The organism is Bacteroidales bacterium, assembly GCA_035647615.1.
Taxonomy (GTDB): Bacteria; Bacteroidota; Bacteroidia; order Bacteroidales; family 4484-276; genus SABY01.
This window is the reverse complement of record DASRND010000036.1, coordinates 57672-173014: the sequence shown is the minus strand read 5'-3', so window position 1 is coordinate 173014 and position 115343 is coordinate 57672. Positions and strand designations below refer to the sequence as shown.

Genomic DNA, 115343 nt, shown 5'->3' with positions numbered 1-115343 from the left:
TTCCGGGCAAAATCATGGCGCAGATGGCGATGGCTCCCGAGAGAAAGATAAACCACCAGGCGTCGGTGGTTTCGGCGGGTGTGATTTCGGTGATGACGTAAGCAACCACAATGCCCGCCAGGAGCGAAAGCCAGGTGGAGAGATTCCAAACTTTAATTTGTTTGGCCACATAAATGGCCGAAGCCACGATAAGCCCGAAGAAAAACGACCAGATAAGCTCCGGGTAGTTTTCGAGGATAAAGGTGAGCAGCCGTGCCAGCGAAAGTACGCTGATGCCGATGCCCACAACGATGCTCAGCAGAAATGTACCATTGATGGCTTTCCAGAAAGCAGCTACTTTGCCCCGGAAAAGAAGTTTCAGATTTGGATAATTGATGCTTTTGATCGAAAAGATCAGTTCTTCGTAGATGCCTGTGATAAAAGCAATAGTTCCGCCGCTAACCCCTGGCACCACGTCGGCAGCGCCCATGGCCATGCCCTTGAGCACCAGGGTGAGGTATTTCATCATGCGTCTGTGTTTTTCTTGTATTGATCGATAAGATTGTGAAACTGAAGGTCCCGTTTGAGCTCCGGGAAGTATTCGAAGAATTGTTCATAAGCCGTAGCGTCCATGTGCAGCGCGATTTCAAAATTCTGATACGCTTCTTTGGTACGACCTTTTTTAGCCAGATACCCTGCCAGACGATAATATTGATCTGCGTTGGATGGCTGTGCTTCGATGCCGCGCATGATCACTTCGATGGCTTGCTTCAGATCTTGCAAATCGTACCACATACCCGAATATTCGAGCCACACATCCGGATGTTCTGCCTCGCGCTTGACGGCATCCTGATAATGGGTGATAGCCTCGTCAAGTTTACCATAACGAGCGCACATGTCGGCAAGTATTAGGGTGAAATCCATGTTGGATTCTTCTATTGATAAAGCTTTGCGGATATATTTTATAGCGGCCTTACCGTTGCCGGTACGATCGGAAACAATAGCCAGTCCGGCCCAGATATCAGAAACCTCGGGTTCGAGTCTGGCGGCAGTGCGGTAGTTGGTGTATGCATTTTCGAGATCATCCAGCTTTTCGTAACATTCGCCGATGTAATAATGTGTCATCCCGTCGGCAACTTCCATCTCCAGAGTTTCCTGGTAGTATTTGATAGCTTCCTGATATTGCTCCAAATTCGCCAGCGCATTGGCTTTGTTGAAATAAGCGGAAGAAAAATCAGGTGTTATGGCGATGACAAACTCGTAAGCATCGATGGCTTTTTCGTAAAGCTGTTGGTTAGAGTAGGCGATCCCCAGATTAAACCAGGCAATATCAGAATAAGGATTCTTGTCGAGAAAATCTCCAAAAAACGCAATGCCTTCAGCCTCGCGCCCAGCCAACTCATAGCAAAACGCCAGTTCATAAATCACTCCCTGGTTTTCGGGATTGAACTTGAGTGCTTTTACCAGGTATTCGATGGCCTGATCGTATTCTTTTATTTCTTCATACTCGAAAGCTATGCGGGTGTACAAATCATCTTTTTCATCGGAGTAGATAATGGCTTTTTCATACTCGCTGATGGCTTCTTTGTATTGCTTCAACTGGCTGTAAACAGCGCCTTTGGTAGCCAATATCTCCGGATTTTGTGGCTCAAGCACCTCTATCTTGTGCAGAATGTCCAAAGCTTTGGTGGTATTGTTTACATCAGCATAATATTGGGCTTTGCGCAACATAAAAACCGTCGACGATGGATGCTGCCGCATGGCATAGTCGATGGCCTTGCGTGCTTTTTTGGTAATATTTTGGTCGAGATAAAAGTCGATGATCTCTTCAAATTCCTCAACGTCAAAAAAATACATCTTATCCTGTCTGATCATTTCATCAAACTTGCCGACCAGGTCGTTTACATCGTGGCTGAAAGGATCAAAATCTTCTGTCATAAAACATTCTTTAATAATCCCGGCAAAATTAGCGATAATTTTACTTTTGCAAAAAAGTAATTATGGCACTTATCAAAAGCATTTCAGGAATCCGCGGCACAATCGGTGGCGCTCCAGGCACAGCGCTCACTCCGTTGGACATTGTACGATTTACGTCGGCTTACGCGCGTTTCATTCAGCATCAAAGCAATACGTCACGCATCACCGTTGTAGTAGGGCGCGATGCCCGCATCTCCGGAGCCATGGTAAATGCGCTCGTAACAGGCACTTTGATGGCGATGGGCGCTGATGTGATCGATACCGGACTTTCTACCACGCCCACAGTAGAAGTTGCGGTGACAGCCGAGAAAGCCGATGGCGGGATAATCCTCACTGCTAGTCACAACCCGGCACAATGGAATGCGTTGAAGTTGCTCAATCGCCACGGTGAGTTTCTCTCAGCTGCTGATGGCGAAGAAATTCTGCGACTTGCCGATTCTGACGAAATCCAATTTGCGGAAGCAACCGAATTGGGAATACTTGTTATGCGCACCGGCACCATCGATCAGCATATTCGTCAGGTACTCGACCTCGACTTGGTGGATGCGGAAGCCATTCGCAAGGCGGATTTTAAAGTCGTTATCGATGCCGTCAATTCTACCGGAGGCATTGCCATTCCGGCGTTGCTGGAGTCACTTGGCGTAAAAAAGATCAAGAAACTCTATTGTGACCCAAACGGAAATTTTCCGCACAATCCCGAACCCCTTCCCGAAAATCTCACCGAAATAGCAAAAGTGATGCGCGAAGGCGATTATGATGTCGGTTTTGTGGTAGATCCCGACGTGGACCGGCTTGCTATTATTTGTGAAAATGGCGAAATGTTTGGCGAAGAATACACGCTGGTGGCTGTAGCCGATTATGTGCTCAGCCATACGCCTGGAAATACGGTGAGCAACCTTTCGTCGTCGCGGGCTTTGCGCGATGTCACCATTTCGGCGGGCGGGAGTTATGAGGCTTCGGCAGTGGGAGAGGTGAACGTGGTGGAGCTGATGAAGAAAACTAACGCTGTAATCGGCGGCGAAGGTAACGGCGGCATCATTTATCCTGCGGCGCATTATGGCCGCGACTCGCTGGTGGGTGTTGCGCTATTCCTTACTTTTATGGCAAAGCAAAAAGCAACGCCTACCGAAATTCGCAAGCGTTATCCTGCTTATTTTATGTCGAAAAATAAAATCGAATTATCGCCAGCGCTGGATGTGGATTTAATTTTAAAGAAAATGGCTGCCCGTTACAGCCAGGAGCGCGTTACTACCATCGACGGCGTAAAAGTGGATTTTGAAAAAGAATGGGTACACCTGCGCAAATCCAACACCGAGCCGATTATTCGCATCTATGCCGAAAGCACGTCACCCGGACAGGCAAAGGTATTGGCAGAAAAAATTATTGATGAAATAAAATCCATTGCAGGAATTTAAAACCTGAATTACTACAAAACTCAGTTGTCACAATTTCGGTTTGTTAACAACAAAAAAACCAATTGTGGATAAGTAATAACGGGCTTTTGGGTGGGACACACGAGGATTTTCTATTTTTATGGCCGAAACAAAATGATCAGCTATGGCGCGTCAAAAAAAGAAAAAGCAAACTCCACATAAGTTTAGCACCGTCACCTTTAAACTCGGAAGGTTGCAGAAAAAGTCGCTCGACAAGTACTGTAAAGCGCGAGGACTTACCCGGATAAAGCTCATCAAAAAATCAATCGAACATTACCTGAACCTTCCCGACGACCAGCAGGTTCCCCAGTCATTTATTTCGCCCAACCAGCTCGATCTTTTTGAGGAGGCATTGCGCGCCAGCGAAGCCGAAGAAGAATATCAGAGGAACCCAATCGAAAAGCAAGAGTAAATCGCGGAGGCACGGAGACACAGAGGAAAAAATGAAGAAGAATAGCTTTATAATTCTCTGTGCCTTTGTGGCTTTTAGGTAAAAAACAATACGAACGGTAGCGCAGGTTTCAACGGGACATAGCATTTTCGTAAGGGTAACGCGTAATGATGGAGCGTCCCAGCGTTATCTCATCAGCATATTCCAGTTCATCGCCCACCGACACCCCGCGCGCAATGGCGGTTACTTTTACATCGAAATCCTTGATTTGTTTGTACAGATAATAATTGGTGGTGTCGCCTTCGATGGTGGCTGCCAAAGCAAAAATCACTTCTTTCACTTCTCCGGTTTGTAGTCTTTCTAGCAGACTATCGATGGTAAGGTCTTTTGGTCCGATGCCGTCCATGGGTGAGATTATGCCGCCCAGCACGTGGTACAAGCCACGGTACTGACTGGTTTTTTCGATGGCCATCACGTCGCGAATATCTTCTACCACGCAAATAATCTCGCGGTTACGGCGGCTGTCGCGGCAGATGTCGCACATTTCGCTGTCGGATAGGTTGTGGCAGGAGCGGCAGAATTTTATTTCGTTGCGTAGCGTCGTCAGAGAGTTGGCAAGTGCTTCAACGGTAATCTTTTCTTCGCCCAGCAGATGCAACGCCAGGCGCAGCGCCGTGCGACGCCCGATGCCCGGCAGACGAGAAAGCTCGTCAACGGCGTTTTCAAGAAGTTTGGATGAATATGTATTCATTGGTTTTGATCGTCTGGTTTTTGCAAAAGTAGTGCTTTGGTCTTGGGTGCTAAATAATGACCAAATTTTTCCGTTGTTTTGGTGCGATTATAAAAGAAGTTTTTTTATTACGCAAGAATCACCTGCTTAATTTTATGACAATGAAAATGAAAAATCTTTTGCTGATGATGAGTGTGGTTTTGATGTGGAATTTTGCAGCCATCGCGCAAACTTCTGACACGCTGAACCAAACCGACGCTCAGGGGCGCCGTCAGGGAACCTGGATAAAAAAAGATGCTACTGGGCGGCTGATCTACCGCGGACAATTTACCGATGATGTGCCTGTTGGCGAATTTATTTATTACGACGAGGCAGCGCGTATCAAGGTGCGGCAGATAATGAGCGACGGCGGAACGCGGGCAGCGACCAAATCATTTCATCCTGGCGGAGTGGTGCAGTCCGAAGGGAATTATCTCAATCGATTGAAATCAGGTGCTTGGAAATATTACGACCATTACGGCCAACTGCTTACCATCGAAAATTATCACAAAGACACGCTGCAAGACGACTTTTATATTTTTTATCAAAATGGTGATACTGCTGAAATCCTTCATTACGACCGCGGTTTAAAAGATGGTAAATGGATTCAATATTTTAAAGATGGAAAGCTAAAAACTGAAGGCGTTTTTGTAAACGACATCCTACACGACACTATCACTTTTTACCAGCCCAACGGCAAAGTGCGCGCTGCCGGCAGATACAACCACGGTTTGAAAACGGGAGCATGGGTGTATTATATCGAAAGCGGTGAGGTGGAACGCATTGAATATTTTGTGAATGGCATGAAAACTGGCCAGGAGGTGATGATTGAGCTGCCGGCCGAAAACTATGAGCCTATTGATGTTGAGGATTTCGACGATTCAAAATAAATGATGCGGGTTGCAAGAATAAAATTAATTGCTTTGGCTACATTCGGCCAAACGAAAACTTTTGCGTTTCCATATTTGGAAACTTTCAATATCTTTGCAACGTTGAACAAGGATAAATAAGATGAGGTATTTTGAAACTCGGTTTTTGGAAGAAGCAAGAGCATTTATAGCACAACTCGACTATAAAACTACCAAAAAAATCTTTTATAACTTGGATCTTGCAGAACAGACAAATGACTCTAAACTTTTTAAGAAACTGCAACATGACATTTGGGAGTTTCGGACTAAGTTTGCAGGACTTCATATTCGACTTCTTGCATTTTGGGATAAATCGGATAATAAAAAAGTTTTGGTGATTGCAACCCATGGTTTCATAAAAAAGTTTAGTAAAGTTCCTGCAAAGGAAATTAGCAAGGCATTAAAACTTAAGGATCAATATTTCGAAAGCAAATTAAAAAAGTAGTCATATGGCAGCCAAAGAAATAAAAACCTACTCGCTGGTTGAAATGAAAGACGAGTACATTGGTGAGGTTGGTACCACAGAAAGAGACGAATACGAGTACGAACTTCGCATGGATGTATTGGGTAAAATGATAAAATCAGCACGGCAGCAGCGTAACCTGACGCAAGAAGAATTAGGACAACTTGTGGGGGTTCAGAAAGCGCAAATTTCAAAACTTGAAAGAAGTGCTAATAGCGCAACCATCGACACCCTCATCAAGGTTTTCAAAGCATTGAAAGCTGAAATAAATTTCAACGTTAAACTTGAAGATAACTTTGTGAAACTGGCATAGGAATGATACAATTTTGATGGCTTAAAGCAGCTCCTTAAGACTTTCCAGCTTATCGATTACCAACGTCCCGCTTGCCTCTAAACGGTGGGCTGTTTGGTGTCCTCCCGAAAACAAAATACATTGCATGCCGGCACTTGTGGCTACTTCGTAGTCGTGCAGCGTATCGCCAATCATCAAAAGTTCACTAGCCTGCAATTCGCTGCTGGCCACCAGCAACCGTGCGTTTTCTTCTTTGCTGTGCGCATAATGATCGTTCAGCCCGTTGATACTTTCAAAAAACTTTACGTCGAGACACGCTCCAACAGAGGCCAGAAGCATTTGCTGCTGCATCGCCGAAAGGATAAATTGCCGGTAGCCGTGGTTTTGTAAATAACTGATAATTTGGTTGGCTCCGTTATGGATGCCGCAGCCGGGAAGCAAAACGCTGTAGTTATCAATGAACTCCATGGCAACAGCATCCCATTCTTCTTCATCGAAAAACAGGCCTGCCTCCTGATAATAATCACGCACCGGAAACGTAAAAATCTCACGGTAACGCTCCTGGCTCAAGAGTGGGAGCTGACGACTGGCGAGCATTTGGTTCATGGCGCTGAGGCTGGCGGCGATGTCGTCGAGCAGCGTGCCGTTCCAGTCCCACACGATGGCTTTGACGATGGTAAAATCTATGGGTCTTGTTGGTTTCAAATTGTTATCGGATTAGCGGTAATTTGTAAATTCGCAAAAATAATTTGAAAACCATTATGAAAAGTATCAATCCTTCCACCGAAGCGCTCATTCGCGAATACGAGGCATACACTATCGAACAGTGCAATCGGATAATCGATCAGGTGCAAGACGCCTGGAATCATTGGAAAACCACGACGATGGATCACCGCTCGCATTTGATGATGCGGGTGGCAGAAGTTTTGGAAAATCGGCGGGCTGAACTGGCGCTACTCATGACAAACGAGATGGGCAAGCCGATGCGTGAGTCGCACTCCGAAATAGAAAAGTGCGCCTGGGTGTGCCGTTATTATGCCGAAAACACTGCAACTATTTTAAAAGATGAAACCATTGTTAGCGACGCTACCCGCAGCTTTGTTGCCTTTGAGCCGCTGGGGGTGGTGCTTGCCGTTATGCCCTGGAATTTTCCATTTTGGCAGGTGTTTCGTTTTGCGGCTCCCGCGCTCATGGCCGGCAATGCTGGTCTGCTCAAACACGCCTCCAACGTAAGCGGCTGCGCGCTGGCCATCGAGTCGGTCTTTGAGCAGGCCGGTGCCCCGGAAAATCTGTTTCGCACGCTTCTCGTAGGCTCCGATAAGGTGGACGCGATATTGGCGCATCAAAATATACGCGCAGCAACGCTCACCGGCAGCGAAAATGCCGGCAGTAAAGTGGCCGCCACCTGCGGACGACTGCTCAAGAAAACTATGCTGGAGCTTGGTGGCTCCGACGCCTTCATCGTTTTGGCTGATGCCGATATGGAAAAATGTGTCGAAACAGCCGTAACTGCCCGCATGATCAATACCGGCCAGAGTTGCATTGCCGCCAAACGGTTTATTGTGGTTCGGGAAGTGTACGAAGATTTTGTGGCGCGCGCCGTCCGCAAAATGGAAAGTCTGAAAACCGGCGATCCCGCCACCGACGACATCGATTATGGCCCCATGGCACGCCGCGACCTAATGGACGCGCTTCAGGAACAAATTGACAAGTCTGTAAAGATGGGCGCCAAACTGCGCATGGGTGGACATCCGCTGCAGCGAAGGGGTTTTTATTTTGCTCCGGCTGTGGTCACGGATGTTACGGCTGGCATGCCGCTGTTCGATGAAGAAACCTTCGGCCCGGTGATGGCGGTGATAAAAGCCGACAGCGCAGCGCACGCCATCCAGCTCGCCAACAACAGCAATTATGGACTGGGCGGAAGCCTCTGGAGCCGCGACACCCGGAAGGCGGAGCAGTTGGTGCGGCAGATCGAAACGGGCAGTGTGTTCGTCAACGGGATGACGAAATCTGATCCCCGCCTGCCTTTTGGTGGCATAAAAAACTCCGGCTACGGCCGCGAGCTTTCCCACTATGGCATCAAAGAGTTTGTGAATATTAAAACCATTTGGATAAGATGAAGTGGTTTTTCTTTTGAAAACCTGAAAGGTTGAATTTAAAAAAAATGAATTATTATTTAAATTGACATTTCAAGAAAAGTAATAACTTTGTAACTACAAATTTAAAAGATTAAATATGGAAGCATCAATTGTTCAAATAGGAAACTCTAAAGGAATTCGATTTAGCAAGACGATTATCGAAAAGTATAATCTTCGTGATAAAGTTGAAATTATTCTTGAAAAAGAGCGGATTATTATTAAACCATTGGCAACACCAAGGAAAGGCTGGGGTTTGGCTTTCAAAAAAATGGCCGAACATGGCGATGACGTATTACTTTTTGATGATGTATTTGAAGACGAAATTTTAGAGGAATGGAAATAAACCAGTATCAAATCATTTTGGTTAATCTCGACCCAACGATTGGCGGTGAGATAAAGAAAACCAGACCTTGTGTTGTGATTTCACCAAACGAGATGAACTACTATCTTCGAACGATTGTAATTGCTCCCATGACAACCAGCACTAAGAACTACCCGACCAGAGTCGAAACAAAACATGACAATAAAGTTGGATGGGTTGTTATTGACCAAATCAGAACGATCGACAAACAACGAATTATTAAACAACTGGGATGGCTTTCAGATACTGAGATTAAAGTGGTGAAAAGTGTCATAAGAGAGACTTATGTCGATTGACAAGACATCCTTAGGATTTGGGATGGTAAAACAACTGTAAAGAAAATCACAGAGGGTTATCTACGATCAAAATGTATTTGGAAATTCCCTATGACAAACAAGAATTACATTCTCATAGTCTATTTGATTTTGCTATTTACAAATAGTGTTATTTCACAAGAACTGCAGGGCACGTTTTATGAAAAAGACAACAGTGAACATTCAGAATATTTTCATTTTGATAGCAGTTATGTTGACTTCGTGATCAGCAGTGATGGCTGTCTTAGAGTTAATTTTCGGGGTAATGGGTTTTATGAAATAGTTGAGCATTACCTGATCATTAAAACAGAAGAAATTAAGAATCCAGAATCGTTTTATGAATCCTTTCCCAATAACAAAAAAGTATCAAGTGTTAATGTTTTGAGTTTGGAAGGAGAAACGATTCCTTATGTCCAAATTGCATTTATCGATGAAGAAAACAAAATTATATCCGGGATCTTTACGGATATGGATGGCTTGGCATCTGTGAAACCTGATTTTGAAATTAAAAAACTCAAGGTTTCATTTGTCGGTTTTCAGGGATTAACATTTGACTTTCATGAAGGGATGGATTATGAAGTTTATCTGTCGGACGGGGTAATTCTCGAATATAAGGATGTTGTTTTCAAAATTAACTCGATGGGTCAGGATGAACTGAACCTAACTTTGCTTTCCATAGATTTCAAATACAAGAAAAACCTGAAGACGGCTTTGCATAAACTCGAAAGGAAGACGGCTAAATTAAGCCAGAGCCGAAGGAGTTATGTGAAATAGAATACATAGTAGCTTCACTTTTGGGAGCAGGATTTTAAGGAAATGGCTGAACGAGACGATAGATGATTGAAGCGTGTTTTTAGTGTTTATCAAAAATTTATTTTAAAATGACTAAGGAGACATCGATAAGGCTTTTTGGCTCAAAAAAAATAAGAGTTCAGTGGGATAATGAACAGGAGAAATGGTATTTTTCGATAGTTGATGTAATCGAAATCTTAACAGAAAGTGTTAATCCCAGAAAGTATTGGAGTGTTTTAAAAACCCGATTAAAAAAGGAAGGCAGTGAGGTGGCTACAAATTGTAGTCAACTGAAGATGCAATCATCAGATGGGAAATACTACAAAGGTCCAAGAGTGTTTCAGAGTTTTTTAAAGATTGGCTCCTCGTAAAAAAAAGTCTGTTAACTGATGGGTAATTGTTTCGATATCCCGCACGAGACCATACTACAAACCGCCAAACCCCTTCCAAAAAACATTCTTTCACAGAAGGAACCTCCTCCCCTGCAAAAAATCGATTTTGCTACCTTTGCCAAATGATGCAAAATTTTATAACAAAAAGCTGCCGGTTTATGAAACCAATGGTCCAATGTTGGGGCAGAAAATCAAAAGATATTCAGCGCATTGCTCACATCAAAACTACACTGTGATGCGTATCGACATACTCACCATCTTTCCAGAGATATTTGCCGGCCCTTTCGATCACTCCATTATCAAGCGGGCAAAAGCGAAGGGGCTGGCCGAGATCCATATCCACAACATCCGCGATTATTCCATCGACAAACACCGGCGTGTAGATGATTATGCCTACGGCCATGGCGCCGGAATGGTGATGGCCATTCAACCCATTGCCGACCTGATCGACAAACTGCGCGGTGAACGGGATTATGACGAAGTAATTTTCCTTACACCCGACGGCCGGCTCTTCGACCAACCCACCGCCAACCGGCTTTCTACGTTGCAAAACATCATCCTGCTCTGCGGACATTACAAAGGTATCGACGAGCGGCTGCGCGAGCATTACATCACCCTCGAAATTTCCGTTGGCGACTATGTCCTTTCGGGTGGCGAGCTGGCGGCAGCCGTGGTCACCGATAGCATCGTGCGGCTCATCCCCGGCGTGCTGGGCGACGAAACTTCGGCGCTTTCCGATTCGTTTCAGGATGGTTTGCTTAGCCCGCCGGTTTATACCCGCCCGGCTGATTACAATGGTTGGAAAGTTCCCGAAATACTTTTGTCGGGAAACGAAAAAGCCATTTACCTGTGGTCGATGGAGAAAGCCATCCAAAAAACCAAATCCCGCCGGCCTGATTTGCTGGATGAGCAGGAAAGCAAATCGTTATGAATCGTCACGTTTTATTATGGAAATAAAAGATACTTACAGAACCCTGAGCCGAAAATCGGAGGGCAGCTATAAAGACAAGGGTAGCAAATTTATAGCGCATGCCATGCCGATGCAAAGCGAGGAGGAAATAAAAGAGGAGTTGGAGCTGTTGCGCAAACATTATTACGACGCGCGTCATCACTGCTATGCCTGGATATTGGGACATCATCAGGAGGAGTACCGCGCCAACGACGACGGCGAACCTTCGGGTACTGCCGGAAAACCCATCCATGGCCAATTGCTTTCCAACGAACTGACCAACTGTCTCATCGTGGTAGTTCGGTATTTTGGTGGCATCAAGCTCGGTGTGCGCGGACTTATCAACGCCTACAAATTTGCCACTGCCGACGCCATCGCCAACAACGAAATTGTAACCCGGATTATCAAAGATACTTTTGAAGTGAAATTTGACTATGCCGATATGAACGACGTGATGCGCATCATAAAAGAAGAAGACCTGGAGATTGTGGCGCAGGATTTCCAGATGACGTGCAGGCTTACCTTCGCCGTAAGGCAAAAACTTTCAGAAAAAGTACAGCAACGTTTCACAGATTTTCACAAAATAGAGATAGAGAAAATGTAGCTTGTAATAAAGTGCCTTGTGTTGCAAACTCTCACAACTTTACGCAGTAGAGCTCCCATCCCCGCTGGCTTGCGGGGAGTGGCCGGAGTGAGGTCTAGGGTCGGTGTGAGATCAAATCCCCCCCCCCCCAATTAGCAAAATAAATTTATCTAAAAAATTATGAAAGTGTATTAATAAAATACCCTACTTTTGAAAAAGCTTTTAAAAGTAAAACATAAAACAAAAAGTTTATGAAAACACAATTACTCACACTTGTATTCCTGCTGGCTTTCCTGACGGGCATGTCGCAGATAGTTTCGACGTATGATTTTAACAGCCTTGATGCCGGTGATTTGAATGGCCAGGACAACTGGAAGACCATTGCTCACAGCGCAGCAGCCTCTCCCGATTTCGAGATTGGCTATGCCAGTGGTACGATTGTATCGCCCGATGGCAGCCAGTTTGTAATTTACCCACACGGTGGCCCCAACGTTGGGCGCACGGCTACCCGGAAATCGACTGCTAATTTTGAATTCGACTTTTCGGATGGCGTGATCGAATTAGAGGTAGATATGCACAGAAACTGGTGGGGCGTTTTCTTTGGTGTTGGCTTCGATGCCGACGGTGACGGACATATTGCTCCCGGCCTTTCCACCGAACCCAACGATGGGGGAGTGTATATTTATTTGCGCGAAGCAGCCCCTGCCAGCAACAAGCTTGTGCTGCCTTCAGGCACCGAAATTAGTTTTGCGGCCAATACAGAAGGGTGGATACGCTATAAAATGGTGATGGATTTTACGGCCAACGGCGGCGTAGGAACCATCGCTCTATTTTACAAATTGGGCACTTTGGGCGATTGGCTGCCAGCAGCCGAAATTCAAGGGATAAGTATGGAGCTTACGCCCGGTTCCGGAACCAAAACCGATAATACGGTTTGGGATGGGATATTCTTCCATTCGCAGGGAGGGGTAGGCGGCTTTGATAATATTTTGGTACGTCAGCCCGACCTGAACGGACTTTACCAGTTCATCAACTTTCCGGCTATTGGCAACAAACTCACCACGGATGCGCCTTTTCAACTTCAGGCAACTGCCAGCTCCGGTTTACCGGTTGTTTATACAATTATAGAAGGACCAGCTGCCGTTTCCGGTAACATTCTTACTCTTGCCGGGGAACCGGGAATAGTAAAAGTAAAGGCTTCGCAGCCCGGCGACGATGTGTATGCACCGGCCAACGAACTCATCAATGAGTTTGAGGTGGTGGATGCATCCTCTTATTCCGCTACGCTTAAAGTAAGAAGGCCTGTGGACGGCAACAAGGTTTATATGGATGAGCTGAAGCCGGTGATGTTTGTGGCCGAATCGGAGGTGGAGCATCCGGAGGTGCTTTTTGTCGAATCACTTACATTCAGTCTGGAAGGCCAATTATTGCATGTTATCATTCGTGATAATAACCACTATACCACTTACTGGACACCGCCGGCCTTTGGAAATTACAGCATGACTGTAAGCAGTGCCATCACTGGCGGTAACGTTACTACCAAGGTGGTGAATTTTGAAGTTACCAATGAAATTTCAGATATGGAAGTACAGACATTTGCCGGCGATTTGGTGAATGCTGACGAGCAAATCGTTTATGGCACCTTTGTTTTTCCAACTTTTACAGGGGCGTTTTCTACTATTAATTCAGTTCTCACCATTTCGTGTCCGGAGGGCGGCTGCGATCCTTACGACCGCGTTTCGCATGTGGAAGTAAAAGACCTCGACGGAAATTGGATTGAAATGTACCGCTACCTAACACCGTTTGGTGTGGGCTGTAGCGATGAGGCCGACGTTACCGATTATGCTTCGTTGCTTCAGGGCGAAGTGGATGTGCGCTACCATTGCATTACCTGGGACAAGGGGCTTTTGATTGATATTCTTTATGAGTTTACCAAAGGCACTCCCGAATATCTCTACTCATGGGTTACTCCAATCTGGAGGGGAGAATATTCTTTTGGAGATATGTCCAATCTGCAACCGGTTCCTCCGGCAGTTTATAATTTCCACCCTGATGCAACCGCCGCAACGCTAAAGGTGATGACTACCGGACACAATTGGGGTGAAAACAATACCGGCAATGCCTCAGAATTTTATCATGCTACCCATTTTATAAAGGTGAATGGAAGCCGCACTTTTACGCAGGATTTGTGGTCGGTGTGCAATCCCAATCCTGCCGGTTGTCAGCCGCAAAACGGCACCTGGATTTATAACCGTGCCGGCTGGTGCCCAGGTTCTATCGGACGTATCTTTGATTTTGATATGACGAGCTTTGTGGGCACTTCAAACCTCAACCTGGAATATGAATTTGATCCGAATTATGTGGATTTGTGCCATCCATCAAATCCTGACTGTGTTACAGGGATTACCTGTCCCAATTGTGAGGATACTTTTAACCCCCTGATGAACGTGACCACCCATGTAATTACCTATAGCAATATGATTTCGGTTTCGGTGCCGGCTCTGGAATTGACAGGTCTGCGTGTTGACCCCAACCCTGCATCCGACTTTTTTACACTGGAATCCTACCAGCCTGACCGCAATCAAAATTCAACAGTTGAATTTATTAACCTTTCGGGAAAAGTAGTTTCAAGATTTGCCTGGAACGGAGAACGCATGCAAGTGGATGTGCGGTCATTCTCTACCGGCCTCTACCTGCTTAAAGTTACAAGCAAAGCGGGTGTGGATGTTAAAAAGGTGATAATCCAATAAATCAGATTAAATTTAAAAATAGCTCCTTCTTCGCCTTTTGGTGGAAAGGAGCTTTTTTTATAGCCTTATCCCCGATGCTTACCCGACACGGAGAAGGGAGCTCACTTTCGTGGCATTATGGTAGAACCTAAACGAAGCAAAACATTTCCCAAACACTCTCAATGCCTGGCAGTAGAGCTCCCATCTCCTTCAGGAGAGGGGTCGGGGGTGAGGTCTGAATAGTCGGAGGTAAGATTAAAAAATAGCTTCGCAATCTTTCAAACATTGATGCTGATAAGCTCCCAATTCCCAAGTCTGATCGCCGAAAAAATTATCTTTGCACCCTTTTCACACATGGGCGTTATGATCAAAGAAATTATACAAAGCAGTATTGACCTTCGGCAGGCACTTCTGGCTGACGACAAATTACCGGAAATGCTGCAGGCGGTTGCCGATGCGATGACCGCGACATTTGCTACTGGTGGGAAGGTTCTGTTTTGTGGTAATGGTGGCAGTGCTGCCGACGCACAGCACCTGGCGGCAGAACTTTCGGGTCGTTATTATTACGATCGTCCACCGCTTTATGCCGAAGCGCTGCACACCAACACCTCGTTTCTTACGGCTGTTGCCAACGACTATAGTTTCGACGAGGTGTACGCCCGCATGGTAAAAGCGGCAGGTCGCGAAGGCGATGTGCTGGTGGCCATTTCTACTTCCGGCAACTCTCCCAACATTATCAAAGCATTGCTCGCTGCCACCGAGGCAGGTATGGTCACCGTTGGACTTACCGGTAATGATGGTGGTAAGATGAAAACCCTTTGCAGCCTGCTGCTCACCGTACCTTCCAACGATACGCCGCGCATCCAGGAAGTGCACATTATGCTAGGACACATTATTTGTCAGTTTGTCGAATCAACCCTTTTCCCACGATGATAAAAGAAGCCATTATTCTGGCCGGAGGGCTTGGCACACGCCTTAGCGGAACCATTGCGGAGGAATTGCCGAAATGTATGGCGCCGGTAAATGGCCGCCCGTTTCTCGATTATCTGTTGCAATACCTCGATGATTTGGGATTAAAACGCGTAATTCTTTCGGTCGGTCATAAACATCAGCTTATCACGGAACACTATGGAAATGTTTTTGCCGATTTGCAGCTCGACTATGCCATCGAATCAGAACCGTTGGGTACCGGAGGAGCACTGCGACTGGCGATGCAGCAAGTGCAGGAGCCGCTGGTGCTGGTGATGAATGGTGATACCTTTTTTGAAATGGACGTGCCAAAACTTCTTAACGCACAGCGCAGCAGCGAGGCTGTGATCACCCTTGCATTGTATGAAGCGAACGATGTGAGCCGTTATGGCAGCGTGACCATGGATGAAGAGCGCCGGATTACCGGTTTTGCTGAAAAAAATCAATCTACTGGCAAAGGATTGATCAATGCTGGGATGTACATGATCAACAAGCGATATTTTAATTCAAAACAGTTGCCGGAGAAATTTTCGTTTGAGCGCGACTTTTTGCAAAAATATTACTCCGCCGACAGAATCTTTGGTTTGATATGCCGCCAGTATTTTATCGACATCGGCATACCAGCCGATTATCAAAAAGCACAAGATGACTTTAAAGAATTTGCATATTTCTAAATCCTGGACGCTTTTTCTGGATCGCGACGGCGTAATCAATGAAAGGATTGTGGGCGATTATATAAAACAAACCGATGAGTTCAGGCTGTTAAGCGGGGTGGGGGAAGCCATAAAAATCTTTAGTGAAATCTTTGGACGCATCGTAGTGGTTACCAACCAGCAAGGTATTGGTCGTGGGCTGATGACAGAAGAAATGTTACATGAAGTTCACCGGAAGATGCTTCAGGAGGTGAAAGCTGCCAGCGGAAGCATCGACAGGATTTATCATTGTAGCGGGTTGGCCAAAGATCGTCCTTTCGACCGCAAACCCAATGTGGGCATGGCACTGAAAGCGCGGAAAGATTTCCCGGAAATTCGTTTCAAAAAATCCATCATTGCCGGCGATTCCCGCAGCGATATGCTCTTTGGCCGGCGCCTGGAGATGACCACCGCTCTTATCGGCGAAAGCCACAGCATTGCCACCGAAAATCCAAGGCTGGTGAATTATTATTTTCCGTCGCTCCTCGAAATGGCGCAGGCGATAATTGATCCCAAATAACAAGCTGAAAATGATGAATAAATCAAAAGAAAGAAAATTTAAAACAGAAATCACCGGAAACCGATTTGGTTATTGGGGTTTGGATGTAATGATGACAAATTCTAATCAGACCATCCGCTAATTTATCTTTGTATTAATACCCAAAACAAATCTACCAACCTCTCAAGTTTACTATGTCAGCCTCGCTCATTTTCATTTGTTTGCTTGCCTACACACTGCTACTTTTCATCATTGGTTATTTCACATCACGTAATTCCGACAACGAGTCGTATTTTCTGGGCAACCGCAAGTCGCCATGGTTTGTGGTGGCCTATGGTATGATCGGGGCGTCACTTTCGGGGGTTACTTTTATCTCCATCCCGGGCTGGGTCACCGACAGCGGGTTCTCGTATATGATGGTGGTGATTGGCTATTTGTTTGGGTATTTCGCCATTGCAAAAATCCTGCTGCCGCTTTATTATCGCCTGCAACTCACCTCCATTTATACCTACCTGCTCGACCGCTTTGGCTATTGGTCCTACAAAACCGGAGCTTTTTACTTTTTGCTCTCGCGCGTCATCGGTGCATCTTTTCGCATGTTCCTGGTGATTAACATCCTGCAGATATTTGTCTTCGACAGCTTTGGAATTCCGTTTTGGTTAACCGTGGTGTTGTTCATGCTGCTGATCAATCTTTACACTTTTAAAGGCGGCATCAAAACCATTGTCTGGACCGACACGCTCCAGACTACCTTTTTGCTGGCCAGCGTCGGCATTACTTTTTATATTGTCCGCGATCATCTGGGGCTTACGCTCGGTGGATTGGTCAATAATATCTTCGAAAGCAAATACTCGCAGATGATCTTTACCGACTGGCACGACAAGCGTTTTTTTCTCAAGGAGTTGATTTCGGGCGCTTTTATAGCCATCGTAATGACGGGTCTGGATCAGGATATGATGCAGAAAAACCTGAGCTGTCGTAATCTGCGTGATGCTCAGAAAAATATCATCACCCTGAGCTGGATATTGGTGCCGGTAAATCTGTTGTTTCTGATGCTCGGCGCAGCGCTGGCAATGTACGCCGATCAGATGGGTATTGTTATGCCGGGCACCTCCGACACACTTTTTCCCGAAATAGCGCTCAACCACCTTGGCGTGGTGGCGGGTATCGTCTTTATCATTGGCCTCATAGCTGCCGCCTACTCCAGTGCTGACAGTGCATTGACGGCACTCACCACCTCATTTTCCGTCGATATATTGGGCATCAATCGCAACGACAAACTTACCGAGCAGCAGCGGAAACGAATCCGCTACACCGCACATTTTGGCATTGCCGCACTGCTGATTCTGGTTGTTATTGCTTTTAAAGGGATCAACAATGAGGCTGTTATTAAAGAACTTTTCACGGTGGCCGGTTACACCTATGGGCCGTTGCTGGGGCTTTTTGCCTATGGGCTTTTTACCCGTCGCCCGGTGTCCGATCGCTGGGTGCCTTTCATTGCATTTCTTTCGCCGCTTTTGTGTTATCTGCTGAGCAGCTTTTCGGTGGAGCTATTGTCGGGGTACAAGTTTGGGTTTGAATTGCTGATCATCAACGGGCTGCTCACCTATGCAGGGCTGTGGCTTTCGTCTTTGCGGATGTCTTCAGCCGGAAAAGTTACCGGATAATCAAATCCATATTTTTTATAAAATCATTACCTTTTTATTTTTGGGGCTAAAGCCCTACTGATTCTCACATCCTTTGTTCCCCGGCCTGAAGGCCGGAGTTAGTATTCCTTGCACCATTTTATTCGTGTGTACACCTTAGCCAATTGGAGAGAGGTCGGGGGTGAGGCTTTAGGGCTGTTATCCTTTCGCTGCGCTCAAGGCTTGCATCCCACTGTTTTTAAAATTCAATAATATAATTTTGATCCTCAATCTTTATTTGCTACTGTAACTTCTACCGTCTGCCGACTGCCACCTGTCTACTACCGCGTTGCTTTTATCTCATCCAGGTTTTCGTCGATCATGCTGATGAGATAGCGGCGCATCTGTGCGTTGGCCATAGGTGTGCCGTCGAGGGCTTCTTTTACTTCACGCGTATCAAAACAAAAGCTTTCCACGGCGGTGGTATGGCGATACACAAATTCGACTTCGGGCCGCGATGCTGCCAAATCTACAATCACACTGCTGATTTCGCCAAGCGGCGGACGGTCGATATTGTTTAATCCAAATTTTGCTGTTACCGTGGTCCCTTTTCCTACCTCTGATTCGATAGAAATCCCACCGCCGGTTTGTTCGGCATTTTGCCGAAGCAGCGGCAGACCCATGCCCACTTTTCGGGTAGTGCGCGAGGTTGTGTATGCATCGGTGACGGTTGCCAGCATGTGGGGAGGTATGCCCCGGCCATTGTCAGTTACGGTGAGTGTGAGAACATCTTCATCTTCGCTTTCGCGGATATCAACCTCGATGAGTGTGGATTTGGCGCTGATGGCGTTGTGTACGATATCGAGGATGTGCAGGGCTAGATCTTTCATCAATAATAAGTTAGAAATTATTTTTCTTCGGCCACGAAGCGTCCATCTCTGTTATGAAGTGCTAATTTAATTTCGTCAAAGGATGGCTCGCGAAGGTGGAAAAGTGTGTGGCAACGTCCGATGTCTTCAACATAATGCGCATCGGAGCTGCGAATAAATGTTTTGTCGGCAAGTTGTGGGTAGGCTTTTTTAAAATTTTGGGTGGTGACGTGACGTGACAGTTCCAGCGCGTCGTAGTTGAGGTCGGGAGGCACAAATCCCAACTGACTGATGAGGCCAAATGCCGGGCGGTTGATGTGTGCCGGAATGAAGATTCCGTCGAGTGCGTGTACCTGCTGTTCTATTTCATCTATATCCTGATCGATGGCCATAATCAGCAGGCGCTCTTCCTGATAAACGATCTCTTCGTTTTCGTCCACCTGCACCTGGTCGCCAAAAGCTTTAGGGTCGTTAGGAAAATCCTGCATGTGCTCCTGGAGGTAGTTTTCGAAAAGATCGAGCCGCTCAAAGTCGGGCATAAAAGCCAGACAATGCACCTCCTCGCTCGAAGTGACCTCGGCGCCGCAAAGCACAGCGATGTTGCGGGCAGCAGCCAGCTTGTGAATCACCTTGCAGTGGCGCGTGCTGTTGTGATCGGTGATGCCGATAATATCGAGGTGACGTTCTGCGGCAATATCCACAATGGTGCGTGGACTCATATCCAGACTGCCACAGGGCGACAGCAGGGTATGCATATGCAGATCGGCGCGATAATTTTGCATCTTGTTATCCTTCTTCTATTTTTTTAGTAATTCATAAATTTTGCCACTAACCTCAAAAGCGGCAAGCGAAGTGCCCAGGATAGGAATATCCTCCTGGTTGCTTTTGTTGATGGCTTCGGGTTCGGGTTCAAATCCTTTCACAATTACAATGGCTGCCAGGTCTCGTAGCGAGGCGATGGCCATGATGTTGCGATGTGTCTGCAAGGTTACCCAAACGTCGTTTTGGTTGCAATGTCCCATTACATCGCTCATCAGATCGGAGGTGTAACCACCTTTGATCTCATTTTCGAGCCCTTGTTTGCCACTGAAAACTTTAAGTTCCAGGGCTTCTACTAAATCTTTTACGGTCATTTTCTGTAATTATTTATTTTCGTTATCAATTTTATTGGCACCCCATATTTTTTTAACAATCTCAATAGAGACTTCGGGTTTGAGCATTCCTTTTTGTTCATAGCGGCGCTGGATGAAGATGCAATTCTCCATCATGGCGCGACCCTGAACGATGTCTTCGGCCAGAGCCTGACATCCGGGTGAACCGCAGGCGCCACAGTCGACCATGGGCAACATCTGCATGATCTGGCGAATCAGTTTCATTTTGCGCAAAGCTTCGCCCATGTCTTCATCGAGTTTCATCATCGAACGGGGTTTAATATCTTCGATGGTGAGCAATGGGAGAATCTCCTTGTCGAAATAAAGCATCGCCGAAGGCTGCTTTCCTGATTCATCAGCGGCACATTTGCGTGCCCGGCTTCGCATACGTTCGGCGGTGAGAAACCGGTTTTCGGTAGTAAGCACGCCACCGGCACAGCTTTCGTCGCAGGAACGAAGTTCCAGAAAGTCGAATGCCGGATGCTCTTCCTGCTCCAGCTTCTCAAGGAAGTTGGTTACATTATGAACCCCGTCGATGGCCATGTGTTTCCCGGTAACCTGGCTTGCCTCTCCGTTGGTAAGGCTCCACAGCACATCTGCGGAGCCAGGCATGATAGCTTGCTTTTCGTTTCCTTGTAAGAAATCGCCCTCATCTGCCTGCAACTTTGCCGACACCTTATTATATATCTCATCCATGTTGATGACACCCGAAATAGGAGAGGCTTGACCCTCGGCGGGACTTTTGATGGCTGCAATTTTGGCGGCGCATTGGGTTATATAAAAAATTCCGGTTTCCTCCTGGCTGGCACCCTGCTGCTCCAGGTGATGCCTGAACCAGATAGCGGCGGCATCGAGTGGTGGCTTGAGAAGCATGAGATGATGCACCAGCGCTGGAAATTTAACCTGAACAAGCCGGACGATGGCCGGACAGAAAGTAGAGATCAATGGCTTTTCTTCCCTATCTTCGGCCAACAATTTCCGGGTCTCCTGGCGGATAAGCCTGGCGCCGTTTTCGATCTCGAATACGTGTGTAAATCCTAACCCCAGCAGTGCATGTGTTATTCGTCCAATACTATATTTAGTAGGAAACTGGGCAAAGAAAACTGCCGGTACAAGCGCCACACGATATTTGAAAGGAAAGATACGGCTAAAGTCGTCCTGCTCGATAATGATGGCGCTGACAGGACAAATCTTATAGCATTCGCCACAATCGATGCAGCGGTTGTCCATCAAACGTGCCTTGCCGTTTCGCACACGGATGGCATGCGTGGGGCAGATGTTCATGCACTTGGAGCAACCGATGCACAACTCGTCGATAATTTTGAGTGCATGGTGGAAGTCACTCATTTTTTTGCCGGTGGAGTTATCGGAGCTATTCATTTAAAATTCACTATGATTTCAAGGCGTGTTCCCACACCTACAGTACTTTCTATGTTGAGTGAGTCAGCATTTTTTTTGATATTTGGCAAACCCATTCCTGCGCCAAATCCCATTTCGCGCACGCGCGACGAAGCCGTGGAGAATCCGGCTGTCATGGCAGCATCGATGTCGGGGATGCCAGGCCCCTGGTCGTCGAGAACCATCACGATCCGATCAGCTTCAATGTCGGCTGTTAAGGTACCTTGACGGGCATGTGCCACGATGTTCACTTCGGCTTCGTACAGCGACACCACCACCCGCTTGATGATGGTGTAGTCAAGGTCGAGTTGTTTGAGCGCCTTTTTGATGTCGCTTGAGGCACTGCCTGCGCGGCTGAAGTTGCCTCCTTCTATCTCATAAGTGAAAATCATGACAGGTGAAATGTTTTATTAATAAACTGGTTTTAATCCATGGTTGTATAGAATGCCGCTGCTTTTGAAGATGGAATAGGGCGTTTCGAGCATCACCATGTCGTTTTGGCGTGCAAGCTCAATCATCTCAGGTGTTGCTTTTTTGCCACGTGCAAGCAATATGGTATGGATGTCGGCCATCTCGGCGGTACGTATGGTTTGTATGTTCGACAATCCTGTTATCAGCAGCGGGCTGCATGTATCCAGGGTCAGCACGTCGCTCATCAAATCGGATGCAAAAGCGTGCTCAATGAGGCGATGATTCTCCGCATCACCACACACCAAACGGGCTTCGAGTAATTGCATCAGCAAAGGGATTTTCATAGTATCGGCAGTTAAGATAAAAGTCAAATGGGGTTTTCTGTTGTTACTAATTTTAAAAATGCTGTTTTACTACCATCAGACAAAAACAAAAATAGACTGTTCGCGCGAAAAACTTTGTTGCGTAAGGTTTTGTAGCTGACACAGGTTCTGTACTTGGGTTTTAATAACGAAGTTTGCATACCCGATTTTGGTTCTCAATTTATGTCATTACAGTAGTAATTGCAGGTGGTGATGTAAAACAGAGCGCTTCTGAGGGATGGATTATTTTTTACTTTAGCGAAACATTTTTTTATCAAACCATAAAAAATATTATGATGGATATAGATTGGAAAAACCTACCATTCGGCTACTTCAAAACCGACTACAACGTGCGCTGTTACAACCGCAACGGTAAGTGGGGAGAGCTGGAAGTGTCATCTTCAGAACACATCAATCTGCACATGGCAGCTACTGCTTTGCACTACGGGCAGGAAGCTTTTGAGGGCATGAAAGCTTTCAGAGGTGAAGACGGAAAAATACGCTTGTTTCGCTGGGAAGAAAATGCCAAAAGAATGCAGCGCTCAGCACAGGGCGTAATGATGGCCGAAGTTCCTGCCGAGCTTTTTAAAGAAGCGATTTTTAAAGTAGTGAAGCTTAACGCTAAATATGTTCCGGCTTACGGCTTTGGCGCATCGCTCTATTTGCGTCCTTTGCTCATCGGATCAGGACCTGAAGTAGGCGTGAAGCCTTCGGGCGAATATCTGTTTTTGGTATTCGTAGGACCAGTGGGACCCTACTTTAAAGAAGGTTTCAATCCCGTCAACCTTCAGATAATTGGAGACTACGACCGTGCAGCACCCTTTGGAACAGGTCACATAAAAGTTGGTGGCAACTACGCTGCCAGCCTGCGCGCATTGGTACGAGGCAAAGAAGAAGGCTTTTCAAGCGTAATCTTCCGCTCTTCGGCCGATCGCAACTTAATCGATGAAGCCGGTCCTGCTAACTTCTTCGCCATCAAAGGCAACAGCTACATTACTCCCAACTCACCATCGGTGCTGCCCTCTATTACCAATATGAGTCTGCGTCAGCTTGCTGCCGATATGGGCCTGAAGGTAGAATTGCGCAACGTGGCTGTGGACGAATTAGGTGATTTTGACGAAGTTGGTGCCTGCGGTACTGCCGCGGTGATTTCGCCCATCCATAAAATTGTTGACCGTCAAACAGGAAAAACTTACGAATACTGCAAAGACGGAAAAGCTGGTCCTGTAAGCACCAAGCTTTACAATAAACTGCGCGCCATTCAAGAAGGTCGCGATAAGGATACTTACGGCTGGAGTCAAATCGTGGAATAGACACCATATTATAATATTAATAGAAAAAGCCTGATGGTCAATGTGCCACCAGGCTTTTTTTTGTGCACCGTTATCTCATTGCAGCGGGTGGGCAAAGACAGAAATTGTTATCTTAGCCGCCTGTTACAAAAACAAACATTTTGATTCTCGGATGCACACCAATCCTGAAAATATTCATTTGGAAGAACAGATAAAATCTCTTAGCAATCAGGCCGAAGAGATGCGTGTGATTGTGAAAAATCTGCAAAAGGAGAACTCTGACTACCGTCAGATTATCGAAAATTCGCGCAGTGTCATTATCAAGATATTATTCGACGAAAAGATAGAATACATGAATCCGCTGGCGCGCAAAATTTTTGGTGCGCCTGAACGGAAACAAACGCTTGGTAAAATCCTGCAAGCCATTATGAGTCTTCCTTCTGATCAGCAACAACCGCCCAAAGAGCTGATTCGTCTTTTGAAGCATCGCAAGTTGCATCTGCATAACCACGAAAAAAGGATCATGCTTTCTGATGATAAAATCGTCTGGATTTCGTGGACAAACCGCCTGCTCTATGATGATAGCAATAAAGCCAAAGGTTTTGTCATCATCGGTGCCGAAATTACCAAACGCAAACTGGTTGAGGAGGAGTTGCGCGAAAGCGAATTTAACCTTACCAAAGCGCAGGAGATAGCAAAGATAGGAAGCTGGGCACGCGAAATCGACAGCGATTACATTCACTGCTCTGAGTATTTTTTCAAGATTTTCGGCATCGAAGCATCTACCAGCTACAGTTCTCTGCTGCGAATGATGAACAGGATGATTTTTCCGGAATACCGCGATTACATCAGCCAAAAGATAAACCGTGCTGTGCAGAAGGGAAGTGCCGAATCGTTTACCTATCGGATTCTCCATCCCTCAGGCGAGTTGCGCTGGATTATGGAAGAGGTATCGCTGCTGGGCGACATCGACAAGAAGAAGCAAATGCTCATCGGTACCATTCGCGACATTACCGAGGAGAAAAAACAAGAAGACAAGTTGCGCGAATATTTGCTGATTGTATCTTCTTCCAGCGAACTGATGTCGCTTATCGACAAAGATTATCATTATGTAAATGTAAACCAGGCCTACCTGGATGCTTATCTGAAAGTAGCTTCGGACGTAGAAGGTAAAACCATTGCCGAAGTGTTTGGTCACGAAATTTTTGAAAACATTCTCAAACCCAACATTGACCGTTGCTTGCTGGGCGAGCATCTCATCGACCAGTATTGGTTTACTTTTCCTAATGACCGGCGCTGTTTCATGGACGTAACCTACAATCCGGTACTTGAAGTGGATGGAACTATTTCGGGTGTAACGGTGAGCGCGCGCGATATTACCGAACTAAAGAGGACCGAAGAACAACTGCGTATTTTTAAACTCTTTGCCGAGGAGTCGGGTGTAGGCTTTGGTATGGCCGACCTGGAGGGGCAAATTACCTATATTAATAACCGGCTTTGTACCATGGCCGGCTTCGTTGACCCATGCGATCTTACCGGGAAAAGTATTTATAATACCTACCTGCAAAACCATGAACACCGGATTAAAAATGAGATTATCCCTACCATCATCAAAAAAGGTCAATGGACCGGCGAAATAGACCTTCGACGTAGCGACGGGAAAATTATCCATACCATCGAAAACTTCTTTATGATTCGTAATGAAGATGACGAGCCGATGGCTTATGCCCTCACCGTTACCGACATTACTGACCGTAAGCAGGCCGAGGAAGCATTGCTGCGTAGCGAGAGCAATTTCAGGATGATTTTTTCAAATGCAGCTATCGGCATCGACGTGGTGGACGACAACGGCCGCATCCTGCAGATAAATAATGCGTTGGCGCAAATGCTCGGTTACAGTCGCGAGGAGTTGTTGGAAATGAATATTTTCGATGTAACTTATCCTGACGACCGCAGCCAAAGCGAGAAGTGGTTGTCAAATATTGACGAAAGCGCAACCCAGAATTATCGTATCGAAAAACGTTATGTGCGGAAAAATGGTGAGGTTTTTTGGGCCGATCTGGCGGTTACACAGTATAACGACCTTGCCAGCAACCGCAAGCTGGTGATTGGAACCATCATCGACATCAGCAGATCGCGCACATTGCAGGAGGAGCTGCGCCACTCGCGCGAGGAAGCCATACAAGCCAACAAGGCCAAATCGGAGTTTTTGGCCAACATGAGCCACGAAATTCGCACCCCACTCAATGCAGTTATTGGATTTACCGAGCTTCTTGAAACCCTGGTAACCGACCACAAGCAGATAAATTATCTTGATTCGATAAAAAGCGGCGGCAAAAACCTGTTGCTACTCATCAACGATATTCTCGACCTTTCTAAAATTGATGCCGGCAAAATAGAATTTGTCTATGAACCGGTAAATCCTTATAATCTTATCGATGAGATACATCAGATTTTCTCTTTAAAAATTGAAGAAAAAGATCTGGATTTTGTAGTGGAAGTTGCTGACGATATTCCTGAGAGCGTGATTTTGGATGAAGTTCGCGTACGTCAGGTAATTTTTAATCTGATTGGTAATGCTATAAAATTTACCGAAAGGGGATTTGTAAAATTTGAGGTTAAAAAGATGACCTCTCAAAATGACAACAGCCGCATCGATCTGATAGTTTCGGTAGAAGATTCAGGCATCGGAATTCCTTACGAGCAGCAGGAGCAGATTTTTGATGCATTCCGCCAGCAAAGCGGACAGAACACCAGAAAGTATGGCGGTACCGGGCTCGGGCTTTCTATTAGCAGGCGGTTGGTAGAAATGATGGGTGGTACAATTTCGCTGAAAAGCACCCCGGGTAGCGGATCAGTTTTTTCGTTTGTTCTGCGCGAATTGCCTATTGGCGCTACCATCGATACCGATGTAGTGGCCGAAGGACCCGACATTTCAACCATTGTTTTTGAACCGGCACGTATTCTCATTGTCGACGACGTGGAATCGAACCGTCGGCTCATCAGCGAAAATTTTGCGTCGCCCAATATTTCCATCCTCGAAGCCGAAGATGGGCACAAAGCTGTGCTGCTCGCCAGCCAATTTATGCCCGATTTGATTTTTATGGACATCCGCATGCCTGTGATGGACGGCTTTGAAGCTGCACGAATGATAAAGACCAAGCGTAAAACCAAGAATATTACCATCATCGCCCTCACCGCATCTTTGCGTATCGACGAGGAGAACGAAGATTATGAAAAATATTTTGATGGATATTTGCGTAAGCCGGTTACCAGACGCGAACTGTACCAGGAGCTGATGCGGTTTTTGAAATACATAATTGTTGCTCCTCACACGATTTCGAAGCCCAAAAAGGAAGAGGAAATAGAAGTAGTTGAGATGCCTGAACTTACAGCTCTACAACAATCGGAACTCAAAGCTTTGGTAAGTGGTGAGTTGTATGAGAAATGGGATAAGGCAATGACCTACCAGATGAGTGATGAAATAGAAGACCTTGCCAAAATGATTCTGCAGACTGGCAAAGATTTTACCCTGACACCTTTTACTTTTTTAGGTGAAAAACTTACCGAAGCCATCGACCGTTTTGATTTGGATGAGATGGAAAGATATTTGAAAAAGGTGCCGGAGTTGCTGCAGTCAACTGAAATATTATTGCAACAGAGTGAATAAAAACCGGTTTAGATTGTTATCTAATTGTTTTTCATACTTTTGAGGCCTTCACGGCAAATTTAGCGAAAGCGAAAAAATGTACTGCGTGCAAACACATTCGAAAATATTACTTGTCGACGACAACCCTATCAACATCAGGGTTGCAGCAAAGATATTGCGCAGCAACAACTACAACATTTCGTTTTCACAGAGCGGAAAAGAAGCGCTGGAAAAATCAAAAAAAGTTCCGTTCGACCTCATCCTGCTCGATATAATGATGCCCGACATGGATGGCTACGAAGTATGCCAGCGGCTGAAGGAAGATCCGGTGACGGAAAAAATCCCGGTAATTTTTCTTACTGCCAAGACCGAGCCTGAGAGCATTGTAAAAGGTTTTGAAGTGGGAGGGGCTGATTATGTCACCAAGCCTTTTCACGGGCAGGAGTTGCTGTCGCGCGTTGAGACACATATTCGATTGAAACAGTCGCTCGAACATCTAAAGCAAACCAATCTGCTCCTCACCGAAAGCAACGAGACCAAAGACAAGATGTTCAGCATTATCAGCCACGACTTGTTAGGGCCTTTTGGCAATATTCGCGAATCGTTGGAGATGCTGGCTACCAATCAGGTGGTGATGGATGATGACAGTATGCATCGTTTTGTGAAAGCAATCTGGCAGTCTATTGGCAACGCCTATTCACTACTCGAAAATTTGCTTTATTGGGCGCGAAATCAGCAGGGAGAGATGATTTACAAACCGCGAATGATCAATATGAATCAGGCGGTGCATGAGACCTACGATTTGCTCGAGGGTATGGCAATGATCAAAAATATTACTCTCAAGAGCAATCTCATCGACAACTATACAGCTTACGCCGATAAAAATGCGGTGAAGACAATTCTGCGCAACCTGCTGGCCAATGCCATCAAATTTACCAATCCCGGTGGCACCATTACCACGCGCATTATCGAAAAAGATAATCAGTTTATCGAGGTAAGCGTGCACGACAACGGGATAGGAATGAGCGAAGAAACGATGGGAAAACTTTTTTTGGCTAAAGCCAAAAACGATCCCAAATGGGGTACCAGCGGTGAAAAAGGTGTTGGATTGGGATTGATTATTACTAAAGAATTTATAGAGAAACACAACGGAACTATCCGTGTAGATAGCTCGCCCGGAGTGGGCTCAACTTTTTATTTCACACTTCCAAAAAATAACTGAAGACTATGGAAAATCTATCCAAGAAGAAAATACTCATTGTTGACGACGTGCCAAAAAACATCGAACTGGCAGCCAACATTTTGCAAACCAAAAACTACAACATCACCTTTGCCAAGAGTGGTGCATCGGCTTTGGGAAAAGTGAAATCGATCGACTTCGATTTGATCTTACTCGATGTGATGATGCCCGAAATGGACGGCTTCGAGGTGATACGGCGGCTAAAGGAGGATGAAGATACACAGGACATCCCGGTGATTTTCGTTACAGCCAAGTCGGAATCAGAAAATGTGGTAAAAGGTTTCGAGTTGGGTGCTGTGGATTATGTGACCAAACCATTCAAGACTGAAGAACTGCTGGCACGCGTAAAAACCCACATCGAACTTCGCGAAAAACTTCTGGAGAAGAAACAAATCGAAAAACAGTTGCATGAGCTTCAGTCTGCCACTGGCACCGATGACCTGGATCGTGAGGCACTCGAAGTGCGCAAAGCTGAGCTCGAAAATGTGACTCTTTTCTACGAATTGCGTAGCCAGCTCGACAAGCTAATCCTTGAGAAAAATCCTGTGGCACGCATGGAGATACGGCACATAAAAGAAATGATCTCCAACTTGTTTATCGATAAAAGCAACCAGGAATTTCATCGCTCATTGAAGAAAAATTTCCCCAAACTCACCTTCGACGACCTGCGGCTGTGTTCTTATCTTAAGCACCGGTTTCTCAACGTGGAAATTGCTGAGTTTTTGGAAACCTCGCCAGAGGCTGTTTACACCAGAAAGTCGCGCCTGCGTCAAAAGCTCAATTTAGGAAAAGACGAAGACATTAGTGAATTCCTGTCAAATTACGAGTTTTAAAAAAAAAGTACATTTTTTAAAACTTCCCAAAGCTAACAATACGACTGTTCCCGCTCATCAATAGCATTTTTGATGCAGGATATGCTATCGGTATGTAAGATGCCGTAAGTTGTAAAAATGAAGTTTGGGCAATTTGGCTATGTTTTTGCAGTTAATATTTCGGGTTTGTTTTTAAGCTGAACATCCCCCGCCTTGATACCGGGTTAGAATAACAGGTATTTTTTTTCATAAACGTTAGGTTAGGAACCCGTCGAAAGGCGGGTTTCTTTTTTTTTAATAAAATTTAACACATAGAACAAAAAGCGCTTTAAAGCGTTTCATAATAAGTTGAAATCAAGATATTAAGATACCTTTTCAGGTAACATGTAATCCTTCTTTAAGCCCCGGTGATTAATCCTCCCGGGGCTTTTTTATTTGTAAAGCAGAAAAACAGAAGGTCGTTTGTGAAGGGTTGGTTTGTGCTGCCGCCACCACGAAACGGGTCGGGTTGATATCCATTCCGTGTCGAGAGTAATATCGGTAGCAATGCAGAGCCGGGTTTGTGGCTGGCAGTGCGAAAGGATGTTTTCGATAAGTTTATCGTTGCGATAAGGGGTTTCGATAAAGATCTGAGTTTGGTCTCTTTGATAAATACTGGCTTCGAGTTCACGCAATTTTTGACGTAGTTCAGGTTTTTGTATGGGCAGGTAGCCATGAAAAGCAAAGTTTTGTCCGTTGAAGCCCGAAGCCATTAGCGCCAGCAGCAGCGAGGAAGGTCCCGTAAGCGGAATTACGCGCAATGAATGCTGGTGACAAAGTTGAACCACCACTGCACCAGGATCGGCAATGCAGGGCACACCGGCTTCGGAGAGCAAGCCCACAGCTTTTCCGTTTTTAACCGAATCAAGAAAAGGGGCAAGTTCCTCCGGTAGCGTATGTTTATTGAGCAAGTGAAATTTTACTGTATCAAAATTTCGGGTGTAGCCGGATTTCCTCAAAAACCGACGGGCAGTGCGCTCATTTTCCACAATAAACTCTTCCAGTTCCCCAATTACATCAAACACTTTTACCGGCAGTACCAAAGCAGGTTCCTGGTCTCCCAGAGTTACGGGAATAAGATAAAGTGCATTTTCAAGCATTATGACATGAGCCAGGGTAAATGATCCAAATCAACGTTGCCGCCTGAGATGATGATGCCGATGCGCCGGTTGCGACAATCTATTTTATTTTCGAGCAGCACAGCCAAAGGCACTGCTGAGGAGGGCTCGATGATAATTTTCATACGTTCCCACACCAGACGCATGGCCGCTATTATGTTTTTTTCAGAAGCTGTAACTACCTGCTCCACATGATCGAGGATAATGGGAAAAGTAATGTCGCCCAGCGAAGTGCGCAAACCATCGGCAATGGTATCGGGATGAACCGATGGTACAAATTTCTTTTGTACAAACGACTGCCAGGCATCGTCGGCTTGCTCTGGTTCTGCAGCAATTACTTTGAGATCAGACGCAAGGTAATGTGCCGCTAACGCCGAGCCGCTCAGCAATCCGCCGCCGCCAACGGGAACGATGAGCAGATCGAGATCAGAAACATCCTCGATGAGTTCTTTGGCTGCAGTAGCCTGTCCGGCAATGATGGTGATGTTGTTATAGGGATGAATTTCGACAGCATTCGTTTTTTTAATTACCTCTTTTAGTGTGCTTTCGCGCGATGCCAGAGTAGGGGAGCAGAAGGTGATCTCTCCTCCGTAATGTTTTACAGCCGCAATCTTTACAGCGCTTGAGTTGTCAGGCATCACGATGTATGCTTTTGCATTGCGCAAAGCAGCAGCCCTTGCCAGCGCTGCGGCATGATTGCCAGAAGAGTGCGTGGCGACGCCCTGCGTGATTTGTTGTTCAGTGAGCGAAAAAACAGCATTAACAGCCCCACGTGATTTGAATGCACCGGCTTTTTGGAAATTCTCACATTTAAAAAACAAATTGCAACCTAACAGTTCGTCGAGATTCCGACTTTGCAATACAGGCGTCCGATGTACATATGGAGCTATTCGTGCGGCCGCCTGTTCTATTTGTTGTAGCGTGGGTCTTGCGCTTGAAGGCATCAGGATGTTGGTTTTTTAATTTTCTTGATGATCTCATCGCCGGCCATGTTGATCATCCGATACACATTTTCGAAACCTTCTGGGCCTCCATAATAAGGATCGGGAATCTCCAGATTTTCGTGTGGCAGTGCTTCATTCATCAGCAATTTTACCTTGGCTTTGTCTTTTTCGTTGCGGGCTTTGTTCAGGATGTTCCGGTAGTTTTCCTGATCCATGGCGTAAATGGTGTCGTAGCTGTCGAAGTCATTTGTATGAAATTGCCTGCCGGTATGGCTGGTGATGTCAATGTTGTGTTTTCGTGCTGTTTCTATGGAACGTATGTCGGCAGGTTCGCCGATGTGGTAGCCGGCAGTTCCGGCCGAATGCACCTCCGCATCAATGCCATGCATTTTCATCTTATGGCTCAAAATGCCGGCAGCCAGTGGCGAACGGCAAATGTTTCCCAAACATACCATAAGAATTTTGTACATGACAACTTAGGATTTTAGCTAAAGCTTGATTCGCTTTTGAAGGTCTTCCACATAGCCGCGGAAGCTCTTGTCGGTGTCGCGCAGATTTTTTACCGTTTTGCAGGCATGCAGCACGGTTGCATGGTCTTTATTGCCACAGTGCAGTCCGATGGAAGTGAGTGAAGCTTTGGTGTGTTCTTTTGCAAAAAACATAGAGAGTTGCCTCGCCTGCACTATGTTACGTTTTCGGGTATTAGAATTCATGGTTTCGACGCTGAGACCAAAATATTCTGAAACAATTTTCTGGATGTAGTCGATGGATATTTCCTTGTTGGTGTGCTTAATGAAGTTATCCACAATCTGCTTGGCCAGCTCCAGGGTGATCTCTTTTTTGTTGAGCGAAGCCTGCGCAAGTATCGAAATCATGGCGCCTTCGAGCTCCCGGATGTTGGAGGTGACACTGTAGGCCAGATATTCCACCACGTTGTCGGGCATAGTAATCCCGTCGCTATAAAGACGCTTTTGCAGTATAGCAATACGCGTTTCCAGATCGGGCAATTGCAGATCGGCCGTAAGTCCCCATTTGAAGCGCGACAGCAGACGTGCTTCCATATTATCGATTTCTACAGGTGGCTTATCGCTGGTGATTATCAATTGCTTGCTATGCTGATGCAGCTGATTGAAGATGTGAAAAAATATGTCCTGAGTTTTTACTCTTCCCGAAAGGAAATGAATATCGTCGATGATCAATACATCGATGAGCTGGTAGAAATTGGTAAAATCATTCGTATTGTTGTTGCGCACCGACTCGATGAATTGTGTCATAAATTGGTCGGCGGTAACGTAAAGTACAGTTTTGTCCGGAAATTTCTCTTTTATTTCCAGACCGATCGCATGCGCCAGATGCGATTTGCCCAGCCCCACCCGGCTGTAAAGAAATAGCGGATTGAAGGCTGTCTTTCCTGGATTTTTGGCAATAGCCAAACCCGCCGAGCGCGCCAAACGGTTGCAATCGCCTTCGATAAAGTTATCGAATGTATAGCGTTCGACAAGCTGTGAGTTGACTTTTACTTTTTGTATGCCGGGAATTACAAAAGGATCAGGGATTTCTTTGCCGTGCGTGTTGATTCTAAAGGGCATACTTACATCCTGGGAACGCGTTCCACTGCGCCTGGAGGTAGGAACGATAATTGTATGAGGTTCCTGCTTGCGGTTGAAGGAGTTGTCCATTACGATGCTGTATTCCAAACGTCCGTTAGTACCCAGCTCTTTTTTTATGGTACGTCGAAGCAGGTCGATGTAGTGCTCCTCCAACCATTCGTAAAAGAATTGGCTCGGCACCTGAATGGTCAGCACATCATCAACAAGTCGTACCGGATTGATAGGTTCAAACCATGTTTTAAAACTTTGATTGTTGATGTTGTCTTTGATGATCCTCAGACAATTGTTCCATACTTTTACTGCAATATTATCTTTCTGATCAACCACTGTTATTGTTGTTTATCTTATTATTAAATCGAAAAAATAGTCTGGCTTGGAAAAGGTTAACGGAATGCTGCTTGCCGTGACTCCCAAATTTGTCAACAAAAGTCTATTAAAAATAGTGAATAAAATCTTTTTTCTTTCCTTGCTTTTTCAATATAAAAGGTTAAGGTGAAAAACCCGCCTCTTCGTTTTTTAGTCACCAAGAAGGTTAAGATGAAATGATTAATCAACATTCGGAGATTTCTTAATATGTAGCCAAAAAAAATCTAACTTTCTTTTGCTCTCGCTAATCGTATTCCGGTTTTGTTGTACCTGATTCCACCTTATCATTATGCTATCTTTGAGGCTCAAAAAACTATTCCTTTAAGCAATTTTTGAAAGAACAAAGTTTCCGAAAGTATAACTTTACCAGACACAAGAAGTGTAAAATAACATTTTTTTTGATTGGTCAAAAAGTACAAAGGCTTTACTAATATTGCAGTTCAAAAAAAGCGCAAAATGACTGAATGATGTATTTTTGTACCAAATAAAAGTTGCATGGATCTATTGATATTCAAAGATATTACCCTTCTTTTCGGCATAGCAGTGCTGGTGCTTTTTGTTTGTCAACGATTGCGTATTCCTCCCATTATTGGCTATTTGGCAACCGGGGTTTTGGCCGGTCCAAATGGTTTTTCGATGATCAGCAGCGTGCATGAGGTTGAGATGCTTGCAGAGATTGGCGTAATTCTTTTGCTCTTTACCATCGGCATAGAATTCTCTTTGAAAAGCCTGCTAAAGATGCGTAAAACGCTGATGATCGGTGGCGGTCTTCAGGTGGTTTTGAGTATCCTTTTTTTCTACGGCGTTATGCATCTCGATTTGTTGGGTGTTCATCAGGGTGAAGGGTTTTCGGAGTCGTTGTTTATGGGGTTCTTGATGGCGCTCAGCAGCACAGCCATCGTGCTGAAGTTGTTGCAGGAGCGCGGTGAATTCATTACGCCACATGGCCGTACAACATTGGGCATTCTTATTTTTCAGGATATTGCAATTGTGCCGATGATTTTGGTGTTGCCATTTTTGGCAAGTGGTGGCGGCGAAAGCAGCAATGTTTTAGAAGTTTTAGCCAAAGTGCTTGGCGTGCTGCTGATTGTTTTTCTGGGAGCCAGATATGTTGTCCCCAGGTTTTTGTATCAGGTGGTGAAGACACGCAGCCGCGAGCTTTTTCTTCTTACCATCATCGTGCTGGCATTGTCGGTGGCTTATCTTACCTCTCTGGCCGGGCTTTCGTTGGCGCTGGGAGCATTTCTGGCCGGGCTTATTATTAGCGAAAGCGACTACAGCCAGCAGGCATTTGGTAATGTTCTTCCATTTTTGGATGTCTTCACCAGCTTTTTCTTTGTCTCTATCGGCATGTTGCTCGATGTAGGATATTTTATTGCAAATCCTGTCATTATCCTTGTGCTCACTTTGGGAGTAATCGTTGCAAAAACATTCATTGCTACCCTGGCCAGCCTGGTTCTGGGATTTCCGCTGCGTACCTCGCTCATGGTGGGATTGATGATTAGCCAAGTGGGGGAGTTTTCGTTTATTCTTTCGCGCGATGGCCAGGCAATGGGTTTGATCAGCGAGGTTAATTACCAGTTGTTTTTGAGTGTTTCGGTGCTAACCATGGCTGTTACACCTTTTATTATAGCTGCAGCTCCTCGCATCGGTCAGGCTGCCAGCCGGCTGCCGCTGCCACGATGGCTCATTTCAGGTTCGGGTGCCGAAGCGCCCGAAGAAGTGCCGGAGGTTGTCGAAAATCATCTGGTAATTGTAGGTTATGGTGTAAATGGTCGCAATGTAGCCAGGGCAGCGCAGTTTGCAAGTATTCCTTACCGCATCATCGAAATGAACCCGTCGACGGTGCGCGAAGAAAAGCACAAAGGAATACCCATACTTTTTGGCGATGCCTCGCAGGAAGTTGTGCTCAAGCATGCACATATCCAGGATGCAATGGTGCTTGTGATTACCTTGCCTGGCTCTCCGGTAATCCGGCGCATTACCCAGTTAGCGCGCAGTCTCAATCCGCATTTACACATTATTATACGTGCTCGTTTTCTTACCGAGATGCAGGACTATTATCAGCTGGGTGCTAATGAGGTAATTCCTGAAGAGTTCGAAACATCTATCGAGATTTTTACACGCGTATTGGCCAAGTACCTGGTGCCTATTGAAAAAATCGAAAAACTTGTGGCAATGGTGCGATCGGATGGATATGAAATGTTCAGAAGTTTATCGGTGAACAATACAGGAGTTGAAAAACTCTCTGTAAAAGTTCCTGATGTCAGCATCAATACCATCCAGGTGGGTGCGCAGGCGGCAGTCAACGGAAAAAATCTGGCCAAATTAGAATTAAAAAGTAAGCACCGTCTCAATTTGCTGGCTGTAAGCCGCGGTAATCATATCATCGCAAATCCCCCCGAAAAATTCATTCTTCACGAAAATGATATTTTATTTTTTCTGGCTTCCAAAGATCAGATAGCACATGTGGCCGGGATGTTCAAATCGCCTGTGAGTGATATTAGGCAGTCGCAAGGGTGATTTTTTTGGTCAGAATATTTAAAAACGACACTTCTCATTTGATCCATCCTTACGGAGCAATCCTGAATTAAAACGCTTCTATTCTTACCATCTGATCAAGGCGCTTGTTGCGGCCTTTAACTTTATCCGGTGGAGGATTGTCGAAGGTGAGGTTGGTGATGTTTTTGAGTACAAAAGGTGCAACAGTTTCCACCGGGCGGTAGAGCAGCGATTTATTTTTAACATCAGACTTGAGGATGTTTTCTTTGATGTCGATCATATTAAACAACAAAATGAACACGCTCATAATAAAGATCCCTTTGAAGATTCCAAAGAGCAATCCCAGAACCCGGTTGATAATGCCCATCAGGGCCAGCGAAGCAATCTTGTCGAGCGCGCGGCCGAGCAGCGACACAAGCAGCACCACTGCCACAAAGGTGAGAATAAAAGCGATGATAAAAATCCAGCGATGACTGATTTCGACATATTTTATCAACCAGCCGGCAACTATATCCGAAAACATAACTGCCAGATAGATTCCCAAAATAAGTGCGGCCAGACTGGCCAGCTCTTTTATCAATCCTTTGCGAAATCCCATTATCGCCAGCAGAACGATAGGCAGCGCGAGCACCAGATCGAGGTAGTTGAATGTCATTTTATTTTTTGAGCTAATTTGCTGGCAAACACAAAGTCGTTGATTTCCTGATTGCCCGTGGTCAAAATCTCCTCTTTATTGCCTTCCCACCACACCTGGCCTTTGTTGATAAAGAGGATGTGGTCGCCGATTTCCATCACCGAGTTCATGTCGTGGGTATTAATTACTGTGGTGATATTTAATTCCTGAGTGAGTTCATTAATCAATTTGTCGATTACGTTGGAGGTTTGCGGATCGAGACCTGAGTTGGGCTCGTCGCAAAAAAGATACTTAGGCTCCATAACGATGGCGCGTGCAATGGCAACACGTTTTACCATTCCGCCGCTCAGCTCGCTGGGCATGAGCTTGTTTACTCCGGGCAGATTAACCCGTTCCAGGCAAAAGTTGACGCGATCTAGCCGTTCTTTTAGTGTCATTTTGCTGAACATGGTTAGTGGAAACATCACGTTTTCCTCCACAGTCATGTAATCAAACAGCGCGCCTCCCTGAAATAGCATGCCTATTTCTTTTCGGATTTCTTTTCGTTCGTTCCAGGTCATATTAGAGAAGATGCGATCGCCGTAATGGATTTCACCGCTGTCGACTTCGTGTAGACCCACAAAGCATTTTAGCAAAACGGTTTTGCCGGAGCCGCTCTGGCCGATCACCAGATTGGTAATTCCTTTTCTAAACTTTACAGTAACGTCTTTCAGTACATGGTTGTCACCAAACGATTTGTTGATATTCCGCGCTTCGATCATGCCAGTAGAAGTTTGGTAAGGATAAGGTTTGAAGTGATGATAAGGATGCTGCTGTAAACAACAGCGCGGGTGCTGGCAGCGCCGACTTCCAGCGCGCCTCCTTTTGTATAAAATCCCTGATAGCCCGACACCGAGGCGATGATAAAAGCAAAAACCGCCGTTTTGATCAGCGCGTAAGTAATGGTGTAGGGGTCGAACCAGCTTTGCAATCCAATAACATAGTCGTGCGTGGTGACCACGTCGGTGGTGAGTGCCACCAGGTAGCCGCCAAACAAGGCGAAGGCAATGCTGAAGACGATCAAAATGGGGTTGATAAAAATAGATGCAAAAACTTTGGGCTGAATCAGATAGTTGGCTGGGTTGATGCCCATGATTTCCAGGGCGTCTATTTGTTCGGAAACGCGCATGGTGCCTATCTCGGAGGCAATGCGTGAGCCTACTTTGCCGGCAAGTACCAGGCTGAGCATGGTGGGCGAAAACTCCAGGATGATGCTCTGCCGCACGGTAAATCCGACCATGGTGAGCGGGATTAAGGGTGAGTCGATGTTGTAGGCAGTTTGGATGGCCACCACAGCGCCTACAAAAACGGAGATGATGATGGTGATACCCAGCGAGTCGATACCCAGATTTTGTATCTCGATGAGTATCTGACGAAAGAATATTCGCACCTTGTCAGGCTTGACGAATACCTGTTTCATCAACAAAAGATATCTTCCCAGATCAGAAATGAATTTCATGATTTTGATTTAGTGGCGCGAAAATAGGGATATTTTTTAATCCGAAAATCAGAACTTTCATCTTTAATCGTGAGTTCCATTTCGCGCTGTTGTTGCATCGTTGGTTTGTTTAGCTATGCCGCCTGCTGCGGTTAACGGTTCTTTTAACACGGCTTTGCCGCCGGCTGTTCATTTGGTTAGGAGTTGGTGATCTGTTTTTTATGATGCAAAACGGATTTGGTTTTTAAAAGGTTCTCTGTTGGGGTGATATTTTTATAATGGAATGAGTGTGGTAAACATTTTGGATGGGGTGCACGTTTGGTTACACTCAAATTGCCGGATATGTCAAAGGTCATTTTAATATCACTCTTTCTTCTTGCGGCCGCTGCTGCATATGCACAGCCACACGAGCAAGTGCCTGTTTACGATTTTGAAGGTTTGCATCCTTTGCTGCAAAAGCAAAACGACACCACTTATTTTATAAATTTTTGGGCTACCTGGTGCAAACCCTGTGTGGCCGAGCTGCCTGCTTTTGAATATTTAAATGTAAAATATCATGATCAAAAGGTAAAAGTGCTGTTGGTGAGTCTCGATTTTATCAAAAATTACGAAAGCCGATTGCTCCCTTTTATTAAAGATAAAAAAATACAATCGCAGGTAGTGCTGCTCAACGATCCCCGCAGCAACGAGTGGATCGATCGTGTAAGCCCGCAGTGGAGCGGAGCTATTCCGGCTACTCTGGTTTATCGCAACAACCAGCGTATGTTTTACGAACGCTCCTTTACCGCTGGTGAACTTGAGGCCGAGGTGCAGAAATTTATTAAATAAAAAATCAGATTTTTATTCATCATCATTAAAAATTAAAATTATGAAAACTAAGCTTTTAATACTCCTTATCGGAATATTGGCTTCAGGCGCAACGTTCGCTCAGGATGGCTACGAGGTTGGCGACAAAGCCATGAATTTCACGCTCCAAAATGTAGATGGTCGTGTGATTTCTTTGTCGGATTACGACAATCAGAAGGGCGCCATCGTGATCTTTACCTGCAACCATTGTCCTTATTCGGTAGCTTACGAAGACCGCATCATCGCGCTGCATCAAAAATATGCACCGCAGGGTTATCCGGTCATTGCCATCAATCCCAACGACCCGACGCTGGAACCCGAAGATTCTTTTGAACTAATGGTAAAACGTGCGCAGGAAAAAGATTTCCCGTTTCCGTATCTTTTTGATAAAGGCCAAAAGGTATTTCCTGAATATGGCGCCACACGCACCCCGCACGTCTTTTTGCTGATGAACCGTGGTAACTATTTCGAGGTAGCCTATATCGGCGCTATCGACGACAACTTCCAGAATGCCGACGAGGTGGAGCAGTATTATGTGGAAGATGCACTGGCAGACCTTCAAAGAGGCAAAAATCCACGCCCTAACTTTACAAAAGCCATTGGCTGCACCATAAAGACCAGATCGGGAAATTCCAAAAATAAATAAGATAAAAGTCAAATAAAATTCAATATCCAAACCTCAATAGGCCAAACTTTCAGGCGTTTGAAATTTGTAATTTGGTGTTTGTGGCCCGGAGCTTTGTTTCAGAATTTCAACGATTGTCTTTTTAGCTTTGCTTACATCAGAGGATCATTTTGTATTGCATGGCGCAACCCAAGCGTGTGAATTGTCATCTTTAGGATTTTGTCAACAATTTTACAAAAATCTGCGCGTTTGCCAAACATCCATTTTTAAACCTGTTTTACTGGTGACTATGAATAAATATCTCATCCTTTTTTTTGTTAGCATATTGCTGTTTTGTGGATATTCAGCCCAGAGTCAGATTGGTGGCGATGGCGTGTACCGTTTCCTGAATGTGCCTGTTTCGGCCCGGGCAGCAGCAATGGGTGGTAATTTTTTGGCTGTGAAAGATGGCGACATCACCCAGGCCTTGTTCAACCCTTCGTTGATTAGCCCTGAAATGAGTAACAATCTGGCACTGAGTTTTGTGGATTACTACGCCGACATCAATTACGGCGCTGCCAGCTATGCGCGCACCTTTAATAAAACAGGAACTTATGTGGCCACCATGCAGTACCTCAACTATGGCGAGTTTACTTATGCCGATGCGGCAGGACAAACCTTTGGAACATTTACGGCCAACGACCTGGCGCTGAACATAGGGTGGGGGCGCGACCTTGATTCGTTGTTCTCGATCGGAGCCAATCTGAAGCTAATCTATTCCGGACTGGAAGATTATCAGTCGTTTGGTGTGGCGGTGGATGTGGCCGGAAGCTATTATAATCCTGAGCAGCAATTGACGGTTTCGCTGGTAGCACGTAATATCGGCAGCCAGCTCAAGCCTTATCGTTCGGGAAATTACGAAAGATTGCCTTTTGAGATCAATATTGGCGTTTCGCAACGGCTTCGCCACCTGCCTTTCCGCTATTCTATTTTGCTCACCAATCTGCAAAAATGGGATTTGACTTATAAAGATCCCAACGATCCAGATCAGCAGATCGATCCCATCACCGGCGAGGTGAACGAAAAGGATGGCTTTGCGGATTTTGCTGATAAAGCAATGCGCCACATTGTGATTGGCGGCGAGTTTATCCCGAGCAAATATTTCTCCCTCAGAGTAGGTTACAACTATCAGCGGCGTCAGGAGATGGGTGTTTATAATAAAATGGGAACGGTAGGATTTTCGTGGGGGTTGGGATTAAAGATTTCCAAGTTTCAGATTGAATATTCGCGGGCTACTTATCATCTCAATGGTTCGCCCAACTATATCACCATCCGCACCAACCTGTCGGATTTTTCCAAAAATTAGCAAACTAAATTATAGAATTTATAAAGAAAAAGCCGGTGCAGACAATATGCTGCACCGGCTTTTTTATGAGGCGAAACGCTCGATTATGCTAGTACCAGTTTTGGGCTAATAATCGATACATTCAGGAGGTTATCGGCAACAGGGCAGCGACTTGAGATCTCGCTGATAAGTTGTTCTTTTTGTTCAGAGGTGAGCTCGGCGGTGATGGTTACATAGGAGCGGATATTGGTAAATCCTGCACGTCCTTCGGTAGTTTTTCCCATCAGATAATCTTTGTCGAGGTCGCCTTCTACGTCCACGTTGATTTCTTTAATATTCAACCTGCGCTGGGTAGAAATTATGCGTCCGATAGCGCAAATGCATGCTCCCAAAGAGCTGAGAAATAACTCCAGCGGGTTTGGGCCTGCATCTTCGCCGCCGGCGGATGTGGGCTGGTCAATAATAAATTCATGGTTTGAAGCTTTGACAAGGGTCTTAAAACCCTGTTTTATGTTCGTTGATACTTTCATTGTGCTAAGTGCCATTATTATAAGTTTTTATAGTGAATAATAAATTTCTGATTAATAACCTTCAACAGCCTGGTTTAGTTTTTTGTTTAAAAAGTTAACTTATTGAAAGATATGCCTTCAGGAATTAGACAAAGTTCTAAATCACTGTTATGCTGGTGTTTAATTAGCTGGCGAAAGCATCTTCCAAAATTTTACAGAAAAGACAGGTGCAGGGTTAACAATTTTTAATTTTTGAAGCAGGCACAGAGCGGCGGCATTGGTTACTTTTGCAATTCAAATTCGTTCTAAATAAATTATCCGCTATGCCACATTATCATACTCTTGGAAAGATTCCCCACAAACGTCATACACAATTTCGCAAAGCTGATGGAAGTCTTTACGCTGAGCAGCTTGTTTCGACTGAGGGTTTTTCGGATGTTTATTCCTTGGTTTATCACACACACGAGCCTACGCGCGTAACGAGTATCGATGCTTCCTATTCGGTAGCTCCCAACATCGCTATTGATAAAAATATGCAGCACCGGAGTTTTCTGGGTTTTGATGTGCAGTCTGCCGACGACTATCTGGAGAGCCGTAAATATGTGTTGGTGAATAATGACGTGTACCTGGCCCTGGCAGCCCCGCGCAAATCGATGACGGATTATTTTTATAAAAACTCAGGCGCCCATGAGCTGGTGTTTGTCCATCGTGGCAAAGGGATTTTGAAAAGTATGTACGGAAATATTCCTTTTGAATATGGCGATCATCTGATCATCCCTAAAGGCGTTACCCATCAGTTTGAATTTGATGGCAGCGACAACCGTCTTTTCATTATCGAGTCCAAAGAGCCATTTCGCTTTCCAAAACGCTACGTGAACCATGCCGGCCAGCTTCTGGAACATTCGCCCTTTTGTGAGCGCGACATCCGCAAGCCACAGCAACTCGAAACACATGATAAAACAGGTGATTTTCTTATTAAAATAAAACGCGACGATACCATCTGGCCTTATCATAACCAAACGCATCCCTTCGATTTGGTGGGGTGGGATGGTTACCTTTATCCGTATGCTTTTTCCATTCACGATTTCGAGCCTATTACCGGGCGCGTGCATCAGCCGCCACCTGTTCACCAAACTTTCGAGACTTCCTCTTTTGTGGTTTGTGCCTTTGTGCCGCGGCTTTACGACTACCATCCGCAGTCGGTGCCTGCGCCTTACAACCACAGCAACGTCGATAGCGACGAGGTACTTTATTATGTGGATGGCGACTTTATGAGCCGCAAACATGTGGTGCAGGGAATGATTTCGTTGCATCCCGTTGGCATCGTTCATGGGCCTCATCCCGGAACCGTCGAAAAAAGTATTGGCAAAAAAGAAACCGGTGAGCTGGCTGTGATGGTCGATACCTTCCGTCCTTTGAAGCTTACAACGGAAGCTTTAGAGATTGAAGACAAAAACTATTACAAAAGTTGGATTGAAAATGATTAAGATCAATCATTAAAATATTGATAACGAATAACAAAGCAATACTCAAAACTATAACAACAAAAACCTAATGGCAAAATACAAACTGGAAGAAGATTTCCTTCCGATCAACGGAACTGATTATGTCGAATTTTATGTAGGCAACGCCCGCCAGGCTGCGCATTATTACCAAACAGCTTTTGGCTTTCAGCCACTGGCGTATGCCGGACTGGAGACAGGACTGAAAGACCGTGCCTCGTATGTACTGAAGCAGGACAAAATCCGGTTTATTTTCACCACAGCACTTACGCCCAATGGCGACATTGCCGAGCACGTCAAACTTCACGGCGACGGTGTAAAAGTGGTGGCACTGTGGGTGGACGATGCACGCAAATCGTACGAAGAAACCACGAAGCGCGGAGCCAAATCCTATTTTGAACCAAAAACTGAAAAGGATGAAAATGGAAAAGTCGTCACCGCCGGCATTCATACCTACGGCGATACCGTGCACATTTTTGTCGAGCGCAAAGATTACAAAGGCGTGTTTTTACCTGGCTATCAGAAATGGGATCCACTGTACAAGCCATCGTCGGTGGGATTAAAATATGTGGATCATATGGTGGGCAACGTCGGTTGGGGTGAGATGAATAAATGGGTGCAGTTTTACGCTGACGTGATGGGATTCAAACAAATCGTTTCGTTTGACGATAAAGATATCTCGACGGAATTTACAGCTCTAATGAGCAAAGTGATGTCAAACGGCAACGAGCGCATCAAGTTCCCGATTAACGAGCCTGCCGAAGGCAAAAAGAAATCGCAGATCGAAGAGTATATCGATTTTTACCACGGTTCGGGTGTGCAGCATGTAGCCATGGCTACCGACAATATTGTAAAGACGGTAACCGAATTGCGCGACCGTGGCGTGGAGTTTCTGCGTGTTCCGAATACCTATTACGAGACTTTGCTGGAGCGCGTGGGCAAAATCGACGAAGAGCTGCTGCCACTCAAAGAGCTGGGGATATTGGTCGACCGCGACGACGAAGGCTATCTGCTGCAGATTTTTACCCGCCCGGTAGAAGACCGTCCCACAGTTTTCTACGAAATCATCCAGCGAAAAGGAGCACGTTCCTTTGGAAAAGGCAACTTCAAGGCGCTGTTTGAGTCGATAGAGCTGGAACAGGAGCGAAGGGGAACATTATAAAAATCGAATTTTGTATACTGAATTTTGAATCTTGAATATCGAATAAATCCTGCCCTGCTGTGGCTGCGGTTTGTTGCTGTGGTGGCTGAGCGTCGGTTGATGAGCGTTGGTTGGTGAGCGTAGTCGAACCAAGCCGGACCAAGTCGAAGCCAGCTTTTTGAAAGGAATTTCGAATTTTGAATATTATAGAAAAACACTGATATGATTAAAGCAAACAACACATCGTTGCAGTCGTGGCTCAAAGTGCCGCGCAACAGCGACTTCCCGATACAAAATATTCCTTTCGGAATTTTTAAACCCAAAAATCGTACTACTCCGCGTGCAGGTACTCGTATCGGCAACCATTTGATCGATCTGGCTGCCATCGCCAGTAAAGGCTATTTTAAAGATGCCGGCATCAGCAAAGATGTTTTTTCGCAACCTGTGCTCAATGATTTTATTTCGTTGGGAAGGCCGGTGTGGCGGGCAGTGCGTGATCAGATTTCTGCAATGTTCGACAAGCAGAACGAAGAGATATGGAATACCGAAGATTTTAAAGAAGACATCTTTTATGATGTGAAGGAGGTGGAAATGCTTCTACCCGTGCGTATAACTGACTATACTGACTTTTATTCGAGCATAGAGCATGCTACCAATGTTGGCTCGATGTTTCGCGATCCCGACAATGCTTTGCTTCCCAACTGGCGTCATTTGCCGGTGGGCTATCATGGGCGGGCCTCGTCAATTGTCGTTTCAGGTACTAATATCCATCGGCCTGTGGGTCAGACCAAAAGCAACGACGATCCTGCTCCGATTCTGGAAGCTACTCGTCAGCTCGATTTTGAGCTGGAGATGGCTTTTGTGGTTGGGAAAACCACAGATCTGGGCAGCCGCGTTTCGCTACCGCATGCAGAAGAACACATTTTTGGACTGGTGCTTTTTAATGATCTATCGGCCCGCGACATCCAGAGATGGGAATATGTGCCACTGGGACCATTTCTGGCCAAGAACTTTGGCAGCGTGGCTTCGCCCTGGATCGTAACCCTCGATGCGCTGGAACCTTTCCGCGTTGAGGGGCCACAGCAGGAACCCAAAGTTTTGCCCTATCTTCAGTTTTCAGGAGCAATGAACTTTGATGTGAATCTGGAGGTGTTGATAGAAACCAATGACTTTCCGGCGCACAGCGTGTGTCTGTCCAACTTTAAATACATGTATTGGAATGTTTTTCAGCAACTCGCGCATCATACCATCAACGGCTGCAACATCAACGTGGGCGATATGTACGCTTCCGGAACGCTGAGCGGGCCGGAGCCGGAACAATACGGTTCGATGCTGGAACTTAGTTGGCGTGGAACAAAACCACTCACCATGCCCGACGGCACCCAACGCAAATTTATCAACGACAACGACACCATCATTCTGCGCGCTCATGCCGAAAAGGACGGCGTCAGAATTGGATTTGGCGAAAGCCGCACAACGATTTTGCCGGCAAAACCTTTGTAGTGTTTGTACATAAAAACAGAAATGATAAAAAAGATAATTCCTTCAACGCTCGCCACCACAGCACTTCACCGCTTTATTCTGGGAGCTGTGGCACCGCGCCCCATTGCATTTGTCAGCACCGTGGATGCACAAGGCAACAGCAATCTGTCACCTTTCAGCTTTTTCAATGCTTTTGGTGTTAATCCTACCACACTCATCTTTTCGCCATCGCGGCGCGGGCGCGACAACACGACCAAACATACCTACCAAAATATCAAAGAGGTTCCCGAGGTGGTAATCAACGTGGTGAACTACGACATCGTGCAGCAGGCAAGTCTGGCAAGTACCGAGTATGCCAAAGGTGTTAACGAATTTATAAAAGCCGGTTTTACGCCTTTACCATCGGAAACTATCCGCCCTTTTCGTGTGAAAGAATCACCCGTTCAGTTTGAATGCAAAGTGAGGCAGGTGATCGAAACCGGCGACGGCGGCGGCGCGGCCAATCTGGTGATCTGCGAAATCACTATGATCCATGTGCATGAGAATATTCTCGACGAAAACGACACCCCCGACGCCAATAAGATAAGGCTGGTAGGACGACACACAGGCGACTATTATGTAAAAGCATTTGGCGAAAGCCTTTTCAAAGTAGCGAAACCGTTGATGCGGCTGGGCATGGGCATCGACCAACTGCCCGAGCACATCAGGCTGAGCAAAATACTTACCGGCAACCATTTGGGGCAGCTGGGAAATATCGAAACGATGCCTGAAGCGGAAGACATCAAACGAATCCGGCAGTCGAAGGATGTGAAACTATTATTTAAAACGCTTAAGGACGAATCCGTGGAGCTCGAGTATCAGCTGCATCGATTGGCGCAGCAATGGCTCGACGATGGCCGCGCGGAAGATGCGCTTGCATTGTTAATGATTGAAATCCCTCTGTGATGAAAAACTATGATTATATAATCGCCGGTGGCGGCGCTGCAGGACTGAGCCTGGCCTGGTATCTGAGTCAGACCACCAAAGCCAATGCCAGCGTGCTTATCATCGACAAAGACAAAAAACAAAACAACGACCGCACCTGGGGATTTTGGCATCGCCAGGCCACGCCATTTGAAGAAATCGTAAGCTATCGTTTTGATAAATTGGATTTTTTCAGCCGTTATTTCAACCAAAGAATTTCGATGGGCAGCCACCAGTATTCCGTGATCCGGGGCATCGACTTTTATAACTTTATCCGCAATTCGCTGGCAGCTTTTCCCAACTTTGAATTTTTGACCGCTAATATCGAAGAGCTGCAAGACCAGCCCGATGGCGTCACAGCCGTTACCGATCAGGGCAGCTTTAGCGCAAGCTGGATTTTTACGAGTATTTATAAAGAAAAAGATGTGCTGGCTGCGGCCGGAAAATCATTGTATCTGCGGCAGCATTTCAAAGGATGGGTGATCGAAACTGACGATCCGGTTTTTGATGCCAGCAGTTTTACGATGTTCGATTTCAGGACGCCCCAGCAGGGTGCAATGCGATTTTTTTACGTGATCCCACATAATTCCAGGCAGGCGCTGGTTGAGTACACGCTGTTTTCGGAGCATTTACTGCCAAAGTCCGAATACGATTCTGCCATCAAAACCTACATAGACGAAGTGCTGAAGATAAAATTGTATCGCATCATCGACGACGAGTTTGGTGTGATTCCCATGACGAATTATCATTTTCCGGTGACGCAGGGACGGCATATTGTGCCAACCGGATCGGCAGGTGGCAGCTCGAAGCCCTCGTCGGGTTATACTTTTATGCGCTTACAAGCACATACAAAAAAGGTGGCGGCGGCGCTGGCTGCCGGGAAAAGTCCGGCGATACCGGCAGTTTCGACTTTGCGCTACAGGTTTTATGATGCTGTGTTGCTCAATATTTTGAAAAACGATCCTGAGAAGGCTGAGTTGCTTTTCTCTAAAATGTACCAAAATAATCCCATGGCGCGGCTCTTCGACTTTCTGGATGAGAAAGGCGGCTTAACCAACGACCTAAAAATGATCACATCATTGCCACCGTGGCCTTTTCTGAAATCGACCGGGCAGTTGATGTTTCGGTAATCTTATTAAACAAAATTAAAAACCAAGCTTTTATAATGGTATAATCTCAAGACCCATGATTATGAAAAATAAAATTTTCCCGGCTCTATTCTTTGCAATGATGGTATTGATGCTCACCGGCTGCGAGGTTTCACCGCTCACCGAGAGCGACAACGGATCCACTGTTGAGTATTCCATTGGCGCGCAATTCGAGGTGCAGCTCAAAGGCAACCCGAAGGCAGGATTTCTTTGGAAGACGGTAGGTTTGGATCGTTCGGTTCTTGAGCAGGTGGGAGAGGCTGTCATAAAATCCAAAAGCAGTGATGGGAGCCGGGATGCTACGTACACTTTTATCTTTAAAACTAAAAGTGCCGGCAATACGCTGCTGCGGCTGATTTATTACAACAAAAACAACGAAGACCCAAAACCCGAAGATGTGTTCGAAATACATGTAATTTCAGGAACCATGGGCAGGATTACTTCCTGATGTTTAATTCTTGAGTTTAGCGGGAGGATAGCAGCGCAGGGATTTCTTTATTAAACACTTATCCGTATTCCAAATTCAAAGACCACTCTAAAGGCAATCAGAAAAATGATGGCGCTGACAAGGGCCACTTTGTCGAGCTTGATGGTGATGGGGAATTCGTCGAAGAAAAACGTGGGCATACTTTTATAACGCAACAGGATGGGCAGGGCAAAAAGCAGTCCGGTGAGCAGAACGAACAACTCGTAGTAGGCAATCTTCGGCAGCTTAACGAGGATCATGATAAATGTGCCGGCGATCAGCGGAAGGATAACTCCCGCAAAGGTGAAAAAGGAACGGTTGTATTCGTTGAGCTGATTAAAATAGGAGTTGGCCGAAAACAAAAACCATTTCACTGTAAGAGTCGAGACAAGCAGGAGCATGGTCAGCGCTATCAGCGTCATCACCAGCTTTCCGGTATCTTTTATATAAAAATACATCACTACATAACCAAAGCCTTTGTCGAGGATGGTGCCGGCGAGCATGGCGCCAAACGACCAGATAATAGCGTAGGCAAAGCACCACAGGAAGAAAATCTTGAAATAAGCCAGCGAATCGTACATCTGTATATAAATGAGCAAAGCCATGATTCCCAAAAACAACCCCAACCCGGGAGCTATGCTGTACAGCATTTTTACGGCATCTGACGTCCAGGCGCGCGAGTCGATGCCCCAAATCAGTGAGTAGTAATAAATGACACTGTTAAAATCGAATTGCATGGCTGCAATGGCTACGGCAAATTGCGTGATCAGATACATGAACAGGAAAGCTATCACCAGCCAGGAAAGCGAATTGCTGAAAATGATCAGGAAGTTTCGGGGAGTACGTTTGTTTCTGTCGTCGGTGACATCTTTAGAACGTGCACGTTTTAAATTTCTGAAAGTAGTCCGTGAATTTGGGGCAGTAGGTTTGTTTCCGTCTTCTGTGACATCCATAGAAGGTGCTTGGTTTAGATTGGGGGCAAAGATAAAAAAACCCGTGTGGGTCACGGGTTTTTTTTATTATGAAATCATTAAAACTATTAATGGTCAGGTGCTAAACAAGTTTGTGTGCGTCGAACATATCTTTCTGGGAGTATTCGCCGGCGTCGAGTTTGCGGCGCACTTCTGCGAAAGCGTTGATGGTGTAATTGGCATCTTCAATCGTATGTGATGCAGTAGGAATGAGGCGGAGTAGGATAACCCCTTTGGGAACCACCGGATAAGTAACGATGCTGCAGAAGATGTTGTAATTTTCGCGCAGGTCGTGGGTGATGTGTGTGGCTTCTGCTACGCCGCCCTGAAGCATTACAGGTGTAACGGGCGAAGCAGTATTTCCGATGTTGAGGCCTTTTTCTCTGAGTCCACTTTGAAGCGCGTTGACCACTTTCCAGAGATTTTCGCGCAATTGCGGTTGGGTCTTGACGAGTTCCAGACGCTTTATGGCTCCAATTACCATGGGCATGGGAAGCGATTTGGCAAAAATCTGTGAGCGCATATTGTAGCGCAGATATTCGATCACTTCTTTCTTGCTGGCTACAAAAGCGCCTATGCCGGCCATAGCTTTTGCAAAGGTGCCGAAATAAATATCAATCTCATCCATCACACCCAGGTGTTCGCTGGTTCCGGCGCCGGTAGACCCCATGGTACCAAATCCGTGTGCGTCGTCCACCAATATTCTGAATTGGAATTTATCTTTAAGTTTCACAATATCTCTGAGGTTGCCAAGGTCGCCCGACATGCCATAAACGCCTTCGGTTATCACCAAAATGCCACCACCGGTTTGGTCGGTGATTTTGGTGGCACGCTCGAGTTCTTTCTCCAGGTTGGCCATGTCGTTGTGCGGATAAACGAACCTTTTGCCAAAATGCAGACGGCATCCGTCGATGATGCAGGCGTGTGCTTCGGAATCGTAAACGATAACATCGTGGCGGCTTACCAGCGATTCCACTATCGACACCATACCCTGATAGCCGTAGTTGAGTAGGAAAGCATCTTCTTTTTTCTCGTACGCTGCCAATTGGCGTTCGAGTTCTTCGTGATATTTGGTGTGTCCCGACATCATGCGGGCTCCCATCGGGTAGGCCAGGCCCCAGTCGGCGGCAGCCTGAGCATCGGCTTTACGTACTTCGGGATGGTTGGCCAGGCCCAGGTAATTGTTGAGAGACCAGGTGAGCATCTCTTTTCCCAGAAATTTCATGCGTGGCTCGATTTCTCCTTCCAGCTTGGGAAACATAAAATATCCGAAGGCTTCGCGGTTGTATTGACCCAGAGGCCCCATGTTGGTGAACTTTTCAAAAATATCCATGTAATTAGCTATTATTGTTTTACGTGGCAAAATTAAAATAATTAACCGGCAACTTAATGCTGTCGGCGTTTTCTTCGCCTTACAACTTTGGTCGTGTGCAGCACAGGAGGTGGCTTAAAAAATAATTGAGGATGATGTGCGTTATCCCAACCATCCAAAAAGTATTACTTTTGCGCCCATGTTTAAAAATAACATCTTCATTCTGTTACTGTTGGCATCGCTGGTGATGGCATCGTGCAGCAATCATCAGAAACTTCTCAAAAGTACCGACAATGAAGCCAAGTACGAAAAAGCCATGGAATATTACGAGAAGGGCGATTTCTACAGGGCTTTACAGCTTTTTGAGCAGCTTATGCCCGTCTATCGTGGCACCGCCAAAGCAGAGAAGCTTTATTTTAACTATGCCAACGCTTATTACAAAGAACGCGAATACGTCCTGGCCAGCTATTATTTTAAACGCTTTGCGCTAAATTTTCCCTCCAGCCAGTGGGCCGAGGAAGCCAATTTTTTGGCAGCCTACACCAAGTACCTCGACAGTCCGCGCTATAGTCTCGACCAGACGGTGACACGTGAAGCCATCGACGAATTTCAGCTTTTTATTAACAGATATCCTTTCGGAGAAAAAGCCAAAGAAGCCAACGAACTGATAGACAAATTACGCTATAAGCTGCAGATGAAAAGTTACAACATTGCCAATTTGTATTATAAAATGGAGGATTACCGTGCAGCCATTGTATCGTACGAAGGCATGCTCAAAGATTATCCCGATACCGAATTTAAAGAAGAGATACTTTACAGGATCATCCGATCTTATTACCAATTTGCTTTCAAGAGCATCGAAGAGAAGAAAAAAGAACGGTATGAGGCTGCCGTGAAAGCCTATTTCGATTTTGTGAGTCTTTATCCCGAAAGTAAATATATTAGCGAGGTGCAGCGCATGCGCCAGCGGGTGGAAGACGAACTGTTGATAATTGACGTTGAACCATCATAACCTAAATAAAACTATGGATTACAAAAAAAGCAAAGCTGAAACTTCTGCCCTAACAAGAAAGATGCGGCAGTTTGATAAAGAAACCGGTAATATCTACGAAACCCTGGCCATCATCTCAAAACGTAGCAACCAGATTTCGCTGGAACTCAAAGACGAACTCAACAAGAAAATATCGGAGTTTGCTACCACTACCGACAGCCTGGAAGAGGTTTTCGAGAATCGTGAACAGATCGAAATCGCCCGTTTCTACGAAAAGTTGCCCAAGGCTACACTACTTGCTGTTGAGGAGTTTCTCGACGACCAGGTATATTATCGCAATCCTTCCAAAGAGGCTGCCAATCCTCTTGCCAGCGACATACTAGAATAAGGAGTGCTAAAGAATAAAAAAATAATTATTGGCATTACCGGCAGCATAGCAGCCTACAAGATTCCGCTGTTGGTGCGTCTGCTCGTAAAGGAAGGCGCTGAAGTGCAGACCATTCTTACGGAGCATGCCCGCGATTTCGTTACCCCACTCACCCTATCTGTTTTGTCGCGTCGCCCGGCACTGACTATACCTTTCGATTCTGCCGACGGCACCTGGCACAGCCATGTGGATATGGGATTGTGGGCCGACCTGATGCTGGTGGCGCCGGCATCGGCTGCTACACTTAGCAAAATGGCTTCCGGCTTGGCCGATAATCTGCTCCTCACCACCTATCTCTCGGCCAAATGTCCGGTGTTTTTTGCGCCGGCCATGGATTTGGATATGTTCAAACATCCTTCGACGGGCGAAAATATTAAAAGGCTCACTAGCCGCGGCCACAAACTGATAGCTCCACAGGTGGGCGAACTTGCCAGCGGACTCACAGGCGCCGGACGAATGGAGGAGCCCGAGAAGATGCTGGAGATAATTCGGCAGCATTTCGCCGCTGCGCAACAATTTGTCGGCAAGCATTTTCTCATCACTGCAGGCCCTACTTATGAAGCCATCGACCCGGTGCGCTTTATTGGCAACCAATCTTCCGGACAAATGGGTTTTGCCCTGGCAGAAGCTGCAGCCGAGCGTGGCGCCACTGTTACGCTTGTTGCCGGACCGGTGCATCAAAGCATCCATCATCCAGGCATTAAGCGCATCGACGTGGTATCGGCTGATGAGATGCTGATGGCTGTTACCGATAATTTTGCTTCCGCCGATGTTACCATTATGTCGGCTGCTGTAGCTGATTTTAAGCCACAAAAAGTCGCTATTGAAAAGATTAAAAAACAGAACCAACCGTCCGAAATTATTTTGCAGCCTACGGTGGATATCCTTTCTAAACTTGGTAAAGAGAAGAGGCCGGATCAGTTGCTCATCGGCTTTGCGCTTGAAACCGAAAATGAGCTGGAGAATGCGCTGCAAAAATTAAGTAATAAAAATCTGGATATGATCGTTTTAAACTCCTTGCGCGATAAAGGTGCGGGTTTTGGGACGGCTACCAACAAAATTACCCTTATCGATCGCAACCGGAAAGTTTCCGAATATGAATTGAAAGCCAAGTCGAAAGTTGCAGCTGATATTTTGGATGCAGTGGCCACGATGGTTTAGCGCTGGCAGGCATCGATCGATACATTGTTTATTATTTTACCAGACTCCCGATATGTTGAAATCTATTTTTTCATTTTTATCAATAATTGCTTTTGCAGCAACGCTTTCGGCGCAGGAGTTTAACGCCTCTGTGCAGGTTTCGGCGCCGCAGATACAGCAAACCAACCGCGAAAAGTTTAATGAATTGCGCAAAGGTCTTTACGAATTTGTAAATGAAAAGCACTGGACCAACTTCACCTACAAAATCGATGAACGCATAGAAGCAACCATTGCCATCACCATCGTCGACGAACTTTCATCGGATGAGTTTAAAGCTCGCATCAATCTGGTGCTGCGTCGCCCGGTTTATGGCACATCCTATAATTCACCGCTTTTAAATTACATCGACAACGATTTTCAATTTCAATGGCAGGAGGGGCAGTCTATCGATTACAGCGATAACTCCTTTTCGTCCAACCTCACTTCGGTGATCGCTTATTATTGCTACATTTTTCTGGGTCTCGATTTCGATTCCTTCCAGTCGATGGGAGGCACGCCCTATTTTGATAAAGCACAACAGGTCGTCAACACAGCACAAAGTGCGCGTGAGTCAGGCTGGAAAGCCTTCGAGAGTATGAAGAATCGTTATTGGCTTTCCGAAAATCTCACCAACAGCTCTTATTCCAATATTCGTAAAGCGATGTACATCTTTCATCGCCAAGGATTGGATGTGATGTCGGATAATCTGGAGAATGGCCGCCAGGGTGCTCTGGAGGCTCTGGAGTTGCTGCAGCGCGCCCATCGCGAAAAGCCGCGCCTGTTTTACATGCAACTGGTGATGGATGCCAAACGCGACGAATTTATCCACATCTTTAGCGATGCTCCCCCCATGGACAAAACCAAAGCCGTGAACATCCTCAAAGAGATAGACCCCTCACACGCCAACGATTACCAGAAAATCATCAGCAGCCAATAAATCTCTTGCTGCATCCTGATATTTTTCCCACGGCAATTTCTGTTACTTTTGTCACGCAAACCATTGTAGTATATCGAAATTGTTAAAACAAATTTCCATAAAAAATTATGCGCTCATCGACCAGCTCGAAACTTCTTTCGAAGCTGGCTTTTCTGTGCTTACCGGCGAAACAGGTGCGGGGAAATCCATTATTCTGGGAGCCCTCTCGCTTATCCTGGGCCAGCGTGCCGATCAGCAGGCCGTTAAAGATAAAAATGAGAAATGCATAATAGAAGGTATTTTCGACATCAGCCAACAAGACCTGCGGCTTTTTTTTGAAGAAAACAATCTCGACTATCAGCCCGAACTCACCATTCTGCGCCGTGAAATATTGCCTTCCGGAAAATCCAGAGCTTTCGTCAACGACACGCCGGTGATGCTCAACCAGATGAAATCGTTGGCTGATCTGCTCATCGACATCCATTCTCAAAACAGCATTACTCTTTTGCAGGATGCTGCCTTTCAGCTCGATGTTCTCGACAATTTCTGTAATAATATCGGGGAACTACGGAGTTACAGGTCACTTTATCATTCGTATCGCAGCAAAATGCAGCAGGTGGAAATATTGCGCAGTGCGGAAGAACAGGCACGTACTGAACAGGATTTTTATAAATATCAATACGATGAAATTGTAAAGGTAGCTCCGGCAATGGGCGAACAGGAGGAGATAGAGGAGGAGCTGGGCATGCTCAAACATGCCGAAGAGATCAAAAGCCGGCTGTTCAATGTAAGCCAGTTGCTGGAGTCCGATAACGGAATAGAGCAAATTTTTGGAGAAATCCTCACAGAATATAAACCATTGCGCAGCTACTCCGCCGAGCTAAATGCCATTGGCGAACGCCTCGAGAGCAGCCGCCTGGAGTTGATGGACCTGGCAGCAGAAGTTCACAAAGTAGGCGCACATGTGGAAGTAAATCCCGTTCGTGCTGATGCGCTCACCGAACGGGTAAATCTGATTTATCAGTTGCAGCACAAGCACAAAGTGGCCGATGTGGAAAGCCTTCTGGCTGTGTGTGATGAATATCGCCACAAAATGGACGACTACGATTCGATGGCCGATAAAATATTTGCCGGTGAAAAGGAGCTGGAGCTGATGATGAAAAAGCTGCAAGAGCAAGCCACAGCACTTTCTGCAAGCCGAAAAAAAGGCTGTACCGGATTGGAAGCAAGGATAGTGGAAACTATTTCCCAGCTTGGGATGCCCGACGCGCGGCTGAAAGTGGAAATAACACCGGCGCGCCAACTCACCGAAAACGGAATGGACACGGTGGTTTTTCTTTTTAATGCCAACAAGGGCGGCACACTGATGGAGATGAGTAAGATCGCTTCGGGCGGAGAGCTTTCACGATTGATGCTGGCCATCAAATCGTTGATAGCTTTTAAAAACCTCATTCCCACCATCATCTTCGACGAAATCGACAGTGGCGTCTCGGGTGAGGTGGCTGGAAAAATGGCAGCCATCATGCAAAATATGGGCGAACGGATGCAGGTAATTACCATCACCCACCTCCCTCAAATTGCAGCAAGAGGCACCACCCATTATTTTGTGAGCAAACGCACCACGGGGCAAACCACACAAACCACCATTAGCAGGCTAAGCCAGCAACAACGTGTGACGGAGATAGCCAAGATGCTTTCCGATGCCACTATTACCAACGCAGCTCTGACCACCGCCGCCGAGCTGATGCAGAATTGATGGCAACAATATGCGCCATTTTCTGTTTTTAAATTATCTTATTTTTGCCTTTGTTATTTATCCATTAAAACTCAAAATACCGCTATGGCTTACAATTTATTAAAAGGAAAAAAAGGGATCATTTTTGGAGCCCTCAACAACTTATCGATAGCCTGGAAAGTGGCTGAGCGTGCCCACGAGGAAGGCGCTGAATTTGTTCTTAGCAACACTCCGGTGGCTTTGCGATTTGGTGAACTCGACGAGCTGGCCGCCAAAACCGGTGCGCTGGTGATACCTGCTGATGCCACCAGCGAGAAAGACCTCGAGAATCTCATCAAACAAACCATGGAGCATTTTGGTGGCAAGGTCGATTTTATCCTGCATTCCATTGGCATGTCGATGAACGTGCGCAAAGGCAATCCTTATAACGACCTTAACTATAACTACCTGATGAAAACCCTCGACATCTCGGCGGTTTCGTTTCACAAGGTGATGCAGATAGCGTATAAACTTGACGCGATCAATAATTGGGGCTCGGTGGTAGCGCTGTCGTATGTGGCAGCCCAACGTACGCTTTATCGTTACAATGATATGGCCGACGCCAAAGCACTGCTCGAAAGCATTACGCGCAGCTTTGGATACATCTTTGGCCGCGAGCGCAGAATCCGTGTCAACACCATTTCACAATCGCCTACCCGAACCACCGCAGGCAGCGGTGTGAAAGGCATAGAAGGGCTGATGGATTTTACCAACCGAATGTCGCCGCTCGGAAATGCCACCGCCGATGAATGCGCCGACTATGTCGTAACCATCTTCAGTGATCTTTCGCGCAAAGTGACCATGCAAAACCTCTATCACGACGGCGGCTTTTCGAGTATGGGCATGAGTTATAGCGCCATGCAAATTTACACCCGCAGCCTCGACTGTAAAGATTGTCCCGACTACAGCGATGAGGAAGAGTTTCCGATAAACGATTAGTCGCACTAACCGAATAAAGCATTTTTCTTAATAAAGCAACCCATTGTGGTTGCTTTTTTTATGCGTTTTTATTTAGAACACATATAAATTAAGGGGTTTAAGTAAAACTTCTGTTCATTACTCCTTAGCTTTTATCAATGATAATGTGGCACTTAACCAATCTTTGCTAATACTCTTCATTTCTATGTCTCCCTTTAATTTTACCTATTGTTCCAATGGATTGTTTTTTTATATTTTTAACAACGCAAAATCCCTTCTCCAATTATAAAAAGCACCGGGCTGTTTTGATTTAAGAAATAACCTCACGATTATATCGAATATTAAGTCAATCCTTGCGAAGAGTAGTAAAAGGAATTCTGACCTTGTCGTTACAGCAAACATCGATAACCGGGATCTTAAATTAGCGGTTACTCAGGAGATGGTTAGAATTCCGGCACGACGTAATTGCGAAATATGGAAGAAATTGGTTGAGCACCGAAAGTTAGCTGAGCAGATCAAAACGACGTTATCATCTGAAAATGACCTGAAGGAAGCAAAGAAAACCTTTGAACGGCTTAAAGCTGAATTACTTGAATTTCATCCTATTTGCGATAGAGATTCATTACAATCGGGTACTCAGATCAAATTATTCAATATTAATGAATTAGCAGCAAGGCATGTTTTCAGGCAATACCCACCCGATCGGTTTAGACCTGTCGTTTCAAAAAATGATGCCCCGATTCATATTTTGTTAATCGGGTTCAGTCAAATGGGAGAAGAGCTGCTTAAACTTTGCTTACAAAATTGCCATTTCATCAATGGTAGTAAAAGCAGAATCACCCTATTGGGAGAGAATATTCATCTGATTGAGAATAAAATGAGGAATAAGCGAAAGGATATGAAAAGGTTGTTTTTTATAAATTTTGTTGAACTCAATCCCCACCACCTTACTTCGGAATGTGCTACCGGGAAAAATATTGAAGATGTTGATATCATTTATATTTGTAGTGATTCAGATGGTTTGCAAGCATCCTATTCAATTAAAGCAGTAGAAGTTTTTGATAAAAAAATACCCATAATTCGTTGGTTTACAAAAGATGTAATGTCGGGAATAACTGTTGAAAAACCAGAAAACGCCCATACAGTTGAGATTTTTAACGTCGTTGCAAAGCACGAAAATATTACGGATCTGAATATTGATAAGATTGCCATTGCTGTTCATCACCGCTGGCTAAAACGGGCAATAAAAGATTATGTCGAAAAAGTTGATGCTAATTTAACTCCATCCGGCAAGCTGCCGGAAATGAAGGAAACGATGTTGCCCTGGCACCTGTTGGATGAAGAAATACGTGATGATAACCGTTCGGTCGTTGAGCATTGCTTTATCAAATTCAGGGCAATGAATCAGTTTACCGACCCGAGATATTTTCTAAACCCATGGGAAGCAGCTGTCGATTTTGGATTTCTTAATGATCAGCAAAATGTGTTGCAATTAGCTGAAAAAGAGCACAGGCGTTGGATGGCTACAAAGTATTATTATGCCTGGAGCTACAATCGCAAAAGGAACGAACCAAAAAAGGAACATAAAAATCTGGTTAATTTCAATAAATTGGATGAAGGAACAAAAAAATACGACATCGATCAAATCCTTGAGCTTAAAGAAATATGGGAATTAATCAAAAAACAAAACCCGGATGGCATGCAGAAGTCTATAATTTAGGTTAGGCGATCATGACAAAGCAAACCAAATTTTCCGTGTGTGTGAATTCCCCCCCCCCCCCCATTATATCGTAATCGAGGATGGAGAGTGGCGTCCTACGTAAGAATGCAATCATCAGAGTAGAGAAATTTTGTGAGCATTATGCACCTGCTTACAGCTTGTGGATTTGAGATCGGGGATGAATTGTGCTCTGAATTAGAAAACATGCCAGCATCAATCATCCCCCACCTTCTCCCGCACAAAAAGCGCATAAACAATGGGCAGCAGACCAAAGGTGTGAAGGATAAAAGTGGAGAGAAACCAGGGTGTCAGTCGATTTGTTCGATAAGTTTTTCCATAGAACACCACAATCGCTCGGAAGTTTTTTGCCAACTGAACATTTTTCGTCGCTCGCGTCCTTTAATAATCAAATCCTCACGCAGGTCAGCGTTGGTAGCGATTTGCTGCAATGCGTCCGTTATGGATGGTACCGAGAAAGGATCGACCAGCAGGGCGGCGTCGCCGGCTACTTCGGGCATAGAGGTTACGTTGCTTGTAATTACCGGCACATCGCAATAGAAAGACTCGACAATGGGGATGCCAAAGCCCTCAAAATAACTAACGTAAGTGGTGGCCAGTGCCGAGGCCAGCACGTGGTGTAATTCGTCCACGCGCAGTCGCCCGGAGAAGATCACTTCGTCGCGGTATTGCATGTTGTTGTATGCATCCTCAATTTCGGAAGTCCACCACTTTTTTTCTCCAACTATCAGCAGCTTGACGCCCTGATTGTCGGTAGCTTTAAAAGCATCGTAGGCCGGGAAAAGTCGCGCCAGGTTTTTGCGTGGGTGCAGCGATCCGATGAAAAGAAAGTAAGGAGCGCCAGCGGTATATTTTTTTCGGGTGGCGTCGCGTGTTGCCTCATCCAGCGGAACAAACAGTTCATTGGCACCATTGTAAACCACATCTATTTTATCTTTTTCTACACCATATAGCTTTACGATGTCCAGTTTTGAATATTCAGATACTGTAGCAATTCGTTTGGCTTTGAAAGCATATTCCGGAAAATAGTTTCGGTAAAACCGGCGCTCGGCACGCGGCAGATCTTGCGGGTAGTGCTCGAAGTTGAGATCGTGAAAAACATTCATCGACGGCACCTGGGTTTTTAACGAAAGATATCCGTCTGGTGAGAAGAACATCTGCGCCCCAATTTTCTTGAGTGCCCGTGGCACCGAAAATTCAAACCACACATAATACAGCAGCGGATGCCGCGCTTGTGGTGGGACTACCAGCGGAATTACATTGTCGGCAAAAATAAAAGAAGGATGAAATTTGCGATCAAACAGGAAGTAAAAGGTGTGCTCGGGATGCTGCGTGGTGATGCGCCGAAGGTTCTCGTAGGTAAACCATCCGATGCCTTCGAGCTTGTCTTTGATCAAAAGTCTGGTATTTACTGCTATTTTCACGGCTTTTGTTTTGCCGCAAAGGTAGGGGATTTTCGTATAGAGATGCAGATGATTTTTTTAGAACTAACCGCAGAGGCGGAGAGACACAGCGTTTTATTATAAAAACCGCAAAGACGGGGAGACACAGAGGTATTTTTGTTTTCTCCGCGCCGCACCGTCTTTGAGGTTTATTGTTATTAGGGAATCTGTTGCTGAAATTTGTGTGCTGTGAGCATAAATTTTTAGGTATGGAAATCACCCTACGATTCAGACTCCCGTTTATTTGTCATTTGGAATTTGCTTTTTGTTGAAGCTTTATTTCTTGTGGTCTGCATGAAACTTCTTCAGGCGATTTTCGAGGTCACCAAACTGGTTGCGGTTTACCAGCGACACGCATGCGCGGATGCCCTCATGGCGTTCGCTTCCGGTGATGTCGAGGGTAATGGCTGAAACGCCATAATAGAGCATCTCTTCCAGCAGCTCGGCGCCGGTCATGCCGGGATAAGCAAAGGTGAAGTAAAACCCGTCGGCGATATCCTGGTCTTCGTCTTTGTCATAAACGATATAAAAACCATTGTTGGTGAATAATTTCTTCATAATCTTCGCTTTCTCGCCATATTCTTTGACGATTTCGACAAAATCCAATTCGCCATTGTTAGCGGCTTTCAGGATTGCAGTCAGCGCATATTGTGCCGAGTGGTTTGTGCCGGAGCTTAGCGAGTAGAGAGTTTCGAAGACGATGGCGTAGCCAACATTTGTCGATTTGTAATAGCGTTTCAGGTCAGGAGCAGTGGTGTTGAAAAGCTTGTCGGAAAGCACCATCATACCAATTCTTTCGCCGGCATAGCTGAATGCTTTTGAACTGGAAATCAGAAGTACATAGCTGTCGGTGTATCTTGCCACCGTAGGCTGATAGGGCGGAACTCCCGGTTTGGAATAATCTTTACGGAAGTCCATAGCAAAATAGGCCAGGTCTTCTATTACAATTACATTGTACTTGTTGGCCAGTTCGCCGATGGTTTGCAGTTCTTTTTCTGTAAAGCAAATCCAGGATGGGTTGTTGGGGTTGGAATATAAAATGGTGCAAATCTTACCTGTTTTAAGATACGATTCGAGTTTATCGTGAAGCTTGTCGCCACGGTAATTGTAAACGTCAAACGATTCCCATCCCTGACCCAATACGCGGAGCTGCTGTTTGTGTACCGGGAAACCGGGGTCGATAAACAATGTTCCTTCGCGGTCGGCATGCATGCGGTTGAGGGTCATAAAAGCAGCAAAGCTTCCCTGCATCGATCCAACAGTTGGTAGACAGCCTTCCGGACTCACGTCGATGCCCATGAAATTTTTGACAAATTGTGAAATTTGTCCTTTCAGCGGAGCAATGCCAAAGATGTCGGGATAGATAGCGGCCACTCCTTTGTCGAGGGCTGCTTTTTGTGCATCTACGCCAATTTGTGTGGGCGGCAGTCCGGGTATTCCCATCTCCATGCGAACGTAGCGCTCGCCGGTAGCTTTCTCGAGCTGATCGATAAGTTTTTTAATTTCCCGGATGGAGGCGTTACCAACTTTAGGTAGTCCGCTTTTGCGGATGGTTTCTTTTACAAGCTCATAGTTTATGGGCGTATCTTTCATTATATCAATATTTTAAAACATGAATAATTGTACTCTTTTTCGACAAACAAAAGTAGTCAAATAACTCTTTGCAGGTAGTTACGAGCAGGTTTTTGGGGGAGGGTGTTACCTTTTGTAAACAATCATTACCTCACCGCCAGGCTAATGTGCACAAGCTTTTGCAAAAGTTCATCGAGCAGGTCGAGGTGTAGCATATTGGCGCCGTCGGAGAGGGCTTTCGCAGGATTGGGGTGCGTTTCGATAAACAATCCGTCGGCTCCAGCAGCGATGCCGGCTTTGGCAATGGTTTCGATCAGGTCGGGACGTCCACCCGTAACGCCTTCCTGTTGGTTTGGCTGCTGCAGCGAATGGGTGCAGTCGAGCACCACAGGAACCTGGTTCTTCTTCATCTCCGGAATGTTGCGGAAATCCACAACTAAATCCTGATAGCCAAACATGCTGCCGCGTTCGGTGAGCATCACCTTTTCGTTGCCTGCTTCGCGAACTTTTTCCACTGCAAAACGCATGCTTGCACCCGAAAGAAACTGTCCCTTTTTGATGTTGATGGTTCGCTGCGTTTTTGCAGCTGCCACCAGCAGGTCGGTCTGACGACACAAAAAAGCGGGAATCTGCAGAATGTCAACATATTCAGCAGCCATTTCAGCCTCGGCAGCCGAATGAATATCCGTTACTACCGGCACCTGATAGCGCTTGCGGATGTCGGCGAGGATGCGAAGTGCAGCTTCGTCGCCAATGCCCATGAAACTATCCATACGGGAGCGGTTGGCTTTGCGATACGACGCCTTAAAAATGTAGGGAATTCCCAGTCGGTTGGTGATTTCGATAATATGCTCAACAATAGCATACGGTGTTTCGTGATTTTCGATGACGCACGGGCCGGCCATCAAAAAGAAGTTCCCGATGGGGAGATGTTTTATTTGTGGAATTTTATCGAGGGTCATCATGATTTCGGGAGTAAATTAATAAATGCTTTGGTGATTATACTTGCGTCAGATTGTAGCGATTCCAATATCAGTTTTCTGAAATGTCCCAACCATTTCCTCCAGATGTTGAAGAAGGGGCTATCTTTCATTGAAAAGCAGGAAATCCAAACGAAGCGCTCTGCCTGGCGAACTCGGATAAAGCCCGGCAGTTGTGCTCCCCTCTCCAATTGGAGAGGGGTCGGGGGTGAGGTAAAAAGAAAGAATTCCTCCATGTTCTTAAGAATCAAATATTCTAAAATTTAAAAATTTATCTGGCAAAATTACTCTTTTTGAATGGGTGTGCTTCGGTGCTCAGGACGTGCTCATCCAGAAAATGATCGTATTCATCACTGAAAGTCAGATAGAGATATTTGAGTGTTTCGGCAAAGAAAAAAGTCGGTAGCTCGTCGCTGCGCTCTTTGGTTTTTACGTTGGCAATGGAAGTATAGGCGACATCGTATCGGCAATGCTCTAGCAAATCCTCAAAAATGGTGACGTTCATCTGCATGTATTTTTCGTCGTTGGTGTAATAATAAAGGTAATACGCCGACTCAACAATCTCAGGGTTCAGGTCGTAAGAAGGATGCGTGATGCTGTCGGTGCCGTAGTCGTAAACCATTGGCTCAAGCCCATTTTTATTCCACAGCCAAAACCACGAATCCTGAAAGTCGGCGGCCTGATTTATTTTTTGGCTTAAAGCCAAAACTGCCGGAAAGAAGGCGTCGTAGAGCGTTACCACTCGATTAATGATTTCACCGGTGTTCATGTCGACCTGTCCATACCATAATCTGCCGTTTATTTTTTCGGTCAGATGTCTGTTGATAGCTTTCAGACTTTGCTTCCACATATCACCCAGCTCTTCGTCGCCAAAAAGTAGCGATCCTTTACAAAGATATTCGTAGTAGCTGTCGATGCAGCAACCGATGTGACTTCGTTCATCCGTCCATTCGCCGCTGACGATGTTGATGCGTTCGCCTATAAGCCCGATGGGCGAGCGGCGGCTAAAAATTGCCATCGAAGCGGCCTTGGCTTTTTGATAATAAATCGGATTGCCGGTGTAGTGGCTCAGCATGCCCATTTCGATAAGATAACTGCCGGCTTCAGCAACATTTACTTCGTCACCTTTCACGGCTCCGGTTTTTAGGTTGACCCAATAGTATGGTATGCCGGTGGGCGAATCGAAAGCAGGAAGCATCCGGTCACCAAAGTCGATAGCCTTGGCAAGCAGCGCTGTATCGTTGGTAAAATCAAACATGGTGAGCAGTCCGCCGAGGATGCGGATGTTGACTTCAAAAGTTTTAACAAAAATATCTTTATCAAAATCCACTTCCTCCTTCACGTACTTTTCCACCTCGGCGGCCTGCTCCTCCAAGTGCATCACCTTCATGGTGCTGTAGGCATCGATGGGGGATATGTGCAGCGAATGCTCGTACCAGTCGGAATAGCTGCGAGAAACAGGCTTGAGTAGATCGTGCGGCCAGGCGTAGGTTTTATAATCGTCCCAGGCACGAACAAACTCCGCCTTCACCTTTTCCGCCATTTCGGGATTCTGCGCAGAGGCTGTCCTGATGGCGAAGAATCCAATCAGCGTAAGCAGAAATAGTTTTTGATAAAATGATTTTGAAACGTTAGGTTTTATTCTCATTTTTCTTTTTTTTATAAAAAAATATAAACTTTCTTTTTTCTTAATGTCCTATTTGTTAGTTGATGCGACATTGACCAATGGCCAAAAGTACTTTTTTTGCAACGATTCAATCCAGGGCTAACGCCGCCAAAATCCTGTGTCCTTTTATCCCCCGGTCTAAAGGCCGGGTTTAGCGAACATCCTGCAAATAATCAAGATTCTAATCGAAACACTTCCAAAGCTAAAATTGAAAGTCGACTGATGCCTCCGCAGATTTTTATAATTTAGCAGCCGGAAACTCATCTGGTTATTTTGGCTACAGCCAATTTCTGTTTTCTTAAAAAAAATGATATGAATCCAGACTCATCGTTTTACGAAATTTTATTGCTGATTACCACAGCCTCGGCTGTGATGTTGTTTATCGCAACTTTTATTACCACCCTCAATCTTCAGTATTGGTGGGTGCGCATCTTCGATTTCCCGCGCATACAAATAAGTCTGCTACTTGGCGTTGCGTTGGTGGCAGCTTTGTTTTTGTATGATTTCTCTTTTTGGTGGCATTATCTGATAATTGCAGGCATTGTGGCTTCGATTATTTATCAGGCTACAAAAATTTTCCCTTACACGCGGTTAGCTAAAAAGGAAGTTTTGGATGCCGGCCAGTGCGATCAGAAAGATGTGATTGCCATTATGGTGAGCAATGTCTTGCAATCCAATCGCAATGCACAGGCTCTGGTTGATTTGGTGCGTAAACGTAAGCCTGATATTTTGCTTACCCTTGAAACCAACAAATGGTGGCAGCAACAGCTCAAAGTATTAGAAAAAGATTATCCAAATAATAAAAAGGTTCCGCTCGAGAATCGCTATGGGATGCATTTGTATTCCAAATTAAAGCTCGATGATGTGCGTGTGGAATATCTGATTCAGGACGACATTCCTTCTGTCTCGGCTTATGCAACTTTGCGCAACGATCAGCGTGTAAAGATTCATTGTTTGCATCCGCGGCCGCCAAGTCCTACCGAAGCCGACAGCTCCGTGCCTCGTGACGCGGAGCTGCTGCTTACAGGTCGCCGCCTAAAGCCCGATAAAGAGTCAACGCTGGTTTTTGGCGACCTCAACGATGTGGCATGGTCGGGCACCACACGACTTTTTCAAAAGATAAGTGGTATGGCTGATCCGCGAAAAGGTAGAGGCTTTTTTAATACTTTTAATGCCATGCACTGGTATTTGCGTTGGCCGCTCGACCACTTGTTTCATTCCACCGATTTTAAGATAGTTTCATTGGAACGCTTGCCATCAATAGGCTCCGACCACTTCCCGATCCTCGTCACCCTTTGCTTTGTTCCGTCTGCGCGCTTGCAGCAGGACACGCCTGTCGCTGACCAGGAAGATCGTCAAGAGGCCGATGAGAAAATTGAAAATGGGAAAAAAGAGGCATGATGAAATCTATTGTTGAGGCTGATTACACTCATTTTCTGGAGCCATTTCAAAATTGTTCGCTGTGCCCGCGCCAATGCAACGTGGATCGGCTGACGGGAGCTGCCGGCTGGTGCCGAAGCGATGCCGGTTTTAATATCGCTTCCATTTGTATTCATCATGGTGAAGAGCCTGTGATAGGAGGGGAGGCGGGTATTTGCAACGTTTTTTTTGATCATTGCAACCTGCAGTGTGTCTATTGTCAAAACGATCAGATCAGCAGCAACAAACTAAAACATTCTGTTCGCTACCCTTCGCTTCAGGTAGTAGTGGATGATATTTTAAAATGTCTGGATCAGGGATGCAAAAGCGTGGGTTTTGTCTCGCCGTCGCATTATGTGCCGCACGTGAAGATGATTGTGACGGCGCTGAAAGATTTGGGACGAAATCCGGTTATCGTTTATAATACCAATGCGTATGATCGGGTGGAAACCCTGCGCAGCCTCGAAAACATCGTGGATGTTTATCTACCTGATTTTAAATATTTGGATGCTGCGCTGGCAAAGCGTTATTCGCGGGCAAAAGATTATCCCGAAGTTGCCATGAAAGCTTTGCGCGAAATGTACCGCCAGAAAGGCTCTTCACTCATCACCGACGAGGAGGGTGTGGCTACAAGTGGAATTTTGGTTCGGCATCTGGTGTTGCCCGGACAAATCGAAAATAGTGTGGCGGCATTGCGCTTTCTGGCCGAAGAAATTTCTACATCTATCCACATCTCGCTGATGTCGCAGTATGCGCCCACGCTGGCTGTACAACATTTTGCCGGACTCAACCGTGGCATCACTCAGGAGGAGTATCGCCAGGTACTCGAAGCTTTTGATGAACTGGGCTTCCGCAATGGTTTTATCCAGGAGTTGGAGAGCGGAGCTAATTATAATCCGGATTTCGATAGAGTGCATCCTTTTGAGGGGATATAAAATAGATTGGAAATGTCAAGTCCTTTACTACAAAATTTGGTATTCGATGTTCCTTTCGAAAGGCTGGTTTCGACAGGTTGACTTCGACAGGCTCAGCCACCGTAATCACCGCAGGGCAGGCTTTATTTGATATTCTTTTTTTTAATTTAATTGATTACAATTTTTCTTATCTTATCCGGCAAAGCTGTTTTAAACTTAGCTTTGCGCAAAATTGTTGATGAATAAATATCAACCTGTAAAACAAAGGAGTACTATTGACTTTTTCTGATTTCAAACTGCATGATGCCGTGATGGAAGGCATAGAAGCCATTGGCTACGAAATACCCACAACTGTTCAGGAGCAAGCCATTCCGCACATCATGGCGCAAAAAGATGTGATAGCCTGCGCACAGACAGGCACCGGCAAAACCGCCGCTTATGTGTTGCCACTGCTTCATAACCTGCTGACGCATTCTTCCGGCGGCCACAGCATCCGCGCACTGGTCATCGCCCCCACACGCGAGCTTGCCGTGCAACTCGACCAACATTTCGAAGGCCTTGCTTATTACGCCGGCATAAGTTCTCTCGCAGTCTATGGGGGAGGTACCGGTGCAGATTTTGAAATTGAGAAAAAAGCTGTTAAAGAAGGTGCAGATGTGATCGTTGCTACTCCCGGCCGCTTGATTTCGCATCTTAACCTGGGTTATGTAAAGTTGGACAAGCTAAGCTGCCTAATCCTCGACGAAGCCGACCGTATGCTCGACATGGGCTTTTTGCCCGACATCCAGCGCATCATTAGCTTCCTGCCCAAGGAGCGACAAACGCTGATGTTTTCGGCTACCATGCCCGAGGAGATTCGACAGATGGCGCGAAAGGTAATGCACGATCCCGTGGAGATCAGTCTGGAAGTATCGAAACCTGCCGAGAATGTTCTGCAGGCTGCCTATCTGGTGCACGACAGCCAGAAGACAAAACTGCTCAAGACTTTGATACATGATAAAAAAGAACTTGCTTCGATATTAATTTTTTCAGCTACTAAATCCAGTGTGAAAGACCTCGAAAAGGAGCTCAAGCGAATGAAGATGGACGTGAGCGCCATCCATTCCGACCTGGACCAAAACGTGCGCAAAGAGGTTCTCAATGATTTTAAAAATCGTCACACGCGCATTCTTGTAGCCACCGATATTGTTTCCCGAGGCATTGATGTGGATGACATCAGTCTGGTGCTCAACTACAATGTGCCACAAGATGCCGAAGATTATGTACACCGCGTGGGTCGTACTGCCCGTGCCGAAAAAACTGGTATTGCCATCACTTTTATCAATCAGAAAGAAGTGCGTAACTTTCAAAAGATAGAAAAACTCATCGGCAGCGAGGTGCGCAAGATGCCGCTTCCCGAAGAACTGGGCGAGGGACCAAAATATGAAGTGTCGAATCGGAGCTTTGGAGGTGATCGTGGTAGAGCTGGCGGCGGTAAACCATTTCGTAAAAAACCAGCCAGCAAAAGTGTTTCACGCCAAAAGCGCAAGCCACGCCCACCGAAAGCATAGGGATAATCCGTTGTAAATTTTACCTATTTTTGCGCTGTACGATTTATTAATAATCATTCATCAATGAGTGTTCCTATCAAAGAACTTAGCTACGACGAGATTAGCAACATCCTGAAAGAGAAGGATAGCCGTGTGCTTTTCCGTAAAACCAACATCATCCCCGACGACGAGGATCTTTTTGCGGAGCTGCAGACTTACGTCAACGATAAGAACATCCCCCATAAGTCAGTTCTGGGTGTCGATATTTACCAGTACAGCACCGGCTACAGCCACTTTGAACAGTCGCTCATACCTTTCTTATTCCGCCGTTTTATGGAGGTGGCCATAGAGCAATGCTTTGCCAACCACAAGTATATTTTTCAGAAATACGATCAGGAAAAGATCAACAAGCATTTCATCAGCACCGGCGACGGCGGCTTTTTCATCTTTGATACACCCCTGCACTCGTTGCTTTTTGCCATCAACATGGCCATCATACTGCGCGTTTATAACGCTTTTCATTTTTATCCCAAACTACGCAGTATCATCGGCAGCATCAATTTGCGTTATGCCATCACTTACGACAATATCTACAAATTTGGCGACAACTTTTTTGGCCGCGCCATCATCAACTGTGCCCGCATCCTGCAGCGCGACAATCTGAACCGCTGCCTGATAGACCAAAATGTGAATAAATGGTTTTTGGTAAACATTGGTGGGCTGGAAAATCTGCAGGTAATCACCATGACCGAAATTTCAAATATTGAGGAATTTCTCAACGATTACGAATGCAACATCCTCGACGATTATCCGGACGAGATATTCGGAATTATCGAAAAACGTACTTATGGAATTATCAATTCCGACATCCTAAAAATCGGCATTATCAAATCAAAAAATACCGAGCTCAACATTTACCTCCTTCATTTGCAGGTAGCGCTCAAACTCATCAACGACGACGATCCCGAACAAACCAAGGTATTTACTATCAGTCTGGGAAATCTTAATACCACCGGGATTTAATTGTTTGTTTTTCCCTCCGACAGGCTGGTTTCGACTTGGTTCGGCTCCGCTCACCAACCGACGTCAGCCACCAAAGAGCAGGTTGTTTTTCGTGAAATCTCACAGTATTATTCTGTGTAGAACACGGTGCTAATCCATGTAAATACCTGAAATTTTGGTATTTGAAGGCTGCCGACTGAGAACTGAAGATTGCCTTTAGATCACTCCGTTTTCGATCATGCGCACGATCACTTCGATGTTGCGGTCTTCGCCTTCGGGTTCGTAATTTATTTTGAGGTTGTAACCAAATATCCGTGCAAACGACTGATAAAAGAAGGCGACAAACATTCCTCTAAAGTCCTGCACCAGGTTGTAGGAGGTGTTGCCCGTTTCGCGGTCGACAAGTTTTATGAGTATTTTGCCCTGGCTGATGGTGAGTTTGCGCAGTTCGCCACCATATTCTTCGTGTATCTGTTTTTCGATCTCTTTCATAATTTGTCGCTTTTCGCGATCGCTCTCTACGTGGCTGAGCACGGTTTCGTATTCCACAAGTTTTTGTCCGGCGAGTTTGGCCCAGGGATACACACGCTTTACGTTGCGGATAAGCCTGTTGTTTTGGCGCACTTCACGCTGGGTTTTAAATATCCGGAAATCAAAAACTTCTACCGGCGACAGGTTGATGTATGGTAGCGTGTCGCCATCGACAACGCGGACGGGAAGGAGATGATATTTGGATTCCTGTGCATGCAGCAGGGGAGTTGCAGCGAAAATTACAAATATTACAAAAAGTATATTTCGCATAAATTGGTTTTTTAATGCAAAATAACGCAACAAACGAGCCGAATATTTGAGGCGCAGGCTAAACTGCTGTCTAAACGAGCGGGAGGCTAAGCTACACGCATGCCTGCAAAGCTTTTGCTTTGAAGACGCTGCGCAGCGTATTTGCCGGTGACTTCCAGTTTTTTCACATTCTTTTTATCGGGCAGTTCAAACATAGCATCCGTAAGGATAGCTTCCATGATGGAGCGCAATCCGCGGGCACCCAACTTGAATTCAAGGGCTTTTTCGACCATAAAACTCAGAGCATCGTCAGTGAAGGTAAGTTCGATGCCGTCGATTTGGAACAGCCGGATGAACTGTTTGGTGAGCGCATTTTTTGGTTCGGTGAGGATGCGTTTCAGTGCCGAAGCATCCAGTGGATTGAGGAACGACACCACCGGCATGCGCCCTACAATTTCGGGGATGAGTCCAAACTTTTTAAGATCGGGTGGGGCGACGTATTGCAACATGTTGCTCTTGTCGATGGCTTCGATTTCTTTTACGATTTGGTAGCCCACTACATTGGTGCGCATACGTGATGCAATAATTTTATCGATGCCATTGAAGGCGCCTCCGGCGACGAACAATATGTTTTGTGTGTTGACCTGCACATATTTTTGATCGGGATGCTTACGACCTCCCTGCGGTGGCACATTCACAATGGAACCTTCGAGCAACTTGAGCAGCGCCTGCTGCACGCCTTCACCCGATACGTCGCGAGTGATGGAAGGGTTGTCGCTCTTGCGGGCTATCTTATCTATCTCATCGATAAACACGATGCCCCGCTCGGCGGCTTTCACATCGTAATTAGAAGCCATCAAAAGTCTGGAAAGAATGCTCTCCACGTCTTCGCCCACATAGCCGGCCTCGGTAAGGATGGTGGCATCGGCTATGGCAAAAGGAACTTTCAGCATCCGTGCGATGGTTCGTGCCATCAGCGTTTTGCCGGTTCCGGTTTCGCCCACGATGATGATGTTCGACTTTTCGATCTCTACATCATCTTCCTCACTTTGTTTGGTTTGGTCGATGCGTTTGTAATGGTTGTAAACCGCCACCGAAAGCACGCGCTTGGATTCTTCCTGACCGATAACATACTGATCGAGAAAATGCTTTATCTCGGTAGGTTTGGGCAGTTTAAGTTTGGCGTGGCTTTTATGTGCAATCTTACTATCCTCTTCCAGAATGGCCGCAGCTTGTTCCACGCATTCGTTGCAGATGTTCCCATCGATGCCCATGATGAGCATCCCGGTTTCGTTTCTGCTTCTTCCGCAAAAAGAACATTTATCGGATTGTTTGGCCATTATCAGAAAGGGTATTAATTATTAAAAAAGAAGATAGCATTATTTTTTGGGGCGGTCGAGCACTTCGTCAATCATTCCATATTCTTTGGCTTCCTGCGAGGTAAGCCAGTAGTCGCGGTCGGCATCTTTCCAAATTTTCTCAGCATCCTGCTTGCTGTGCTTGGCGATGATTTCGTAGAGTTCATTTTTGAGTTTTAAAATCTCGCGAGCAGTAATTTCGATATCGGAAGCCTGACCCTGAGCGCCGCCCATGGGCTGGTGGATAAGTATGCGAGAGTGCTTGAGGGCTGTGCGTTTGCCAGGCTCTCCGGCGCACAACAATATGGCGCCCATCGATGCGGCCATGCCTGTACAAATAGTAGCTACGTCGCTGCCGATGTATTGCATGGTGTCGTAGATGCCCAGCCCGGCATACACCGATCCGCCGGGGGTGTTGAGGTAAACTTGTATGTCTTTCGACGAGTCGGCCGATTCGAGATAGAGGAGCTGTGCCTGAACGATGTTGGCAACATGGTCGTCGATGGGCACGCCCAGAAATATGATGCGATCCATCATCAGTCGCGAAAAGACGTCCATCTGTGCCACGTTAAGCTGTCGCTCTTCGATAATTGTGGGCGAGATGTAATTGGTGTAAACCGAAGTGTATTTGTGCAGCGACATGCTGCTGATGCCGCGGTGTCCGACAGCGTATTTATTAAAATCTTTGGGTGAATACATCATTGTTTTTTCGTGTTAATTTGTTCTTAAAACGACTGCTTTTCGCAAATGTTCATGTACATTATTTCACTTCGCTGTCGTGCTCAGTTTCCTGATCGTCGGTATGGTCATGGTTATGATCGTGATCGTGATCGTGATTGTGCTCTTGGTCATGATCCAATTCTGATAATTCCTCAACCTTTTGTTTCATCTCATCAGGAGTAACTCCAACCACCGTTTTCTGAACATGTTCGTTCATTAAGTCGGCAATACGCTCGTTATAAATTTGGTCGTGGGTGCGGTGTACTTCCTCCTTATTTTTTTCCATATAGTTGTCGGCAAGCATTACCAATTGCTTGTTGAGTTCTTCGTCGTCAGAATCTAAGCCACTGGAAGCCGAAAAATATCTGCGGAACTGATTCATGATTTCGGTGCGTACGTCATGGTCGCTTACAGCTACCTCAGGATATTTTTTTATCAGCGCATCCTGCACCAGTTGCAGCTTCATCCCGCCACGATAATTGTCGTAATCTTTTTCAATTTCCTCCATTGGTATCTGGCCGTCATTGTTTGCAAAGAGCCATTTTTTGAGGAATTCATCAGGAAGTTGCAAATCGTTGATTTCGATGATATGATCGAAGGCGCGACGGGCAAAAATGTGTTTGCTGTCATTGTCATAAAAGCGTTTTACTTCCTGACGCATTCTTTCTTTGAACTCCTCTTCAGTGTTTAATTGGGTGTCAGGGAAAACAGCCTTAAAAAACTCTTCGTTGAGTTCTGCGGGTTGGAAATGCTCGATCTTTCCTATTTCCATATTAAAGTCGCCGGAGATTTTTTCGGCTTCTTTTTCTTCCATTCCCAGCATTTTAGCAGCAGCTGCAGGATTGGCAGTAATTTTTAAAGGATCGAAATTGAACGATTGGGCCACTTTGCTGCCTATCAATTTTTCGCGGAAGCTATCGTCGGTGATGCTGGCAACTGAAATTCTTGTTTTGCTAGAAATGCCTTTTTTGTTGATTTTGCCATCTACGTCAAGCTCATCAATCTGTACATCCAAAAAGTCGTCGGCTTCAACGGTTTCTTTTTCTACAAATTTTCCCTGATCTTCCAAGGCTCTTTCGATGAATGGTTGCAGCGTGTCGTCATCAATTTTCACATCAAATTTTTCGATGGGAGCGAGAGCGGTAAGATCCACGTTTACTGCAGGCGCAAAACCGATGTCGAAATAAAAAGTAAAATTACGGTCGCGGATGAAGTCGATGCCTTTTTCGTCGGGTCGGGACAGTGGATAGCCCAACAGGTCGAGCGAATTGTCGCTGATATATTTCTGCAAAGCTTCAGAAACCACTTTATTCACCTCCTCGACGAGCAGGGCAGTACCATATTTTTTTTCGATTATGCTGGCTGGAACTTTGCCCGGACGGAATCCTGGCATCACAGCCTTGCGTCTGTGCTCGCGCAATTCTTTCTGATATTGTTCCTGATAATCCTCCTGGTTTATCTCCAGTTTGATGACCCCACTCAGGGTGTCGGTAGTTTCGTGTGTGATGTTCATATAGTCAGTTTTTACTATTTTAGGCTGCAAAAGTACTACAAAACCTTTTACACCCACTTTTGCCGGCCTTCCGGTTTTATTACGTTTTCTATCTGTTTTCCCTAATCAGGGAGAGCTTTTTATCGGAATCCTTCTGCCCTTTGCGGTGAGGGGTTCTTTGTTTGGGCCAGATCTTTTGTTATTTTTTATTCAAAGATGTTTGTCGGTAATTTTATCAACCAGCGCAATGGCCGCGCAAATGAAACCGGCGCATTCGTTATCAAAAACATTATTGGCGTGTGCCTGCAGGCGATCGGGAGCGTTTTTTATCTGCAACCCTATCAGCTCGCTACATTTGAGCGAATTGAACCTCTCGAGAAACTGATTTCTAAAATCTTCTGCAGCAGCCTTTAGTTCTGGCTTTTTTTCGGGTGTATGCTGCGTATGCCCCAGCTTAAGGCCAAGCACCAACAGCGCTGCCGAAACAGCTCCGCATATTTCACCTTCGCCCATGCCACCGCCCAATGCCGCACCCATGCGCTCCAATTCATCACGTGATAGTTCTAGTTCTTCAGCGTAAGCGCTCAAAACTGATTGCGCACAATTAAGCTCGCCGGCAAATTGTTGCCGCGCATAGAGGCACTTTTCATTCGTCGTCATGTTTACTTCTTTCTCCTGATTTATTATTAAAACAAAACCCTCAATGAATCATTGAGGGTCAGGTTCTTAAAACAATTTGGTGCGGGTGAAGGGACTCGAACCCACACGTCTTTCGACACCAGATCCTAAGTCTGGCGCGTCTACCAATTCCGCCACACCCGCTTTTGAGGCTGCAAATATAGATGTTTTTGAAAAGTAGGATGTTTTTTGTCCGACCATTTTGCGTAAGCACACAAATAAAGAGCGGTCAGCACTACAAAATTTCCAATGATTCGTCTACCAACCACTTTTTCTGTTTATTTTGCAGCATGGATTACAAGAGCGATTACCACTATTTGCGCAACATAACCGACAATCCCTCCAGGGAAATTGATCTTTATCAGGGCGAATATCGCTTGCACCGTCAGTCGTTCGTTTCTGAAAATTGTCATATTCTTCCCGGCGAGGATCATTACAGTGATCAGGGCATCACATTTCAGCGCACGCCTGATTTCCGGCACGCTATCTCGCCCGAGATCAATGAAATACTCAACCTGGCCGATTCGAAGGTGCGCGAAAATCGATATTTCGACTACATCATTTTTAAGCCGGCGTTTCCGGCCAAAGCCCGCGGCATTATTATGATGTTTCACGGATTGAACGAAAAAAACTGGGACAAATATTTGGTGTGGGCGCGTCAATTGATGCAGCGCACTGGCAAAGCTGTTGTTTTGTTCCCCATCGCTTTTCACATGAATCGTTCGCCCGAAGAGTGGTCGCACACCCGTCTGATGAACGGTCTAAAAAATGTACGTCAGGGCTTTTTTCCGGCGGTGGTGGCGTCGTCGTTTGCCAATGTGGCCATCAGCACGCGTCTGCACATACTGCCGCAGCGTTTCTTTTGGTCGGGCGTGCTGACTTTCTGGGATGTCGTTCAGTTGATCAATCAGATAAGGGCGGGGCAGCACCCGCTTATCCACGCAGAAGCTACAATTGATTTCTTTGCCTATAGCATCGGCGCTTTCCTTACGCAGGTGATGCTGATGGATAACCCGCAAGGGCTGCTTGATAAGTCGCGTCTGTTTATCTTTTGCGGCGGGCCAGCGTTCAACAGGATGTCGCCGGTGCGCAAAACCATCCTCGACAGCGAAGCCAATATCGCTTTGTATTCTTTCTTTATCGAACATCTCGATAGTTATCTGAAAACCGACCCGAGGCTGACGCATTATTTCAGCAGCGCCCACAGCGAAGGGCTTGTATTCCGGTCGATGATCGATTATAATAAACTGATCGATATGCGCGAAGAGAAGCTAAACCAAATCAGCAGTCGGCTGATGGCTGTGGCACTCAAAAAAGATACAGTGGTTCCTTATTACGAAGTGCTCAATACTTTGCGTGGCACCGAGCGATCGATTCCCATCGCAGTGAAAGTGATTGATTTTCCGTTTCCCTATTCGCACGAAACCCCCTTTCCGCTCAACGATAATCACCAATCAGCCGTCAGTGCAGCCGTAGATCAGGTTTTTAGTATGGCAGCAGAGTTTCTTAATTGAGATTTTTAAAATTGAAATATTCGGATTTGTTTACTCCGACTACTTGCGGAAGGTTAGTGATTCTAACTATTCCGGATAGCTACCTCAATGAGCTGGTTGTATAGCTTCATCACCTTTTGCACGACGGGATGTTTTACATCGAGTTCATGATCATCAATCCGGCTCACAGGCATTACGCGCGGTGACGTGCCGGTAATAACGGCTGCCTGCACCTGGCCGATTACATCAAGGTTAATAGCCTTTTCTATGACTCGAATATTATTTTTCATACAAAGTTCCAGCACCTTCTGCCGTGTGATTCCTCCCAGCACCAAATCCAATGGCGCCGTTTGGAGTACGTCATCAATTACAAAAAAGATATTCGACTTGCTGCCTTCGGTAACCAATCCCTGCTGATTTACGAGCAGCACTTCATCGGCGCCGCTGGCTTTCTTCAGCGCTTCGGCTTGTTGCGTGAGAGAAGTATTCACCACTTTTGCGTTTGGTTTTGAGCGTTCAAGTTGCAAACTTCTCAAATTGTATCCCTGCAGGTATTCGGCTGGGGTAGGATAGTGGTGCGGAACGAAAAATGCATACAACTCCTGACGACCACTTTCCTGAATTTTCTTTGGAAATGCTACCGTGATGCGAATATTCCCTTCGCGGACAACATTCTTATCTGCCAGATGATGGATAGCATCTGCCAACGATTCAAGTGTTGTTTCCAATTGTCGGTGCATTAGTGCTGCCGATTGTTGCAAGCGCAGCAGATGTTCGTCCAAAAACAACGGAACCCCATCAATCAGGCGAAGCACCTCATACACCGACGGAACTTCGGGCATGCCGCCAAAATCTCTAGCAGCTTTTAGTTGCTGATTGTGCAAATAATATTTTCCAATGATTTTCATGGCTTCTTTTTTTTAATCTTTATGTTTCGGGATAATAATAAACTTTGGCTTTCACAAATTGCTTTGCCGCTGGTGGGGGCGATTCAGCGAATTTTGTAGCAGGTTGTAGGTGGGCTTAAACTCGGTGCGCAGCAGTGGCCATTTGTCTTTATAAAAACTGAAGAGCTTCAGTACTTTATCATAATTGCTGTTGAGGTACATTTTGATTGCCGAATGTTTCACTGGCGGATTCATGGATTCTGCTACGTTTTTGGCCGTGAGCGGGATATTATTTTTACGCAAGTCGATCACGATGTTTTCGATAAGATTCAGATAATTGAATGGTTTTTCCAAAGTGGTATTGAGATGGACGTCGTGGATTTCCTCCTGGCGTTGCATGGTGTTGAAGTTGAGAAAAAACTCCGGAATCTCCGTCACTTCCTGTCCACCGGCGGGGTGCAGATTGTTGGCGATACGCACGCCGGCCTTGATGGCATTTTCAAGTCTGAAATATTCGCCTTCGTAGCGCTTGATCTGCTCCAGCGCTCCGGCAGAAAATTGATAATTCCGCTGGAATTGCTCCGAAAGATTTTTGAGATAAAACCGGCAGGAGTCCACCAGTCGATCGCGGTACATTTCACGCATTTGCTTTAGCTGCGAACGCAAATTTTCGATAATGGCCCCGTTGGCTTTAAAAGCCTGCTCAAAGTCGTCCCACATAAATTTGTCGTCGTGTGCCTCGGCTATCAAAGCCGCAACCGACGCAGCATAAGCGTGCCCCACCAGGTCTTTTTCGCGCATGGTCACAGGTTTTGCTTCGGAAGTCATACCCAGGTTGCTGAAGCCGGGACGGAAATAAAAAAACACCAGATCGCTGCTTGAGCGAAGGTCATTGTTTCCGACGGAAATCATCAGTACCAGCTTTTGCAGCTCACTTAGCAAGTCATTATTGATGTTTTCGATGCCGGCGTCGATCCAGGGAAGCGCCTCTTTTTGCAGCCATTCGAAAGGAGTACGCCCCTTTCGCAGCTTTTCCAACGCCGCTTTACAACCATTGATGTTCATGGGTTCGCCATAAGGCATCTCGTTTTCGCTGCGGGTTGTGCGCGCCGCCAGCTGCTCTTGCTCTTCATCGTAATACACCACGTCCACCCGCTCCACGCCAGGCACCAGCAAGTGGCCGTAGCGAAGCAACTTAACGACAGGATGACGAACAAATGAAAATTCGGCAATCATCGGAGTAGGGTTTTTTAATGAGATTAACAGCCAACAAACCAAAACAGGCGCTAAGATAGTTTTTCTTCAGAAAACAATCACTTTTTTAAGTAATATTTTAAGTTTCTTAAGTAATGATATTAAGCACCTGTAAAAACGTAAGTAAGCTGCTTAAGCTAAAAATAACCTCTACTAATCCCTGATAATGCTTGTTTCAAGCGCTTTGATGACTTATTTTTGCAATGCCTTTTGATCGAATTTCTAATGATGTTATTGGAAATTCTGAACTGAGGTTAAGATTTTTTAATCACTCATGATAATTATTAATACAATGAACGCAAGACATTATCGATTTTCGGGAACAGCGCTTCCTGTGAACGAAATCAGAAAAAGAAAAAACCGAGACATCGCTAGACAAGATTGCGGAATAGGCAATTTAAGATATCCCATCATCGACTGGGTAGCCTTTTGGCGGCAGCTTTACCGTGTCCTCAATCAGTTGCTGTCGGCTGCAGGAAAGCTCTTTGCCGCTTTATTTGCTTTTGTAATGATGCAGCTTGTCAATCTTAAGCGTTATTTAATGATGAAGGAGGAGCTTTTGGCGGAAGAATTTTACGAGGCGATGGACAGCTTTTTTGTGATGGATACTATGGCTGAACATCTTCTGGTGATCGAACCACTCCACCATCAAAATTCCACATCTTCCGGACAGCGATTGATACGCTTTTCTGTGGCAGCTCCCGAAAAAAATGTGCATTCTTTTAGTTTGACTGATGACTTTAATAAAAGTGCTGCAAAACCCAATATGCCAACCCATTGGACAAACGAAAATCATCTTGGGGAATTCAGATACCGACAAACGAAATCTTCAAAATTATGGTTTTGGAAAAGATGGTTTAAAAATTGGGCAGGCGTGCTTTACATTAATGATATCATGCATCTGTTTTTAAAAATCCAGCCAACAGCAGCGCATCCGAAAACGATCGCAGATTGTATGAATTGTTGAATTTGAGTTGCTGATAATCCCATCCCTGATTATTCACCACTAAATCTACATCCCCAGCCCTTCCTGTCGGCCGACAAGAAAGGGAACTCAATTTCATAGTATTAGCACCTGCGCCAAAAAGCATCGCTCTGCCTCGCAGATGAGCTCCCATCGCGCCATTAAGAAAGGGAGCGGGGGGTTAATTTGCTGTTAATTAAAACAGTTGACCGCCTCTCGCCATCAATTTTCTTTATTTTTGCCCACCTTATCAAAAAACATAACGAAACACACACGGTGAAACCTCCGGTAATAATTGACCAGTCTCAGCTTTTTGCTAATAGCCACCAGCAGGTGCAGGATTCTGCTGCACGTTTGCAGGCAATTACACTTGGCGAAATGGATCAGGTGAAGCTGCTCGACCGGTTTGATAGGAAATTTGTCTTCCCGTTGTTTGCTTTGCCCGACATCCTTTCGGAGGCTGCGCGCTGGTATCGCATTCTGGAAATTGACGGACACCGGATATTAGCTTATCAAAGCACCTATTACGATACACCGGACAGGGAGATGTATCTGGCGCACCACAATGGCAAGCTAAACCGCTACAAAGTGCGTCGACGCGAATACCTGACCACGGGGCAGGTTTTTTTTGAAATCAAATTTAAAAGCAACAAAAGCCGCACGATAAAAAAACGTATCCTCACTACCAATCACAACCCCGGACTAAACAAGGAGGAGCGTAAATTTTTGAAAAAGATCACATCATACAATCCCAGGGAGCTGCAGCCGGTTCTGAGCAACCGCTTCGAACGTATCACGCTGGTGCACCGCCACAACCACGAGCGGGCGACCATCGATATGAACCTGAGCTATACCCACAACGCATCAGATGTAAACCTTCTGCTGCCGGTGATTGCCGAGATAAAACAGGAAAAAGCTTCAGGTTTGTCCGATCTCGAAAAGATTTTGCGTAAGCATCGCATCCTGCCGTGCCCATTCAGCAAATATTGCGTTGGCACCGTGCTAACGCATCCAACCATCAAACATAACCGTTTTAAAGAGTTATTAATCAGGCAAAATAAAATGCATTATGATAACGCTATTGCTCCACTTTATCAGCGATCCTAAGCTTTTTGGGATCGATTTTTTTAATGGCCTCAGCTTTCTGACGATGGCCTTCAGGTTTTTTCTCAATCTGATTTTCACGATCATCATCGTGCGCTATATTTATTATGCCAACAATCGCCGCAAGGAATACCTTTTCACCTACATTCTCATCAGCATTAGCGTCTTCTTTTTGTCGCACTTGCTGCAAAACGTCGATCTGCAGCTGGGGGTTGCGCTGGGACTTTTCGCCTTGTTTGGCATCATCCGCTACCGCACCAATCCCATCCCCATCAAGGAGATGACCTATCTTTTTCTGGTGATCTGCATCTCGGTGATGAATGCCTTATCTGCAAAGGAGATCAGTTATGTGGAGCTGCTTTTTGCAAACATCATGCTGGCGCTGGTAACGGTGGTGATCGAATATTTTTGGAGCTACCGCCACGAGTCGAGCAAGACGATCATTTATGAGAAAATTGATTTGATAAAACCCCAAAACCAAAAGAAGTTTATCGAGGACCTGCAGAAGCGCACCGGGCTGAAGATAAACAGGGTTGAGATTGGTAGAATTGATTTCCTTCGCGACACGGCCGAGATCACCATCTATTATTTATGGGATAAAAATTCGACCAACTTCTTTGAGGGTGAATCGCTGGATAATTTTTCTTTTAAAGAAGAGGACGAAGATTAATGAGATTCTTACCTTTATTAAAACCTCTGAAAGGTTTGATTTTACTGTTGCTTGTCGCAATGGTTTCAACATCTTCGAAAGCGCAGGATTATAGCCAAGGCAATGCGGTCCCGCTTTTTTCGTCGCACGAAATGCTGCAGATTACCCTGCGCGGCGATCTAAAAACCATTATCGACGACATAGGGGAGGAGCGGCAGGAACATCCCGCTACGTTGCAGTATATCCAAAGCTCCGACACCGTAACGCTGGATGTGAAGATTTCGACGCGAGGCAACTTTCGCCGAAAGGCAGAAAATTGTACTTTTCCGCCGCTCCGTATCAACTTTAAAAAAAAACAGGTAAAGGGTACTTTGTTTGAAGAAATCAATAAAATAAAACTCGTTACCCAATGCCGGCGTAGCTCAGCAGACTACGAGCAATATGTGCTGGAGGAATATCTGATTTATCGTGTCTTTAATATTATCACTGATACAAGCTTTCGTGTAAGACCTGCGCTGATTACCTACATTGATGAAGGCCGTAAAAACAAAACATGGCATTGTTACTCCTTCTTTATCGAGCCCGACGGTGGTTTGGAGAACCGGCTGCAACTAACAGAGTCGAAGAAGCAATACCTGATGCAGGACAGCACACAGCTTCATTACGTGAGTCGCCTGGCGATCTTCGAATATCTTATCGGCAACACCGACTGGGCTGTCACCACGCTGCACAACATCAAGCTCTTTGCCGCCGACACTGCGCAGCCACCTTACGCCATTCCATACGATTTCGACTGGGCAGGTGTTATCAGCGCCGAATATGCCACGCCACAGCCACGATTCGACATCGAAAAAGTGAGCGACCGGCTTTTCCGCGGACAGTGCCGGACGATGGAAGAATACAAAGCAAATTTTGCATTTTTTAAATCTAAAAAATCAGAGATTTATGCTTTGTACGAAAATTTTGAACCTTTGCGCAACCGAAGGCGAAAGGAGACTTTAAACTATTACGACAAGTTTTATAAAATAATCGAAAACGACGCAATGATCAGGATTGAGTTCATCGACAGGTGTCTCGAAAAACATAAGCAATAGCTCACCTGATGAACATATCGTACATAAACAGAGTTATTTATCGATGTATTACAAATCAAATAAAGGATCAATCACATCTGCTGCTTTTGCTCATTTCCATTGGGGACTAACGAACATGCATAAATTCAGTTTTTTGTTTTTAATTCTTTTGCTTACGCTCACTTTGCCGGCTCAACAGGATAAGGCTTCGGAACGGGAGGTGCTAAAGTCGATCAGGAAAGGTTCGACGGAAACATTGGCTGCTTTCCTTGCTGATGGAGGCGATGTGAATGCAATCCTCGACGGACAGAAAAAAACACTGCTCAATTATTCTATCAAATACAAAAATTCGCCTGCAGTAAAGTTCCTGCTTGGAAATGATGTCAATGTTGATTTGATTTCTGATGGAAAAACTCCGCTTATGTTTGCTGTTAAAAGCCGCGATTGCCAGATGATGAATCTGCTGCTGCGCGCGGGTGCTGATATAGAGAGTACCGCAAAGAGAAAAAATACAGCGCTGATTTTTGCCGTCACAAACCGGAGCATGCCGTGCGTGCAGATGCTTGTCGAAAATGGTGCTGACGCTGGTTATAGAAACGCCAAAGGCTTGACCGCGCTGGATTATGCTAATTTAACTAACAATGTGCCGATGGCCGAATACCTGGTGCATGTGATCGAGATGCAAAATTATTACAACCAACTTCCGGCCTCTTTTGATGGGCCGCACATGGAATGGCTCAACGACAACTTTTTGCGGGTGTTTTACATGAAGTACGACACTACGATTCGTAATTTTTTGATCGAAGAAAAATTTGTGGAGGTTGTAGGCGACACGGTTCAGGTACAAGGTTTTTCGGGTGACACCGCAAATTATACCGTCACACGACACTTTGAAGCAGAGCCGGCAAGTTACAAAGATGTCGACAAAATATTGGCCTTTGGTGATGTGCATGGCAATTATCGGGCATTGGTAAATTTCATGAAACATCACGGAGTTATCGACAATGAGCTGCGGTGGATTTGGGGCTCCGGCCATGTGGTGATGATGGGCGATATTTTCGATCGCGGCGATGAGGTTACCGAAGCACTTTGGTTTCTGTATCAGCTCGATCAGCAGGCACATCACCAGGGCGGAAGAGTAAATACGTTGCTTGGCAACCACGAGGTGATGGTGATGCAAAACGACACACGCTACATCGATCGCAAATACGAGCTTTTTTCTAATTATTTTATGCGCGACTATGCCAGCTTCTACGACACAGCATCAGTGCTGGGGCGCTGGCTGCGTAGCCGCAACGCCGTCATTACTATCAACGATTTGCTGTTTTCACATGCCGGCATCTCTCCTGCAGTGCTCGAAAAGCAGATACCGCTGGCGAAAATCAATTCGGTGATCGAAGAGTATCTCAATACCGACCCCGATGAACCCAGTAGGGACGCAGACCTGATGAATCTGTTGCTCAACAGGGAGGGGCCACTTTGGTACAGAGGATACATGATGGATGGCGTTTTTGGCGACCTTATCAGCCAGGAATATGTAGAACGAGTGCTGCAATTTTATAACGTCGACAAAATCATCATTGCACACACCGAAGTAGAGCAAATGACTTCGCTGTATGATGGAAAGGTGTTTTTAATCGATATTCCTATCCGCGCCAGCGAAATGTTTTCCGAGGCTCTGCTGATAGAAAAAGGCAGGTTTTACAGGTTAAAAGGCAATGGGGAAAAAATCCCTTGCGACGTGAAATATGTCGAAAAGGAGGAGTGAAAAGGCTTCAGATCGTCAGCTCGCTGCGCTCGCGTTTTCGGGTTGTAAAGTTGTTCAGTTAACTGGTTGTAGAGATACTGGTGTGCTGGAGTTTAGATAATGAAATTTATTTGGGTTTTGTTCTTTGAGTTTTGGAATTTAATCAATGCAAAAACTCTAATTGAGATAAAACCGATATCCAACCTCTTCAAGCTTCTTGTTGATCATTAGCAAGAAATTTAGTTTTTCGATGAGAAGGTATTCACGTTCGTTGTGGCTTTTGGCTCTGATGAGCGCATATTTCTCTTCGATGTCGAGTGGAAGCTGGCCGGCAATTTCAAAAATTTGCTTTGGATTACCCATTATCTGTTTCGACTTATCCTGGTCTATCTCTTTGATCTGCTGTGTGTAATTACCAAAATGATCTGCAAGTTTAGCAGAAGCTTTTTTGTTAAATGTATCCATGAATTCTACGCTGCCGCCGCCGTAAAGTTTGCCGGGCAACTTTTCGAAAATGGAGTTGATTCGAAAAAGTCGCTCTCCACGCACCAGAACATCAAGCTCGCCGGTAGGGCTACAGGCCAGAATCTTGTGAACTTTCACCACGGAACCGTACTCGCAAATGGAATCCTTTTTTAGGTAAGGAATGCCAAAGGAGCCGCCGGTTTCATTCATCTCGTGGATGAGCTGTTTGTAGCGCGGTTCGAAAATATGCAGCGGCTGTACTTCGCCGGGAAATATAATAATGCTTATTGGAAACAAGGGGAAATTATCGACCATTCTAATAAAAGTTTTCTGTTGAGTGATTTTCAAAAGTTAATAACACAGCAATCATTAAATTGTTTCCTCATAAATCGCGACATTGCTATGATAAATCCTTGCAAATGAAGGTTGGTTGACTGCTTTGAAAAAATCAGCACTTTTGTAAATCATTTTTCAATAGGCTCCAAAGCAAACGCTGTTTTGTGCTAATAATTAAAAAGAAAAAACTACGTCACCTTCCCGAATCTGCTGGTGGTGGATGTGGGAGCGCTGGCGTCAGCAATCATTCAAAACAGTGATGGCAGGTCGTCATTTAATTGGCAATATCTAGTGCGGATTGCAAAGTTCACATCATAATATTTTCATGTGCCCGCTTTGTAGCAGCATTTCTGTAAACAGAATTTTTGAAGTTTATCTGGAGAAAAAGTTGTGAAGTTGTTGGTGTATCGGGGAGAAAATTGAGGTTTTTTATACCCGCATAAAATCTTCCCGTAGAACCACATCGAGATGTTCGAGCAGGAAGTCAGCATCCTTTTGCGAAAAGCAAATTGGGGGTTTTATTTTTAATACATTATTATCCGGCCCATCTACGCTCATCAATATGCCGCGCTGGCGCATCCGGTTGGCCAGATAGGCTGCCTGATCAGTCGCCGGTTTTAGCGTTGCTGAATTTTCGATGAGTTCAAAACCCAAAAACAATCCCGCGCCCCGCACATTGCCAATGATGGGAAACCTGCTTTGTAATGTTTTGAGATTATCGATGAGATGGTTGCCGGTGCCGAGGGCATTTTGTTGCAAATGTTCGTTTTTAATAACTTTGAGCACCGCGCTGCCTATGGCGCATGATACCGGATTGCCGCCAAACGTATTGAAATATTCCATGCCATTGGCGAAGGCATCTGCAATAGTCTGCGTGGTTACCACGGCTGCCAGCGGATGGCCATTGCCGAAAGGCTTGCCCACGGTCACAATATCAGGAATTACTTGCTGCTGCTCGAAAGCCCAGAAAGAATGGCCAACTCTTCCAAAGCCCGTCTGCACTTCGTCGGCAATGCAGAGGCCGCCGTTGCTACGCACCGCAGCGTATATTTCTGCAAGGTAACCTTGCGGCAGCACAATCTGTCCGCCACAACTCAGGATGCTCTCACCAATAAACCCGGCCACATCGCGTCCTTTGGTGTGAATCTGCTCCAGCAGTTTATGCACATATTGTGCGTAATCTTTACCTGCCGTTTCGCTTTCGCGAATGATGCCCCGAAAAACATCGGGCATCGGCAAAATGTGCGTGTGGTCGGGCGCTCCCTGGCCACCTTTGCCGTCAAACTTATAACTGCTCACATCGATGCATGCGCCGGTATTGCCATGGTAGCCCGTCTCGATGGCGATAATATCTTTCTGGTGAGTCAAAGTTTTGGCTATACGCAGTGCCAGTTCGTTGGCTTCGCTGCCTGAATTAACAAAGTAAACCACCGAAAAAGGTTTTGGGAATGTTTGTAATAATTCTTCGGCCAGTTGTATAATATTGCTGTGCAGGTAACGCGTGTTGGTGTTGAGTACCGCATTTTGCCGGCAGGCCGCCTCTGCCACCGCAGGATGTTCATGGCCTACGTGCGCCACATTGTTTACGGTGTCGAGATAGCGGCGGGCGGTGGCGTCGTAAAGATATTGCATATATCCACGACGGATGTGCAGCGGCTGGTCGTATGAAACACTCAGGCTCTTGCCCAAATGTTGTTGGCGCTTTTTTAAAATATCTAATTGAGAAATCTTGTCGCAATCATTACCAGGTAGCTTTTCAGCGATAAGCAATTGGGGATCGGGGCATAGGCTCAGCCATATTTCTTTTTCGTGCGCATAAGCCACGCCGGGGAAGTCGCCCCGCTTGCCGAGCATATCCAGCATCACCTGAAAGTGCAGGTGCGGCGGCCATCCACCATTGTCGTTATGATTCCCTATGGCAGCAAATTGCTCTCCTTTTCGGATGGTCATTCCTTCTGAAATATCTGTCAGCGAGCTTTTACTAAGATGACCATATAAAGTGTAAAATTTCAAATCATCGCCCGTTTTATGCTCCAAAATGATGGTGGCGCCATAATCGCGGTAATCTTTGTTATCAGCAAAGCTATGAACGATGGCGTGGTAAGGGGCACATACAGGCGTTTCGGCAGGCGTCCAGATATCCAGACCCAGATGCACGGTACGCCATTGCATGCCTTCGTTGCCGCGCGTTTGATAAGCATCGGTGGTATAGAAAGGACGCACTTCGCCATAGCCACCCATGCCGATGTCGGCCGCTTTGTCTTCGAGCAGACGGTGGAGCGTACGTTCAAAAGTGGCTTCATCTTTAAAGTTGGCATTGTTGCCCAGCTCCAGGCTGCCTATGCTCAGATCGACAGGCTTCACGATTTTGTTGTCGAAACGAATTACCGGCGCAAAGTCAGTCTTATTTTCAATAGCCCATTGTTTGAATGCATCAGCTTTTGGACAAGGATTCCAGCCACACGCTGCTCTGAATGTATAATGCGCAAACGTAGGCGGAATGTGCCACAGCTTTTTCAGCAAAGCTATGGCAGATTGATCGCTTATTTGCAAATAGGCATTCTCCGGCTCAATGTGTTTATTGTGCGCTGCCGTGGCAATTGTTATCAGCAGCCGTGCAGTGATAAGCGAGAAAAGCACCTCCACCTCCTTTTCTTCTAAAGGGAAAATGCTATGAAACCCTTTGATAACTTCTCTAGCAGCTTCCAGTGGATCGCGTTTGTCCATGCAGGCATAAGTACAAGCAATGGCCAGCTCGCTAATGGTTTGCGTATAAATGGCATCACCAAAATCGATTAACCCGATGATTTTGGGATTTTTAAAATCGGAGTTTACCAGCAGGTTGTGCTCGTGGGCATCGTTGTAGTTGACGCTCTGACGCAGTTTTGGTAGGAGGGGAGTAGTGGTTTTTTCAAATAAATCTACAAAATAATAGGCTGTCTCCTGCAATTCCTTGTCGGTGATAAACTTTAGAAACTCTTTCGAAGCCGGCATCTCAGCAGGATTCCATTTATACGACCGGTGGGCTGCCGGATGATCATACTCTTTCAGCACTTTGCACAGCCAGCCGCAGGTTCCGCCCCACTGGCGAAGCAAATCTGATGAGCGGGGATTGACGTCGCCGAGCATCCGACCCTCCAACCAACTTTGCAATCGTATATGATGCACACGTCCCTGATTGTTGGTAATTATTTCGCGAAAGCGGCCAGGTTTTGAAGCAATGGGTTTTGGGATTTCAAAAGGCAGGTTTTGATTATTCAGATGGTGCATCATATCAATCTGGAAATCAATCTGCTTTTCATCCGCATCAGCGCTGCTTATTTTTAATAAATAGGTATGATTGTCTTTATCCGTCAACCGAAGATTAAAATCTACCTCGCCCGGCAGTGGTTTTGCATCAGCTTTTATTTCGTAAAATTCCCTGACAAGTTTTTCAGCTTCAGCCTGTGTTATCATTATTTTATCAAATTTATTTTCAGTCATCATTTTCCAAGATTTCAATTTGGACAAAAGTAATAATCAGAATCATTGTAGAAAGTTGCGCAATGATTTGGAAAATGGAAAAATGGATTGGTTTTTTATCTCCAAAATAATTTTTACGATTCCAAATGCACTCCTTCTTTCTTTCCCGGTGGTCCCTGGGGATATGTTGATTTAAAAGAAATAATGGCAGATAAGAACCATCCTGAATACGAGGAAAATGCCGAATGGTTCGGTCTGGAGGAGGATGAAACATGGGATCCCAAGGAATTTGATTTAGAAGACGCTCAGAGTTTTTTGAAGGAATTGTATGGGACGGAGGAGTAAGCTTGGCGCATGGCGCAAGGCGCAGAAAGTAGGTGAGAAGAGAAAAGAGCAACCGGTAAAAAAGAGTTGGTGGATGATGGTATCGACGATCTTGAATTCTGACTCCACGGAAAGCCTTACTTTGTGGCGAATTCGGACGTTAATGTAAAGAATAATATTGTGATTGCTTAAAAAAAAGAACCATGGGTGAACGAAGCTTTGATTATACGTTTTTCAGGGGTAAATTTTGAAATTGGATCTTATCCTTTTTCAATAAGCGGCTTCAACAAATATTCCAACCCGTTGAGTTTTATTTCGTAGAGGGTGTTGAGTTGCATGCCCAGGCGCCCTTTGGGAAAACCTTTGCGATGATACCAAACCAGATAGGGTTCGGGGAGCCGGTAAAGCTTTACTCCTTTGTATTTGCCGAAAGGCATCTCCTCGGTGACGAGCTGTTGAAGGATATTTTCAGGCTGCGGGTCTTGCATGATGTTTATGTATTTCTTGTTTTATCTACGTTCGATTATCCTGTGGGAGGCGGCTTGCGAAGTTCTTTTTTCTGAGCTTGTCGTTGTTTTTCATCCAGACGTTTCTGCTTGTGCTCGCGCGACAACCGGAAACGTTTGCGTGCTTTCTGCGGAGCAAAGGCTTTTTGGAGCAGCAGGTAAAATTTCTCTGTTGCAATCTTTTTGTTCTCGGCCTGCGAGCGCGACTCCTGCGCAGCGATGATGAGGTCGCCATCAGCGCTGATTCGGTTTTTGAGTTTCTCGGTCAGCAGGGCTTTCAGTTCCGGCGAGAGTAGCAGCGAGTTGGCGACATTAAAACGCAGCTCAATGCGGGTGTTCACTTTATTCACGTTTTGGCCGCCCGGGCCGCTGCTGCGTGATGCCCTGAAAGTTAGTTCGCTGTCGAGGTTGATGATCATGGTGTTTCCTGCTATGATTTTGATTGGCAAAATTACATTTTTAGACTCATTCCCGATTCACTCTAAAAGCGAAAGGAGCTCTTCTACGGAAGGTTGGTACACGTTTTTCTAATCGAAATGTTTGGTTTGAGTTTTGCGATAATGGTTTTTGCGCAATGCCTTGCATATTAAGCACAGCCGCTGCAAGCCGGGTAAAGCAGAAAGCCCGCCTGGCCTCCCAAATAATTATCATAAAAGAAATTTCTTTTGTTTGAATATTGGGATTGATAAGTAAATGAATCTTATACTAAGGATGTTTTTTGGAAAAACCCGCTTGTGTTTAAATCATGTGTATTAAAATATTCTGCAACAATTGATTAGAGATTGGTCTGATGGGGCGCATTTGTCAAGATTTGCAATTTAGCATCTACAATTAAAACAGCGTGATTGTTCGACCGGTAAAAAAATTTCTTAAAATTTAAAGTCAACAATAAGTTTATCTGTTTTCTCTTATTACTTTTGCAAAAATTAAAAGCGACTAATGGCAAATTCAGAAACAGTACAGGTAACGGACGCCTTAAGAAAAGTGTTTACTTCAGCAAGCGACATTTACGTGGATACCGAAACCAAAGAGTGTGAAGCCAAAGTTTCGGTGGATGAGTTTAGAGGCGACATCACCGAGAGGCTTTTTGCTGACGGCGTAAAGTTTAAAGTAATCGACTTCTGGGATAACTACCCTTTTAAATACGTTTTGCAATACCGAACCAGCGACCAAGGCTAAAGCTCCTTTACAGTTTTCGCTTTTTGTAAATGTTACGGATGCTGCAGTAGGCCGCCGTAACATTATTAAAGGTCGGTAGCAGCATTTTTAATAATGCGCGTTTCCAGCAATTTGATATTTTAGCCCGATAATAGCAAGAATGAAAGAAGCACGATGAGACCTAAAGTTTTCGACATCTACATTATCAAGAAATTCCTGGGAACATTCTTTTATGCCATCGCCTTGCTATCCGTCATTATCATCATCTTCGATATTTCCGAAAAAATCGATGACTTTATCGAAAACGAAGCCCCGGTAGCAAAGATCATTTTCCAGTATTACGTTGTCTTTATTCCCGGCTTTATCAATATGTTCAGCTATCTTTTTACGTTTATTGCCGTCATCTTTTTTACTTCCAAGCTGGCCATGAACACCGAAATTATAGCCATCCTCAGCAGCGGTGTTAGTTTCAACAGGTTTCTTTATCCATTCATGCTTTCGGCTTTTCTGCTCACCATCATGTCGTTTTTGCTGGCCAACTTTGTTATCCCCGAAGCCAATGTGGTGATGCGTGATTTTAAGGATCAATACATAGAAAAACTCACCAAGAACAAGGATCTGAATATCCATATGCAAATATCGCCCGGAACCTATGTCTACGTCGAGTCGTTCAACTCCTCCAACAACACCGGGCAAAAGTTTTCGCTCGAGAAATTCGATAACCAGCAGGAGTTGACGTTTAAAATGAATGCCGACCGCATTGTTTACGACTCGATTACCGGCATGTGGCGGGCTACCAATTATTACATCAGAACCGTTGCTGATAATGCCGAAACGCTGCGACGAGGTGCTGCAATGGACACAGTGATTAACCTGGTGCCCAAAGATCTTTTTATTAAGAAAGAGGAATTTGAGGAGATGAATTATTTCCAGATCCGCGACTACATCAGCGAACAACAAATGAAAGGAAACCCGCGTATTGTCGATTATCAGGTGGAAAAGCACAAGCGCATCGCATTTCCTTTTGCCACATTGGTGATGACAGTCATAGGGGTTTCGTTGTCGTCGCGTAAAGTGCGTGGTGGCATAGGTTTGCATCTGGGCAGTGGCATTGCGCTGGCATTTTTATTTATTCTCATCATGCAGATTTCGTCAGTATTCGCCACCTCCGGCGACCTGACCCCCTGGCTGGCAGCCTGGCTGCCCAATATCCTTTTTGGCATCGTCGCCATTTATCTTTATTACAAACGTACGAGATAGAATAGCACGTGCTCCTGCCGTTTTTCACTAATAATTCCACAAAATTACAAATAAAAAAAGCCTGACTTGTTAAAAGTCAGGCTTTTAAGTGATCCAGCTGGGACTCGAACCCAGGGCCCACGGCTTAAAAGGCCGTTGCTCTACCGACTGAGCTACTGAATCGGTTACTTTTTTTTAGAAAGCGGCTGCAAAAGTACATCCATTTTTTAAAAATCCAAACTCCGACCAGATTATTTTTACGTAAAAACTGACATTACTTTTCAATAGGTTGAAATTGTGGGTTTTCGAAGGTGATTTTTCTTTTTATTAATCTATTAATATTTGAGTACATCGAGGCTTCCGAGGCCTTCGCGAACGATTTCGATGGTGTCGCCGGTGCAATCGAGCACACTCGAGGGATGGTTGCCACCAAAACCGCCATCAATGACAATATCCACAAGGTTTTGGTACTTCTCATAAATAAGTTCCGGATCGGTGGTGTATTCCAGCACGTCGTCGTCGTCGTGCACGGAGGTAGACATAATGGGATGCCCGAGCATTTTTACGATTTCGAGCGGAATGTTATTGTTAGGAATACGGATACCTACAGTTTTTTTACGGCTCTGGATGTATTTGGGCACTATGTTGCTTGCATTAAGGATAAATGTGTAGGGGCCGGGAAGCAGACTTTTCATGAGTTTGAAAAGATTGTTGTTGATAGGCTTTGTGTAATCGGACAACTCGCTTAAGTCGCTGCAGAGAAACGAAAAATTGGCTTTGTCGGCTTTTAAACCTTTGATTCGCGCGATGCGTTCGATGGCTTTCGACTTGAAGATGTCGCAGGTAAGGCCATAAATGGTGTCGGTAGGCGAAATCACTACACCGCCGTCGCGCAGACATTCCACCACCATTTCTATCTGTCGTTGGCTGGGAGTTTCCGGATGAATTTTTAATAGCATAGTTTCAGATTTTTACAAACAAAACTAAAACAGTAAAAGTAAACTATTTGTTTCTGCTTCATTTGAGAAATGACGAACAAAGCCTAACGGATAAACGCCAGACTCTTCCGGACTGGTTGGCGAATCGGGTGATGTAATCTTAATTTATTCACTACTTTTGGCCGCAATATTTTAACGACGCTTCATGCACACGCTATTTATTACTGCCTTTATCGATGTAAAACTTACCGACGTCATTGACGTGCTGCTGGTAGCATACCTGTTGTATGCTCTCTACAGCCTTTTGAAAGGCACTGCGGCTATCAATATCTTTTTTGGAATTGTGGCTATCTTTTTAATTTGGCGGTTGGTGACGGCGTTGCGTATGGAGATGTTCTCGGAGATACTTGGAGCCTTCATATCGGTAGGATTTATTGCGCTTATTGTGGTTTTTCAGCCCGAAATCAGGCAGTTCCTTTTGCTGCTGGGAACCCCACGATTTATGAATAAAAAGCGATCGCGGTGGTTTATGAAACTTAACCTCAGCAAGCCAACGCTGCTCGATGTGGATTCGATAGTAACTGCTTGTCGCAAAATGTCGGTAAGCGAAACCGGAGCTTTAATTATTTTGGCCAAAGTCAACGAGCTGCGGCAATATGTAGAAACGGGGCAGATTCTCGAAGCACAGATTTCGGACGAGATGCTGATGAGCATCTTTTTCAAAAACAGCCCCTTGCACGATGGCGCTGTCATCATCATCAATAATAAAATAAAATCGGCGCGGTCGATCCTGCCGGTGTCGAGCAACAAAAATATTCCGGTAGGGTTGGGGTTGCGGCACCGCGCTGCTGTGGGTGTCACCGAGCGCACTGACTCAATCGCCGTGGTGGTGTCAGAAGAAACCGGCGAAGTGTCGTATGTAAAAAAAGGGGTGATCATCCAAAACGTAAACCTGTCTCATCTTAAGAATTTCCTGGAGAAGGAGTTTAATTAGCAGGTAGTTTACGGTCTCAAGTCACCAGCCCTCAGTTTTAGCTCAGTCGGTACTTCTACGTCTTAGGAAGGCAGGCGAAAGCCAATCGTTGGAAACAACAAACAACAAACAACCAACTATTTATTGTCCACCAACGTGTCCTGCTGCGTCTGCTGAAATATCTCAATGAGTTCTTCGGGACTTTTTCCTAAATATTTCAGAGAGATTTCGGCATCTTTGGCAAAGTCGTTGTCGGGATATTTCTCAAGAAATTCCTCATAAATGGCTTTGGCTTTGTCGAGCCTGCCCAGATAATTTTCGTAGACGTATCCTTCCAGGAAAAACGCTTCGGGTACTTTGCGATAGTCAGGATATTCTTCGCGGATGCGCTGATAGAGGATGATAGCCTGGTTGGAGCGGTTGGTTGTCATGGCTACATCGGCAGCTCTAAAAAGATACCCGGGAGCCAGGCTGTCTTGCGGATAACTTTCGGCATAGCTGATGTAAACGTCGATGAGCTCGTTTATACGCGCTTGATCAATTATTCCGCTTTCGTCGAAAACGCTTTCTTCAGTTTTTGTGATCTGGTCGATGGCCTCGCGGCGCGAATTCTGACATGCGATCATCACCACCAGCAATAGCAGGACGGCGATGGGGAAAATGTTCTTTTTCATACACTTATTGCTTAACGAGTTTGGATTTTTTCAGGTTGGGAAAAATCATACGATAATCTACATCTACCTTTCCGTGTGCGATGTCATACAGCTTGCGACGCAGCAACGTCTTGCGCAGGCTGCTGATGCGCTCTACAAACAGAATTCCTTCCAGATGATCGTATTCGTGCTGAATGACGCGCGCCGGAAAACCTGTGTAGGTCTCTTCTTTCAGCTCCCATTTTTCATCATAATATTCGATGGTAATTTCGTCTTTGCGCGTCACATCTTCACGGATATTGGGGATGCTGAGGCAGCCTTCGTCGATGATTACGTCGCTGCCACTGGTGTTGAGGATGTATGGATTGATAAAAATCTTTTTGAAATCGGCTGTCTCAGGAATTTTATCAGCATAGGGTGTGCCGTCCACGATAAAAAGCCTGATCGACCTGTTTACCTGCGGAGCCGCCAGCCCGATGCCATCCGAATCATACATGGTTTCAAACATGTCGGCAATGAGTTGTTCAAGTTCCGGATAATTCTTATCGATTTCTTCGGCAACTTTTTTCAGCACAGGGTGTCCGTAAGCGGTAATTGGTAATAACATGATCAGAATATTTAAGATAAAGAATGTCCTTTTTTAAATGCCAGCATGTGCATGTACGACTGCAATATCAGCGTGGCGCTCACCGTATCCACCAGTTGTTTGTTTTGGCGCGCTTTCTTTTTAAGTCCGGCCTGCAACATCGCGTCATGTGCCATTCTTGAGGTAAATCGCTCGTCGAATCTCTCAACAACAACGTTTGGGAAATGTTTTTGAAGTTTTTTTACAAAAGGCTCCGTAAAACGTTGGGCATCAGAAGGCGTATTATCAAGCTGTCGCGGCAATCCCACAACAATTACATCAACCATTTGCTCATCGAAATATTTTTGAAGAAAGGCAATGACAGAGGCCGACGGCACCGTGGTGAGTCCTGTGGCAAAAAGGCGCAGCTCATCCGTCACAGCAATACCTGTGCGCTTTTGTCCGTAGTCGATAGCCATTATTCTTCCCACTGCAAATGTTTTATTTATTAATACCTGCACCCAAACGATGTGGTGTACATGGCGGCAAAATTATAAAGAATAAATGGAGTAGGTGATTTTTGTCTATTTTTGGCCGTAACCAAAACAAACTACACGATGAAAGCTGCACGAATGATCGTAGAAGAAGCTTGGGAGCACCGCGAAAAGCTCAATGAGCCAAAAACCATCGAGACCATCGAAAGCATCATCGCTATGCTCGACCGCGGTGAGATACGTGCGGCGGGTCGTATTGGCGACGAATGGAAGGTGAACGAATGGGTTAAAAAAGCGGTGATACTTTATTTCCCCATACGAAAAATGGAAACCAGCCAGGCAGGGCCGTTGGAGTTTCACGATAAGATGATGCTCAAACAGAATTATAGCGCCCTCGGCATACGCGTGGTGCCGCACGCTGTGGCGCGATATGGCGCCTACATTGCCCGGGGCGTAGTAATGATGCCAAGCTATGTGAATATCGGCGCATACATCGACAGCGGAACGATGGTGGATACATGGGCTACCGTAGGTTCGTGTGCACAGATTGGACAGAATGTGCATTTGAGCGGTGGGGTAGGGATTGGTGGCGTTTTGGAACCGGTGCAGGCCAGCCCGGTGATTATCGAAGACGGCTGCTTTATCGGGTCGCGCTGCATCATCGTGGAAGGAGTGCGCGTGGAACAGGAAGCTGTGCTGGGCGCCAATGTGGTGCTCACAGCCTCTACCAAAATTATTGATGTTACCAGCCATACGCCCATCGAAAGCAAAGGAGTGGTGCCGCGCAGGGCTGTGGTAATTCCCGGAACATTGACAAAATCTTTCCCCGCCGGCGATTATCAGGTACCTTGTGCACTCATCATCGGGCGGCGCAAACCTTCTACCGATCTGAAAACATCGCTCAATCAGGCGTTGCGCGAGTATGAGGTAGCTGTTTAAAAAATAAATTTCAACAAAACAAAAAACAAATAAATTCTAAATCACAAAATTCAAACTGAACTCAAAAAGTCACACCGTGAATAAAGCCGGGCTGATGGTGCAGGAATCAGAATATAGTTCCACGTTTTTAAACAATTCACGGTGTGACTGATTCTTTATTTTGAAAGTGAAAAGTTGATTTCTTATGAAAAAAAACACCATACGCCGAATTCTCATCCTGCAAACCGCTTCGATAGGCGATGTGGTGCTTGCCACACCTTTGATCGAAAAGCTTGCGGAATTTTATCCTGAGAGTGAAATTGATTTTCTGGTAAAGAAAGGCTTGCAGCAGGTGCTTACAGGTCATCCACTGTTACACGAGATATTGGTTTGGGATAAGTCTACCGACAAATACAAACATCTGTACAAGCTGCTCAAACACATACGGTCGCGCCGGTATGATGTAGTTGTTAATGTACATCGTTTTGCGGCAAGTGGTTTTCTTACCGCCTTTTCGGGAGCTGCTCTCCGTCTGGGGTTTGGTAAAAATCCCTTTTCGCTCTTTTACAGTCGGCGTCTTCCACACCACATTTCAGCTGATCCGGCCAAAAGCCAACACGAGACGCATCGCAATCTTTCGCTCATCAGCAGCATTACCGATGAGAATATGCAATATTTCCCAAAGCTTTATCCTTCGCAAGCCGACTACGCCAAAGTATCGCAATACAAAACACAAAAATATATTTGTATCGCGCCGGCCTCGCTGTGGTTCACAAAGCAGTTTCCTGCGGAAAAATGGATAGAATTTTTGAAGGCACTGGCACTGCAGGAGCAGGTGGCTGTATATTTTCTTGGTGGGCCGGACGATGAGCCGCTGTGCCGCAGAATTATCGACGAGTCCGGCTACCCGCTGAGCCTTAACCTTGCCGGAAAACTTTCCATATTGCAAACCACTGCGCTAATGAAAGATGCAGCCATGAACTTCGTGAACGACTCGGCACCTATGCATTTTGCCTCTGCTATGAATGCGCCCGTTACTGCAATCTTTTGCTCCACGGTACCCGCTTTCGGTTTCGGGCCGCTAAGCCATGATTCTGCTATTGTTGAAACAGATATTGCGCTAAGCTGCCGCCCATGTGGTCTCCACGGCTTCCAAAAATGTCCCGAAGGACATTTTAAATGTGCGCTCACCATCCCTATTGTAAAATTATTACGTCGAATTTCGTAATTTACTTATAGATTTGCAGCCACACAGGAGCACTCATGGACAATTCGCAACACAAACATATGCTGGCAGAAGTCGAAAAAACTGTTGCTGTTCTACGACAGGGCGGCACCATTTTGTATCCCACCGATACCATCTGGGGCATTGGCTGTGACGCTACAAACCAAAGGGCTGTAGAGAAAATTTACAAAATTAAGCAGCGCGTACTCGACAAAAGCTTGCTCATCCTGGTCGATTCAGTCCAACGCATCTACAGCTATGTAACTGAGGTCGATCCGCTCATCGAAGAGTTGGTGCAGAGTTTCGACCGGCCACTCACAGTCATTTATCCGCGTGCTAAGAATTTAGCCAAAGGCGTGGCTGCTTCTGACCGCTCCATTGGCATCCGCATGGTACGCGATGAATTTTGCCGGCAGGTGATCGGTAAACTGGATAAAGCCATCGTTTCTACATCCGCCAATATTTCGGGCGCCGCTACTCCATACCGGTTTCAACAGATTTCGGAGGAGGTAAAAGTTGCTGTGGATTATGTGGTGGATCTTTACCACGATAAGATCTCAGGCTTAAAACCTTCGCGCATTATCCGCATCAAAGAAAGAGGCGATTTTGAGGTGGTTAGGCCGTAGGGGAGGGGAAAGTAGGTTGTAAGTTGTAAGTAAAAAGTAGTGCCCCTAATAAAACCGACTGAGAACTGCCGACTGGAGGTTGAGGACTTCCTAAAGATCCCTTCGATTCAGATAGAGATAGATTGCCCCCAGAAAAAACGCCAGGTAAGCCAGACAGACACCAAAGTTTAACAGTGAGAGATGCTCCTGCAAAATCATACTCATGTCGAAATTAGGTGTTTTAACTTTTATCATCGATGAATTCACACCGGTAACAATTCCATTGATCGCGTTAAGCGGCAGGAACTTTTCATAATCATCATGTACATAATATTGTAGGATGAGCTCTAGGAAATTATACGAAAAAAGTGTGATGATAGCAAAGCCTGTTTTGCGTATTAATAAACCAACGAGCAGCGCAAAGGTGAGATAGGTGAATAGCTCCAGAAAATAAACACCCAAAAAATAGATGTGCCCGAAGATGGCACCGACAGTTTTGGTGGCCGAAAACCTTAATCCTAAATACATGCCGGCAGCGAATAGCGCCACCGTTGATATTAGCGTAAGCAAAAATACAACCGACAGTTTACCTAGCATAAACTGCGTGCGGCTGCGGCCGTGGATAATGTTGGAACGGATGGTAAGAAACGTAAATTCGTTGGAGATGAGGATGATTACCAGCAACGCCAGCAAAACTTTTATCGACCAGCGCCAGCCAGCCACGTAAGCGATATTTTGCCAGATGTCGGCAAAGTTGAAAGCTACAATTTTGAATGCCTTAATATAGACGTTGTCGTTTGTTTTATCGGCAATGAAATCCAGCATGGCCGGCAATCCGATGATCGTTGAGAATAGGGTAAAGAGATACAATCCCACCATGATCCAGAAGGCGCGGTAGCTCTTCAGTTTGAGCCATTCTATTTTTAGCAGCTCCGTCATGATTGTTGCTCCAACAATTTCAGCACTTCTTGTTCAAGGCTTTTGTGCCGCCGATTAAGGTGTGAAAGTACAATGCCTTTTTCGATGAGTAATCTGTTGAGCTCAGCAGGTGTAAGCTTTCCCTGTGAGCTCACAAGCAGTAGGTTGCCTTCTTTTTTAATATCAGAGATAACATCAATTTCTTCCAATGCAGATACAAGCTTTTCCTGATCATCAGTGCCGAGTTCCAGTACATCAGTTTCTTTGGAAAGCGCACCGATAGGGCCAGAAAAGAGTTTTTGTCCGCGTCGCAGAATAGCCACATGCGAACATATCTTTTGTACCTCATCGAGCAGATGGCTTGCCAGGATGATGGTTTGTCCGCTTCGTGCCAGATCGATAATCAGCTTGCGGATTTCGGCAATGCCCTGCGGATCCAGGCCGTTGGTTGGCTCGTCGAAGATGAGTACCTCGGGGCCACCCAACAATACCGATGCAATGGCCAGTCGCTGTTTCATGCCCAGGGAATAAGTCCTGAACTTGCTGTGACGCCGGTCGTAAAGACCCACCAGCTCCAACACTTCGTCGATACCCTGATACCCGATGCCTTTTATGTTGGCAATAATTTTTAGATTGTTGATGGCAGAGAGGTAAGGATAAAACACCGGACTTTCGAGTGTGGCTCCGATGCGCCGGCGTGCCAGGTGAGTAGGTTTTTGGCCAAACCAGGAAAAAGTGCCGCTGTCGGGTCGGGTGATGTCGAGCAGGATTCCCAGCGTGGTAGTCTTGCCGCTTCCATTGGGGCCCAGAATACCGAAAACCTCGCCCTTTAGCACTTCCAGGCTCAGATCATCGACAGCCCGGATAGCGCCGTAGCGTTTTGTAATTCCTTCTATTTTTAAAACTTCCTGCACCTCGGCGTTTTGGTTATTTTATTTCTTTCCGTATTTGAGAAAGGTTTCCTCCAGTATCTCTTCGGTGAGCTGGTGTCCGGCCAGGGACGGGAAGCCTTGCCAGCGAACGGTTCCTTGCGGATCGATAAGTACCACGTGCGGGATGCCTTTTACCTGAAAAATTTTCTTGAGCCGCCCCTGCGTATCAATGGCACTGTAGTATTCAATCATCGGCGCTTTCATCGATAGTACTTTGGCTTCCGGCTCATCCGAAAGGCCAATCACAACCATCTGATCTTTGTATTTCTCTGCCCATTTGTTTACCTGCGGAATGGAAATCTTGCAAGGGCCGCACCACGTAGCCCAAAAGTCGATCATTACAAATTTACCTTTGGTGTCGGGCTTCTCGCTAATCCATTTCTCTACCACCAGCTCCGGCGCTTTTTGGTGATAAAACGATTTGGCATATAAATTTTTCTGTGGAGTAACATCCTGTGCCTGAAGGCCAGAGGTGAGAAAAATACTTATCAGCGTAATTACAAAGTAGGTTTTGATGTTATGCATCTTGAGTTGATTGTAGTACAGTAAGTTTTATGAAGGGCGCAAATATAGTTATTCAGTTGAAACCTTCACTTTTTAGTTTTTTTTCAATGTCAATAAAATTGTTAATACAATGGTTGTACGTCTAAAGGTTTGTAATGTAGTAGTTTGGTAGCCGAAATCGACACTGTTGATTTTAATAATCCTTTTGCAGGAAAAGATTTGTTTTTCAAATGCAGCATCATCAGAGTACACGAAGCTGTCAATTAGTTCAAAGATGCATGGCTATTTAAAGATGCTCGGGCATGCGCCCGTGATCCAATCGTTCTATCCTTGTAATTCCATCCTGAACAAACCCCACACATGACTGTTTAGAGGGGCAGATAGCAAACATTTAAGATATTTTAGAAAAAAATTATTTTGGAATGAGTAATAGAAAGCAATTTGTCCTAACCAAAGAAGACAAGATTTGTAGCATTAAAGGCACTGAGCGCGACACGCTTAAGCAGTGGTATTATCTGATGACGCTGGGGCGTCAGCTCGACAACAAAGCTCCCAACTACCTGAAGCAGGCACTGGGCTGGTCGTATCATGCACCTTATGCCGGTCACGATGGTATCCAGCTTGCCATCGGGCAGCTTTTCGAGCGCGGAAAAGACCATCTTTTTCCGTATTATCGCGACATGCTAACGGCAATATCTGCCGGCCTCACCCCCGAAGAGATCATCCTCAACGGCCTGAGTAAAGCTACCGACATCGCCAGCGGCGGACGTCATATGTCCAACCATTTCGCCAAGCCTGTCTGGAATATCCACAACACCTCATCGGCTACCGGCAACCACACACTGCACGCAGTAGGAGTGGCCCGCGCTATGAAATATTATGGATCCGACGCGGTGGCCATCAGCTCGCAGGGCGAATCGTCCACATCCGAAGGGTATGTTTATGAGGCCATCAACGGCGCTTCCACTGAGCGGCTTCCGGTGATATTTGTCTTTCAGGACAATGGCTTCGGCATCTCTGTGCCCAAAGAACAGCAGACTGCTAATCCACGCGCTGCCGACAACTTCCATGGATTCAAAAACCTGCGTATCATTTATGCAAACGGCAAAGACCCCATCAACTCGATGAATGCCATGCTCAAAGCGCGGCGCATTGTCAAAGAAGAAGAAGTGCCGGTGATCGTTCATGCCAACTGTATTCGCATGGGCTCGCACTCCAACTCCGACCGCCATGAGCTTTACCGCGATGACGATGAACTAATGGAGATGGACTTGCTTGATCCTTTGTTGAAGTTTCGTGAACGACTCACGTACGCCGATATTTTTACCGAAAAAGAGCTTGATGAGATGGACGAGAAGGCAAAGAAAGAAATTTCTGCTGCCCACAAAAAAGTCCTCAAGGCGCCCAATCCCGATCCAAAATCAATTTTCGATTTTGTGATTCCAAAGCCTTTTGTTTCCGAGAAGTATCCAAAAGGTTTGCAGGGCAAAGAAAAGGGCCAGACCATGCGACTGATCGAAGCGCTCAACACTACACTTAAGACCGAGTTTCGCCACAATCCCGACACTTTTATCTGGGGTCAGGATATGGCCAATAAAGAAAAAGGCGGCATTTTTAATGTCTCCAAAGGTTTGCAGCAGGAGTTTGGCATCAAGCGGGTGTTTAATGCCCCTATTGCCGAAGATTTCATCATGGGCACCGCCAACGGCATGAGCCGTTTCGACAAAAAAATACGTATCGTAATAGAAGGCGCCGAGTTTGCCGACTATTTCTGGCCAGCCATGGAGCAGTTTGTCGAGATGACGCACGACTACTGGCGCAGCAATGGCGCCTTTGCACCCAACGTAACCATTCGTCTGGCGTCGGGAGGCTATATCGGTGGCGGGCTTTACCACTCGCAGACCATCGAAGGTGCCATGACTAATTTCCCAGGCATCCGCATCGTGTATCCTTCTTATGCCGACGATGCTGCCGGACTTTTGCGCACCAGTATGCGCAGCGAAGGTCCTACGCTTTTCCTCGAACCCAAAGCTCTTTATAACCATCCCGCCTCAGAAGCGGAGGTTCCTGAAGATTTTGAGGTTCCTTTTGGAATAGCACGGGTACGCCGCGAAGGTACCGACCTCTCCATTATTACATACGGCAACACCACGCATATGTCCGTTAAAGTTGCCGAACAACTCGAAAAAGACCACAACAAATCTGTAGAGGTGATCGACCTGCGTTCGTTGATCCCACTCGATAAAGAAACGGTGCTGGCCTCGGTGAAGAAAACCAACCGTGTGCTCATTGTGCACGAAGACAAAGTTTTTGGTGGATTTGGTGGCGAGCTTGCTGCCATGATTACCGATGAAGCTTTTGAATATCTCGATGCTCCTGTGCGCCGTGTAGGTTCTACCTTTACACCCGTAGGCTTCAACACGATACTGGAAAAAGCCATTCTTCCCAACGAAGAAAAAATATACCACGCCGCCAAGAAGTTGCTGGATTTTTAGACAAGATTTCGTTTTTGCTTTTAATAAAAAAAACCTGCCACAGCCAATCTGTAGCAGGTTTTTTCATTTTGGGCTGTAGTGCCGGCGCAGCCACTTGGTTAGGCCGTCGTAGCCCGGAAAGAGCACGCGCTCGTTGATGTTTACCTGGTCGAGCTTGTCGCGAATTTCCCATTTCATGCCAGCCGGAATGCGGATGCGAAAATAGAGCGATGGCCGCTCGGCAAGCCATGTGTCGAGCAGGCTCTCGGCGTGCGACATAAAGGTGAAGATGGCAAATTGATTCACGATGCGGTTGTCGAGCGAGGGCGACTCAAAAGCTACCACAAACTCCTCTTTTTCACTCGATAGCTCGCTCAGGCTGCGATATACGTTGTTGAGCATGGTGCTTGTAAAACTATTGGAGCCAACGCGGCAAAGTTCGTCGTAAAGCTCTTGCGGCAGGTAGTCTTTGGTTTTTTCGTAGTTGAGCGCCCAGATGATGCCGTCGCGGTCGTAGTTATCGAGTTCGGCGGTAGCAAAATGCAGCGCCACATACGGTGAATAGGTAAAATCGAGCAGTCGCGTGGGCAGCCCATGATGCTGTGCCAGCGCCAGCCAGTCCCATTCGGTATTGTTGATCTGGTCGGGGCGGTGCGAATATTTCTGGAAATTGCGCAGCAGATGAAACTCCAGCCGGCCATAGTCGCCACTCAGACGGATGAGCGAAGTTTTGAGCGTATAATTAAAATCAGACAAACCGCGGTAAATGTATGGCGACCGAATACGGCTGATGGCAGTATTGTAGGCATCATGAAAAAGCAACTCCTGCAGTTCGGCCCATGTGGCGGGCACCAGTTCTTTCTTTAGCTCCATCGTATAGATTTTTTTATCTGGACAAACTTACTGATTTTTCGATTAGCCAATATTTTTAAACTGATGAGGAAGGGTTTGGTTGTGCTGGCAACTTCAAAATAATTTTACTATCGGGCAACTATTTACATCTTTGAGGTCTCTAACCAACAGTGAGCAAATCAAACATGACATATCATTCCGAAAAGGAAATTATCGATGGTTGCCTGAAAAGCGAGAGAGCTGCACAAAAAGCGCTTTACGACCAGTTCAAAACCCGGATGTACACCCTTGCTTACCGCATTACCGGAAACTTTGACGATGCCAACGATGTGCTCCAGGAGGGGTTTTTACTCATCTTCCGGAACCTCCATACCTTTAAAGGTAATTCTAAACTCGGAAGTTGGATTCACACCATAATCGCCCGTGCAGCCATCCGCAAAATTAAAGAGCGGATTTATTTTGAGGATATCGAAAACACAGATACTTCCACCATTATCGACTGGGGCGCTGCCATCGACATCGACTATCTCGAAAAAGCGATTGCCAATTTGCCGGAAGGCTATCGTACCATTTTTACACTTTACGAAATCGAAGGTTTCAAACATCGCGAAATAGCAGAACTGATTGATATTTCGGAGAGTACTTCCAAGTCGCAACTTTTTAAAGCTAAAAAGATGTTGCGTGAAAATCTTGAAAACCTGGTCAACTGATGGAAAAGAACCGCAAAATATTGGATGAGGCTTTGCAGCAATTGCGCAGTTATACCCCGGACGAGAAGGTTTGGGAAGCGGTACAATCACAATTGGCTGAGGCAACAATAGCGGAAGGATTGTCGAAATTAAAATCCATTGTGCCACCGCAGAAAGTCTGGAACGCTATTGCCAACGAATTGGATAAGCATGAAAAAATCGGTCAGCTCAAGGAGTTCACGCCGGGTGATGAAATTTGGAACAGAATAGATGCTACGCTAAATGTGGAGGAGGCAAAGTCCCGTAAGCTTATTATTTTTAGATGGACAACTTTGCTGGCCGCTGCCGGTGTTGCAATCATTATGGCCTATTTCCTGTTATTTCCAAACCAACAAAAATCAAATATCAGCTACTCCGAAGAGGTCATCAAAATAGAAAAACCAGGCCATTGGCAGGAAGATGATGCGGAAATATCCAACCTTCTGAATGCTCTTTGCGCTGCCAATCCGATAGCGTGCAGCCAGCCCGACTTTAAAGAAAAACAAGAAGAACTGGATTATTTGAATGAGAAGAAATCGGAGATTCTTGAAAGATTGAATGTTTACGATCAGAATAAAGATTTGCAAATATTGCTCACCAAAATTGAATTGGAGAAAAATGAAATTGTGAAACAAATGATCTCAAAAACAATGTAATGGGATGGAAAAGATAATCATTAAAATATGGCTTGTTTTTGTTTTGATAACAGAAGTTTTCGCGGGCAGTGCAATGGGGCAAACCAAAATTCAGGTGGTGACAAAAACGCTGGATGGCCAGGAAAAATGGACCCCCGGAATGAAGCTGGAGATAGTTGGCGAAAATGCTGTGATACATTGCGAATCGTACGCGGGGAGTTCCATCCTTTACGAAATTGAAATCATTGCAAAACATGCTGACAAAGAAAAGGCAGCGCTTGACTTGAAAAAGGCGAAATGGATTAGTGGCCGGCAGGGCAGGACTTTATTTATGCGGAATTACATCGAGCTGGCTGCCGGAGATGCACGACCCGAATCGAACCTAAAAGTTATCTGGCACATCAAAATACCCGAAAGCTGTCCGCTGACCATCAATAATTATTTTGGTGAAATCATTGTAGAAAATACCAAAGGAACACTCAACATAACCAGCGAATTTGCAACCATCGGATTAATAAATGTAAAAGGTGAAATTAAGATTGAATCAAAATTCGGAGATATTTCCGGAAAGATGCTGGATGGCCGGATTGAGATAAAATCCAGCCGCTCCAATATTCACCTCGAAAAGGTGTCAGGAACAATCATCATTGATGCGACGGTTGCAAAGATAAATCTTGAACGTTTTATCCGTCTTGAGGCCCTTACTATCGGAGCCGAAAAGTCGGAGATAACGATCGATGCCGGAAATAAATTCAGGTATTTGCTCGATCTCGAAAATACCGATTTCGGGAAACCCGCATGGATGGTCTTCGATCCTCCCGGGAAAAAGGGAAATATCCATAAAGTCAATTTTAATGATCTGCCGGATCGCCCGCTTATCCAGATAAAACAAAGCATTGGTACACTTGAAATTAAGTAGCCTGAGATGAAAAATTATAAACAACAAACGATGAAACCGAACACCTCGATAGTTTTGTTAGCCCTGGCAGCACTTTTTGTTTCAATGGCAGGAAACGCACAAACCGACAGCCTGCGCTATTCCACCGAAACACACTACGACAGCGTGGTGGAATATCTTACGCCAATGGAATACGCATTCATGATGCACGAAGAAACCAACTGGCTTTTTAAGGCTTCTATGGTGGCATACTGGGAGTATGGCCGCGTGGCCGGGAACCTAAAGTTGAGCATTGAAAAAAAGATTGCCAATGGGTTTTCGTTGAATGCTGTATTGTTTAACTACAGCAGTTTTAAGCTGGGCCTCAACTCTTCGGATGATTTTGGAATCGAATCTTCCCTCGAATCAAGGTGGTATTATAAGAATCATAAAAACATTCGTGATAATATTCCTACAGCCAACTTATCGGGCGCTTATGTTGCTTTGGGAGGTGGTTATCGCAAAGCTTATCATGCAATTTATGACCGTGAAACCGGATACTCCGACCTGGAGTTTATCCCGCTATTTGCAAAATGGGGTATTCAGCGCAGATTCCTTAAGCGAGGGTTTGTGGACTTGGGTGTAATGGCAGGATGGAATAAGTCGCTGAGTGGCGACTCCTGGTCCACCCTGTTTTTTAGTACCTATGTGGATGCAGGTTTGGCTTTTACAAGGGATAAGTATAAACTGGATTTTGATAAATTGTGCCCTGTTTTGAGATGCCATGCTGAAGATCGCTTTTTGTTAAAAACAAATCTTGTTAATATCATAAATCTGGCCTATGTCAGGGAGTCGCTGATTGGCTCCATTACACCAAACATTGAGGCTGAGTTCAAGTTGGGAACCTCTCCATTTTCGATCAACACAAAACTGGGCAGCAAATTCCAATATTCTAAGGTGAAGAATTATGATGCCGAAGTATTTAGCATTAGTCCGGAATTGACAATTGAAGGACGCTATTATTATAATCTGCATCGCAGGATGTTAATGGGGAAATCCGGTAATGGCCTTTCGGCAAATTACGTTTCGTTGGGGCCAACTTATCGTGGAAATTATTACAAACAAAATTCAGCCAACGGCAAATATCACGAGGGAGCTTCCTTTGTTGGTTTAAAGGTAGGAACAGGCATTCAACGATTAATATCCGATCATCTTTACCTCGACATGAACATCGGATTTGGTTATGGTATCGAGTATTCTTATGGTGGATGGTCAGGAAGGCGTAGCAATAGAATGACTGGGATTTTTGATTTGGGATTTGGAATAGGATATCGGTTTTAAAAAAAAGAAATCTTCTGTTTTTTCAATTCCCGTCGGAGGGCATCGATCTTTTATTTTAAAGTTGCGTCATTTTATAAATAATCTCGATGGAAGCCCTTCTCTGATCCGGTACTTGCGTAGGCAATAGTTGGGAATTAAAATTCGACACCCTCCTAAATTTTATTACATTTGTACCAGTTTGGTACACAATAACATTTACAACTATGACAATAATCAGCAGTAGAGAGTTCAGAGAAAAACAAAAACATTATTTGGACAAGGTTGACAACGGCGAACAAATTATTATTCAAAGGAAAAGGAACAAGAGTTACAAATTGGTTCCCGTGACGAGTGAAGATACTTTGATGTCAGAAGAGGAATTTTTTGCCAAAATTGATTATTCTCTGCAGCAGGCTAAGGATGGCAAAACCAAGCGTATATCCGATCCCATTGAGATTGAAAAACTTCTGGGGTTATGATTTTCGAGCTGGAATTTACGGAGGAAGCTTTGGCCGATCTTAACCGATTGAAAAAGGCAGGGGACAAAAAATTGCTAAAAAAACTGTTTAATCTTTTACTGGAACTTCGTGAACATCCATTAACCGGCACCGGAAAAATTGAACGTCTTAAATACTATAATGAAGAAACATGGTCGCGCCGATTATCAGCGGAACATCGTCTGGTTTATCGAATTTATGATACAAGGGTAGTGGTTCTTGTTTTATCAGCATTTGGACATTATTAACGGTTCTCACTGTTTGCTCACTACTCTTACAACCCGAAAAGACTATTACCGATCATCTTTACCTCGACATAAACATCGGATTTGGTTATGGTATCGAGTATTCTTATGATGGATGGTCAGGAAGGCGTAGCAATAAAATGACTGGGATTTTTGATTTGGGATTTGGGATAGGGTATCGGTTTTAAGCACATTGTTTTACGAAATCAAAATGCAAGAGCAAGCCTTTGCTATCAGGGGTTTCGGATGTTATTTTAATATTTTAGTAATAAACTTTATCACAATGGAAAGCTCCTGCACCTGGCCGGGCAATGACCCGCTGATGAATGAATACCATGATAAGGAATGGGGCGTGCCTGTGCACGACGACCGGAAACTTTTCGAGTTTTTGGTGTTGGATGCCTTTCAGGCCGGACTGAGTTGGAAAACTATTCTTCATCGCCGCGAAGGATTCCGAAGGGCATTTCTCAATTTTGATGCTGCAAAGATCGCAGCCTTTGGCGAAGATGATTACAACCGTCTGTTGAATGATTCCGGTATTATTCGAAACCGGGCGAAGATCAGGGGAACCATTAAAAATGCACAAATGTTTCTCAAAGTCCAAAAAGAGTTTGGTTCCTTTGATTCCTATATCTGGCAGTTTACCGATGGAAAGACCATCGTAAATCATTTCGTTGATCCAACACAAATCCCGACCACAAGCCCCGAATCAGACGCCATGTCCAAGGACATGAAAAAACGTGGCTTTACCTTTTGCGGAAGCACTATTTGCTATGCATTTATGCAAGCCGCGGGCATGGTGGACGACCATTTGGAGGGTTGCTTTAGGAAAGATGATTTGCGCCTTCGGCGAAAGACCAATAAAGAAAACCGGACATTTTAGGATTTGTAGATTGATAGTAAATCAATAAATTGAGAACCCCAATCATACTATCCCAACACCTCAATCTTATAGCCGGCTTTTTGTATTAATGCCACCACTTGCTGCTCTGTAATACCATCTGAAGTTACGGTGAGTATTTTATTTTTGTTGGTAGTGTCCACCTCCCAATGGTCGATCCCTTCCGTCTCGTTCAGGAAAGGAGTTACTTTAGCGATACATCCACCACAATTGATGTTTGTTTTGAATTGAAATTTTTGAATCTTACTTTCCATGGTTTTTATTGTTTTAATGTTTATTGAAGAGAGTTTAGTAAATTTTCAGATTAGATATCTTCAAACCGATTCTTCCTGCGCACTTCATTTATCACTTTTGACTTTCAGACTTTCAGCTTATTTTCTTCCATTTCAGCCTCAGACTGTTGCTTACAACACTCACGCTGCTCATGGCCATTGCAGCTCCGGCAATCATCGGGTTCAGCAGGAATCCGTTGATAGGGTAGAGGATGCCGGCCGCAATCGGAATGCCTATCATATTGTAAATTAAAGCCCAGAATAAATTTTGTTTGATGGTAGTCACTGTTTTTTTGGAGAGACGAATAGCCTGCGGTATCTTGCTGAGATCGGATGAGATTATCGTCATTTTGGCAACATCCATGGCAATATCGCTTCCTTTGCCCATCGCAATACTTACATCTGCCGTTGCCAATGCAGTACTGTCGTTGATGCCATCACCAACCATTGCAACTATTTTGCCCTGCTGCTGTAATTCTTTTACGAAATCGGCTTTTTGTTGTGGCAACATTTCAGATTTATAATGCGGTATGTCTGCCTGCCGGGCAATGGCTTTTGCAGTGGATTCATTGTCGCCGGTGAGCATATACAGATCGATTCCCATCTCCTGCATCTGCCTGATAGCAGCTACGGAAGTCTCTTTAATTTTGTCGGAAATAGCCAGAACCGCGAGGGCATTTTTATTGTTTGCAAACCATATCACTGTTTTGGCTTGTTCGCTCCATTCATCGGCCTTTTGCTCCAGCTCGTCAGCAACAGCTATTTTATGTTCAGTCAGTAGATTTCTGTTGCCCACCCAATAGCTTTCATTATCATAAACTGCCGTGGCTCCTTTGCCCGTGATGCTTTCAAAAGAAGATAAAGGAACTGTCTGCTCTGTGGCTAAATGTTTTACTACCGCATCGGCCAATGGATGTTCGGAAAGTTTTTCCAGGCTAAATAAAATTTGCTGCGTTGTGTCATTGTCTTTCAGCCATTTCACATCCGTGAGCTGTGGCTGGCCTTCGGTGATGGTTCCCGTCTTGTCCAAAACAACCGCATTTATCTTTTTGGACAATTCAAGACTTTCAGCATCTTTGATTAAAATTCCGTTTTCAGCACCTTTCCCTACGCCCACCATTATGGCCGTGGGTGTCGCAAGCCCTAATGCACAGGGGCAGGCAATTACCAGCACCGTAATGGCTGCCAACAGTCCGTGAACAAGGCCGCTCTCGCCTCCTAGAATCAGCCAGATAATAAAAGTGAAGATGGAAATGGCCATTACTATCGGAACAAAAATCCCTGCAATTTTATCCACGAGTTTCTGTACCGGAGCCTTGCTGCCTTGTGCCTCCTGCACCGTTTTGATGATTTGAGCCAGCATGGTTTCTTTGCCTACCTTTTCTGCCTCAAAATGAAAACTCCCTTTTTGATTGATGGTTCCCGCAAACACTTTTTCATTTTCTTTTTTCAACACCGGAACAGGCTCACCACTCAGCATGCTTTCGTCCACATACGAATTGCCCGAAACCACCTTGCCATCGACCGCTATTTTTTCGCCGGGTTTTACCAATAGTACATCGCCTACATTTACATCATTTATGGCGATACGTTTTTCCTGCCCATCGGGAAGCAGCACCAATACTGTTTTTGGCTGCAAGCCCATCAGTTTTTTAATGGCTGTTGATGCATTGCCTTTGGCTCTTTCTTCCAATAGCCTTCCTAATAAAATAAAGGCTGTGATCACCGCGGCTGCTTCAAAATAAACGTGTGCTTCCAGGCCCCTTGCGCGCCACACTTCAGGGAAAAGCATATTGAAAACGCTGAAGGTATAGGCGATTCCCGTACTAAGGGCTACCAGGGTATCCATATTTGCGGAGCGATGTTTTGCCTGTTTCCATGCGTTAACAAAAAAGTCCTTACCCAGCCAGGCCAGCACGGGAGTCGAAAAAGCCCACATAATTACGTTGGCATAGGGGATGTCTGGCAGAAACATACCAATCACCACCACCGGAAGCGAAAGAATGATGGCCCAGATGGTTTTCTTTTTTAACACCTTAAATTTCTTGTCGTGGATGGCCTCTAATGTTTCCTGCTGTGTGGATTCTTCTTCGAGCAACAAATCGAAACCCACCGCCTGCACAGCTTTTTGTAGTTCAGCAGGAGAGGTCATATTGGGCAGGTATTCCACCGACAGGGTTGCCGTGGCAAAGTTGACAGAAGCATCGATTACGCCTTTTGTTGTCTTTGCAGTAGATTCGGCGCTGATGGCACAGGAAGCGCAGCTCATATCCAAAACAGGAAATGTTTGTTTTACGGTGGTTACGCCATAGCCCAAATTATTGATGGCTTTGATGGCTTCTTTTACGGCTTCTGTATTTTGTGCCTCAAGCGCTGCCCTGTGGTTGTTCAGCTCTACTTTGTGGCTTTCTATGCCTTCAATCTGCGACAGGCCTTTATCGATAATAAGCGCGCAATGCTCACTATTCATATCTTCCAAAGGCAGGAAGATGGTTTCATTCTCTTTTGTTGTCATTAATTTATTGCTTTGTTTCAGGCTGCAAAGTTGACAATAAAAGGGCGGGCGGGCATTGTAGTTTTATGGAATTTATTTGTAAGGTTTACACCTCATCCAAGGGTTTTCTTTTGTCTTTGCCAATTTTCTTGAAATGACTCGGCGTGAATCCGGTAACTTTCTTAAACTGGTTGCTCAGGTACGCCACGCTGGAATAGTTGAGCCGATCAGCCACTTCGCTCAATGATAATTCGTCGTACACCAACAGCTCCTTCACTTTTTCGATTTTTTGGGCGATAAAATATTTTTCGATGGTAACGCCTTCTACCTCCGAAAATAAATTGGAAAGATAGCTGTAATCGTGATGCAAGGCCTTGCTCAGAATATCCGATAAGTTATTTTTTATATCACTGTCGTGATAATGCACCAGGTCGATGATGATGTTCTTTATTTTTTCGATGATCCTGCTTTTTTTATCGCTGATGCGTTCAAACCCCAAAGGAGTTAAAGCATTATCCAGGGCTGTATTTTCTTCATCCGTCAGTGCATTTTTGAGCATTACTTCTCCCAATTTTATGTTTTTCACTTCCAGACCCAGTTTGTCCATCTCATGCTGCACCACCATAATGCAGCGATTACACACCATATTTTTAATAAAGACTTTACACATAATCTTCTATTTTACAATAATAAAAAAGGTAGTTGTTCCCGCTGGAAGTTTGCCTGACTATAATTTCAAAACTACTATTTTTATTTTATGCAAGTCCAAAGGCTCACATGGCTACTACCTTACTCATCCCGCAAACTCTCCACGGGGTTTTGATTTGCTGCACCAATGGTTTTAAACAAGATGGCCAGAGTGGCTATAGTCAGGGCAATCAGGCCGCCAAAAAGGAAATAAAGTGGAGATAGAGAGACTTTGTTAACGAAGTTCATCAGCACCTCACGCATGGCGATATAAGCCACCAAAAACGCAGGAATCATAGCCAATACAACCCAGATTAAAATGTCCATCATCAGTTTCCCAACTACCTGAAGCGTGGTGCTGCCATGTACTTTTCTAATGCCAATCTCTTTGGTGCGCCGCTCCACATTGTAGCCCGAAAGTGCGTACATACCTATAAAACTCAATAATATAGCCAGAAGTGTTCCACTCAGCACCATGCTGAAAAACCGTTCTTCCAATACATAGGTATTGTTAAAACGATCGCTTAGCGAAAAGCTGCTGAATTGATAATCGGGCAGGAAATCATGAAATACCTTTGCCACAGCTTCGTGCCTTTCCTTTGAGGCTGCCCCCGATGTTTTGATGTAAATTACATTTACCTGATCCGAATAGGCCGTTAGGCAAAGCGGTTCTATCTTTTGGCCGGCATTTTCGTTGTAATAAAAATCCCGGACCACCCCAATAATTTTAAGCGGTTCCTCCTCGTGCATGATCAGCGACTGCCCCACGGGATCGTCAAGTCCAAGCATCTTCACAGCGGTTTGGTTGAGGATGATTGCAGATTTATCTTCGGGCGTATTCCTGAAAAAACGCCCTGCGGCCAACTGCAATTCCATTACTTCGCAAAAGCCCGCCTGCACGCGATACTGGTTGATACTTTTTCTTTTTTCTTCCGATTGCCCGAAGAGATAAACGCTTTGTCCGCTTACGCCACCGCCCATATAATGGCTGCCCGATCCTACCTTTTTCACGAAAGTGAGCTTACCCAACTCCTGTTTTATAGCTTCAGCTTTGCTATCTATTTGCACATTGAAACTACTGATTCCGACCACCTTATCGGGATTGAAGCCCAACGGGATATTTTTCATAAAAGATAGCTGTCCATTTAGCACCAACAGGCTTACAATTAATAAGATGCTGATAAAAAACTGCAGCATAACCGATGATACTGACAACCATTTTTTGCGATGAACCGACTTTATGCCGCCATGCACAGCATCGATCAGCGGCAGTCTGGAGAGAAAATGTGCCGGATAACTGCCCGCTAAAAAAACCAGCAACACCAGAAAGCTAATCATAACCGCAATGTTGATCGGCGAAATAATGTCATTAAAACTCAGATTGACCCACATCAGTTGGGAAAAATAAGAAATGCCGGCTTGAGCAAGCAACAAAGCCAACCCAAAAGCCGGAAGAATAATTAATGTTGTTTCAAGATAAAACATACGACGTAAACTGGCTGGCGTGGCTCCATACGATTTGCGGATACCAATTTCAAGAAGCCTTTTTTCGCCTTGAAAAATATAAAGATTAATAAAGTTGATAATAGCAATCAGCAGAATGAAAGCAGCCAGTGAAGCCACCAATATGATTTGAGATATACTACCCTTGTTCGACAAATCAAAGTCGGCACGGGTGTGCAGATGCAGGGCGGTTAATGGCTCGATGCCCGAGCGCACGGTGGTATTTTCACTATTAAAAATTTCAGAAACGATTTTATTATTGCGTTCGGCAATTTTCTGCCCGACAGTCTCAGGATTGCTGTTTTCGTCTATAAGGTAGTAGGTAAAAAATTCAAGTCCGCCATAATAGATGCCTGAATAAAGCGATTTCATACTGACCAGCGCACCAAATTGGAAATGGGTAGTTTTTGGCAAATCGGCTATAACTCCTGTTATCTGGTAATCTTCGCCTCTGATACTAAGAATTTCTCCCAGGCAAGACTCATCGCCGAAAATTGTTTGAGCAACCGACTGTGCCAAAACTAGTTGATTGCTAGCCTGCAAAGCTTGATCTTTTTCGCCTTGCAACAAATCAAGGCCGAAAACATCAAAAAACTCAGGATTAACATACAGCAAATTATTGATGGTGTGTTGGGTCTCTCCTTTTGAAAGAATCACACGTCCTCCACGATAAATCTGGCAAGCCTTGTCTATTTCAGGAATCTCCGCCGGAATTTCAGTATAAGCTTTACTGGAACATATCGGGTAGGTTTGTGTGGAGTTGTCCTCGATAATGGTATTGTAAAGCCTGTAAACCTGCGACCGTGTGGGGAAACTCCGGTCGAAGCTGGTTTCGTGAACCACATAAATCATCAGCAATAAAAACGCCGCCAGTCCGATGGCAAGCCCCGGCAGGTTGACAAACAGCAGCGTCGGGTTGCGTTTGAAATTTTTCAGGATTTTGATAATTCTGGTCATTTTTTTAATTTTTTAATTCTAATTTTCCTTTTTCAGTCCACATCGTTCATGGTTCATCGTTAATTGTTAATCGTTCATCGTAATGTTATTCATACCGTAGTGCTTCCACCGGATTCCTTCGGGCGGCGCGCCAGGTTTGCCAACTCACGGTTATCAGAGCAACAGCAAGCGCGAAAATTCCGGCCAACACAAAAACCCACCAATGAATCTGGGTTTTATAAGGGAAATTTTGCAACCATTTGTTCATGGCATAATACGCAATGGGGCAGGCTACAACAAAAGCTATTGCCACCCATTTTACAAAATCAAAATTTAGCATTTTAACAATTTCAAATACCGTGGCGCCATTCACTTTGCGGATGCCAATCTCTTTTATCTTTTGCTGATTATAAAACACCGCCATAGCAAAAATTCCCATGATAGAAATCACGATGGAAAGCAAGGCAAAATAACTCACAATGGCGGCGGTGCGCTTTTCGCTATCGTACCAGCTTTGAATGTCATCATCAAAAAATCCCGAGTCGAAAGGCATTCCTCCAGTATATTCCAGATAGGATTTTTTTACCTGATCAAAGGTTGCGATCACATCGCCTGACTGCAGCTGAACAAGAATACTCCACGGATATTCATCTTTTCCCAATTGTCGCAGGATCAAAAAGCCCAACTCCTTGTGCAGCGATTCTATATTAAAATTATTGGTAATGCCCAAAACCGGTTCCTCACCATAGTTTGATTTAAAACTTACAGGCAACGGGTCGAGTCCCAGTTTGTCCACCGTATATTGATTCAGCCAGATGCCCTGCTTAGAATAGGCTGATGAGGTGGGCGTTATGTTTATTTTCATCATCTCAAAAAACGAGCTATCCACAACAAATTCCTGGAAACTAACAGGCTGGTCTTCATACATAAACGACTGGTTGTTGCCACCATCTATGGGGCTGCCCTTGACGAAAGAAACTCTTTTAACGCCGGGTATTTTCTCAATAACGTTTCTGAATCCTTCTGTTTGGCCGCGTTTAAGGTTATTGACCAACCACACGATATTGTCATGATTAAACCCTAAATCATGATTTCGCATAAAGGCAGTTTGCTGGGCAATAATAATGGTAGCGATAACCAGCACAATGACCACGGTGTATTGGAAAGCGATGAGGAATTTTGAATACAAAATCTTGCTTTTCCGGCGAAAGCCTCCTTTTATAACATCGACGGCACGCAGCCTGGTGATGATGAATGCCGGGATGATGCCCGAAAAAAAACCTACGGCGACAATAAAAACAAATAGAATAAAAACTGTTCCAGCTGTAAAAACATCAGCAAGTCTGATTTGGGTATTCAATGCGCTATTAAGCAATGGCTCTGCCAAAAAGCCTCCCAAAATTGCCAATAACATTGCCACACTGCTTATGATTATAGATTCGACAACGAGTTGTGTCATCAGTTTTGACCGACTGCTACCCAGTAGTTTTTTAATGGCAATTTCTTTCACACGCATGCCCGATTGGGCAATAGTCAGATTGATGTAATTGATAATTGCCAGTACCAGTATGAGTATGACTATAGCAAACAAAATTAAAATCAGGGTTTTGTTGTTTTGCACAA

General features: G+C 45.3%; 110 protein-coding genes, 2 tRNA genes and 1 pseudogene (2 of these 113 cut by a window edge). 63 read left to right on the top strand and 50 right to left on the bottom strand.

Going from position 1 to position 115343, the window contains the following annotated elements; all coding sequences use genetic code 11:
• Both VFC92_12875 and VFC92_12870 read right to left on the bottom strand, forming a co-directional pair.
• A protein-coding gene (locus VFC92_12875) for a DUF368 domain-containing protein (GenBank protein HZK09074.1) crosses the window boundary here: on the bottom strand, positions 1-508 show its 5' portion. Its footprint begins 407 nt before the window's first position; 508 of the gene's 915 nt are visible here — the first part of the coding sequence; the start codon lies at positions 506-508; its stop codon lies off the left edge, out of view.
• Complete coding sequence (locus VFC92_12870; GenBank protein HZK09073.1) at positions 505-1917, bottom strand: tetratricopeptide repeat protein; 1413 nt, start codon at positions 1915-1917, stop codon at positions 505-507. The genes VFC92_12875 and VFC92_12870 overlap by 4 nt, the downstream gene beginning before the upstream one ends.
• A gap of 62 nt (positions 1918-1979) precedes the next feature.
• On the opposite strand from VFC92_12870, the gene glmM reads away from it, so the two are divergent.
• Entirely contained in the window at positions 1980-3371 is a 1392-nt protein-coding gene (gene glmM, locus VFC92_12865) for a phosphoglucosamine mutase (GenBank protein ID HZK09072.1), read from the top strand.
• 142 nt (positions 3372-3513) lie between these two features.
• Complete coding sequence (locus VFC92_12860; GenBank protein HZK09071.1) at positions 3514-3801, top strand: hypothetical protein; 288 nt, start codon at positions 3514-3516, stop codon at positions 3799-3801.
• A 109-nt stretch (positions 3802-3910) separates the two neighbouring features.
• Here the strand turns inward: VFC92_12860 and recR are convergent, their stop codons facing one another.
• The gene (gene recR / locus VFC92_12855) at positions 3911-4531 is read right to left on the bottom strand and encodes a recombination mediator RecR (protein HZK09070.1); all 621 of its coding nucleotides are present in this window, start codon (positions 4529-4531) and stop codon (positions 3911-3913) included.
• A gap of 140 nt (positions 4532-4671) precedes the next feature.
• On the opposite strand from recR, the gene VFC92_12850 reads away from it, so the two are divergent.
• The 3 genes from VFC92_12850 to VFC92_12840 all read left to right on the top strand — a co-directional run bounded on the left by VFC92_12850 (position 4672) and on the right by VFC92_12840 (position 6233).
• Positions 4672-5439, top strand: coding sequence for a hypothetical protein (locus VFC92_12850; protein ID HZK09069.1), 768 nt, complete (start codon positions 4672-4674; stop codon positions 5437-5439).
• A 145-nt stretch (positions 5440-5584) separates the two neighbouring features.
• Positions 5585-5902, top strand: coding sequence for a type II toxin-antitoxin system RelE/ParE family toxin (locus VFC92_12845; GenBank protein HZK09068.1), 318 nt, complete (start codon positions 5585-5587; stop codon positions 5900-5902).
• Between the two features lie 4 nt (positions 5903-5906).
• Positions 5907-6233 carry a helix-turn-helix transcriptional regulator gene (locus VFC92_12840; protein HZK09067.1) on the top strand — a complete coding sequence of 109 codons (327 nt, stop codon included), beginning with the start codon at positions 5907-5909 and terminating at the stop codon, positions 6231-6233.
• 21 nt (positions 6234-6254) lie between these two features.
• Here the strand turns inward: VFC92_12840 and VFC92_12835 are convergent, their stop codons facing one another.
• Positions 6255-6917, bottom strand: a complete 663-nt coding sequence (locus tag VFC92_12835; protein ID HZK09066.1) for an HAD hydrolase-like protein — start codon at positions 6915-6917, stop codon at positions 6255-6257.
• A 44-nt stretch (positions 6918-6961) separates the two neighbouring features.
• Here VFC92_12835 and VFC92_12830 point away from each other — a divergent pair, with 44 nt between their 5' ends.
• From VFC92_12830 to VFC92_12775, 12 genes and pseudogenes are all read left to right on the top strand, one after another.
• Entirely contained in the window at positions 6962-8332 is a 1371-nt protein-coding gene (locus VFC92_12830) for an NAD-dependent succinate-semialdehyde dehydrogenase (GenBank protein HZK09065.1), read from the top strand.
• 115 nt (positions 8333-8447) lie between these two features.
• Positions 8448-8693 (top strand): AbrB/MazE/SpoVT family DNA-binding domain-containing protein, encoded by a 246-nt coding sequence (locus VFC92_12825; protein HZK09064.1) that lies wholly within the window; start codon positions 8448-8450, stop codon positions 8691-8693.
• Positions 8684-9007 (top strand): type II toxin-antitoxin system PemK/MazF family toxin, encoded by a 324-nt coding sequence (locus VFC92_12820; GenBank protein ID HZK09063.1) that lies wholly within the window; start codon positions 8684-8686, stop codon positions 9005-9007. The genes VFC92_12825 and VFC92_12820 overlap by 10 nt, the downstream gene beginning before the upstream one ends.
• A 90-nt stretch (positions 9008-9097) precedes the next feature.
• Positions 9098-9799, top strand: a complete 702-nt coding sequence (locus tag VFC92_12815; protein HZK09062.1) for a hypothetical protein — start codon at positions 9098-9100, stop codon at positions 9797-9799.
• A gap of 107 nt (positions 9800-9906) precedes the next feature.
• Positions 9907-10134, top strand: a pseudogene (locus VFC92_12810) (hypothetical protein).
• Between the two features lie 310 nt (positions 10135-10444).
• Positions 10445-11140: a tRNA (guanosine(37)-N1)-methyltransferase TrmD gene (gene trmD, locus VFC92_12805; GenBank protein HZK09061.1), complete on the top strand. Its 696-nt coding sequence runs from the start codon at positions 10445-10447 to the stop codon at positions 11138-11140.
• 16 nt (positions 11141-11156) lie between these two features.
• Positions 11157-11762, top strand: a complete 606-nt coding sequence (locus VFC92_12800) for a YigZ family protein (GenBank protein HZK09060.1) — start codon at positions 11157-11159, stop codon at positions 11760-11762.
• Between the two features lie 230 nt (positions 11763-11992).
• Positions 11993-14491, top strand: coding sequence for a peptide-N-glycosidase F-related protein (locus VFC92_12795; protein HZK09059.1), 2499 nt, complete (start codon positions 11993-11995; stop codon positions 14489-14491).
• A 342-nt stretch (positions 14492-14833) separates the two neighbouring features.
• Positions 14834-15403: a D-sedoheptulose 7-phosphate isomerase gene (locus tag VFC92_12790; protein HZK09058.1), complete on the top strand. Its 570-nt coding sequence runs from the start codon at positions 14834-14836 to the stop codon at positions 15401-15403.
• Positions 15400-16113, top strand: coding sequence for a nucleotidyltransferase family protein (locus VFC92_12785; GenBank protein HZK09057.1), 714 nt, complete (start codon positions 15400-15402; stop codon positions 16111-16113). The genes VFC92_12790 and VFC92_12785 overlap by 4 nt, the downstream gene beginning before the upstream one ends.
• Entirely contained in the window at positions 16085-16651 is a 567-nt protein-coding gene (locus VFC92_12780; GenBank protein HZK09056.1) for an HAD-IIIA family hydrolase, read from the top strand. Before VFC92_12785 ends, VFC92_12780 begins: the two co-directional genes overlap by 29 nt.
• Positions 16652-16824: 173 nt before the next feature.
• A complete protein-coding gene (locus VFC92_12775) occupies positions 16825-18297 on the top strand; it encodes a sodium:solute symporter (GenBank protein ID HZK09055.1) in 1473 nt (490 codons plus the stop codon).
• A 299-nt stretch (positions 18298-18596) separates the two neighbouring features.
• Here the strand turns inward: VFC92_12775 and VFC92_12770 are convergent, their stop codons facing one another.
• The 6 genes from VFC92_12770 to VFC92_12745 are packed head-to-tail and all read right to left on the bottom strand — an operon-like array spanning position 18597 to position 22428.
• A complete protein-coding gene (locus VFC92_12770; GenBank protein ID HZK09054.1) occupies positions 18597-19145 on the bottom strand; it encodes an ATP-binding protein in 549 nt (182 codons plus the stop codon).
• Between the two features lie 17 nt (positions 19146-19162).
• Entirely contained in the window at positions 19163-19906 is a 744-nt protein-coding gene (locus tag VFC92_12765) for a PHP domain-containing protein (GenBank protein HZK09053.1), read from the bottom strand.
• 15 nt (positions 19907-19921) lie between these two features.
• The gene (locus VFC92_12760; protein ID HZK09052.1) at positions 19922-20257 is read right to left on the bottom strand and encodes a DRTGG domain-containing protein; all 336 of its coding nucleotides are present in this window, start codon (positions 20255-20257) and stop codon (positions 19922-19924) included.
• 9 nt (positions 20258-20266) lie between these two features.
• A complete protein-coding gene (locus VFC92_12755; GenBank protein ID HZK09051.1) occupies positions 20267-21622 on the bottom strand; it encodes a [Fe-Fe] hydrogenase large subunit C-terminal domain-containing protein in 1356 nt (451 codons plus the stop codon).
• Between the two features lie 29 nt (positions 21623-21651).
• Positions 21652-22065: an ATP-binding protein gene (locus tag VFC92_12750; GenBank protein ID HZK09050.1), complete on the bottom strand. Its 414-nt coding sequence runs from the start codon at positions 22063-22065 to the stop codon at positions 21652-21654.
• 18 nt (positions 22066-22083) lie between these two features.
• Positions 22084-22428 carry a DRTGG domain-containing protein gene (locus VFC92_12745; protein HZK09049.1) on the bottom strand — a complete coding sequence of 115 codons (345 nt, stop codon included), beginning with the start codon at positions 22426-22428 and terminating at the stop codon, positions 22084-22086.
• 311 nt (positions 22429-22739) lie between these two features.
• Here VFC92_12745 and VFC92_12740 point away from each other — a divergent pair, with 311 nt between their 5' ends.
• The 4 genes from VFC92_12740 (at position 22740) to VFC92_12725 (ending at position 29460) form a co-directional block, all read left to right on the top strand.
• Positions 22740-23759, top strand: coding sequence for a branched-chain amino acid aminotransferase (locus VFC92_12740; protein HZK09048.1), 1020 nt, complete (start codon positions 22740-22742; stop codon positions 23757-23759).
• 151 nt (positions 23760-23910) lie between these two features.
• Entirely contained in the window at positions 23911-27408 is a 3498-nt protein-coding gene (locus tag VFC92_12735) for a PAS domain S-box protein (GenBank protein ID HZK09047.1), read from the top strand.
• Between the two features lie 85 nt (positions 27409-27493).
• Positions 27494-28609: a hybrid sensor histidine kinase/response regulator gene (locus VFC92_12730; protein HZK09046.1), complete on the top strand. Its 1116-nt coding sequence runs from the start codon at positions 27494-27496 to the stop codon at positions 28607-28609.
• Between the two features lie 5 nt (positions 28610-28614).
• On the top strand, positions 28615-29460 hold the full coding sequence (locus tag VFC92_12725; GenBank protein ID HZK09045.1) for a response regulator: 846 nt from the start codon (positions 28615-28617) through the stop codon (positions 29458-29460).
• A gap of 410 nt (positions 29461-29870) precedes the next feature.
• Here VFC92_12725 and VFC92_12720 read toward each other — a convergent pair whose 3' ends face one another.
• The 4 genes from VFC92_12720 to dnaA are packed head-to-tail and all read right to left on the bottom strand — an operon-like array spanning position 29871 to position 33477.
• On the bottom strand, positions 29871-30578 hold the full coding sequence (locus VFC92_12720; protein HZK09044.1) for an SAM-dependent methyltransferase: 708 nt from the start codon (positions 30576-30578) through the stop codon (positions 29871-29873).
• Positions 30578-31540: a pyridoxal-phosphate dependent enzyme gene (locus VFC92_12715; protein HZK09043.1), complete on the bottom strand. Its 963-nt coding sequence runs from the start codon at positions 31538-31540 to the stop codon at positions 30578-30580. The genes VFC92_12720 and VFC92_12715 overlap by 1 nt, the downstream gene beginning before the upstream one ends.
• Entirely contained in the window at positions 31540-32010 is a 471-nt protein-coding gene (locus tag VFC92_12710; GenBank protein ID HZK09042.1) for a low molecular weight protein-tyrosine-phosphatase, read from the bottom strand. Before VFC92_12710 ends, VFC92_12715 begins: the two co-directional genes overlap by 1 nt.
• An 18-nt stretch (positions 32011-32028) precedes the next feature.
• Entirely contained in the window at positions 32029-33477 is a 1449-nt protein-coding gene (gene dnaA, locus VFC92_12705; GenBank protein ID HZK09041.1) for a chromosomal replication initiator protein DnaA, read from the bottom strand.
• 534 nt (positions 33478-34011) lie between these two features.
• Here dnaA and VFC92_12700 point away from each other — a divergent pair.
• A complete protein-coding gene (locus VFC92_12700; GenBank protein HZK09040.1) occupies positions 34012-36039 on the top strand; it encodes a cation:proton antiporter in 2028 nt (675 codons plus the stop codon).
• A gap of 67 nt (positions 36040-36106) precedes the next feature.
• Here VFC92_12700 and VFC92_12695 read toward each other — a convergent pair whose 3' ends face one another.
• From VFC92_12695 to VFC92_12685, 3 genes are read right to left on the bottom strand one after another with little or no spacing between them, the layout of a single operon-like run.
• A complete protein-coding gene (locus tag VFC92_12695; GenBank protein HZK09039.1) occupies positions 36107-36673 on the bottom strand; it encodes a CvpA family protein in 567 nt (188 codons plus the stop codon).
• Positions 36670-37413: an ATP-binding cassette domain-containing protein gene (locus tag VFC92_12690; protein HZK09038.1), complete on the bottom strand. Its 744-nt coding sequence runs from the start codon at positions 37411-37413 to the stop codon at positions 36670-36672. The genes VFC92_12695 and VFC92_12690 overlap by 4 nt, the downstream gene beginning before the upstream one ends.
• Positions 37410-38150, bottom strand: a complete 741-nt coding sequence (locus VFC92_12685) for an ABC transporter permease (GenBank protein ID HZK09037.1) — start codon at positions 38148-38150, stop codon at positions 37410-37412. The genes VFC92_12690 and VFC92_12685 overlap by 4 nt, the downstream gene beginning before the upstream one ends.
• Before the next feature lie 321 nt (positions 38151-38471).
• Between VFC92_12685 and VFC92_12680 the strand changes: the two genes are divergently transcribed.
• The 3 genes from VFC92_12680 (at position 38472) to porQ (ending at position 40945) form a co-directional block, all read left to right on the top strand.
• Positions 38472-38957 (top strand): TlpA disulfide reductase family protein, encoded by a 486-nt coding sequence (locus VFC92_12680; protein ID HZK09036.1) that lies wholly within the window; start codon positions 38472-38474, stop codon positions 38955-38957.
• A 40-nt stretch (positions 38958-38997) separates the two neighbouring features.
• Positions 38998-39621 carry a thioredoxin family protein gene (locus VFC92_12675; GenBank protein HZK09035.1) on the top strand — a complete coding sequence of 208 codons (624 nt, stop codon included), beginning with the start codon at positions 38998-39000 and terminating at the stop codon, positions 39619-39621.
• 268 nt (positions 39622-39889) lie between these two features.
• Complete coding sequence (gene porQ, locus VFC92_12670) at positions 39890-40945, top strand: type IX secretion system protein PorQ (GenBank protein ID HZK09034.1); 1056 nt, start codon at positions 39890-39892, stop codon at positions 40943-40945.
• 83 nt (positions 40946-41028) lie between these two features.
• Here porQ and VFC92_12665 read toward each other — a convergent pair whose 3' ends face one another.
• Positions 41029-41469: an OsmC family protein gene (locus VFC92_12665; GenBank protein HZK09033.1), complete on the bottom strand. Its 441-nt coding sequence runs from the start codon at positions 41467-41469 to the stop codon at positions 41029-41031.
• 287 nt (positions 41470-41756) lie between these two features.
• On the opposite strand from VFC92_12665, the gene VFC92_12660 reads away from it, so the two are divergent.
• The 6 genes from VFC92_12660 to VFC92_12635 all read left to right on the top strand — a co-directional run bounded on the left by VFC92_12660 (position 41757) and on the right by VFC92_12635 (position 48117).
• A complete protein-coding gene (locus VFC92_12660; GenBank protein ID HZK09032.1) occupies positions 41757-42920 on the top strand; it encodes a homogentisate 1,2-dioxygenase in 1164 nt (387 codons plus the stop codon).
• Positions 42921-42987: 67 nt separating this feature from the next.
• Positions 42988-44097, top strand: coding sequence for a 4-hydroxyphenylpyruvate dioxygenase (gene hppD, locus VFC92_12655; protein HZK09031.1), 1110 nt, complete (start codon positions 42988-42990; stop codon positions 44095-44097).
• 201 nt (positions 44098-44298) lie between these two features.
• On the top strand, positions 44299-45579 hold the full coding sequence (gene fahA, locus VFC92_12650) for a fumarylacetoacetase (GenBank protein ID HZK09030.1): 1281 nt from the start codon (positions 44299-44301) through the stop codon (positions 45577-45579).
• Positions 45580-45600: 21 nt separating this feature from the next.
• Positions 45601-46503: a flavin reductase family protein gene (locus VFC92_12645; GenBank protein HZK09029.1), complete on the top strand. Its 903-nt coding sequence runs from the start codon at positions 45601-45603 to the stop codon at positions 46501-46503.
• Positions 46503-47651 carry a lycopene cyclase family protein gene (locus VFC92_12640; protein ID HZK09028.1) on the top strand — a complete coding sequence of 383 codons (1149 nt, stop codon included), beginning with the start codon at positions 46503-46505 and terminating at the stop codon, positions 47649-47651. The genes VFC92_12645 and VFC92_12640 overlap by 1 nt, the downstream gene beginning before the upstream one ends.
• 61 nt (positions 47652-47712) lie before the next feature.
• Entirely contained in the window at positions 47713-48117 is a 405-nt protein-coding gene (locus tag VFC92_12635) for a protease inhibitor I42 family protein (protein ID HZK09027.1), read from the top strand.
• A gap of 50 nt (positions 48118-48167) precedes the next feature.
• On the opposite strand, the gene VFC92_12630 is transcribed toward VFC92_12635, so the two are convergent.
• Together VFC92_12630 and VFC92_12625 are read right to left on the bottom strand one after the other, a co-directional pair.
• Complete coding sequence (locus VFC92_12630; protein HZK09026.1) at positions 48168-49088, bottom strand: hypothetical protein; 921 nt, start codon at positions 49086-49088, stop codon at positions 48168-48170.
• Positions 49089-49188: 100 nt separating this feature from the next.
• Positions 49189-50439, bottom strand: coding sequence for an aminotransferase class I/II-fold pyridoxal phosphate-dependent enzyme (locus VFC92_12625; GenBank protein HZK09025.1), 1251 nt, complete (start codon positions 50437-50439; stop codon positions 49189-49191).
• Between the two features lie 136 nt (positions 50440-50575).
• Between VFC92_12625 and bamD the strand changes: the two genes are divergently transcribed.
• The 7 genes from bamD (at position 50576) to VFC92_12590 (ending at position 58343) form a co-directional block, all read left to right on the top strand.
• Positions 50576-51430 carry an outer membrane protein assembly factor BamD gene (gene bamD / locus VFC92_12620; protein HZK09024.1) on the top strand — a complete coding sequence of 285 codons (855 nt, stop codon included), beginning with the start codon at positions 50576-50578 and terminating at the stop codon, positions 51428-51430.
• Positions 51431-51443: 13 nt separating this feature from the next.
• Positions 51444-51797, top strand: coding sequence for a DNA-directed RNA polymerase subunit omega (locus tag VFC92_12615; protein ID HZK09023.1), 354 nt, complete (start codon positions 51444-51446; stop codon positions 51795-51797).
• Between the two features lie 3 nt (positions 51798-51800).
• Positions 51801-52997, top strand: a complete 1197-nt coding sequence (gene coaBC, locus VFC92_12610) for a bifunctional phosphopantothenoylcysteine decarboxylase/phosphopantothenate--cysteine ligase CoaBC (protein ID HZK09022.1) — start codon at positions 51801-51803, stop codon at positions 52995-52997.
• 52 nt (positions 52998-53049) lie between these two features.
• The gene (locus tag VFC92_12605; GenBank protein ID HZK09021.1) at positions 53050-53952 is read left to right on the top strand and encodes a DUF4835 family protein; all 903 of its coding nucleotides are present in this window, start codon (positions 53050-53052) and stop codon (positions 53950-53952) included.
• 79 nt (positions 53953-54031) lie between these two features.
• Complete coding sequence (gene recN, locus VFC92_12600) at positions 54032-55687, top strand: DNA repair protein RecN (protein ID HZK09020.1); 1656 nt, start codon at positions 54032-54034, stop codon at positions 55685-55687.
• A gap of 84 nt (positions 55688-55771) precedes the next feature.
• Positions 55772-56644, top strand: coding sequence for an SDR family oxidoreductase (locus VFC92_12595; GenBank protein HZK09019.1), 873 nt, complete (start codon positions 55772-55774; stop codon positions 56642-56644).
• A gap of 463 nt (positions 56645-57107) precedes the next feature.
• Entirely contained in the window at positions 57108-58343 is a 1236-nt protein-coding gene (locus tag VFC92_12590) for a RyR domain-containing protein (protein ID HZK09018.1), read from the top strand.
• 308 nt (positions 58344-58651) lie between these two features.
• On the opposite strand, the gene VFC92_12585 is transcribed toward VFC92_12590, so the two are convergent.
• The 4 genes from VFC92_12585 to VFC92_12570 all read right to left on the bottom strand — a co-directional run bounded on the left by VFC92_12585 (position 58652) and on the right by VFC92_12570 (position 64003).
• Complete coding sequence (locus tag VFC92_12585; GenBank protein HZK09017.1) at positions 58652-59785, bottom strand: glycosyltransferase family 1 protein; 1134 nt, start codon at positions 59783-59785, stop codon at positions 58652-58654.
• A gap of 294 nt (positions 59786-60079) precedes the next feature.
• On the bottom strand, positions 60080-61396 hold the full coding sequence (locus tag VFC92_12580; GenBank protein ID HZK09016.1) for a pyridoxal phosphate-dependent aminotransferase: 1317 nt from the start codon (positions 61394-61396) through the stop codon (positions 60080-60082).
• A gap of 125 nt (positions 61397-61521) precedes the next feature.
• The gene (kdsA, locus tag VFC92_12575; protein HZK09015.1) at positions 61522-62322 is read right to left on the bottom strand and encodes a 3-deoxy-8-phosphooctulonate synthase; all 801 of its coding nucleotides are present in this window, start codon (positions 62320-62322) and stop codon (positions 61522-61524) included.
• A gap of 304 nt (positions 62323-62626) precedes the next feature.
• Entirely contained in the window at positions 62627-64003 is a 1377-nt protein-coding gene (locus VFC92_12570) for a glycoside hydrolase family 47 protein (protein ID HZK09014.1), read from the bottom strand.
• A gap of 330 nt (positions 64004-64333) precedes the next feature.
• Here VFC92_12570 and VFC92_12565 point away from each other — a divergent pair, with 330 nt between their 5' ends.
• The 4 genes from VFC92_12565 (at position 64334) to VFC92_12550 (ending at position 68906) form a co-directional block, all read left to right on the top strand.
• Positions 64334-65422, top strand: coding sequence for an endonuclease/exonuclease/phosphatase family protein (locus tag VFC92_12565; GenBank protein HZK09013.1), 1089 nt, complete (start codon positions 64334-64336; stop codon positions 65420-65422).
• On the top strand, positions 65419-66375 hold the full coding sequence (locus VFC92_12560) for a radical SAM protein (GenBank protein ID HZK09012.1): 957 nt from the start codon (positions 65419-65421) through the stop codon (positions 66373-66375). The genes VFC92_12565 and VFC92_12560 overlap by 4 nt, the downstream gene beginning before the upstream one ends.
• A 254-nt stretch (positions 66376-66629) precedes the next feature.
• Positions 66630-67904, top strand: a complete 1275-nt coding sequence (locus tag VFC92_12555) for a DEAD/DEAH box helicase (protein ID HZK09011.1) — start codon at positions 66630-66632, stop codon at positions 67902-67904.
• Positions 67905-67967: 63 nt separating this feature from the next.
• Positions 67968-68906: a hypothetical protein gene (locus VFC92_12550; protein ID HZK09010.1), complete on the top strand. Its 939-nt coding sequence runs from the start codon at positions 67968-67970 to the stop codon at positions 68904-68906.
• A 195-nt stretch (positions 68907-69101) separates the two neighbouring features.
• On the opposite strand, the gene VFC92_12545 is transcribed toward VFC92_12550, so the two are convergent.
• The 6 genes from VFC92_12545 to VFC92_12520 form a co-directional block, all read right to left on the bottom strand.
• Positions 69102-69686, bottom strand: a complete 585-nt coding sequence (locus tag VFC92_12545) for a DUF4294 domain-containing protein (protein ID HZK09009.1) — start codon at positions 69684-69686, stop codon at positions 69102-69104.
• Positions 69687-69772: 86 nt separating this feature from the next.
• Positions 69773-71005 (bottom strand): ATP-dependent Clp protease ATP-binding subunit ClpX, encoded by a 1233-nt coding sequence (gene clpX, locus VFC92_12540; GenBank protein HZK09008.1) that lies wholly within the window; start codon positions 71003-71005, stop codon positions 69773-69775.
• A gap of 39 nt (positions 71006-71044) precedes the next feature.
• Complete coding sequence (gene clpP / locus VFC92_12535; GenBank protein ID HZK09007.1) at positions 71045-71722, bottom strand: ATP-dependent Clp endopeptidase proteolytic subunit ClpP; 678 nt, start codon at positions 71720-71722, stop codon at positions 71045-71047.
• Between the two features lie 61 nt (positions 71723-71783).
• Positions 71784-73256 carry a trigger factor gene (locus VFC92_12530; protein HZK09006.1) on the bottom strand — a complete coding sequence of 491 codons (1473 nt, stop codon included), beginning with the start codon at positions 73254-73256 and terminating at the stop codon, positions 71784-71786.
• A 189-nt stretch (positions 73257-73445) separates the two neighbouring features.
• Complete coding sequence (locus VFC92_12525) at positions 73446-73895, bottom strand: C-GCAxxG-C-C family protein (GenBank protein ID HZK09005.1); 450 nt, start codon at positions 73893-73895, stop codon at positions 73446-73448.
• A 77-nt stretch (positions 73896-73972) separates the two neighbouring features.
• Positions 73973-74057 (bottom strand) — tRNA-Leu (locus tag VFC92_12520).
• Between the two features lie 146 nt (positions 74058-74203).
• On the opposite strand from VFC92_12520, the gene VFC92_12515 reads away from it, so the two are divergent.
• Positions 74204-75427 carry a DUF6051 family protein gene (locus tag VFC92_12515; protein ID HZK09004.1) on the top strand — a complete coding sequence of 408 codons (1224 nt, stop codon included), beginning with the start codon at positions 74204-74206 and terminating at the stop codon, positions 75425-75427.
• Between the two features lie 62 nt (positions 75428-75489).
• On the opposite strand, the gene VFC92_12510 is transcribed toward VFC92_12515, so the two are convergent.
• Both VFC92_12510 and VFC92_12505 read right to left on the bottom strand, forming a co-directional pair.
• On the bottom strand, positions 75490-76314 hold the full coding sequence (locus VFC92_12510) for an aminotransferase class IV (GenBank protein ID HZK09003.1): 825 nt from the start codon (positions 76312-76314) through the stop codon (positions 75490-75492).
• 51 nt (positions 76315-76365) lie between these two features.
• Positions 76366-77529, bottom strand: a complete 1164-nt coding sequence (locus VFC92_12505) for a hypothetical protein (GenBank protein ID HZK09002.1) — start codon at positions 77527-77529, stop codon at positions 76366-76368.
• A 310-nt stretch (positions 77530-77839) separates the two neighbouring features.
• Here VFC92_12505 and VFC92_12500 point away from each other — a divergent pair, with 310 nt between their 5' ends.
• From VFC92_12500 to VFC92_12480, 5 genes are all read left to right on the top strand, one after another.
• The gene (locus tag VFC92_12500) at positions 77840-78514 is read left to right on the top strand and encodes a hypothetical protein (GenBank protein HZK09001.1); all 675 of its coding nucleotides are present in this window, start codon (positions 77840-77842) and stop codon (positions 78512-78514) included.
• A 273-nt stretch (positions 78515-78787) separates the two neighbouring features.
• Positions 78788-79618, top strand: coding sequence for a polyphosphate polymerase domain-containing protein (locus VFC92_12495; protein ID HZK09000.1), 831 nt, complete (start codon positions 78788-78790; stop codon positions 79616-79618).
• On the top strand, positions 79581-80285 hold the full coding sequence (locus tag VFC92_12490; protein HZK08999.1) for a DUF4956 domain-containing protein: 705 nt from the start codon (positions 79581-79583) through the stop codon (positions 80283-80285). The genes VFC92_12495 and VFC92_12490 overlap by 38 nt, the downstream gene beginning before the upstream one ends.
• A 35-nt stretch (positions 80286-80320) precedes the next feature.
• On the top strand, positions 80321-81358 hold the full coding sequence (locus tag VFC92_12485) for a hypothetical protein (protein ID HZK08998.1): 1038 nt from the start codon (positions 80321-80323) through the stop codon (positions 81356-81358).
• Positions 81359-81473: 115 nt separating this feature from the next.
• Positions 81474-83105 (top strand): ankyrin repeat domain-containing protein, encoded by a 1632-nt coding sequence (locus VFC92_12480; protein ID HZK08997.1) that lies wholly within the window; start codon positions 81474-81476, stop codon positions 83103-83105.
• 156 nt (positions 83106-83261) lie between these two features.
• Here the strand turns inward: VFC92_12480 and VFC92_12475 are convergent, their stop codons facing one another.
• Both VFC92_12475 and VFC92_12470 read right to left on the bottom strand, forming a co-directional pair.
• Entirely contained in the window at positions 83262-83864 is a 603-nt protein-coding gene (locus VFC92_12475; GenBank protein ID HZK08996.1) for an LON peptidase substrate-binding domain-containing protein, read from the bottom strand.
• A 450-nt stretch (positions 83865-84314) separates the two neighbouring features.
• Positions 84315-87371 carry an aminotransferase class III-fold pyridoxal phosphate-dependent enzyme gene (locus tag VFC92_12470; GenBank protein HZK08995.1) on the bottom strand — a complete coding sequence of 1019 codons (3057 nt, stop codon included), beginning with the start codon at positions 87369-87371 and terminating at the stop codon, positions 84315-84317.
• A gap of 84 nt (positions 87372-87455) precedes the next feature.
• Here VFC92_12470 and VFC92_12465 point away from each other — a divergent pair, with 84 nt between their 5' ends.
• Complete coding sequence (locus tag VFC92_12465; GenBank protein HZK08994.1) at positions 87456-87692, top strand: hypothetical protein; 237 nt, start codon at positions 87456-87458, stop codon at positions 87690-87692.
• Between the two features lie 239 nt (positions 87693-87931).
• Here the strand turns inward: VFC92_12465 and VFC92_12460 are convergent, their stop codons facing one another.
• The gene (locus VFC92_12460; GenBank protein HZK08993.1) at positions 87932-88159 is read right to left on the bottom strand and encodes a DUF3820 family protein; all 228 of its coding nucleotides are present in this window, start codon (positions 88157-88159) and stop codon (positions 87932-87934) included.
• Positions 88160-88194: 35 nt separating this feature from the next.
• The gene (gene arfB, locus VFC92_12455) at positions 88195-88626 is read right to left on the bottom strand and encodes an alternative ribosome rescue aminoacyl-tRNA hydrolase ArfB (protein ID HZK08992.1); all 432 of its coding nucleotides are present in this window, start codon (positions 88624-88626) and stop codon (positions 88195-88197) included.
• A gap of 490 nt (positions 88627-89116) precedes the next feature.
• Here arfB and VFC92_12450 point away from each other — a divergent pair, with 490 nt between their 5' ends.
• A complete protein-coding gene (locus VFC92_12450; protein HZK08991.1) occupies positions 89117-89356 on the top strand; it encodes a hypothetical protein in 240 nt (79 codons plus the stop codon).
• Positions 89357-89509: 153 nt separating this feature from the next.
• Entirely contained in the window at positions 89510-90595 is a 1086-nt protein-coding gene (locus tag VFC92_12445) for an LptF/LptG family permease (GenBank protein HZK08990.1), read from the top strand.
• Positions 90596-90684: 89 nt separating this feature from the next.
• Here VFC92_12445 and VFC92_12440 read toward each other — a convergent pair.
• Both VFC92_12440 and VFC92_12435 read right to left on the bottom strand, forming a co-directional pair.
• Positions 90685-90757 (bottom strand) — tRNA-Lys (locus VFC92_12440).
• Between the two features lie 152 nt (positions 90758-90909).
• A complete protein-coding gene (locus VFC92_12435; GenBank protein ID HZK08989.1) occupies positions 90910-91533 on the bottom strand; it encodes an L-threonylcarbamoyladenylate synthase in 624 nt (207 codons plus the stop codon).
• Positions 91534-91717: 184 nt separating this feature from the next.
• Between VFC92_12435 and cdaA the strand changes: the two genes are divergently transcribed.
• On the top strand, positions 91718-92506 hold the full coding sequence (gene cdaA, locus VFC92_12430; GenBank protein ID HZK08988.1) for a diadenylate cyclase CdaA: 789 nt from the start codon (positions 91718-91720) through the stop codon (positions 92504-92506).
• Between the two features lie 116 nt (positions 92507-92622).
• On the opposite strand, the gene VFC92_12425 is transcribed toward cdaA, so the two are convergent.
• From VFC92_12425 to ruvX, 3 genes are read right to left on the bottom strand one after another with little or no spacing between them, the layout of a single operon-like run.
• Positions 92623-93159, bottom strand: a complete 537-nt coding sequence (locus tag VFC92_12425) for a tetratricopeptide repeat protein (GenBank protein ID HZK08987.1) — start codon at positions 93157-93159, stop codon at positions 92623-92625.
• Between the two features lie 4 nt (positions 93160-93163).
• On the bottom strand, positions 93164-93745 hold the full coding sequence (def, locus tag VFC92_12420) for a peptide deformylase (GenBank protein HZK08986.1): 582 nt from the start codon (positions 93743-93745) through the stop codon (positions 93164-93166).
• A gap of 11 nt (positions 93746-93756) precedes the next feature.
• Complete coding sequence (ruvX, locus tag VFC92_12415; GenBank protein ID HZK08985.1) at positions 93757-94194, bottom strand: Holliday junction resolvase RuvX; 438 nt, start codon at positions 94192-94194, stop codon at positions 93757-93759.
• A gap of 126 nt (positions 94195-94320) precedes the next feature.
• Here ruvX and VFC92_12410 point away from each other — a divergent pair, with 126 nt between their 5' ends.
• The 3 genes from VFC92_12410 to VFC92_12400 all read left to right on the top strand — a co-directional run bounded on the left by VFC92_12410 (position 94321) and on the right by VFC92_12400 (position 96966).
• Positions 94321-95136 (top strand): 2,3,4,5-tetrahydropyridine-2,6-dicarboxylate N-succinyltransferase, encoded by an 816-nt coding sequence (locus tag VFC92_12410; GenBank protein ID HZK08984.1) that lies wholly within the window; start codon positions 94321-94323, stop codon positions 95134-95136.
• A 184-nt stretch (positions 95137-95320) separates the two neighbouring features.
• Complete coding sequence (locus VFC92_12405; GenBank protein ID HZK08983.1) at positions 95321-96343, top strand: glycosyltransferase family 9 protein; 1023 nt, start codon at positions 95321-95323, stop codon at positions 96341-96343.
• 35 nt (positions 96344-96378) lie between these two features.
• Positions 96379-96966 (top strand): L-threonylcarbamoyladenylate synthase, encoded by a 588-nt coding sequence (locus VFC92_12400; GenBank protein ID HZK08982.1) that lies wholly within the window; start codon positions 96379-96381, stop codon positions 96964-96966.
• A 90-nt stretch (positions 96967-97056) separates the two neighbouring features.
• Here VFC92_12400 and VFC92_12395 read toward each other — a convergent pair whose 3' ends face one another.
• The 3 genes from VFC92_12395 to VFC92_12385 are packed head-to-tail and all read right to left on the bottom strand — an operon-like array spanning position 97057 to position 99320.
• Positions 97057-97884, bottom strand: coding sequence for a hypothetical protein (locus VFC92_12395; protein ID HZK08981.1), 828 nt, complete (start codon positions 97882-97884; stop codon positions 97057-97059).
• Positions 97881-98777 (bottom strand): ATP-binding cassette domain-containing protein, encoded by an 897-nt coding sequence (locus VFC92_12390; GenBank protein HZK08980.1) that lies wholly within the window; start codon positions 98775-98777, stop codon positions 97881-97883. The genes VFC92_12395 and VFC92_12390 overlap by 4 nt, the downstream gene beginning before the upstream one ends.
• An 18-nt stretch (positions 98778-98795) precedes the next feature.
• Entirely contained in the window at positions 98796-99320 is a 525-nt protein-coding gene (locus tag VFC92_12385) for a TlpA disulfide reductase family protein (protein HZK08979.1), read from the bottom strand.
• A 401-nt stretch (positions 99321-99721) separates the two neighbouring features.
• On the opposite strand from VFC92_12385, the gene VFC92_12380 reads away from it, so the two are divergent.
• The gene (locus tag VFC92_12380; GenBank protein ID HZK08978.1) at positions 99722-101794 is read left to right on the top strand and encodes a thiamine pyrophosphate-dependent enzyme; all 2073 of its coding nucleotides are present in this window, start codon (positions 99722-99724) and stop codon (positions 101792-101794) included.
• Positions 101795-101857: 63 nt separating this feature from the next.
• Here the strand turns inward: VFC92_12380 and VFC92_12375 are convergent, their stop codons facing one another.
• On the bottom strand, positions 101858-102646 hold the full coding sequence (locus VFC92_12375) for an FRG domain-containing protein (protein ID HZK08977.1): 789 nt from the start codon (positions 102644-102646) through the stop codon (positions 101858-101860).
• Positions 102647-102810: 164 nt separating this feature from the next.
• Here VFC92_12375 and VFC92_12370 point away from each other — a divergent pair, with 164 nt between their 5' ends.
• From VFC92_12370 to VFC92_12340, 7 genes are all read left to right on the top strand, one after another.
• The gene (locus VFC92_12370) at positions 102811-103335 is read left to right on the top strand and encodes an RNA polymerase sigma factor (GenBank protein ID HZK08976.1); all 525 of its coding nucleotides are present in this window, start codon (positions 102811-102813) and stop codon (positions 103333-103335) included.
• Positions 103335-104009, top strand: a complete 675-nt coding sequence (locus VFC92_12365) for a hypothetical protein (GenBank protein ID HZK08975.1) — start codon at positions 103335-103337, stop codon at positions 104007-104009. Before VFC92_12370 ends, VFC92_12365 begins: the two co-directional genes overlap by 1 nt.
• Positions 104010-104013: 4 nt before the next feature.
• Positions 104014-104907 carry a hypothetical protein gene (locus tag VFC92_12360; protein HZK08974.1) on the top strand — a complete coding sequence of 298 codons (894 nt, stop codon included), beginning with the start codon at positions 104014-104016 and terminating at the stop codon, positions 104905-104907.
• Between the two features lie 30 nt (positions 104908-104937).
• On the top strand, positions 104938-106206 hold the full coding sequence (locus VFC92_12355; GenBank protein ID HZK08973.1) for a DUF3575 domain-containing protein: 1269 nt from the start codon (positions 104938-104940) through the stop codon (positions 106204-106206).
• A 203-nt stretch (positions 106207-106409) separates the two neighbouring features.
• Complete coding sequence (locus tag VFC92_12350; GenBank protein HZK08972.1) at positions 106410-106664, top strand: prevent-host-death protein; 255 nt, start codon at positions 106410-106412, stop codon at positions 106662-106664.
• Positions 106661-106930: a Txe/YoeB family addiction module toxin gene (locus VFC92_12345; GenBank protein ID HZK08971.1), complete on the top strand. Its 270-nt coding sequence runs from the start codon at positions 106661-106663 to the stop codon at positions 106928-106930. Before VFC92_12350 ends, VFC92_12345 begins: the two co-directional genes overlap by 4 nt.
• A 280-nt stretch (positions 106931-107210) precedes the next feature.
• Positions 107211-107810, top strand: coding sequence for a DNA-3-methyladenine glycosylase I (locus VFC92_12340; GenBank protein ID HZK08970.1), 600 nt, complete (start codon positions 107211-107213; stop codon positions 107808-107810).
• A gap of 47 nt (positions 107811-107857) precedes the next feature.
• Here VFC92_12340 and VFC92_12335 read toward each other — a convergent pair whose 3' ends face one another.
• The 5 genes from VFC92_12335 to VFC92_12315 form a co-directional block, all read right to left on the bottom strand.
• A complete protein-coding gene (locus VFC92_12335) occupies positions 107858-108082 on the bottom strand; it encodes a heavy-metal-associated domain-containing protein (protein ID HZK08969.1) in 225 nt (74 codons plus the stop codon).
• Between the two features lie 112 nt (positions 108083-108194).
• Positions 108195-110615 (bottom strand): heavy metal translocating P-type ATPase, encoded by a 2421-nt coding sequence (locus VFC92_12330; GenBank protein HZK08968.1) that lies wholly within the window; start codon positions 110613-110615, stop codon positions 108195-108197.
• 85 nt (positions 110616-110700) lie between these two features.
• On the bottom strand, positions 110701-111264 hold the full coding sequence (locus VFC92_12325; GenBank protein ID HZK08967.1) for an AraC family transcriptional regulator: 564 nt from the start codon (positions 111262-111264) through the stop codon (positions 110701-110703).
• Positions 111265-111383: 119 nt separating this feature from the next.
• Positions 111384-113741, bottom strand: coding sequence for an ABC transporter permease (locus tag VFC92_12320; GenBank protein HZK08966.1), 2358 nt, complete (start codon positions 113739-113741; stop codon positions 111384-111386).
• A gap of 85 nt (positions 113742-113826) precedes the next feature.
• Positions 113827-115343, bottom strand: partial view of an FtsX-like permease family protein gene (locus tag VFC92_12315; GenBank protein HZK08965.1) — the 3' portion only. 799 nt of this gene lie beyond the right edge of the window; the window shows 1517 of its 2316 coding nt (coding positions 800-2316); its start codon lies off the right edge, out of view; its stop codon occupies positions 113827-113829.

What these genes read in the sequence shown, in the direction of transcription:
- VFC92_12490 (HZK08999.1), top strand. Translation starts at nt 79,581, where the DNA reads ATGATAACGCTATTGCTCCACTTTATCAGCGATCCTAAGCTTTTTGGG.
- VFC92_12475 (HZK08996.1), bottom strand. Translation starts at nt 83,864, where the DNA reads ATGGTCGATAATTTCCCCTTGTTTCCAATAAGCATTATTATATTTCCC.
- VFC92_12860 (HZK09071.1), top strand. Translation starts at nt 3,514, where the DNA reads ATGGCGCGTCAAAAAAAGAAAAAGCAAACTCCACATAAGTTTAGCACC.
- VFC92_12370 (HZK08976.1), top strand. Translation starts at nt 102,811, where the DNA reads ATGACATATCATTCCGAAAAGGAAATTATCGATGGTTGCCTGAAAAGC.
- VFC92_12680 (HZK09036.1), top strand. Translation starts at nt 38,472, where the DNA reads ATGTCAAAGGTCATTTTAATATCACTCTTTCTTCTTGCGGCCGCTGCT.
- VFC92_12820 (HZK09063.1), top strand. Translation starts at nt 8,684, where the DNA reads ATGGAAATAAACCAGTATCAAATCATTTTGGTTAATCTCGACCCAACG.
- VFC92_12695 (HZK09039.1), bottom strand. Translation starts at nt 36,673, where the DNA reads ATGACATTCAACTACCTCGATCTGGTGCTCGCGCTGCCTATCGTTCTG.
- VFC92_12720 (HZK09044.1), bottom strand. Translation starts at nt 30,578, where the DNA reads ATGCTTGAAAATGCACTTTATCTTATTCCCGTAACTCTGGGAGACCAG.
- VFC92_12690 (HZK09038.1), bottom strand. Translation starts at nt 37,413, where the DNA reads ATGATCGAAGCGCGGAATATCAACAAATCGTTTGGTGACAACCATGTA.
- VFC92_12505 (HZK09002.1), bottom strand. Translation starts at nt 77,529, where the DNA reads ATGATTGCCGAATTTTCATTTGTTCGTCATCCTGTCGTTAAGTTGCTT.
- VFC92_12785 (HZK09057.1), top strand. Translation starts at nt 15,400, where the DNA reads ATGATAAAAGAAGCCATTATTCTGGCCGGAGGGCTTGGCACACGCCTT.
- VFC92_12675 (HZK09035.1), top strand. Translation starts at nt 38,998, where the DNA reads ATGAAAACTAAGCTTTTAATACTCCTTATCGGAATATTGGCTTCAGGC.
- VFC92_12345 (HZK08971.1), top strand. Translation starts at nt 106,661, where the DNA reads ATGATTTTCGAGCTGGAATTTACGGAGGAAGCTTTGGCCGATCTTAAC.
- VFC92_12850 (HZK09069.1), top strand. Translation starts at nt 4,672, where the DNA reads ATGAAAATGAAAAATCTTTTGCTGATGATGAGTGTGGTTTTGATGTGG.
- cdaA (HZK08988.1), top strand. Translation starts at nt 91,718, where the DNA reads ATGCACACGCTATTTATTACTGCCTTTATCGATGTAAAACTTACCGAC.
- VFC92_12765 (HZK09053.1), bottom strand. Translation starts at nt 19,906, where the DNA reads ATGCAAAATTATCGCGCCGATCTGCATATGCATACCCTGCTGTCGCCC.
- VFC92_12755 (HZK09051.1), bottom strand. Translation starts at nt 21,622, where the DNA reads ATGAGTGACTTCCACCATGCACTCAAAATTATCGACGAGTTGTGCATC.
- VFC92_12595 (HZK09019.1), top strand. Translation starts at nt 55,772, where the DNA reads ATGGCTTACAATTTATTAAAAGGAAAAAAAGGGATCATTTTTGGAGCC.
- VFC92_12480 (HZK08997.1), top strand. Translation starts at nt 81,474, where the DNA reads ATGCATAAATTCAGTTTTTTGTTTTTAATTCTTTTGCTTACGCTCACT.
- VFC92_12795 (HZK09059.1), top strand. Translation starts at nt 11,993, where the DNA reads ATGAAAACACAATTACTCACACTTGTATTCCTGCTGGCTTTCCTGACG.
- VFC92_12645 (HZK09029.1), top strand. Translation starts at nt 45,601, where the DNA reads ATGATAAAAAAGATAATTCCTTCAACGCTCGCCACCACAGCACTTCAC.
- VFC92_12445 (HZK08990.1), top strand. Translation starts at nt 89,510, where the DNA reads ATGAGACCTAAAGTTTTCGACATCTACATTATCAAGAAATTCCTGGGA.
- VFC92_12800 (HZK09060.1), top strand. Translation starts at nt 11,157, where the DNA reads ATGGAAATAAAAGATACTTACAGAACCCTGAGCCGAAAATCGGAGGGC.
- VFC92_12380 (HZK08978.1), top strand. Translation starts at nt 99,722, where the DNA reads ATGAGTAATAGAAAGCAATTTGTCCTAACCAAAGAAGACAAGATTTGT.
- VFC92_12790 (HZK09058.1), top strand. Translation starts at nt 14,834, where the DNA reads ATGATCAAAGAAATTATACAAAGCAGTATTGACCTTCGGCAGGCACTT.
- VFC92_12320 (HZK08966.1), bottom strand. Translation starts at nt 113,741, where the DNA reads ATGACCAGAATTATCAAAATCCTGAAAAATTTCAAACGCAACCCGACG.
- VFC92_12395 (HZK08981.1), bottom strand. Translation starts at nt 97,884, where the DNA reads ATGACGGAGCTGCTAAAAATAGAATGGCTCAAACTGAAGAGCTACCGC.
- VFC92_12355 (HZK08973.1), top strand. Translation starts at nt 104,938, where the DNA reads ATGAAACCGAACACCTCGATAGTTTTGTTAGCCCTGGCAGCACTTTTT.
- VFC92_12635 (HZK09027.1), top strand. Translation starts at nt 47,713, where the DNA reads ATGAAAAATAAAATTTTCCCGGCTCTATTCTTTGCAATGATGGTATTG.
- VFC92_12545 (HZK09009.1), bottom strand. Translation starts at nt 69,686, where the DNA reads ATGCGAAATATACTTTTTGTAATATTTGTAATTTTCGCTGCAACTCCC.
- VFC92_12775 (HZK09055.1), top strand. Translation starts at nt 16,825, where the DNA reads ATGTCAGCCTCGCTCATTTTCATTTGTTTGCTTGCCTACACACTGCTA.
- VFC92_12725 (HZK09045.1), top strand. Translation starts at nt 28,615, where the DNA reads ATGGAAAATCTATCCAAGAAGAAAATACTCATTGTTGACGACGTGCCA.
- VFC92_12665 (HZK09033.1), bottom strand. Translation starts at nt 41,469, where the DNA reads ATGGCACTTAGCACAATGAAAGTATCAACGAACATAAAACAGGGTTTT.
- VFC92_12700 (HZK09040.1), top strand. Translation starts at nt 34,012, where the DNA reads ATGGATCTATTGATATTCAAAGATATTACCCTTCTTTTCGGCATAGCA.
- VFC92_12840 (HZK09067.1), top strand. Translation starts at nt 5,907, where the DNA reads ATGGCAGCCAAAGAAATAAAAACCTACTCGCTGGTTGAAATGAAAGAC.
- VFC92_12615 (HZK09023.1), top strand. Translation starts at nt 51,444, where the DNA reads ATGGATTACAAAAAAAGCAAAGCTGAAACTTCTGCCCTAACAAGAAAG.
- VFC92_12715 (HZK09043.1), bottom strand. Translation starts at nt 31,540, where the DNA reads ATGCCTTCAAGCGCAAGACCCACGCTACAACAAATAGAACAGGCGGCC.
- porQ (HZK09034.1), top strand. Translation starts at nt 39,890, where the DNA reads ATGAATAAATATCTCATCCTTTTTTTTGTTAGCATATTGCTGTTTTGT.
- VFC92_12365 (HZK08975.1), top strand. Translation starts at nt 103,335, where the DNA reads ATGGAAAAGAACCGCAAAATATTGGATGAGGCTTTGCAGCAATTGCGC.
- VFC92_12640 (HZK09028.1), top strand. Translation starts at nt 46,503, where the DNA reads ATGAAAAACTATGATTATATAATCGCCGGTGGCGGCGCTGCAGGACTG.
- VFC92_12750 (HZK09050.1), bottom strand. Translation starts at nt 22,065, where the DNA reads ATGATTTTCACTTATGAGATAGAAGGAGGCAACTTCAGCCGCGCAGGC.
- VFC92_12760 (HZK09052.1), bottom strand. Translation starts at nt 20,257, where the DNA reads ATGACCGTAAAAGATTTAGTAGAAGCCCTGGAACTTAAAGTTTTCAGT.
- VFC92_12360 (HZK08974.1), top strand. Translation starts at nt 104,014, where the DNA reads ATGGAAAAGATAATCATTAAAATATGGCTTGTTTTTGTTTTGATAACA.
- VFC92_12580 (HZK09016.1), bottom strand. Translation starts at nt 61,396, where the DNA reads ATGAAAGATACGCCCATAAACTATGAGCTTGTAAAAGAAACCATCCGC.
- VFC92_12780 (HZK09056.1), top strand. Translation starts at nt 16,085, where the DNA reads ATGACTTTAAAGAATTTGCATATTTCTAAATCCTGGACGCTTTTTCTG.
- clpP (HZK09007.1), bottom strand. Translation starts at nt 71,722, where the DNA reads ATGTATTCACCCAAAGATTTTAATAAATACGCTGTCGGACACCGCGGC.
- VFC92_12685 (HZK09037.1), bottom strand. Translation starts at nt 38,150, where the DNA reads ATGAAATTCATTTCTGATCTGGGAAGATATCTTTTGTTGATGAAACAG.
- VFC92_12825 (HZK09064.1), top strand. Translation starts at nt 8,448, where the DNA reads ATGGAAGCATCAATTGTTCAAATAGGAAACTCTAAAGGAATTCGATTT.
- VFC92_12815 (HZK09062.1), top strand. Translation starts at nt 9,098, where the DNA reads ATGACAAACAAGAATTACATTCTCATAGTCTATTTGATTTTGCTATTT.
- glmM (HZK09072.1), top strand. Translation starts at nt 1,980, where the DNA reads ATGGCACTTATCAAAAGCATTTCAGGAATCCGCGGCACAATCGGTGGC.
- VFC92_12510 (HZK09003.1), bottom strand. Translation starts at nt 76,314, where the DNA reads ATGAAAATCATTGGAAAATATTATTTGCACAATCAGCAACTAAAAGCT.
- VFC92_12745 (HZK09049.1), bottom strand. Translation starts at nt 22,428, where the DNA reads ATGAAAATCCCTTTGCTGATGCAATTACTCGAAGCCCGTTTGGTGTGT.
- VFC92_12330 (HZK08968.1), bottom strand. Translation starts at nt 110,615, where the DNA reads ATGACAACAAAAGAGAATGAAACCATCTTCCTGCCTTTGGAAGATATG.
- VFC92_12560 (HZK09012.1), top strand. Translation starts at nt 65,419, where the DNA reads ATGATGAAATCTATTGTTGAGGCTGATTACACTCATTTTCTGGAGCCA.
- trmD (HZK09061.1), top strand. Translation starts at nt 10,445, where the DNA reads ATGCGTATCGACATACTCACCATCTTTCCAGAGATATTTGCCGGCCCT.
- VFC92_12425 (HZK08987.1), bottom strand. Translation starts at nt 93,159, where the DNA reads ATGAAAAAGAACATTTTCCCCATCGCCGTCCTGCTATTGCTGGTGGTG.
- VFC92_12515 (HZK09004.1), top strand. Translation starts at nt 74,204, where the DNA reads ATGGATTACAAGAGCGATTACCACTATTTGCGCAACATAACCGACAAT.
- VFC92_12400 (HZK08982.1), top strand. Translation starts at nt 96,379, where the DNA reads ATGGACAATTCGCAACACAAACATATGCTGGCAGAAGTCGAAAAAACT.
- VFC92_12710 (HZK09042.1), bottom strand. Translation starts at nt 32,010, where the DNA reads ATGTACAAAATTCTTATGGTATGTTTGGGAAACATTTGCCGTTCGCCA.
- VFC92_12340 (HZK08970.1), top strand. Translation starts at nt 107,211, where the DNA reads ATGGAAAGCTCCTGCACCTGGCCGGGCAATGACCCGCTGATGAATGAA.
- VFC92_12410 (HZK08984.1), top strand. Translation starts at nt 94,321, where the DNA reads ATGAAAGCTGCACGAATGATCGTAGAAGAAGCTTGGGAGCACCGCGAA.
- VFC92_12565 (HZK09013.1), top strand. Translation starts at nt 64,334, where the DNA reads ATGAATCCAGACTCATCGTTTTACGAAATTTTATTGCTGATTACCACA.
- VFC92_12570 (HZK09014.1), bottom strand. Translation starts at nt 64,003, where the DNA reads ATGAGAATAAAACCTAACGTTTCAAAATCATTTTATCAAAAACTATTT.
- VFC92_12870 (HZK09073.1), bottom strand. Translation starts at nt 1,917, where the DNA reads ATGACAGAAGATTTTGATCCTTTCAGCCACGATGTAAACGACCTGGTC.
- VFC92_12625 (HZK09025.1), bottom strand. Translation starts at nt 50,439, where the DNA reads ATGGATATTTTTGAAAAGTTCACCAACATGGGGCCTCTGGGTCAATAC.
- VFC92_12335 (HZK08969.1), bottom strand. Translation starts at nt 108,082, where the DNA reads ATGGAAAGTAAGATTCAAAAATTTCAATTCAAAACAAACATCAATTGT.
- clpX (HZK09008.1), bottom strand. Translation starts at nt 71,005, where the DNA reads ATGGCCAAACAATCCGATAAATGTTCTTTTTGCGGAAGAAGCAGAAAC.
- VFC92_12630 (HZK09026.1), bottom strand. Translation starts at nt 49,088, where the DNA reads ATGGATGTCACAGAAGACGGAAACAAACCTACTGCCCCAAATTCACGG.
- VFC92_12470 (HZK08995.1), bottom strand. Translation starts at nt 87,371, where the DNA reads ATGATGACTGAAAATAAATTTGATAAAATAATGATAACACAGGCTGAA.
- VFC92_12605 (HZK09021.1), top strand. Translation starts at nt 53,050, where the DNA reads ATGTTGAAATCTATTTTTTCATTTTTATCAATAATTGCTTTTGCAGCA.
- VFC92_12550 (HZK09010.1), top strand. Translation starts at nt 67,968, where the DNA reads ATGAGTGTTCCTATCAAAGAACTTAGCTACGACGAGATTAGCAACATC.
- VFC92_12350 (HZK08972.1), top strand. Translation starts at nt 106,410, where the DNA reads ATGACAATAATCAGCAGTAGAGAGTTCAGAGAAAAACAAAAACATTAT.
- VFC92_12435 (HZK08989.1), bottom strand. Translation starts at nt 91,533, where the DNA reads ATGCTATTAAAAATTCATCCGGAAACTCCCAGCCAACGACAGATAGAA.
- recR (HZK09070.1), bottom strand. Translation starts at nt 4,531, where the DNA reads ATGAATACATATTCATCCAAACTTCTTGAAAACGCCGTTGACGAGCTT.
- VFC92_12325 (HZK08967.1), bottom strand. Translation starts at nt 111,264, where the DNA reads ATGTGTAAAGTCTTTATTAAAAATATGGTGTGTAATCGCTGCATTATG.
- VFC92_12405 (HZK08983.1), top strand. Translation starts at nt 95,321, where the DNA reads ATGAAAAAAAACACCATACGCCGAATTCTCATCCTGCAAACCGCTTCG.
- VFC92_12660 (HZK09032.1), top strand. Translation starts at nt 41,757, where the DNA reads ATGCCACATTATCATACTCTTGGAAAGATTCCCCACAAACGTCATACA.
- VFC92_12735 (HZK09047.1), top strand. Translation starts at nt 23,911, where the DNA reads ATGCACACCAATCCTGAAAATATTCATTTGGAAGAACAGATAAAATCT.
- VFC92_12530 (HZK09006.1), bottom strand. Translation starts at nt 73,256, where the DNA reads ATGAACATCACACACGAAACTACCGACACCCTGAGTGGGGTCATCAAA.
- VFC92_12770 (HZK09054.1), bottom strand. Translation starts at nt 19,145, where the DNA reads ATGAAAGATCTAGCCCTGCACATCCTCGATATCGTACACAACGCCATC.
- def (HZK08986.1), bottom strand. Translation starts at nt 93,745, where the DNA reads ATGTTATTACCAATTACCGCTTACGGACACCCTGTGCTGAAAAAAGTT.
- fahA (HZK09030.1), top strand. Translation starts at nt 44,299, where the DNA reads ATGATTAAAGCAAACAACACATCGTTGCAGTCGTGGCTCAAAGTGCCG.
- VFC92_12450 (HZK08991.1), top strand. Translation starts at nt 89,117, where the DNA reads ATGGCAAATTCAGAAACAGTACAGGTAACGGACGCCTTAAGAAAAGTG.
- VFC92_12385 (HZK08979.1), bottom strand. Translation starts at nt 99,320, where the DNA reads ATGCATAACATCAAAACCTACTTTGTAATTACGCTGATAAGTATTTTT.
- hppD (HZK09031.1), top strand. Translation starts at nt 42,988, where the DNA reads ATGGCAAAATACAAACTGGAAGAAGATTTCCTTCCGATCAACGGAACT.
- VFC92_12525 (HZK09005.1), bottom strand. Translation starts at nt 73,895, where the DNA reads ATGACGACGAATGAAAAGTGCCTCTATGCGCGGCAACAATTTGCCGGC.
- VFC92_12460 (HZK08993.1), bottom strand. Translation starts at nt 88,159, where the DNA reads ATGCAAGACCCGCAGCCTGAAAATATCCTTCAACAGCTCGTCACCGAG.
- VFC92_12740 (HZK09048.1), top strand. Translation starts at nt 22,740, where the DNA reads ATGATGGATATAGATTGGAAAAACCTACCATTCGGCTACTTCAAAACC.
- VFC92_12375 (HZK08977.1), bottom strand. Translation starts at nt 102,646, where the DNA reads ATGGAGCTAAAGAAAGAACTGGTGCCCGCCACATGGGCCGAACTGCAG.
- VFC92_12500 (HZK09001.1), top strand. Translation starts at nt 77,840, where the DNA reads ATGAACGCAAGACATTATCGATTTTCGGGAACAGCGCTTCCTGTGAAC.